This window comes from Variovorax paradoxus, from assembly GCF_030811855.1.
GTDB classification, from domain to species: Bacteria; Pseudomonadota; Gammaproteobacteria; order Burkholderiales; family Burkholderiaceae_C; genus Variovorax; species Variovorax paradoxus_L.
On sequence record NZ_JAUSRN010000003.1, the window covers coordinates 221717 to 334330 of the forward strand.

Genomic DNA, 112614 nt, shown 5'->3' on the forward strand with positions numbered 1-112614 from the left:
GCACGTCCACGCCCAGCGCCTTGATGTGCGCCACGTGCACCGGCAGGCGGGCTTCGCGGCCGATGCGGATCACTTCCTCGATGGCGCCCTTCAGTCCGATGTTGTACATCGACTCGTCGCGGATGTGGCTGTCGTAGAGCCCGCCGTGCCGGGCCGCGACCTTCGCGAGCTCGATGACCTCCTCGGTCTTCGAGAAATTCTGCGGCGGATAGAAAAGACCGGTCGATAGGCCCAGCGCACCGTCGCACATGGCCCGGCTCACGTGCTGGCGCATCGCGTCGAGCTGCTCGGGCGTGGGCGTGCGATTGGCTTCGCCGAGCTGGCTGATGCGCACCGGGCCGAATCCCACGTACATGGCCACGTTGGTGCCCACGGGCGCCGAGCGCAACCGCTTCGTCTGCGCCGCGATGTCGAAGCCGCCGAAGCCGTCGTTGCCGATCACGGCAGTGGTGACGCCCTGGGTGAGAAAGGGAATGTTCAGGCGCTTCTGCGGATCGGTGGAATGCAGGTCGGAATCGGCGTGGGTGTGCGCGTCGACGAAGCCCGGCGCCACGATCATGCCCGTGGCGTCGATGGTCCGCCGCGCGCTGAATTGCGCCGGCGCCTTCGGGCCGGCGAAGATGATGCGGTCGCCCAGGACGCCGACGTCGCCCACGATGGGCTCGTTCGAATCGCCGGTGTAGACGGTGCCGCCGCGCAGCAGCAGGTCGAGCTCGACCGGGGCATCGGCGGCGGATGAAAGACCCGCCAGGGCCGCGAGCGCGGCGAGCACGACAACTGATTTCTGCATGGGCGAGCGATCCGGAGAAATGTGAAGCGGGCAGTTTAGGAGTCGCTCCCGCGCACCGTTAATTCCTTTTGCGATACGCCCCATGACCGGAAGGCATGGCCTCTTTCTGCCCCACTCAGAGCCGCGATGCCAGTTGTTCGAGCCCGAGCCGCGCATAGACGGCACTGGCCTGTCGCCTCAGGCGCAGCGACTCGGGCTGGCCGTTGAACTGCTGCTGCAGGATGCCTTGCGCACCCGTGAGCGTGGCCTGGCTGCCGGCGCGCACGAGGGCGTCCAGGTACACCTGCTCGAACAGGTCGCGCTGCGCGTGGCTGCCGCCAATCTCGAGCAGCCGCGGCAAGGCCATGCCCAGTCCTTCGATGGCGGAAGCGAAATCGCCGCGCGCATGCGCAACCAGGCCGCGCGCGGCCGGCATGCACACGTGCTCCCAGGCGGCGCGCGCGGAGAGCGGCGCGTGTGGCGCATGGGCTTCGATGTTGCGCAGCAGCGCATCGGCCTCGGGGCGGCCCGCGCGGGCCAGCCCGTACAGATACTGCAGGTCGAGAAAGGGCAGCACGTGGTCGGCCGTGCGCTGCACAAGGTAGCCGCTGACGTCGTCCCATCGCGCACCGACGTCGATGTCCGCAAGTTCGAAGCGCGCGAGCAGCGAGACGGCGCCGATCTGGTCCTGCGAGTAGTCCTTCACCACGCCCCACACTTCGCGGTCGTACACCGCAAGGGCCTCGGTATCGTGCCCAAGCTCGATGAGGAACAGCGCCACGTGCCACCAGTTGTGCGTGACCATGAACGAATTGAGCCCGGTCCAGGTCTCGCTGACGCCCTGCATGAACGCCAGGCCTTCGGAGAGCCGGCCTTCGGTGAGCATCACATGCGCCAGCGCGTGGTGCGCCCAGGGTTCCTTGCGGCACATGCCGATGGCGTGGCGGGCGCTGGCCTCGGCGTCGCGCATCAGGTGGCACTGCTCGTAGCCGAACGCGGCCATGCCGTGCAGGTAGGGCACATCGGCGGCAGCCGGCAGCGCAGCGAGCGCCAGGCGCAGCATGCCGGGGCAATCGCCGGTATTGAAGCAGTGGTACTGCCCCAACTTCACCGAGACGAGGTCGCGCGGATGCTCCCGCGCCTGCTCCGCGTGCAACGCAATGGCCTTGGCGATGTCGCCCTCGGACCAAGCCTGGATGGCCGCTATGTAGCGCTGCTCGCGCGGCGTGGCGCGCGCCATCCCGGCGCGCGCCTTGTCGAGGAAGGGCCGTGCGTTGGCCGCGGCCTCGCGCGATTCCGCAAAAAGGTGCAGCGTCGCGCAATAGGCTTGGGCGATGGGGCTTGCGTCGCGGTCGGCCAATGCAAGCAGGTTGACCGCGCGCGCCTCGGTCGAAACGAAGCCCAAGACGAAGTCGTCGACGAGCGGCAGGCTGGCGGCATCGTCGAGCGTGAGCGGGTTGCCGAAGCTGTCGGCATGCAGGGTTGCGGGGGGCATGGCGCCATGGTGCCACGCCCCGCCGCAAGCTTCAAACGCCCGCTTGCTGGTGGCGGTACTCCTGCGTCTTGCCGCCATAGCCGTAGGCCGCGCCGCGCGCGTCGATCACGTGGATGTACGACACCTCGTGCAGGTTGGGCCGCAGCCGCGCCATAGCGGCATGCACCTCGCGCAGGTAGCGCGCCTTCTCGGCCTTGGTGTTGGTTTCGTCGGTGATGCTGATGTCGAGGTGGAACGCCGACTTGCCGAGCGAGGACAGCGACTGCCCGCCGATGAACCAGGTGTCGGCGGCGATGTACTGCACCGTGATAGCGATCACCGGCAGCTGCTTGCCGAGCACGCTTTGGGTCAACTCGGCGACCACGTCGACGGTCTTGCGCGTGAGCTGGGCATCGGGTTCGCCCGAGAGGTGGACAACGATATGCGGCATCTGGAACTCCATGAATGAGTGAACGATGGGGAGATTGTGGAGAGTGGCTATCCATCGGAAAAGCGGGAAGATATGATGGATGTCATCGGTTAAGCGGATAGATCGCCATGCAGAACTTTGACCTGGAACAGCTTCGCACCCTGGCCGCGGTGATCGAGGCTGGCAGCCTCACGGCGGCCGCTCCGCGCGTGTTCCTCTCGCAGTCGTCGGTCAGCGAGCAGATACGCAAGCTGGAGGAGCGGGCCGGGCAGTCGCTGCTCACGCGCAGCAAGGCCGGCGTGCTGCCAACCGAGGCGGGCACACGGCTCCTGACCTATGCGCGCCGCATCCTCGCGCTCAGCGACGAGGCATTTCGCGATCTGCATGGTGAGAGCCTGCATGGCGAGCTACGGCTTGCGGTGACCGACTACTTTCGCCCGGGCGATCTCACGCGGCTGCTTGGGCGCCTAGGCCAGAGCTATCCGAAGGTGCGGCTGAACGTGAGCATTCTGAAGAGCGATGCGCTGCGGCTCGCCTATGCGAATGGCGAGTTCGACGTAGGGCTGGCAATGAACATCACGGGTGCGACCTCAGCGGCGGAGGGGGGTGCGAAGGCACCGGTGATCCGGCGCGAATCGCTGACGTGGCTCGGCGCAGCAGGCATGCGGTTGGCGCGCGGCGAGCCGGTTCGTCTGCTGGCATTGCCGGACACCTGCTCGCTGCATCAGTACACCGTGGCGCTGTTGCGGCGGCGCCGGGTGCCATATGTGCTGGCGCATGTGGCGTCGGGCGTGGCAGGCTTGCAGTCGGCGCTGGCTGCGGGGCTGGGGGTCGCCTGCCTGAACGAGTCCGCGTTGTGTGACGGGGTGGTTCGGCTGGCGGCGCCGCACGGGTTGCCAGCGTTGCCCAGGGTCGCGTTCCAGTTCTTGCCCGCCCGCAGGGGCGAGACAGAGTTTGTGACCCGAGCTCGGGAAATGCTGGCGACGCACCTGGTGTGACACACGGGGTGGCGCGGGATTTGCGTGAAACCCGCCATGGACGTGCCACAACCTACAACCCCACCGGATCTGCTGCGCCACTCCGGCTTCGACGACGCACAGGCCATTTTTTCGGGCACGCTGTTCGTTGCGATTGCCATGATGTTGTTCGGCCAGGCAGGTTTGCTCACGGGTGGAACGGCCGGGGTCGCATTTCTCTTGCACTACGCCACCGGCGTGAGCTTCGGAAAGCTGTTCTTCCTGGTGAACCTGCCGTTCTACTGGTTCGCATGGCGCCACATGGGGCGTGCCTTCACGGTCAAGACTTTCTTGGCCATCGCGCTGCTGTCGGCAATGACCGATTTGGCGCCGCGCTACATCTCGATCGATTCCCTTCACCCGGCCTTGGCAGCCGTGCTCGGCGGCTTGTTGCTGGGCACCGGCTGCCTGTTTCTCGCGCGCCATCGCGCGAGCCTGGGCGGCGCGACGGTGCTGACGCTGTACCTGCAAGAGAAACGCGGCTGGCCTGCCGGCAAGGTCCAGATCGGCATCGACTGCGCGGTGGTGCTGCTCGCGCTGTTCGTGATCCCGCCGCAGCGGGTGGGCGGGTCGGTGCTGGCGGCTGTGGTGATGGGGCTTTTCTTGTGGGTCAATCACAAGCCGGGGCGGTACGCTGCGACTTGAGCTTGTTCAGGGCGCTATTGTTCAGGGCGTGTGCAAAGGCCACCGGGTACTCCCCTCCGCGAATGTCCCCCGCCTTCGGCTCCTCCTTTATTTCGCTGCGGGGAGCACCCGGCGCCCTGTGCACTGGGGCATGCTGCTGGTGTACCGCTGATCAACGACTGCTCTGAATCACGCTCCCGCTGGCGGGGTGCCTTGCGCAGCGAAATAAAGGAGGAGGCCGCAGGCCGGGGGACATTCGCGGAGCAAGGTACCCCGCCAGCGGGAGCGCGCCCGGAATGAATCTCAACCTCGAGGCACCACCGGCCAGGGGCGCTGCGGCTCCCGAATCTGTTCGAACGCACGCGACACGCGCAGCACGCCAAGGTCGTCAAAACGCTTTCCAGCAATCTGCAGCCCGATTGGCAGTCCGCTGGCCGAGTACCCGCAGTTCACCGAGGAAGCCGGCTGCTCCGACATGTTGAACGGGACCGTGAACCCGATGTGTTCCAGCGGCCGCAATGGGTCATTCGTAGGCGAAGGCGCTTCCGCGGCCGCGGGCATGTTGGGCGAGACCGGCGAGATCACGTAGTCGAAGCGCGCACACGCCTGCACCGCCGCCACGCGCGTTGCGTGGAACTGGCTGAAGCTGCGGAACACGTGCTCGCCGCTGAACTCGGCCGCGCTCTCGGCCCATTCGCGAATGTAGGGCAGCACCTTGGCACGCTGATCGGCACGCAGCGCCTTCATGTCCACCAGCGAGCGCATGCGCCACAGGTGGTCCATGCCGTCCAGCATGGCTTGCGACATGAACGGCTGCATGGTTTCGACGATTGCGCCGGCTTTTTCGAACAGGCGCGCCGCATGCTCAACCGCCGCCTGGATTTCGGGCTCGACCGCGAGGCCGCATCCTGCGTCCAGCAGCAGGCCGATGCGCAGCCCCCGCAGATGGTCCGGCGATACGTCGAAGGCGGCCCAATCGATTTCCTGCGGCGGCAGGCTCATGCTGTCGCGCGCGTCGGGCTTGGAGAGCACCTGCATCATCAGCGCGGCGTCACTCACGCTGCGGGTCATCGGCCCCGCGGCGCGGCCCATGTAGGGTGGATCGATCGGGATGCGGCCCAGGCTCGGCTTGAGCGTGAAGATGCCACACCAGCTCGCGGGCAACCTCAGCGACCCGCCGATGTCGGTGCCGATGTGCAGCGGGCCATAGCCCGCGGCAGCCGCCGCACCGGCACCGGCGCTCGAGCCGCCCGGCGTCTTGCGGAGATCCCAGGGATTGCGCGCCAGCTTGTGAAAGCTCGAGAGCCCCGAAGACAGCATGCCGTAGTCAGGCATGGTGGTCTTGCTCACGATCACCGCGCCGGCTTCCTTCAGGCGCGCGGCAGGCGGCGCGTCGGCAGCTGCCGGCTTCAGGTCGACAGCGGCCGTGCCGGCCGGCATCGGGTCGCCGCGGGTGGCAATGTTTTCCTTGATGGTGGCCGGCACGCCGTCGAGCGGCCCGAGCGCTTCGCCGCGTTGCCAGCGCGCTTCCGAGGCGCGCGCCTGCTCGAGCGCGGCTTCGGGCCTGAAGAGCCAGGTGGCCTGCAGCTGCGGTTCCCAGCGCTCGATGTGCGCGATGACGGCCTGCGTGACCTCAACCGGCGACAGCCGCTTGTCGCGGTAGGCGGCCGAGAGTTCCTGCGCGGAGAGGTCGTTGAGCGAAGAAGAAGACACGTCGGCGCTCATCCCCACGACAGGGCCGACAGGTCGTTCACGAAGATCGGGTTCTCCTTCCAGAGGCCCTTCACGTTCTTCTTCGCGATGGTCGGGAACTGCGGCTGGTAGAGGAAGCCGTTGGCCGCATCGGTGGCCAGCAGCTTCTGCGCTTCGCCCAGCAGCTTGTTGCGCTCGGCGGCGTTGCCCGTGGCCTTGATCTTGTCGAACAGCGTGTTGAAGGCCTTCGACTGGTAGCCCCAGTAGTAGTCGGGCTTGGCGTAGTTGCCTAGGTCGAAGGGCTCGACGTGCGAAATGATCGACAGGTCGTAGTCCTTGTTGCCGTAGGTGCCGCTCAGCCACTGCGCCCACTCGACGTTCTGCACCTTCACCGTGATGCCGATCTTGGCCAGCTGGGCCACGATCACCTCGCCGCCCTGGCGCGCATAGGGTGGCGGCGGCAGGGTCATGGTGAGTTCGAGAGGCGTCTTCACGCCGGCCTCCGCCAGCAGCTTCTTGGCTTTCTCGATGTCGAACGGATTGATCGCGGTGGTGTCGACATAGCCCGCAGCGCCCGGCACGTAGTGGCTGCCAATCGGTACGCCGAAGCCGTCGGCCGCGCCTTCGATCACCGCCTTGCGGTCGATGGCCGCGAGGATGGCGCGGCGCACGCGCACGTCGTCCAGCGGCTTTTTCTTGTTGTTGATCGACAGGATGGTCTTGGCGCGCGAGCCGGCCAGGATGGTCTGGAACTGCGGGTTGTTCTTGAACTGCGGCACCACGCGCGTGCCGATGCGCGTGAATACATCGACGTCACCGGCCAAGAGCGACGCGGCCTGCGCGGCGGCGTCGGCAATGAAGCGGAACGTGACCTTGTTGATCTTTGCGGTGCCGGGGCTGCGGAAACCGTCCCACTTGCTGAGCGTGAGCGAAGAGCCCTTGGCCCAGCTGTCAAGCTTGTAGGGGCCGGTGCCGACCGGCTTGGTGGCATTGGTGTCGGCGCTCTTGGGCTCGACGATGACGGCGGTGGCCTGGCCCAGCACAAAGGGCAGGTCGGGGTCGATCTCCTTGTTGATGATCACCACGGTGTAGTCGTCGACCACCTGCGTGCTCAGGTTCGCGAACGTGCGCTTGTCCTTGTTGGTGCTCTTCTCGCTGCCGGCCCGGTCGAAGGCGAACTTCACCGTGTTGGCGTTGAACGGTTCGCCGTTCTGGAACTTGACGCCGCGCTTGAGCTTGAAGGTGTAGGTCTTCAGGTCGGGCGAGACTTCCCAGCTTTCGGCCAGGAGCGGCGTCACGTTGCCGTCGGCGTTGATCTTGGTGAGCGTCTCCAGGATGTTGTAGTGCACGACCTCGGCAATCGCGGCCGCGGCACCGGCGGTTGGATCGAGGCCCGGCGGCTCGAGCGCCATGCCAATCACGATGGCGTCCTTCCGTCCCTGCGCGATGCCGGCGACGGGAGAGGCCAGCGCAACAGTGGCGCCGGCGGTGGCAAGGAGGGTGCGACGGTTCAACATACGTTGTGATCTCCGGAAAAACGGTGAGTGTGCGAATGACTGCTTCCAGTGTGCGGCCGCCCCGAATGGAGGCACGGCGGCACGAAGGAAGGACACGCAGCACGAAAGATGCCACGCGCGCAGCAAAGTCATTCTCTCGCAGCAGGCGCCTTGGCGCTGGGCCGCAGAGGCGGTTTTTCCTCGGGACGTTCCCGGATGCCCGCCTCAGCTCCAGGAGAGCGCGGCAATGTCGTTGACGAAGATTGGCGTGTCTTTCCAGAGCCCGCGCAGGTTGCGCGCCGCCACCGTGATGAACTGCGGCTGGTACAGGAATACATTGGCCGCGTCCTCGGCCAGGAGGCGCTGCGCATCGCCCAGGTAGCGCAGCCGATCAGCGGTGCGCGCGCTGTTGCGCGCCTTGTCGAACAGCTCGTTGAACCTGGCCGACTGGTAGCCCCAGTAGTACTCGGGCTTGGTGTAGTTCACGAGGTCGAAGGGCTCGACGTGCAGGATGAGAGAAAGGTCGTAGTTCTTGTTGCCGTAGGTGCCGCTGATCCACTGGGCCCACTCGACGTTCTGGATCTTTGCGACGATGCCCACCTTGGCCAGCTGCGCGGCGATGAGCTCGCCGCCCTGCCGCGCATAGGGCGGCGGTGGGAGCACGAAGTCGAGTTCGAGCGGCGTCTTCACGCCGGCCTCGGCAAGCAGCAGCTTCGCATTCTCGACGTTGAACGGGTTGATGCCTGTCGTGTCGACATAGCCCGGCGCGCCGGGCACATAGTGGCTGCCGATGGCGACGCCGCGGCCATCCGCGGCGGCTTCAATCACCGCCTTGCGGTCGATGGCGGCGGCAATCGCGCGACGCACGCGAACATCGTCGAGCGGCTTGCGCCTGTTGTTGATGGCAAGGATGGTCTTGCCGCGCGAGGCATTGAAAACCACCTGGAAGCGCTTGTCGTTCTGGAACTGCGGCAGACTGCGTGACACCGAGGCGTGCGGAAACAGGTCGACATCGCCCGAGAGCAGCGCCGTCGTCTGCGCGGCCGGTTCGGAGATGAAGCGGAAGCTCGCCTTGCGGATCTGCACCGTGTCGGCGTTGCGCCAGCCCTCCCACTTGGCGAGTACGATGGCCGAGCCCTTGGCCCAGTTGTCGAGCTTGTAGGGGCCGGTGCCGACCGGCTTGGTGGCATTCGACTCCACAGTCTTCGGCTCAACCATGATGGCGGAGGCCTGGCCCAAGAGGAAGAGCAGTTCGGGCTCGATCTCCTTGTTGATCAGCACCACAGTATGTTCGTCGACCACCTGCGCCGCGATGTTGGTGAAGGTGCGCTTGTCCTTGTTGGTGCTGTTGGCTGCGGCGGCGCGGTCGAACGAGAACTTCACCGTGTTGGCGTTGAACGGTTCGCCGTTCTGGAACTTGACGCCGCGCTTCAGCTTGAAGGTGTAGGTCCTGAGATCGGGCGAGATTTCCCAGCTCTCGGCCAGCAGCGGCGTCACGCTGCCGTCGGAGTTGATCTTGGTGAGTGTTTCGAAGACGTTGTAGAGCACCACCTCCGCAATCTCGGCACCTGCCTTGACCGTAGGGTCGAGGCCCGTGGGCTCCAGCGTGAGCGCCAGCACCAGCGCGTCCTTTTTTCGCTGCGCCAATGCAATCGTCGGCAGCGCGACGGGGGCCAGGGCCGCGGCGCCGGTGGCAAGCAGGGTGCGTCGTTTGAGCATGAAGCGATGTCCTCGGAACAGGGGGCAGGCATCTTCAGCGACACGGCGACGGGGCGCAACCAGATGCTTATGACGCACTCATCCTAGAGCTGCTCCGCGACGCTTCGATGTCATCAGGCCATGGCCTGCCTGAAGAGACTCAGGCCGCCAGCAGCGTGCCGCCGGTGGGTGTGCGCGGCACCGCGTCGAGCAGCGTGCGCGTGTACGGATGCTGCGCATTGCGGAACAGCTCGCCAGGCGGGCCCTGCTCGACGATCTTGCCTTTCCACACCACGCAGACCTCGTCGCACAGGTGGTTCACCACGGCGAGGTCGTGGCTGATGAGCAGGTAGCTGATGCCGAACTGCTGCTGCAGGTCCTGCATGAGGTTAAGCACCTGGGCCTGCACCGACACGTCGAGCGCGCTCACGGGTTCGTCGGCCACGATGAGCTTGGGGCGCGTGATGAGCGCGCGTGCAATCGCGATGCGCTGGCGTTGCCCGCCAGAGAATTCGTGTGGGTACTTGTCCATGTCGGTGGTGCGCAAGCCCACGGCCGCCAGCGCCTCCGAGGCGCGCTCGCGCTGCACGGCACGGCTTGTCTCGGCCAGCGCCTCGAGCGGCTCGGCCACGATGCGCGCCACGGTCTGGCGCGGATCGAGCGAGCCGTAGGGGTCCTGGAACACCATCTGGAAGTCGCGCCGTGCCACGCGGAGTTCGCTCCGGGGCAGCTGGTGCAGGTCGCGGCCCAGCATGCGCACGCTGCCCGACGTCGGGGTGTCGAGCGCCATCACCAGGCGAGCGATGGTCGACTTGCCCGAGCCCGATTCGCCGACGATGCCCAGGCTGCGGCCGGCCGCGACCTTGAAGCTGACGCCGTTGAGCGCCTTCACGGTCGGCGGCGGGCCGAAGAGTTTTTCGCGCGGCAGTGCGTAGTGGCGAACGAGGTCCGTCACCTCGAGCAGGGGCTGGTTGCTGGTAGGGTGGCTCATGGTGCGAGTGCGCCTTCCGCCGCAATTTCCTCGAGCCGGATGCAGCGCACGGCGTGGTCGTGCCGCAATATCGTGGGCGGTGGCCGGGTCGCGTGGCAGGCATCGACCGTGTACTTGCAGCGCCCGGCAAAAGGGCAGCCCGGCGGCAGGTCGACGAGTTCGGGCACGCTGCCGCGAATGGTGGCCAGGCGAATGCCGCGCGGCGCGCCAAGCGCCGGCCGCGCTGCGAACAGGCCCTGCGTGTAGGGATGTGCGCGCTCGGCAAACACGGTTTCGGTAGGGCCGCTCTCGACCACGCTCCCGCCGTACATCACCAGCATTTTCGAGACGGTCTGGGCAATGACGCCGAGGTCGTGCGAGATCAGGATCAGCGCCATGCCGCGCTCGGCAACGAGACCCTGGATGAGATCGAGGATCTGCTTCTGGATGGTGACGTCGAGCGCGGTGGTGGGTTCGTCGGCAATCAGCAGGTCGGGGCCGCAGGCCAGGGCCATGGCAATGCCGATGCGCTGGCGCTGGCCGCCCGAGAATTGGTGCGGATAGGCATCGAGCCGCGAAGCCGCATCCGGAATGCCCACGCGCTCGAGCAGCGCCAGCACTTCCGTGCGCGCTTCGGCGCCCGTGAGCCCGCGGTGCAGCCGCAGCGGCTCGCCGACCTGGCGCGCGATGGTGTGCACCGGATTCAGCGCCGTCATCGGCTCCTGGAAGATCATGCCGATGCGGTTGCCGCGGATCTGGCACATGGCTTTTTCGTCCCGGCCGACGAGTTCGGTGCCGTCGAAGCGGATGCTGCCGGTGACCTTGGCGGTGGACGGCAGCAGGCCCATCAGCGACTGCACCGTGATCGACTTGCCGCAGCCCGATTCGCCGACGATGCCCAGCGTTTCGCCGCGCTCGAGCGTGAAGCCAATGCCGCGCACGGCCTCGGCGGGGCCGCGCTGCGTTTGCAGTTCGACGTGCAGGTCCTTGACTTCGAGAAGAGGCATATCGCTTATCGGGCGCGCGCAAGGCGCGGGTCGAGCAGGTCGCGCAGCCCGTCGCCGAGCAGGTTGAGGCCCAGCACCGCCATCGCGATGGCCATGCCGGGAAACACCGCGAGCAGCGGCGACTGGAACATCATCGTCTGCGCCTCGCTGAGCATCCGGCCCCACGAGGGCTGCGGCGGCTGCGTGCCCAGTCCGAGGTAGGAGAGGGCGGCCTCGGCCAGGATGGCAATCGCGAAGCGGATGGTGATCTGCACGATCAGCACGGCCGAGATGTTGGGCAGCACGTGCTGCATCGTGATGGCGAACGAGCCCTTGCCGCAGGCGCGCGCGGCGGCCACGTATTCGCGCGACCAGATGGCGTTGGCTGACGCCCGCGTGATTCGCGCAAACGTCGGGATGTTGTAGATGCCGATCGCGATGATCGCGTTGACGATGCCGGCGCCGAACACGGCCGTCATCATGATGGCCGACAGAATGGCCGGGAAGGCGAGCGAAAAGTCGGTGAGCCGCATGATCGCTTCCTCGACCCAGCCGCGGCGCGCCGCGGCAAGCAGGCCCAGCGCCGTGCCGACGACAAGGCCGATGCCCACCGCGATCACGCCCACCAGGATGGATGCGCGCGCGCCCACCAGCAGCAGCGAGGCGACGTCGCGCCCGTAGGTGTCGGTGCCCAACCAATGAGAGCCCGACGGCGGCTTGAGCTTGCTGGCCATGTCCATCTCGTAGGGCGACCAGGGTGTCCACACCAGCGAAACGAAGGCGGCCAGTAGAAGGAGCAGCGTCAGCGCGCCGCCGAGCACGAAGCTGCGGTGCCGTAGCGCTCGGCGCCAGAAGCCCGGCACCTTGAGCGCCGCTGCGCTCGAAACGGTCATCGCCGTCATATGTCGCTTGCCTTGATGCGCGGGTCGATCACGGCGTAGAGCACGTCGACCACGAAGTTCACGATGACCACCAGCGCCGCGAGCAGCATCACGCAATTGCGCACCACGATCAGGTCGCGGTTGCTGATGGCTTGGAAGATCAGCCGGCCGAGGCCCGGCAGGTAGAACACGTTTTCCACCACGATGGTGCCGGCCAGCAGTTCGGAAAACTGCATGCCCATGACCGTGACCACTGGAATCATCGCGTTGCGCAGCACGTGGGTCCAAAGCACCGCACGCTGCGAAACGCCCTTGGCGCGCGCGGTGCGAACGAAGTCTTCCCGCATCACTTCGAGCACCGCCGAGCGCGTGATGCGCGCGAGGATCGCGGCCTGCACCACCGCCAGCGACAGGGCCGGCAGCAGCAGTGACTTGATGCCCGCGAAGATGCCTTCGCTCCAGCCCTCGAAGCCGCCGGCCGAGAACCACTGCAGCTGAACCGAGAACACCAGGATCAGCAGAATGGCGAACCAGAAATTGGGAATGGCGATGCCCACCTGCGTGAGGCCCATCAGGCCCACGTCGCCGAGCTTGTTGTGGCGCGCGGCGGCAGTCACGCCCACCAACAGCGCGAGCACCGTGGTCAAGGCCATCGCGAGCAGCGCGAGCGGTACGGTGAGCGCGAGCCGCTCCAGGATCAGGTCGAGCACCGGCGAGCTGTAGGCGTAGCTGTCGCCCAGGTTGCCCGTCAAAAGGCCGGCAATCCAGTGCCAATAGCGGGTGCAGGCGGGCTGGTCGAGGCCGAGCTTGGTGGCGAGGGCGGCCACCGCCTCAGGCGCTGCGTCGGGCCCCATGAGCATCTGCGCGGCATTGCCGGGCAGGATCTCCAGGACGAGGAAGACTATGACCGAAGCGCCGATCAACGTGGCGATCAGCGTGGTGAGGCGCTTGAGAATGAACAGGCTCATAGGGCGGGGCGCAGCATAACCCGACTCCTGCAACAAGCGTGCCTTGTTCGCGATAATCGGGTATGGCCCTCATGATCACCGACGAATGCATCAACTGCGATGTCTGCGAGCCCGAGTGCCCGAACGATGCAATCTACATGGGCGCGGAGTTCTACGAGATCGACCCGCACAAGTGCACCGAATGCGTCGGCCACTTCGACGAGCCGCAGTGCGTGCAGGTGTGCCCCGTCGCGTGCATTCCGATCCATCCGGAGCACGTGGAAAGCCGCGAGACGCTGTGGCAGAAGTTCGAGCGGCTCGCCGCGGCCAAGGCCGCCGCGGCTGCCGCTGCTTCAGAGCCGCAGCCGCGGACCGAGACGCCCTCAGCTGGCGCTTGAGTCGGACGAGGGTTTCCGCTTTTTCTTCTTGCTGCCCTCGACCGGGGCAGATGCCTGTTTTCCATCGGCCGAGCCGCTGAAGCGCGCGCTCGACTTGTGCGGCTCGGCGCCGAGTTTTTGCGCCCGTGCCCGCGCCAGCTGCTCGGAGGACGCGAGCCGGCGCTCGATGATGGCGGCTTGCCGTGCCTCATGGGCCGACCTTCGGCTGCGCTCGTAGGTTTCTTTTTCCTGGGACAGCCGAATGCGCTCCAGCTGGTCGGCGCGCGTTTCGGCCCTGTGCGTTCCGGCCTCCGAGGCACGGCGGTCTGCATCTGTGCGCGCGTCGTCGACTTTCACCGGTCTTCCGCCCTCGCAGGGACGGTCAGTGTAGCTGTTGCCGCATCGGTAGGCTTCGGCCTTTCCTTGCGCAGCGGCGGACAGGCAGAAAGCACCAGAGGCTATCAAAAAGATAGCACTGGCTGTTTTTCCGGCGGTCGATTTTCTTTTCATTTCTTTTTCTCTCCCTTTTCTCTCGCTCTCCCGCGCACTGGGGCCGGCTGACTAGGGGGCGGCGGGCGCGCCTCCATCGCCGGGCTCTCGCCGCGGCGGTTTGGGCCGGGGCGGTTTGCTCGTGTGAATGATCAGGGTGGCTTTTTCCATCTCGCCCGCCACCAGTGCGGGTGCCGCGTGCAGGGTGCGCGCAATGGCGTCTTCGATGGCTTCGCGCTGCTCCTTCAGCGGCTTCTTGAGCACCCAGTTGATGACCTCCGACTTCACGCCAGGATGGCCGATGCCCAAGCGCAGGCGCCAGTAGTCGCCGGTGCCCAGCTGTGCGTGGATGTCGCGCAGGCCGTTGTGGCCGGCATGGCTCCCGCCGAATTTGAGCTTGGCCTGGCCGGGCACCACGTCGAGCTCGTCGTGCACCACGAGGATTTCTTCGGGCGCAATCTTGAAGAACCGTGCAAGCGCGCCCACCGATTTTCCCGACAGGTTCATGAAGGTCTGCGGCTCCAGGAGCCAAACGCTTTGCCCGTTGATGTTCGCGCGTGCCGCGAGGCCGTGATAGCTGCGCTCGGGCGCGAGATTGAGTTTCCAGTCGCGCGCCAGGGCGTCGATCCACCAGAAGCCTGCGTTGTGCCGGGTGGCTTCGTATTCAGGACCCGGGTTACCGAGGCCGACAAACAACTTGATCATGAGGGGAATTATCTCGCCGGCCCCAAAGCAAAAGGCCCGCACGAGGCGGGCCTTTTGCAGGGACGCGAAGGAAATTACTTCTTCGCGGCGGGCTTTGCGGTCTTGGCGGCAGGCTTGCCGTTGGCAGCCGGTGCGGCGCCTTCGGCTGGTGCGGCGCCTTCAGCGGCAGCTGCCGGCTCTTCGGCGACCAGCGGCGGCACGGCCGACACGACGACCGGGTTCAGCTTGCCGTGGCTCACGAACTTCACGCCCTTGGGCAGCTTGATGTCGTTGACGTGCAGCGTGGCGTTCTTCTTCAGGCCGGAGAGATCGATCTCGATGAACTCGGGCAGGTCGGTCGGCAGGCAGCTGATTTCGAGCTCGGTCATCACGTGGTTCACGAGATTGTGGTCGAGCTTGACGGCGTCGGACTCTTCTTCACCCTTGAAGTGGAGCGGCACCTTCATGTGCAGGCGGGTCTTGGCGTCGACGCGTTGGAAGTCGATGTGTTGCACCAGCTGACGGAACGGGTGGTACTGCACGTCGCGCAGCAAAACCTTGCTGGTGGCGCCGCCGAGTTCCATTTCGAGGATCGACGAGTGGAAGGCTTCCTTCTTGAGGGCGTGCCACAGCGCGTTGTGATCGAGCTCGATCAGCTGGGGCTGGCCTTCACCACCGTAGACGATACCGGGCGTCTTGCCCGAGATGCGGAGACGGCGGCTCGCACCCGTGCCCTGCTTTGCGCGCTCAAAAGCGACGAATTTCATAACAACTCCTGTGAGAGTCCACCGCGACCAGTGCGACTCCGGTTCAACAAGGGCGCCGTTCCGTAAAAAAGGAAGGTGGCGCCCGCTTTTTGCTCGGTCAGAACAGGTTGTCCTGGTCCGAGAACAAACTCATCACCGACTCGCCCTTGGCAATGCGCTGGATCGTTTCGGCGATCAGCGGTGCCACGGAGAGTTGGCGGACCTTCCCGCACGCCAAGGCGCCGTCGGAAAGGGGAATGGTGTTGGTCACGACCACTTCGTCGAGCGCGGAGTGGGTGATGCGCTCGATGGCCGGGCCAGAGAAGATCGGGTGCGTGCAATAAGCGTAGACGCTCTTGGCGCCGCGCTCCTTGAGCACCTCGGCCGCTTTGACCAGCGTGCCGGCGGTGTCGATCATGTCGTCCATGATCACGCAGTTGCGGCCGTCGATCTCGCCGATCACGTTCATGACCTCGCTCACGTTGGCCTTCGGGCGGCGCTTGTCGATGATGGCGAGGTCGCAGTTGAGTTGCTTGGCCAGCGCGCGTGCACGCACCACGCCGCCAACGTCGGGCGAAACCACGATCAGGTCTTCGTAGTTCTTCTGGCGCAGGTCGCCCAAGAGCACCGGCGACGCGTAGATGTTGTCGACCGGAATGTCGAAGAAGCCCTGGATCTGGTCGGCGTGAAGGTCCATGGTGAGCACGCGCTCGACGCCCACGGTTTCCAGCAGGTTGGCCACCACCTTGGCCGAGATCGGCACGCGGCTCGAGCGCGGGCGGCGGTCCTGGCGGGCATAGCCGTAATAGGGAATCACCGCGCTGATCCGCTCGGCCGATGCGCGCTTGAGCGCGTCGACCATGATCAGCAGTTCCATCAGGTTCTCGTTGGTCGGTGCGCAGGTCGACTGCACCACGAACACGTCGCGCGCCCGCACGTTCTGGTTGATCTCGACGGTGACTTCACCGTCGGAGAAGCGACCCACGCGTGCGGCACCCAGCGAGGTGCCGAGGTTGTGCGCGATTTCCGCGGCCAGGCCAGGATTGGCGTTACCGGTGAAAACCATGAAATCAGGGTGATTAGCCTGCATGAGCGCGTCCCGGCAGTGCGAATTGGCTTTTAGGAAGCCGCCAAAGAGTTTGAGTCGTGGCGACCCAGGGGCCGCCAATTATTGCAGCGGGTGGGCTGCAAAAGAAGCACTGCGGCCGGTGGGCCGCAGTTTGAAGCGCTGCGGCGGTTAAACCGCAGCCTGAAGAGCGCTGCGGCGGGTGAGACCGCAGCCTGAAAAGATTTGGCAGGGGAGAAAGGATTCGAACCTTTGCATGCTGGAATCAAAATCCAGTGCCTTAACCAACTTGGCGACTCCCCTACACGGGTCGATGGTTTTCACCATCAACCGTTATATGTCGCATCGGACCTTAACGATCCGATCATCTTCAGGTCGCCCATCCCCAAAGTGGATGAACGGCCAAATTGCTGCATTGACGAACCTGCCAGCCCGCTGGGGCTTTGGCCAGTTCCGCTTTTTGCGGCCCTTGCGGCATTTTCGCGAATACCGAACTTCCGGAGCCGGTCATCCGGGCTTTCAGTCCTTGGGCGCCGAGCCATTCGATGGCGTCGGAGACCGCGGGGCAAAGCCGCTCTGCAACCGGCTGCAGGTCGTTGTGGCCGAAGTCGAAAACCTTGAAAGCGCTGCTTTCTGGGTCTTGGGCTTCAAGCTGTTCGCTATCTGCAGCAAAGCCCGAGATTATAGCAACAGGAGTTGCGCGTTGAAGCTCCGGCGCAGAAAAAATTAGCCGGGTGTCGAGTCCCTCGGGTGGCTTGACCACCACGAACCTTGCAGAAGGGATGTCCACAGGGGTGATTTTTTCGCCGATTCCCTCAACCCACGCGTTGCGCCCGCCGAGGAAAAACGGCACGTCGGCGCCCAGTTTCACGCCAATTTCGCCCAGCCGGCTCAGGGGCAAGTCCAGCTTCCACAGCCGGTTGAGAGCCAAAAGGCAGGTCGCGGCATCGGAAGAACCGCCGCCCATGCCGGCCTGCGCCGGCACCTGCTTGGCAATGCCGATGTGGGCACCCTGGCCGGGCGCCGCATGCGCCTGAAGCGCGCGCGCCGCACGCAGGACCAGATCGTCGGGCGGCAGTTCGGTCGTCAGGTCTTCGCGGCTGAGCTGGCCGTCGTGGCGCAATTCGACGTGGAGCGTGTCGCACCAGTCGATCAGCATGAAGACCGATTGCAGCAGGTGGTAGCCGTCTTCGCGCCGGCCGGCGATGTGCAAGAAGAGGTTGAGCTTGGCCGGTGCGGGAAGGTCGTAGATCGCCTTCATGACCGTTCGAACACGATGCGCAGGTCCGCCGTGGGGCTCGGAGCTTCGCGGGTGGCCTGCAGGCGGCCGTTCGCGATTTGCCCAAGGTCGGGACGCCAGCCGGGCACACGGTCGTCGCGGCCCGCAAGCCAGCCGAAGAGCGCGCCCACGGGGATCGCGGCGCCGGTGGCAGCTTCGATCAGCGCATCGACGGATTCGTAGCGCCGAGTCTCGCTGCCATTCTTGAGCAGGGCTTCGCCCGGTGACCAGTGCAATTGGGCCAGCGTGCTGCCGATCGGGCTCGTGAGCGAGAGTTCGCCCGATTCGGGGGAGCCGCGCAATTCGAACAAGGCAGAGAAGGTTTGCACAGGCTGGCTGTCGATACGCAGCGACATGCGGCCGCTCCATGCGTCCGTGCCTTGGGGCCGCGTGCCGCTCGGGATCTGCGCGCAGCCGGCCGCGAGCAGCATTGCTGCAACGCCCGCCGCCAGCATGCTCCGGCGGCCACCATTGAGCCTGGGAGAAAGCATCGCCGTCACGGCTTGACCCGCAAGCGCTTGAGCGTCTCCTGCAGGGTCTCGTTTTCAGCGTCGCTCAACAAGGCTTCCTTCCAGATGACGACCGCGCGGTCCTTTTGGCCGGTGGCCCAGAGCACTTCGCCAAAGTGCGCGCCAATTTCCGGATCGGGCCGGGTCTTGTAGGCGGCTTCGAGGATGCGGATGGCTTCGGTCGTGTTGCCCAACCGGAATTCCACCCAACCCAGGCTGTCGGCAATGAACGGATCTTCGGGCGCCAGCTGCACCGCTTTCTGGATCAGCGTGCGCGCCTCGTCGAGCCGGATTTTGCGATCGGCGAAAGAGTAGCCGAGCGCGTTGTAGGCGTTCTGGTTCTCAGGCTTGAGCTCGATCAGCCGGCGCAGCAACCGCTCCATTTCATCGAGGCGATTCAGCTTTTCGGCCACCATGGCCTGGTCGTAGACCAGGTCGCTGTCATTGGGAGCAGCTGCTGAAGCTTGGGCCAGCATGTCGTAGGCCGCCTGGAATTGCTTGGCATCGCGCAGCAGCTGCACTTCGGCCAGGAATTTCTGCTTCTTGTCCTCCGCTGTGCGCTCGGGCAGGCCGCGCACGAGTTCGCGTGCTTGGGGCAGCTTGCCCTGCCGCGCCAGCAGGCCCGCGCGGCGCGTTTGCGCAACTACCAGTTCGTCGGTGCTATCGACGCGTGCAAGCCAGCGCTCCGCGGCCGTGAAGTCCTTGCGGCGTTCGGCCAACTGCGACAGAACGAGGTAGGCCTGTGTGGTGCCGCGCTGGCGATCTTCCGCATCTTTCTGGTTGGCCGCCAGATCGACATAGCGCTTGAGCGACGTTTCGGCCGCCGCGTCCTGCCGGGCCTGAGCCTGGAGGCTGCCGAGCAGCAGCCAGGGTTCGGCCAATTCGGGCCTGGCCGTGGTGAGTGCCTGCAATTGCGCTGTGGAATCGGCGTAGCGGCGGTTCTCGACCAGCACGCGCGCATAGGCAATGCGCAGGTCCGGCGAGGCCTTGGGGTTGTTGGCCAGATGGCGCGTGACGATTGGTTCCGCGAGCGGCTGGCCCGGGTCGATCATCTCGAGCGCCAGCGCGGCCGGGGCGTCTGAGGCGGGGTCGAGCTGCTGGCCCTTGAACGCGGCATCCAGTGCGCCGGAGGTGTCGCCGGCATTCAGGCGCAAGCGCCCGACCGTCGCCCAGGCCAGTCCGCCGGTGGTGGGGCTCTTGAGTTCGTCGACCAGCGCCTGCTCGACCACCGACGCAGCCAGTTTCTTGTCGGAGGCGCGCGAATAGTTGCGCGCGATCACCGCCATCAGCATCGGCCGCTCGATCTGCGGCGTGGCCGCGATTTCGGCTCGCAGCGGCTCGACGGTTTCACTGATTCGGTTGAGTGCAATCAGGATCTGGAGCTCGATGCGGCGTGCATCGCGCGAGTTGGGCAGCGTTTCCTGCCATGCCCGCGCGGCCGCAAGCGCTGCGTCGCCGGAGCGCGATTGAAGGGCGATTTCGACAGCGCGCTGAAACAGCTTGCCGTCGCGCAACCGTCGGGCCGCGTCGAGCACCAGCGCGTAGCCCGATCCGGGGTCGCCCGCGCGCGTGGTCATCTCGCCCATCAGGATTTCGTAGAACAGCTCCGCGGTCAGGGCCGAGGGCTGCGCGATGGGTTCGCTGGCAAGCTTTGCATCGGTCGGCTTCGCGGCGGCGGGCGTCGGCGCGGGCCTTGTCCCCCGGGGTGAGGTCGGCCGCTCGATGATGGGTGCCGGACTCTTGGGCGAGGCAGGGTCGGAGGTTTGCGCTTGAACGGCACAAGCCAACAAGACGAGAGACGCGGCCGCCGCAAGGCGGTGTCGGCGGAGCGATGGAATCATCGAACCATAATAATCCAAGCTTTTGAGCCAGCATTACGTGGGGCTTCGTAGCAGCCCGGAGTTTTCAATTTCATGCCTGAGCTTCCAGAAGTCGAAGTGACGCGGCGCGGTTTTGCCGAACGCATCGCTGGTGCACGCATCGATGTGGTTCGCATCGGCAAGCCCCTGCGTTGGGCACTCATGGTCGCGCCCGAGGCGCTGGCCGGACGGCGGGTGCTGCAGGTGCGCCGGCGCGGCAAATACCTGCTGATCGACCTGGACCGCGGCCTGCTGCTGCTGCACCTGGGCATGTCGGGAAGCCTGCGCTTCGACGGGGCGCTTCCCGCACCCGGGGTTCACGACCACTTCGACCTGGTCACCGACCGCGGCACGCTGCGGCTCAACGATCCGCGCCGCTTCGGTGCCGTGGTCTACGTGGAGGACGAGGCGGCGCCGTGGGCCATCAAGCTGCTCGGCGGCCTCGGCATGGAGCCACTGGGCGAAGAGTTCGACCTGGATGCGTTTCATGCTGGCCTTCGCAAGCGCCGGACGGCAGTCAAGCAGGTGCTGCTCGCCGGCGACGTGGTGGTGGGCGTCGGCAACATCTATGCGTCCGAGGCGCTGTTCCAGGCCGGCATTCGCCCGACGCTGTCGGCCGCGCGCATCAGCCGGCCGCGCGCTGCCAAGCTCCATGCGGCAGTGCGCGAAATATTGGCCAGGGCAGTGGAAAAGGGCGGCAGCACGCTGCGCGACTTCTCCAATGTCGACGGGCAGAACGGCTACTTTCAGCTCGAAGCGACGGTTTATGGCCGGGCCGGCGAGCCTTGTCGGGTCTGCGCAACGCCAATCCGGCAGCTGCGCCAGGGCCAGCGCTCGACTTACTATTGCCCGAATTGTCAAAAATAGTGTTTCAGCACCCGCGTTCGAATATCCTGCAAACGGTTGCCCCACAGCTTGCGATGCTATATTTGTAAACTGTTTCTTACATATTCCCTTTGAGCCGCTCTTTCAATCAACAACTCGATCAGCACGGTGCCTGGCGAAGCAATTTTGCGCATCGCCTCCAGTGGCTGACCCGCTGGCTGACCGAAAACGAGCTGCTCGACCAGGCCGTGGCCGAGCGCCTGCGCGGCCTGGAGCTGCAGATTCGCAACAGCAAGGTCATGGTGGCCTTCGTGGCCGAGTTCTCGCGCGGCAAGTCGGAGCTGATCAACGCGATCTTCTTTGCGGGCTATGGGCGGCGCATCATGCCGGCCAGCGCAGGGCGCACGACGATGTGCCCGACCGAACTGGGCTATGACGCCGCGCAGGCGCCCAAGCTGCGCCTGCTGCCGATCGAAACCCGCCTGGAACCCCATTCGCTCACGCACTGGCGCGAAAAACCAACGCGCTGGACCGAGATCGCGATCGACATGGACAACGCCGAGCAGCTCGCGCAGGCCATGGGCAAGGTGGCCGAAGTGCGCTGGGTCAGCAAGGACGAAGCGCACGGGCTGGGCTTCTGGAACGAAGAGACGCCGGACGACAACCCGGTGCAGGACGCCGAAGGCCGGGTCGAGATTCCGCGCTGGCGTCATGCGATTTTGAACATGCCGCATCCCTTGCTGGAGCAGGGGCTGGTGATTCTCGACACCCCGGGTCTGAACGCGATTGGCGCCGAACCCGAACTCACGGTGAGCCTGATCCCGCAGGCGCATGCGGTGGTCTTCATCCTGGGCGCCGAGACCGGCGTCACGCGATCCGACTTGTCCATCTGGCGCGAGCACCTGGTCACAGAAAGCGAAGGCAGCGACACGCGCTTCGTGGTGCTCAACAAGATCGACACCATGTGGGATTCGCTCAGCACGCCCGCACAGATCGACCTGCAGATCGAGCGCCAGCGTGAAGTGGCGGCCAGGTTTCTCGAGGTACCGCTCGTGCAGGTGCTGCCGGTGTCGGCGCAGAAGGGCCTGCAAGCCAAGATCCAGCGCGACGCGCGGCTGCTCGACGCCAGCCGCCTGCCGGCGCTCGAGACGCTGCTCGCCGACGGCGTGCTCGGCAAGCGCGAAACGATGCTGCGGCTTGCCGTTGATGCCGGCATGGTGGCGTTGCGGGCCGAAGCCGAGCGCATTCTCAAGGTGCGCCAGCGCGACCTGTCGGAGCAGGCGCTGGAGCTGCAGGGCCTGCGCGGCAAGAACATCTCGGTCATTCGCCACATGCGTGGGCGCATCGACCAGGAACAGACCGAGTTCGAGGGCAGCAACACGCGCATCCTGGCCCTGCGCTCGGTGCAGGGCAAGCTGCTGCGCGAGGTGTATGCCGTGCTCGGCCGCACCGCCCTCAAGGCTGACATGGTGCGGCTTTCGGGCGCGCTCAAGCGCCCGGGCATCAAGCTCAACGTGCGCAAGGTATACGGCGAGACTTTCGACGCGCTGCGCAACAACCTGCGTGAAGTGCAAGCGACCACGGCCGAAATCCAGTCGATGCTGCACGCCACGTTCCGCCAGCTGAACGCAGAGCAGGGCTTTAACTTGCAAGCACCCGCCGAGCCGGACCTGAGCAGCTTCGAACAGGAGCTGAGCCAGATCGAACGCAGCCATATTCACTATCTGGGCGTCGGCAATCTGCTGAAGCTGGCGCAAGCGGACTTCTGCGACAAGCTCGTGCGTGCGCTTGCGAGCCGCCTGCGGCTGGTCAACGAAGCGGCAATGACCGAGGTGGAGCGCTGGAGCAAGGGCGCCAGTGCGCAGATCGATGCTCAACTGAAGGAGCGCCGCCGCAACTTCACCAAGCGCATCGAGGCGATCGAGCGCATCCAGAATGCGGCCGGCAACCTCGACGAACGCCTGCTCGAACTTTCCGTGCAGGAGAGCAGCCTGGCCGAGTTGCATGTGCGGCTGCAGGAATTCACTTCGATGATCACGCAACAGGGAAGGCCGGCCGCCGCGGCCGCCGCCATCGGCGAACTGCGTGCGGCCTGAACCTACGGTGTTGTCCGCCGCGGCCAGCCAACTGCAATCATCCACCGAGTTCTCCGAGCAGATCGTGGCGTGGCAGCGCAGCCATGGCCGCAGCGAACTGCCGTGGCAGAACACGCGAGATCCCTACCGCGTGTGGCTTTCGGAAGTCATGCTCCAGCAGACCCAGGTCTCGACGGTGCTCGGGTACTTCGCACGCTTTCTCGAACGCTTTCCGAACGTGTCGGCACTGGCTGCGGGCACCGAGGACGAGGTGTTCGGACTCTGGAGCGGCCTGGGCTACTACAGCCGCGCGCGCAACATGCACCGCTGTGCACAGGAGGTGGTGGCGCGCTTCGGCGGCGAGTTCCCGCGCACGGCCGCCGAGCTCACGACTTTGCCCGGCATCGGCCGCTCCACCGCCGCGGCGATCGCGGCCTTCTGCTTTGGTGAGCGGGTCGCGATTCTCGACGGCAACGTCAAGCGCGTGCTGACCCGCATCCTCGGCTTTGGCGGCGACATGTCCTCGTCCGCTCAGGAACGCGCGCTGTGGGATCAGGCCACGGAACTGCTACCGCCCGCCGAGCAGAAAGAAGCCATCGCGAGCTACACGCAAGGAGTGATGGACCTGGGCGCCACGGTCTGCCTGCCGCGCAAGCCGAGCTGCATGATCTGCCCGGTGAACCCCAGCTGCGTCGCACTGACGGAAGGGCAGCCCGAGCGCTACCCGGTCAAGACCCGCAAGCTGAAGCGCAGCGCCCAGTCGCTCTGGGCCTTGTTGGCGCGCGATGCACAAGGCCGTGTCTGGCTGGAGAAGCGCCCCGCAAAAGGCATCTGGGCCGGGCTCTATTGCCTGCCAGTCTTCGATTCCCGCGAAGACTTGCTCGCCGCGCTGCCGCCCGCCGAGCAGGACCATACGCAAGACCTGCCACCCTTCGTGCACGTGCTGACCCACAAGGACCTGCATCTTCACCCGGTGCTGCTTCTCAACGGCGGGCAGCCGCAGGGCGATGCCGCGCGCTGGGTAGATGCACAAGAGTGGAGCCGCCTGGGACTGCCAGCGCCCATGCGCAAGCTGCTTCTAGAAAGCAGCGCAAGTTAGCGCTCTGGCTCCTTCGTGGAACACCGAGGAACCGGCTTTGCCGGGCCTCTGGTGTTGCCCCCGGTAGGGGGAGGGAGAAGCGACACGAAGTGCGCGCAGCCTGGGGGCGAGCCTATACGGCGTCGAGCTCGCGGTGCCGCTTGAGGGCGCCCCAACGAGTTCCGAAAGCGCGCGCCAACTGTTCGACCAGGAACACCGAGCGGTGCTGGCCGCCCGTGCAGCCGATGGCCACGGTTACGTAGCTGCGATGGTCCCGGGCCAGCGCATCGAGCCAGCGCGAAAGAAATTGCTCGATGTCGTCGTACATGCGCGCCACGTCTTCATGTTCGCGCAGCCATTCGACTACCGGCGCATCTCGGCCCGTGAGCGGCCGCAGCGTGGCCACGTAATGCGGGTTGGGCAGCATGCGCACGTCGAAAACGAAGTCGGCGTCCAGCGGCACGCCGCGCTTGAAGGCGAACGATTCGAACACCAGCGTCAACGGACTCTGCGGCGCAGAGATCAGCGCCTTGATGTAGCTCTGCAGCTGGGCGGGGCGGATGAGGCTGGTGTCGATCACGTCGGCGCCGTCGCGCAAGTCGGCCAGCAATTCGCGTTCGAGTTCGATGGCCTGAACCAGCGCGCGCTCCTGCTCGGGAGCATCGGTGCGGCCCTCCTGGCGCGACAGCGGATGGCGCCGTCGGGTTTCCGAATAGCGCCGCAGCAGTGCGTCTGTGGTCGCGTCGAGAAAAAGCGATCGCAGCGAGACACCGTCCTGCCGTAGGGCATCGAGCTGCTGCGGAACGATGGGCAGCGACACACCGCTGCGCACGTCCATCGCAATGGCGACCCGCGTGGCCTGCTGTTCGTGCTGAAGGGCTATGAACGGCGTCAGCAGCTCGGGCGGCAGGTTGTCGACGCAGTAGTACCCGGCGTCTTCCAGCGCATGCAGTGCGACCGACTTGCCCGAGCCCGACATGCCGGTGATGAGCACCAGGTCGAGGTCCATCACAGCGCTGCCGAAGTCTTGTGGCCCAGCATTTCGCGGGCATGCGCCAGCGAAGTCTGCGAAACCTTCTCGCCGCCGAGCATGCGGGCAATTTCGCGCGCGCGGTTGTCGTCGTCGAGCCGTGCGACGCCGCTTTCGGTGCGCGGGCCGTCCTGGCCGGCTGCGGTCGTCTGGCGCTTGGCCACCACCAGATGGTGATCGGCGCAGGCCGCCACTTGCGGCAGATGGGTCACCGCCAAAACCTGGCGGTCGCGCCCCAACTGCTTCATGAGGCGTCCCACGGTCTCGGCCACGGCACCGCCGACGCCGGCATCGACCTCGTCGAAGATCAACGTCTGCGCGGCGCCAAGCTGGCTCGTGGTGACTGCAATGGCCAGGGCAATGCGGGAGAGCTCGCCGCCCGAAGCCACTTTGCCGATGGGACGCGGCGTGCTGCCGGGATGGCCGCTCACCAGAAAAGCGATCTCTTCAAGACCGGCTCGGCTTGGCTGCGCCAGCGGCTGCAGTTCGACCTCGAACCGGCCGCCCTGCATGCCCAGGCCCTGCATGGCCTGCGTGACCGCCTGGGCGAGGCGCGGGGCCGCCTGCTTACGCGATTTGCCGAGCGCCTTGGCTTCTTTCATGTAGGCCTGCTGCGCGCTTTGTTCGGCGCGTTCGAGCCCTTCGAGATCGCTTTGCGCATCGAGAGCCTTCAGCTCGGCCTGCCAGCCTGCCAGCAGCGCGGGCAGGTCGCCTGGCGTACGTTTGTAGCGGCGTGCCAGGGACATCCACAGACCCATGCGCTCGTCGAGCTCGGCCAGGCGCTGCGGGTCGGCTTCGGCGTCGCGCAGGTATCCGTGCAATGAATGTGCGGCGTCGGAGGCTTGCGCCACGCTGGAGGCCAGCACCTCGCCAAGCGCGCGGAATTCGGGCTCGATGTGTTCGCAGTTCTGTAGCAGGGTGACCGCGCGCGAGAGCGCTGCGAGGGCACCGTTGTCGTCGTCCTCAAGCGCCTGGCTGGCGCCTTGCGCCGCGTCGATCAGCGCCTGTGCGTTGGAGACGCGGGCATGGTTGGTCGAGAGCTCTTCCCACTCGCCTTCGGCGGGGGCCAGCTTCATCACCTCGGCAATCTGCCATTGCAGCCGCTCGCGCTCGCGTTGCAGCGAATCTTGCGCCGAGCGCGCGTGATCCAGCGCGGAGAGGGCCTGGCGCCAGCCTTGCCAAGCCGCATCGAGTGCATCGGTGCGCACACCGGCGTAGGCATCGAGCAGGCCGCGCACGGCCTCGGGGCGCGTCAGGCTTTGCCATGCATGCTGCCCGTGAATGTCGAGCAGGCGGTCGCCAAGCTCCCGCAACTGCGTGGCCGTGGCCGGGCTGCCGTTGATCCAGCCGCGGCTGCGGCCCTGCAGGTCGACGGTGCGCCGCAGCAGCAGGGCATCACCAGATTCGAATCCGCCTTCGTCGAGCCAGGCTGCAAAGGCCGGATCGGCGTCGAACTCGGCGCTCACGTCGAGCCGCTCGGCACCCTCGCGCACCGCGCCCGCGTCGGCACGGTTGCCGAGCGCCAGCTGAAGCGCATCGATCAAGATAGATTTGCCTGCGCCGGTTTCGCCGGTCAACACCGTGAAGCCGGTGGACAGATCCAGTTCGAGTGATCGCACGATCACGAAGTCGCGCAGTGCGATGCGTCGCAGCGCCATCTCAGGAGCCCCCTTCGTTCCAATGAAGTTTCTTGCGCAGCGTGTCGAAATAGCTCCAGCCGCGCGGGTGCAGAAAGCGCACCCGGAAGTCGGAGCGCCGCACCACCACGCGATCGCCGATGGCGAGGGACGCCAGCGACTGCATGTCGAAATTGGCGCTGGCGTCGCGTCCGGCCACCAGTTCGATCACGATCTCGTCGGCATCGGGCAGCAGCACCGGGCGGTTCGAGAGCGTGTGCGGTGCAATGGGCACCAGCACCCAGCCCGGCACGGCGGGATGCAGCAGCGGCCCGCCGGCCGACAGCGCGTAGGCCGTCGAGCCCGTGGGCGAGGCGATGATCAGGCCGTCGGCGCGCTGGTTGGCCACGAAATGCCGGCCGACCGATACCCGCAGTTCCACCATGCCCGACGTGGCGCCGCGGTTCACCACCACGTCGTTCATCGCCAGCGCATCGAAAACCGATGCGCCATCGCGCATGACCTGCGCATGCATGAGGCTGCGGTGGTCTTCCTCGTACTCGCCGGCCAGCATCGGGATCAGCGTGGCCTGGTAGTTGTCGAGCGGAATGTCGGTGATGAAGCCGAGCCGGCCGCGGTTGATGCCGATCAGCGGAATGCCGTAGCACGCCAGCTGGCGGCCAATGCCGAGCATGGTGCCGTCACCCCCAACCACCAGGCCAAGATCGCAGCGCTGGCCGATCTCCTCGACGCTGAGCGCTTCGTAGCGGCCGCCGACAATCGCGTCCGCATCGGCTTCGCCGGCAGCCGATTTTTCGACGAACACGTGGCACCCTTGAGATTCCAGAAAGGCGCCGATATCTTCCATGACGCCGTCGCGCGCGTCTGCCTGCGCCCGGGCGCCTGAAGCCTGGTATTTGCCGATCAGAGCGACGTGACGAAAGCGGGAAGTCATGTACAAATTACAACACTAAAATCTTCCAATGCTGGACGACCGTGCCAAGTTGCTCCTCAAGACGCTGGTTGAGCGTTACATCGCCGAAGGCCAGCCGGTCGGGTCGCGGACTTTGTCGCGCGCGCCCGGTCTTGACCTGTCCCCCGCGACCATCCGCAACGTGATGTCCGACCTCGAGTCGCTGGGGCTGATTGCGAGCCCGCACACCTCGGCCGGACGCATTCCCACAGCTCGCGGCTACCGGCTTTTCGTCGACACCATGCTCACCGCCCAGCGCGAGCAGATGAGCGCACCGAGCCTCGCGCCTGACCAGCCGCAGAAGGTGATTGCGAACGCGGCCAACTTGCTGTCCAACCTGTCGCAGTTCGTCGGCGTCGTTATGGCACCGCGGCGTGCCTCGGTGTTCAAGCAGATCGAATTCCTGAAGCTTTCCGACCAGCGGTTGCTGGTGATCATCGTCTCGCCCGATGGCGACGTGCAGAACCGGGTGATCTTTCCGGAGGCCGACTATTCGCAGTCGCAGTTGGTGGAAGCATCCAACTACATCAATGCCCACTACGCCGGCCTGACCATCGAGCAGGTGCGCGATCGGCTCCAGTCCGAAGTCGAAAAACTCCGCGGCGAGATTGCCGCGCTGATGCAGGCAGCGGTCAACGTCAGCTCCGAGGTGCTCACCGAGGCGCAAGAAGACGACGTCGTGATCTCCGGCGAGCGCAACCTGCTGTCCGTGACCGACTTTTCGAGCGACATGGGGCAGCTGCGCCGAGCCTTCGAACTGTTCGAGCAAAAGGCGCAACTGATGCGGCTGCTCGACGTGTCGAGCAAGGCCGAAGGCGTGCGCATCTTCATCGGCGGCGAAAGCCAGGTGGTGCCGTTCGAGGAGCTTTCCATCGTCAGCGCCAACTACGAGGTCGACGGGCAGGTGGTGGGCACCCTGGGCGTCATCGGGCCCACGCGCATGCCCTACGAACGCATGATCCAGATCGTCGACATCACTTCGCGGCTGGTCAGCAATGCGCTGAGCCACCGCAAGTAGGCGGCGCCGCGAATAGAATCATGGCCTCTCGTGGGCCGTTAGCTCAGTTGGTTAGAGCAGCGGACTCATAATCCGTTGGTCGATGGTTCAAGCCCATCACGGCCTACCACTTGGCATTCATTTCTCTCTTGGCTCGCCGAGGGCAAAAATGGATGCTATAATCGATAGCTGTGCGGCTGTAGCTCAGTTGGATAGAGTACTTGGCTACGAACCAAGGGGTCGTGGGTTCAATTCCTGCCAGCCGCACCACTCTTTGAATGGCCTAGAAGGTTTCGATCTTCTAGGCCATTTTCTTTTGGGTCATCGCAACTGATGGGGCGATGGGCACGGCGCTCCAAGCCGAAGCACGCTCATGCGCATGGGGCTAAAGTTCAGCCCAGTCATACAACGCGCAGGGCACCATGAGCATTTCGGCAAAGCGGCTTGCACTCCAGTTCCTCATGTTGTCTTCGGCAGCAGGTGCGGCATCGGCAGGGACCATCACCTGCATTCCGGGCGCGAGCAACGGCCCTGCGTCGCCCTTCAACTGGGTCCGCAGGATTTCCATCGACGAGCACTCCCGCACCGTCAACCTGGACGTCGTCCGTTCCCGGACCAAAGACACCGAAACCATGGGGAAAATGAGGGCCGACCTCGTGAGCATGGAAGACAGCCAGACGGGGGAGCCGGTCTATGTTTTCAATTCCATTCCCACGGCCGGGACCGAGGTCACGCACCTCTTCAGGCTATTCAAGGCGGGCGAGTGGCGGCTCATCAGTGCCGCCGTTGCTGTCGCGAGCAAGGTGCCCGCGCTGAGAGCAGTCGAGCAAGGCGTGGTCTTCGACTGCAAGCGCTCGGACATGGGTTGAGGAAAGTTGATTCGGAGCTTCTACCGTGAGCAAAGCATTCACCAGGGAAACCGACACCGACGCCGACGATGATGACGGCGACGGCACTGCCCCCGCATTGCCCAGCGGCAGCAAGAACTACATGACGCCTGCCGGCTATGCCCGGCTGCGCGACGAATTGCTCCAACTGATGGACGAAGAGCGCCCAAAGGTGGTGGAGGCCGTGCACTGGGCTGCCAAGAATGGCGACAGATCGGAAAACGGCGACTATCTCTACGGCAAGAAGCGGCTGCGCGAAATCGATCGGCGCATCCGTTTTCTCACCAAGCGGCTCGAGATCGCCGAGGTCACCGATCCTTCGGTGCACCATGGCAGCGACCAGGTCTTTTTTGGCGCCACGGTGCGCTATGTCGACGAGACCGGCAACGAGCGCAGCGTGACTATCATGGGCATCGACGAAGCCGACAGCGCCCAATCGCAGGTCAGCTGGATTTCTCCCATTGCGCGGGCGCTGCTCAAGTCACGCGAAGGCGACGTCGTGAAGCTGGTGACGCCGGGCGGCACGCACGAGGTGGAGTTGCTGTCGGTCAGCTACCCGGCCCCAGGGTCGGGCACGGCGTAGCCGGGGGTTCTTCAGGCTGCGGGAACCGTTCGCGCAGCCGTCAGTACCGAAGCAGTTCGACGCGCCGCGCGCAAGACGGCATCGAGGTGGGTCCGGTCGCGCACGGCAATCACGAAGCGCAGGTCGGTCGAATCCTGCGGTGTCTCGTCGGCCATCTCCACGTGTGTGATGTCGGCTTCGGCATCAGCCAGCGTCGCGGCGACGCGGGCCAGGACGCCCTTGTCGTTGCGCACGGTGATGACCACGCCGGTCTCGAAGGCGCGGGTGGGTTCGTCCGCCCATTCGACCGCGAAGAAGCGCTCGCTGTCCTTGTGGCGCAGGCGCTGCCCGACGCCGCAGCTTTCGGTGTGCACCACCAGGCCTTCGCCATGCCCGAGGTAGCCGACGATCTCGTCGCCCGGAATGGGCCGGCAGCACAGCGCAAAGCGCACCGACGAGTTCTCGCTGCCATCCAGCGTGACGGCGCCTTGCGAGATGGTTTCGTGCGAAATGAAGCGCTCGCGACTCAGCAGCAGCGCATCCGGCCGCTCGCCCAGTTCGGACAGCATGGCCACCAGTCGCTTTGCAACGATGCTGGCAATCCGCTTGCCCAGGCCGATGTCGGTCAGCAGTTCGGCGCGGGTGCGGTTGCCGGTGAAGCGCAGCAGCTTGTCCCACAGCGCCTGGTGTTCGGCGTCGTCCGCCGGCAGCTTGCTGAGGCCCTCGGCGCGCAGCGCCTGAGCCAGCAGCTTTTCGCCGAGGCCTTCGGATTCCGCGTGGGCCAGGGTCTTCAGGTAGTGGCGGATCTTGGAGCGCGCGCGGCCGGTTCGCACGAAGCCGAGCCATGCCGGGTTGGGCGTCGATACAGGGGCCGTGATCACCTCGACCACGTCGCCGTTCTTGAGCTCGGTGCGCAGCGGCACCTGGTCGCCGTTGATGCGGGCGGCCGAGGTGTGGTCGCCGATGTTGCTGTGAATGGCGTAGGCAAAGTCGACCACGGTGGCGCCGCGTGGCAGCGCCAGGATCTGGCTCTTGGGCGTGAACACGTAAACCGCATCCGGGAAAAGGTCGACCTTGACGTGGTCCCAGAACTCGGCGGCATCGCGGGTTTCGTCCTGGATGTCGAGCAGCGACTGCAGCCACTTGGTGCCGAGCCTGTCGTTGCTGGCCGCATTCGGCTCTGCGGCCTTGTAGAGCCAGTGCGCCGCAACGCCCGATTCGGCCACCACGTGCATGGCCTCGGTGCGCAGCTGAAACTCCACGTTCACGCCGGCCGGGCCCACCAGCGTGGTGTGCAGCGACTGGTAGCCGTTGAGCTTGGCGATGGCGATGTGGTCCTTGAACTTGCCCGGCAGCGGCTTGTACATCTGGTGCAGGATGCCAAGGCCGGTGTAGCAGGCGATCACGTTCGGCACGATCAGGCGAAAGCCGTAGATGTCGGTCACCTGGGCAAAGCTCAGGTGCTTTTCTTCCATCTTGCGGTAGATCGAATAGAGCGTTTTTTCGCGTCCCGCGATGCGCAGCGTCATGTTGGCGTTGGCAAAGGCGGTCTCGACCTCGCGCTGCACCTTATGAATCAGGTCGCGGCGGCGCCCACGCGCCCTGGCCACGGCCTTCGACAGGGTGGCGTAGCGCCAGGGTTTCAGGTGGCGGAACGACAGCTCCTGCAGTTCGCGATACGTCTGGTTCAGACCCAGCCGATGCGCGATGGGCGCATAGATTTCGAGCGTTTCGCGCGAAATGCGGGCCCATTTTTCACGCGGCGCATCGTCGAGCGTGCGCATGTTGTGCGTGCGGTCTGCCAGCTTGACCAGAATGACGCGCACGTCGCGCGCCATGGCCAGCAGCATCTTGCGGAACGATTCGGCCTGATTCTCTTCGCGAGTATTGAACTGCAGCTTGTCCAGCTTGGTGAGCCCGTCGACCAGTTCGGCCACCGGGGCTCCAAAGCGCTCGATCAGTTCCGGCTTGGTAACCCCGCAATCCTCGATGGCATCGTGCAGCAGCGCGGCCATCAGCGCCTGGGCGTCGAGCTTCCATTCGGCGCATTGCGCCGCCACCGCGATCGGGTGGGTGATGTACGGTTCGCCGCTGTTGCGCAGTTGGCCCAGGTGGGCCTCGTCGGCAAAGCGGTAGGCGCGGCGTACCAGCTCGGTGTCTTCGGAACTCAGATAATCGAGGCGTGCCGTCAAGGCGGCAAAGCTTGCGGCGGCCGCGTTCAGCGCCGCCGGGCTAGGCTTCGGCGTGCCCGAAGGGGCATGGGACTGATGTTTGGCAACCGCGCTCATGGCTACCACTTTAGCGTGACCGCTGTATGGACGCGTCCAGACGTAAAAAAAGCACCGCTTTGCGGTGCCTTTTCGTTGCAGGGGGGCGTCAGATCAGCCCGGTACCTTCTTGAGCATTTCGATGCCGATCTTGCCTTCGGCGATCTCGCGCAGGGCGGTCACGGCCGGCTTGTTCTTGCTCTCGATCTTGGGCGCGTGGCCTTGGCTCAGCATGCGCGCACGGTATGTGGCGGCCAGAACCAGCTGGAAGCGGTTAGGGATCTGAAGCAGACAATCTTCGACGGTGATGCGGGCCATGATGAGAATCTTTCGGTCGGGTGAGCAGGAAATCAGGGGATGTTCAGGGCGGCGAATGTGTCGGCACGTGCGCGGCGCTGTGCAGAATACCGAAGCCGCTGAGCGTGGACGATCGCCTTGAGATCGAAAAGCGCGCGCTCAAATAACTCGTTGATTATAACGAAGTCGAATTCCCCCGCCCGGGCCATTTCTTCCGCGGCATTCTTGAGGCGCAGTTCGATGACGGCGGCGCTGTCTTCGCCGCGGCGCTCCAGCCGCGAGCGCAATTCCTCCCAGCTGGGCGGCAGGATGAAGATCATGACCGCGTTGGCAAAGGTCTTGCGGATCTGGATCGCGCCCTGGAAGTCGATTTCCAGGATGACGTCGGCCCCCTGGGCGATCCGCTCTTCGATGGCTTTCTTGGAGGTGCCATACCGGTGGCCGTGCACATGGGCCCATTCCACGAAGCCATCGGCGGCGATCATGGCGTCGAATTCGGATGGGGAGGTGAAAAAGTACTCCCGGCCGTGCTTTTCCTGGCCGCGCGGTGGCCGCGTGGTGTGGGAAACCGAGGGCTGGACGGCCGTGTCCAGCTCCATGAGCGCCTTGACCAGGCTCGACTTGCCGGCACCGCTTGGTGCCGCGACGACAAAAATGTTGCCCGGATAGTCCATTCGCTCGCTCATTCGATGTTTTGTACCTGTTCGCGCATCTGCTCGATCAGGACCTTCATGTCCACGCCAATGCGGGTGAGCTCCAGCGCGGCCGATTTGGAGCCCAGTGTATTGGCCTCACGGTGCAGCTCCTGGATCAGGAAATCCAGCCGCTTGCCGATTTCGCCGCCCTTTTTGAGCAGCCGCTCGATTTCGTCGAGGTGCGAATTCAGGCGCGTGAGCTCCTCCGCCACGTCGATGCGAATGGCAAAGGCGGTGGCCTCGTTCAGCGCTCGGTCCTGAGCCGCCTCCGGAAGGGTGCCGCCGGTGAGGCCCATGGCCTCCTGCCAGCGTTCCAGGAAACGCGCCCGCTGCTGCTCGACCAGCTGCGGAATCAGCGGACCGGCCTGTTCGACCAGCGTACGCAGCTGGGCCAGGTGGGCCTCCAGCATCTTGGCGAGCCGTGCGCCTTCGCGCTGGCGGGCGGACATCAGGGCGTCCAGCGCCTTGCCGGTCACGTCGAGCAGGTCGCTGCCCCAGTCGCCACGGGCGGCACTGTCGCCGCCGGCAAGGCGCAGCACGTCGGCCACGCTCAAGTCACGAGCGCTGGGCAGCCAGGCCTTGATGCCGTCCTGCACACCGTTGAGCCGCTGCAGCAGCTTGACGGAGGGCTCGACGACACCTGCCTGGGCGGTGTTCTCGATGGCGGCCCGCACTTCGACCTTGCCGCGCTTGAGCTTGCCCGTGAGCAGCTCGCGCAGCGCGGTTTCATGCTGGCGCAGTTCCTCCGGCAATTTGAAGGTGAGGTCGAGGAAGCGGCTGTTGACCGAGCGGATCTCGACCCCGAGTCGCCCCGCGGCGGTAGGCCGTGCTTCGGCTTCGGAGTGGCTGCCAACGGGGCCGTTCTGGCCACTGGCATAGCCGGTCATGCTGTAAACTGGCATTGCGCCTCACTGTGGTTTTTGCTTGCATGCACCGAGGCGTCGGCATGGCGTTCGCTTGCCGCACCATCGCCTTCGGGCGAAACTCCCGGATTATGTCAAAGGTCAAGCCTTCGCCCCTGCTGCCCGATACGGTCATTGGCGGTTACCGCATCGTTCGCCGCCTTTCCGCAGGCGGTTTTGGCGTTGTCTATCTCGCCATAGACCCCAGCGGACAGCAGGTTGCCGTCAAGGAATACCTGCCGTCCTCGCTCGCCACGCGCGGGCCGGGCGAGCTCACGCCCGAGGTTCCGCCCGAAAAGCTCTCCCTCTACCGGCTCGGCCTGAAGAGCTTTTTCGAGGAAGGCCGCTCGCTCGCGCAGATCTCGCATGCCTCGGTGGTCAGCGTTCTCAACTTTTTCAGGGAGAACGAGACCGTCTACATGGTCATGAACTACCTGGAGGGCGCGACCCTGCAGGACTTCGTCGTGACCGCGCGCGACCTGAAAAAGCCCAAGGTTTTCCGGGAATCGACCATCCGGTCGCTTTTCGACGAAATTCTGCGGGGCCTGCGAATCGTGCACCAGTACAAGATGCTGCACCTGGACATCAAGCCAGCCAACATCTTCGTCACCGACGAAGACCGCGCGGTGCTGATCGACTTTGGCGCCGCGCGCGAGGTGCTCAGCAAAGAGGGCATCTTCATCCGGCCGATGTACACCCCCGGTTTTGCAGCCCCCGAGATGTACCGGCGCGATTCGTCCATGGGCCCCTGGACCGACATCTACGCCATTGGCGCCTGCATCTACGCCTGCATGCAGGGCTACCCGCCCAACGACGCCCCGCGCCGCATCGAGAAAGACCGGCTCAGCCTGTCGCTGTCTCGCCTGCGCGGCGTGTATTCCGACAACCTCATCGAAGTGGTCGAGTGGTGCATGTCGCTCGATCCGCTCTCGCGGCCGCAGTCTGTTTTTGCGCTGCAAAAAGAACTGAGCCGCGAAGGCGAGCGGCGCTACACCAAGCTCACCGTTGGCGAGAAGGTGCGGCTTTCATTCGACAACATCCGCTCCTTCGATAAGAAGGCCCTGCCCAGGGCGGCGGCACCTACGACGCGTCCGGCATGAAATTCTCCGTATTCCAGGTCAGCCGCAAGGGCGGCCGTCTCAAGAACGAAGACCGCATGGGCTATTGCTACACGCGGGAGTCGGGCCTTTTCGTGCTGGCCGACGGCATGGGTGGCCACCCCGAGGGCGAGGTTGCGGCCCAGCTGGCATTGCAGACCATTGCGGCGCTTTATCAGCGCGAAGCGCGCCCCACCGTCAAGGACGCCAAGGCCTTCCTGGCCGAATCGGCCATGGCTGCGCACCAGCAAATCATGCGGTACGCGAGCCACAAGGCCATGCTCGATACGCCCCGCACCACCGTGGTCGCGGCCCTGCTGCAGGGCACCACGGCTACCTGGATGCATTGCGGCGATTCGCGCCTTTACGTGGTTCGCGACGGCCGCCTGCTGACGCGCACGCGCGACCATTCGCACGCCGAACGCCCGCGCCCGCAAGGCTCGGACATGCCGGTCAACCGCAACCTGCTGCTCACCTGCCTGGGCTCGCCGACCACGCCGCTGTTCGATATTTCTGCTCCGCTGCAACTGCAGCGCGGCGACCGCATCATGCTGTGCTCGGACGGCGTGTGGGGCGTGCTCGACGACGCCGTCATCGTGCACACGCTGTCTTCCGACAAGCCGGTGTCCGATGCGGCGCCCGACCTCGCCGAAATGGCGCTTCGCAAGGGTGGCGCCCACAGCGACAACGTGACGCTCATCGCGCTCGAATGGGAACAGCCCGACTCGACGCGCGAAGAGCGCGGCGTTTCGACAGAGACTATCGACGACGGCGTTTTTGCATCCACCATCCAGGCCGGCATGCCTTCGGACGGCGAGATCGAAGACATGGACGAAGACGCCATCGAGCGCTCGATTGCCGAGATCAACGAGGCCATTCGCCGCTCTGCGGCAAAGAAGATTTGATTACCGGGTGTGCCGCGCCTTGCGCAGCCGCCCACACTCGAGACCGGCTCCACAGCACGACGGGCCGATGAGTTCCGTTTTTTCCATTTCCACGCACCCTTCACACAAATGACTGCTTTCACACGAAGCGGCGGCCGCGCCGCCGACCAGCTGCGCCCGGTGCGCATCACCCGCGGCTTCACCATCCACGCCGAGGGCTCGGTGCTCATCGAGTTCGGCCAGACGCGCGTGCTGTGCACAGCCTCGGTCGAAGAGCGCGTGCCGCCGCACAAGCGCGGCAGCGGTGAAGGCTGGGTCACGGCCGAATACGGCATGCTGCCGCGCGCCACCCACACGCGCAGCGACCGCGAGGCCGCCCGCGGCAAGCAAAGCGGCCGCACGCAGGAAATCCAGCGCCTCATCGGCCGCTCGATGCGCGCCGTGTTCGACCTGGCTGCGCTGGGCGAACGCACCATACACCTTGACTGCGACGTGCTGCAAGCCGATGGCGGCACCCGCACCGCGGCGATCACCGGCGCATTCGTTGCCGCGCAAGACGCCGTCAACAAGCTGCTGGCCGCCGGCACGATCCCCGCATCGCCCATCAGGGGCCACGTGGCCGCCATTTCAGTCGGCATCGTCGCCGGCACGCCGCTCCTGGACCTGGAATACACCGAAGACTCGGCCTGCGACACCGACATGAACGTCGTCATGACCGGCGCCGGCCATTTCGTCGAAGTGCAAGGCACCGCCGAAGGCGCCGCGTTCTCGCGCGAAGAGATGAACATCCTCCTCGGTCTGGCTGAGAAGGGCATTGGCGAACTGATCGTGCTGCAGCAGCAGTCCCTCGAGTCGAAGTAACTAAGTAGTGGCGATGAAACTGGTTCTGGCCTCCAACAACGCCGGCAAGCTTGCCGAACTCCAGCAGCTGTTTGCGGAGTTGGCCGTCACGCTCGTGCCCCAGTCGGCATTGGGCGTGGGCGAGGCCGAGGAACCGTTTCGCACCTTCGTCGAAAACGCCCTGGCCAAGGCCCGTCATGCCAGCGCCGCAACCGGCCTGCCCGCCATTGCCGACGACGCCGGGCTTTGCGTCGACGCCTTTGGCGGCTTGCCGGGTGTCGACACCGCCTTCTATGCCACGCAGTTCGGCTATGCCAAGGGCGACGCCAACAACGTCAAGGCCCTGCTGGAGCAGCTCGACGGCGTGGTCAACCGGCGCGCCGCACTCGTCAGCACGCTGGTCGCGCTGCGCGGGCACGACGACCCCGAACCCCTCATCGCCGTCGGCCGCGTGGTCGGCGAAATCACCAAGGCGCCCATCGGCGACAACGGCTTTGGTTTCGATCCCGTCATGTATTTGCCCGGCTTCGGCAAGACCTTTGCGCAGCTGCCGCCCGAGGTAAAAAACGCCAACAGCCACAGGGGCCAGGCGGCGAAAGCCATGCTGGCCCTGATGCGCGAACGCTGGTTCTGACCCAATGGCCACTGTGTTTCCCATTCAGCCGGCACAAGCCGCGGGCGCGCCGCAGGCCAACGACGTGCTGCACTGGATGCGGCCTGGCCCGCTGCAGCTTGCTGCGCTGCCGCCCTTGTCGCTCTACATCCACCTGCCCTGGTGCCTGCGCAAGTGCCCCTATTGCGACTTCAATTCGCACGAGTGGCGCGCCACCAGCGAGGCCGAGGCCGAAGGCATTCCCGAGGCCGCCTACCTCGATGCGCTCATTGCAGACCTGGACGCCGCGCTGCCGCTCATCTGGGGCCGCACCGTCCACACCATCTTCATTGGCGGCGGAACGCCCAGCCTCTTTTCGCCCCAGGCCATCGACCGCCTTCTGGGCGACGTGCGCGCCCGCCTCAAGCTCACGCCCGACTGCGAGATCTCGCTCGAAGCCAACCCCGGGACCTTCGAGCGCAACCGCTTTCGTGCCTACCGCAGTGCAGGCGTCACGCGCCTGTCGGTCGGTGTGCAGAGCTTCAACGATGAGCACCTGAAGGCGTTGGGCCGCGTGCACGATCGCGCACAGGCAATTGCCGCCGTCGAAGAGGCCGCGAGCGCATTCGACACCTTCAACCTCGACCTGATGTACGCCCTGCCGGGCCAGACGATCGAGGGCCTGGATGCCGACCTGACCCAGGCGCTGGCGCTCGCGCCGCCGCACATCTCGGTGTACCACCTCACCATCGAACCCAACACCTGGTTCGCCAAATTTCCGCCGGCCTTGCCCGAAGACGACGTGGCCTACGCCATGCTCGACCGCATCACCGAGCGCACCGCCGCCAGCGGCATGTCGCGCTACGAGGTTTCAGCCTACGCGCGCCCCGGCCACACCTGCGCGCACAACCTCAACTACTGGCAGTTTGGCGACTACCTTGGCATTGGCGCCGGCGCCCACAGCAAGCTCAGCTTTGCCCATCGCATCGTGCGCCAGGTGCGCTTTCGCGAACCGCGCCTGTACATGGACAACGCACGCGCAGGCGCCGCCGTGTCGCAGAGCGAAGAAGTCGCACTGGCCGACCTGCCGTTCGAGTTCATGCTGAACGCGCTGCGCTTGAAAGAAGGCTTCACGCTGCCTCAGTTCTGCGAGCGCACCGGGCTAGCCATGACCAGCATCCAAAAAGGGATGGAAGAAGCCGAGCGCAAGGGCCTCATCGCGCGTGACCTGCACCGCGTGTGGCCCACCGAGCGCGGGCTGGATTTTCTGAGCGACTTGCAGACGCTTTTCCTGCCCGAGGGTTGAGGGCGCAGGTCAGCATAAAATCGACGGTTCCGGAGAGTTGGGTGAGTGGTTTAAACCAGCAGTCTTGAAAACTGCCGACGAGAAATCGTCCGTGAGTTCGAATCTCACACTCTCCGCCAAATCTGCCACTGCGCGCAACAGCACTTCGAAGCCGAAGCGCCGGCCGCCCACTTCGCCCCGCTACTCAAACCGTATCTCCGCCACCGTAGGCGCATTCGGCGCCCGCGTATCGGCATTCGCAAGGGCGCCGTCCCTCTCGTTGCGGAACCAGTAGCGGCAGCCGGTTCGCGCAATCATCGTCACGCACATGGAGCCGTCGGGGTTGAAGAACCACTTGCCAGAGGCCTTGCCAGGCCCGCTCCGGTTGGCAAATTCGACGCGGCCGTCCGGATAGAACTGCCAGCGCGAGACCATGCCGGTCGAAAGATTGCTTGAAACGATGGGCTTGCCGATCAAGGTGCTCTCGATCTCGGCCCTGTTCAGATACACGCGGTCATGGGTGGGTGCCGGCTCTCCGGAGATGGCGGGAACGGCAGCAACGCATAGCAGCGTGCGGATGGCGTAGCGCGTGAACATGACATGCCCTTCTGACGTTGCCGGAAACGTCACTCGGATGGGGCAAGCTCGACCAAACGTTGGTCCGCCGCACTGAGGTGTGCGCGGCGGCGAAGGGTTTGCTTCGACAAGTCTGCTCAGCTAATCATTTCCTCGGGTAGTGGGCGGCTGGCATTCAGCCGAATCGGACAAGCATCGGGGCGTGTACTGCTCTTCAATTGCGTTACATGGCATTAACTAAAAAGCGCTAAGTCCTTGCGCACTGGACGCAGTCCGTGCGCGCGAGGAGACGTGCTGTGCGCTGCTTTCCACTGCCGCGTCAAGTGGCTGTGGCCAGGGAGCGTCGACAAAGGCGGTGTTTGTTTGCATCAGTGACACGACCTGTACTCCGGTGGCCCCTCGGTGAATGGCCGAAGAGCGATGTGGGGTGCGATTGGAAGCGACTTGGCAGGGCGTTCCGGACCGCGGGAGAGCACTATGAAGCCAAGCGCGCCAATGCTTGTATGGCCTTGTGTCGGGGGTACCGCGGGAGCCCTTAAAAGAACCGCTCCGGATGCCGCCAGTTCAGCTCGCACGGCGACCGGCAAAGAGCTTCCTGACCCGCTTGCCCCGACCCGGGCGTTGTCGAAAAACCTCAGAGTCGATCAGGATCGTTACCGGATATGTTCGGCCGTCCGCCGCACGTGACCCAGCCCCGCAGAACGCGGAACTTTCGCGCGACGACGATTCCGTGCTCACCTCTTCGCAAGCTCATTGGGCGGACTCAAAACCCGGCGGGGTTGCCTGCCGGGCGAAACCTTTCGTTGTCAACACGGCCGAATCCGACGGCGACGTAGGACCTTCGCTCGACCGAATGGTCGGTCAGTATGTGAAGTCTGCACATCTTGTTGCTCACCGAAGCAGTGTGAATTCGGGTTTAGCCGTACCTTTGTATTGCACTGCAGCATTGCGGACGCGGCGGCCCTCGAGGCGCCGGCAGCTCCGTTCGGGCTACAGGCAAGTTCCCTTTCATTCATGGATGTTGCGCCGGTCTTCGGCGCACGCCTTTCGCATCAAGAGGTGGGGTATGCGTGTGTCGAAACTGCCTTCATTTGTTTTTCCCCGCGGCGATCGCCGCACTGGCAGCGCGAGGGCCCGTCGGGTTCCGCGCGGCCCTCATCGAGGCCGCCAGGCGGGCGCCTTCGTTCCCAAGCTGGCGGCTTATGCGCTGTTGGCCTTCGTGCTGTGGCTGATGGTGGCCACACTGGTTCAGCCGCTGTTGTCTTCGCAGGCCACGCGGGCGGTGCTGCAGGCGCCTGTCGGCCTGATCACGTCGCCAATCAATGGCGTGGTGTCGCAGATGGTGGTGCATGCGCGTGACGTGGTGGAGCCCGGCACCGTGGTGGCGACCGTGCGCAACCCGACGGTGAGCCAGGAGATCCTCACGACGCTGCGTTCGCAGCATCTCGCGCTGCAGAGCCAGCTGGCGCAATTGGGCAACCAGTTCAAGGCCGACAACCAGGAGATGAGGTCGGTCGGGCAAGAGGCCACGGTTCACCGCGAGGCATCCGTGGCGCAAGCCTGGGAAGCCTGGCAAATTGCGCGGCGCCAGCGCGACGTGGCGCACAGCATGGTCGAAGAGCAAGAGAACAAGGTCAAGACGAACCAGGCCTTGCTCGAGCAGGGCGCCATCAGCGAGCAGGTGATGAACGCGTCGATGGCGCAGCTGAACACTGCGCGCGCCAATGCGGCGGTGGCGGAGCAGGCCTTTGCAGGGCAGGCGCAGACCGTGGCCAGCGCAGGCCAGGGGGCGTTTGTGGGCACGGGTGGCAACAGCCTTTTCCAGACGCTCGCAAGCCGGCGCGAAGTGCTGCGCAACAGCGTCGGCCGCGCACAGCAGGACGGCGCCGCCATCCTCCAGCAGCTCAAGCAGGTGATCCAGCTCGAAGACGAAGAGCGGCGCCGTGTCGAGAAGCTGTCCTCTTACGAAATCAAGGCCGCGCAGGCGGGGCAGGTTCACTCGGTGCTCGCACCTGAAGGCGCGTACGTCACGGCGGGTGCCTCACTGGTGCGCGTGACCGATTGCAGCCGGCTGGGCGTGGTGGCGGTGTTTCCGGCGCGTGTGGCCAAGCGCCTGAGCATCGGCTCGGCGCTCGACGTCACCCTCACCGAAAACGGCGCCGCGGTGCCGGCGCGCGTGGAGCAGTTGCTGCCGGTGGCATCTGAAGAATTGCAGAGCACCTACAGCGTGCCGTTCCCCTTTGCCGAACAGGGCTCGATCTATGCGGTGGCGCGCATCGAGGCCAAGGACGTGTCGTCCGCCGCAACCGCCGCAGGCAGCAACTTGTGCGCGCCAGGCAAGGTGGTCACGGCCACCCTCAAATCCTGAGCGCGGACGTGCCCGCTTCGAAAGGAAACATGCAGCTCTTCCCGTTCACCCGGACTCTGGCGCATTGCGCCGTGGCATCGGTGGCCTTGGCGCTGCCGGTGTCCGCGGCCTTGGCCCAACAGCCTCGGCAGGCCGGCAGCGCCGTGCAGAAAGAGCTCGCGCGGCAGAGCTGCGATGGCCTGCGGCGGGCTGTGGCGGAGGATCAGAAAGGCGCCGCGTCGGGGCCGCTGTTCCTTGCCAGCTACCGGCTGGCCGACCCGAAGCAAGGCACGCCGCTGGAGCCTGCGCTGGTGGGCGCGGCCTTCACGTATGACAACGCACTGGCCGGCATTGCGTTGCTGGCATGCGGCGACACCGCATCGGCCAAGCGCATCGGCGACGCCGTGGTGCGTGCGATGGAGCGCGACCCGAACGCGGCCGACGGACGTGTGCGCAACGCCTACCGCGCGGGTCCGATGACGGAGGACAAAGCCGCGCTGCCGGGGCGTTGGGACACGGCCAAGAATCAGTGGATCGCCGACGCCTACCAGGTGAGCACCGCAACCGGCAACGTGGCTTGGGCCGCCTTGCTGCTGCTGAACTTGAACGAGGCCGAACCATCGCCCGCCTATCTGGCGAATGCACGCAAGCTGCTCGGCTGGATCGAGCAGCGCACGCGCGCCAAAAATGCGCCCGACGGCTACAACGGCGGCTGGTATGGCTGGGACAACGCGCAGCGCGCGCAGACCTGGAAGTCGACCGAGCACAACATCGACATCGCGATGACAGCTGCATGGGCGGCGCGTGCAGCAGGCGGGCAGGCCGACGCGGAGCGCCAGCAGGCGCGCACCGCGCTCGAGTTCGTGCGCCGCATGTGGAACCCGTCGGAGCAGCGCTTCTACATCGGCACCAAGGAAGACGGCGCCACCATCTCCACCGAGAGCTCCGGCCTGGACGCGCAACTGTGGCCGTTGCTCGCCGCGCCCGAAGGCTCATGCGCCTGGACGCGCGGGCTAGATTGGGTGGAGAAGAACCATCGCTCCGGCGAGGGCTACGGCTTCTCGCGCAACCCTGACGGCATCTGGACCGAGGGCACCGCACAAGCCGCTGCAACCCTGGTGGCGCGCAAGGGCTCGGCGCCCGAAGCCTTGTGGCAACTGCTGGCGTCGCAGCGCGCCGGCAACGGCCTGTATTACGCAACGCCCAGTGCGCGCATTTCCACCGGCCTGGCCATTGGCCCGGACTCGGCGGGTGCCGACTTTTTCTACTACCGCTGGCCCCACCTCGGCGCCACCGCCTGGATCGCGCTGGCCGCGGCGGGCTTCAACCCCTTTACCGGCAAGACCACTGCCGCAGGAGCTGCTTCACCATGTCCCACCTGATTGCCACACCGGAGTTCCAGCTCAACGCACTTGTTGCGGGGCTCGCACTTCTCCTGATGACATGGGGGCGGGTCCAGCGCGCCTCCGATCGCATGCTGTTCGGCGGGCTCACGGCGCTGCTGTTGATGCGGTATGCGATATGGCGCGTGGTCGCCACCATGCCGCCTTCGGACCTGGGCTTTGAAACCTTGTTCGCGTGGGTGTTCCTCGCCTTCGAGCTCACGGCCATCATCTACACGCTGATGTCCATCCACATGCTGGTGCGGCGGCGCGACAACCATGCGCTGGCCGACCGCGGTGAAGCCGAGCTGCGGCGCCTGGGTGCCAAGGTGCCGGCGGTGGACGTCTTCATCTGCACCTACAACGAAGAGCTGGCCGTGCTGGAAAAAACCATCATCGCCGCACAGGCCATCGACTATCCGCAGGTGAAAGTCTGGGTGCTCGACGACACGCGGCGCGACTGGCTGCGCGACTATTGCGAGCGCAAGGGCGTGCACTATGCGCGGCGGCCCGACAACAGCCACGCCAAGGCCGGCAATCTCAACAACGGGCTGCGCATCTCGGCGGACGTGACCAACGCGCCATACATCCTGGTGCTCGATGCCGACTTTGCGCCGCAGCGGCAGATCATCTATCGCATGCTGGGCCTTTTCGCAGACCGCAAGGTGGGGCTGGTGCAGACGCCGCAGTTCTATTACAACGCCGACCCCATCCAGCACAACCTGCGCGCCACCGACAGCTGGGTCGACGAGCAGCGCGTGTTCTTCGACGTGCTGCAGCCCGCCAAGGATGCGGTGGACTCTGCGTTCTGCGTGGGCACATCGTTCATCGTGCGGCGCGACCTCATCACTGCCGCAGGCGGCTTCCCCGTGGGCAGCGTGTGCGAAGACATTCACACCACCTTCTTGCTGCTTCGGCATGGCCACATCACGCGCTGGCTGGGCGAGCGGCTTTCGAACGGCTTGTCGGCCGAGAGCATCATCGACTACATCAACCAGCGCAGCCGGTGGTGCCTGGGCACGGTGCAGCTCGCGCTCCTGCCCCAGGGGCCGCTGCGCGGCAGGGGCTACACCTTCTCGGCGCGGATGCATTTCTTGCACGGCCTGCTGCACTGGCTCGGCAAGCCTTTCATGGCGCTGATCATGCTGGCGCCTGCGCTGTACTGGTATGCGGGCGTCTCGGTCTTCCATGCCTCGCCGCAAGCATTTGCCGCCTACGGGCTGCCGCCGCTCGTGATGTTCTGGGCCTACAGCTACTGGATCAGCGAGCGGCGCTGCCTGCCCGTGTTCAGCGAGGTGAGCCAGCTGGTCGCGGCCATGGCGGTCACCAGCACGCTCGCGAGCGCCATGCTGCGTCCCTTCGGCCGGCCTTTCAAGGTGACGAACAAGGGGCTCGATCGTTCGAAGACGGTGGTGCATTGGAAATTGGTTGCCATGTTCGGCGGGCTGCTGGTGGCTCTGCAGCTCGGCGGCGCATCGGTGGCCTTGAGCGGCGAGGCTCTCACGCCGGGCGACCAGCTCAACCTGGTGTGGACCGGCATCGCACTGCTGCTGTGTCTGGCCGCGCTCATGGCCTGCGTCGACTTGCCACGGCCGGAGCAGGAAGAGCGCTTCCCTTGGCGCGCGCGCACCCGGGTCCGCACCGCGGCGGGCGAGGGCGAGGCCCGCTTCGTCAACATCGCGGCGGACGGGGCTCTGGTGGAAGCCAAGGCGCCGCTGAAGCGCCTGCGCGTAGGTCAGCCGCTGGAGGTGTACGTCGATTCCGTGGGCTGGCTACCGGCGCGCCTTGCCCGCAAAAGCTCCGCGGGCGCAGAGTTGCGCTTCGACGCCACTTCCGAGGCACAGCGCGAGCAATTGGTGAGCCACGTGTTCACCGTGCCGCCGAGCCATGTCGCCGTTCAGGTGAAGCCGTGGCGCGCCGCTTCGGCATTGCTCGAGAGTGCGGGATTCGGCGCGCCCGGAGCGGGCTTCATGCGCCTCTTTCTGCGACTGTTCCTGCTGGTGATCGCAACCTGCGTGGTGTTGGTGGTGAGCGGATGCAACCTCACGCCGCCTATGAAGCAGCCAGACCTGACCGTGCCCACGCAATGGCCGGCCGGCACCGCGGCGCCAAGCGCCGAGCCAGTGGACTGGCGCAGTTTCGTGCAGGACGACGAACTGCGCGGGCTGATTGACACCGCTCTCAAGCAGAACCGCGACCTGCGCGTCTACGCTGCGAAGGCACGCGAGGCTCGCGCCGTTTATGCCGGAACCCGCGCTTCGCTGTTCCCGCAGATCGGCCTTTCGGGCCACGCTCAGCGCGCGCAGACCACGCCGCAGGGCTCGCTCAGCCCAATCGGCAACGTACCGACCAACGGAGGCGTGTCCAACAGCTTCGACGTGCAGGCGGGCGTGACTTCGTACGAGCTCGACTTCTTCGGCCGCCAGCAGAGCACGGCGCAGCAAGGTGGCGCCCTGGCCGAAGCAGGCGACAAGGACTACGCGGCCGCGCGCATGAACTTGGTGGGCGAGGTGTCGAATGCATACCTCACGCTGCGCGCCGACCGCGCATTGCTCGCGCTGGCGAATGCCAACGAAGGCGGGCTTTCCTCCAACGCCGACATGATCGGCCGCGCCAAGGCGGCCGGCGGCGCCGCGCAGCTCGACGTCTATCGTGCGCAATCGCTGTTGCAGAACGCGCGCGTGCGGCAAGAGGAATACCGCATGCGCGTGGCGCAGGATCTTCAGTGGTTGAACGTGCTGGTCGGCCAGCCGGTGCCACCGGACACAGGCAGCGCACGGCCTTGGCCCGAGCGCTCGACGGCCCCGGTGACCGCAGGCCTGCCGTCCAGCTTGCTGCAGCGCCGACCCGACTTGCTGGCCGCCTATTCGCGGGTCGAGGCCGCCAATTCGGGCGTCGGTGCGGCCAAGGCTGCGATGCTGCCGACCATCTCGCTCACGGCCTTGGCGGGCGGCATCAGCGGGGACTTGTCTTCGCTATTGAGCAGCGGCAACAGGAGCTGGGCTGGCGTGCTCGGTGTGTCGCTGCCGATTTTCGACTGGGGTCGCCGCTCGGCCAACATCACCGCCAACGAAGAGCGGCTCGCAGCCGCCATGTCGTCGTATGAATACGCGGCGCAAGTGGCCTTCCGGGAGACCGCCAATGCGCTGATTGCCGACGACCACCTGCGTCCGCAGTTGGAGGCGCAGCAGACCCGTGTGCAGTCGCTTGAAAAAGTGGCCAGCATTTCGCGCACGCGCTTTCGCAGCGGCCTGGAAGATTACTTCTCGAGCCAGGATGCCCAGCGCGAACTCTATGCCGAGCAACAGCAGCTGATCGAACTGCAGCTCAAGCAGGCCGTGAACATGGTCAACCTGTACAAGGCGCTCGGAGGTGGGTGGAGCAGCAGCGCGCAGGGTTAAGCGAATGCGCGCCGCCGGTCTCAGGTCAGAGGCTGGGCTGAAGGATCAGGCCGCGTTGATGGCGTCCTTCAGCGCCTTGCCCGCGGCGAACTTGGGACTCTTGCTGGCCTTGATGGTGATTGGCTGGCCGGTGGATGGATTGCGGCCGGTGCGTTCGGCACGGCTTGCAACGGTGAAGGTGCCAAAGCCGATCAGCTGGACAGACTCGCCGCGCACCAGGGCGCGCGAGAGTTGCTCGAGCGCCGAATCGAAAGCGCGGCCGGCGTCGGCCTTGCTGAGGTTCGTGTCTTCTGCGATGGCGGCAATGAGTTCGGTCTTGTTCAAAACAGGGGTTCCTTTTCAGTAGAACAGTTGTGGAAATCTAGGAATGACAGCACGCGAGTTTGACGGAAGTGCGCCGCGCAATTTTCTATTGACGAATGTCTCTGATCGTCTATCGAATGGATCGCACATTCGCAAGTGCGTGAAGTACTGGGCAGAGTTGCATCTTAGATACCCCTGCCGGCATAAACAAAACCCGAGCGTGAAACAGTTCCTGGAAAAATGTTATGGCGCAAACTATCTTGGCGCCATTGTTGACGACGGCACCAGGCCGCTCGCAACGGCGCACCACAATTTCAACAAGGAGCCCCCATGAAAAAAACTGCTGCCACCCTGATGTTCGCCTTTGTCATGTCTTTGCTCATGAGCGGCTGTGTGGTTCCGGTCTACGAGGGAGGAGGCGGGCAAAAAGGTGGAAACTTCTGCCCGCCCGGACAAGCCAAGAAAGGCAATTGCTGAACCCGGACAAGCCTGAAGCCTTGAGCCATCCGTGCTTCCGCGCGACCCATGAACAATCCCGAACCCCCCGCCTATCTGATCCGGAACTGGCGGGGGACATTGATGGCCGCGCTGGTCGGCCTTTTGATCGCGCTCGCAATGGCCATGAAATGGCTTGTCGAATTTCAGGTTGGAGCGGCAGAGGAACGCCGCTCGCTCGAAGCCATTGCACGCGCAGCGCAAATGCGCTGCTTCGAGCTCGCATCTCATCGCGCCACCGAGGCATGCCGAGCGGCTCTCGAGGCCAAGCGCGGGTCCGCGCCCTGAAGCAATAGTCACTGCCGACGCAGCTTTGCCGGCCGCACGGCGGGTGCCTGCGGCTTCTTGCTTGCTTGAGCTTCCAGCGGCGCACACCCTGCGAACTCCTGCGTACCCACGTTCAACAAGGGCAGCAGTGCGGCCACCGGTGCCGCCACTGCACCCAGCGCCACCGCTGCGCCTAGCTTGAGTGCCACCGCTCCCTTGTCGACGCCCACGTCGGGATTCTTGAGCGTGCCCTTGACGTACAGCGGCGAGCGAAGCGAGAGAACGCGCAACGCCTTGTTTCGCGGCTGAATCTCCAGCGCAAGTTGTTCGTTCGACAGGTTGATGAGTCCCGTAACCTCGATGACCGATTCGTCGGTATCCAGAACAAATGAGCGGGTCTGCATGACGCCCTGCGTCACCTTGAAGTCGCTGGCCAGGCAGTTGAGCTGAACCTGCTTGTCGCCGAAGAGCTGGGTCGCCACCACGTTGCCGATGTTCAGCCCCATGGCTTCGAGCAGAAATTTGCTCATGGTGCCCTTGCTCACCAGGGCTTTCACCTCGCCGTTGGAAGTGCCCAGCAAAGCCGCGATCGAGTTGCCCGATGCCGACAGTGCCGCGTCGCCGCCCACTTCGCCCAGGCTGGCACGCATCGTGTCTAGGGTTGGAAAGAGCTCCTTGATCTTGAGCTTGCGCGCCGACAGCTGCAGGTTCGCTCGAATGGGATTTTGCCGGCCGTCGAGCCTTGCCGTTGCGGCCAGCGTGCCGCCCGCGACGCCAAAGCTGAGCGGCGTGAGCGAAAGCACGCTGTCCTCCAGATGCAGGTCGGCCACCAGGCTTTCGATGGGCAGGTCCTTCGCATGCAGGATCTTGCGGCTCGAAAACTTCACGTCCGCATCGATGCTGCCCCAGCTTGCCGTGTCGAACTTTTCCACCGGCAGCACCTTGTCCGCCGGCTGCACGGCAGGCGCACCCCGCTTGGCCTTGCTCGCGTTGGAGTCCGCGCCGATCAACGGCGCCAGGTCCTGCAGGCGCAGCTGGTTGGATTGCACCTGACCGCGCAGCAGCGGCCGCGGCTGCCGGGAAATGTATTCCAGTGTGCCCGCAATGTCGCTCGCACCCACGCTGCCCTTGAAGTCTTCGTACAGCCAGCGGCCGCCGGCCTTGTCGAGCTTGCCTATCAGATGGCCTTCGGTGCTGAAAGGAGGCGTGTTGGGCAGCGTGATGCCAGTGATCGGGTACAGGTGCGCCATGCTGGCGCCCGAGAGCTTGAGCCGCAGGTCGAGTGCCGCCAGCGCGTCCGGCTTGGTCAGCGTGCCGGCAACGTCGATGCGAGTCGCGCCGATCTGCACGCCGGCTTGCAGCGGGTAGGGCTTATCGTCTTTTTGCAGCGAAAGCACCGCACCGGCCTGGCCGCTTCCGCGCACCGATGTCTGCCGGAAGGTGCCACTGAGCTTCCAGCCGATGCCGTAGCCTTCTGTGCTTTCTTTCGGCAAGCTGTCGATGTCCACCTTCAGGTCGACCTTTGCGGTGGCATCCACGAGCTTTACCGTGCCGTGGCTCAGCACCAGCCGTTGCAGCTCGAGCTTCCAGAGCGATGGGGCTGCATTGCCTGCTGCCAGCGTCCAGTTGTTCCTGCCGTCGGCGGCGCGCTCGAGCGAAAGCGCCGGGCCATCGAGTTCCAGCGTGGGAATCCGGATTGTGTGGTCCAGCAAGGGCAGCGGGTTGAGGGAAAAGGTCAGCTGCTTGATCTGGGCCAGGTGCGGGCCGGTCTTTCCCCAATCGACATTGCCCAGCGTGATGTCCTGCGCCTTCAGCCGAGGCCATGGCACCCAGCGCCGCCAGCCGGTTTCAGCCTCGGGACTGTCCCACTGCAGAACCAGGTCGCCCTGGATCGCGAAGGGGCGGCCGGTCGCTTCGCTGACGCGTTGGCTGATCCAGGGTTTGGCGCGGTTCCAGTCGAAACTCGACACGACGGCGAAGCAGATGGCCACCAGGATCGACAGGACCAGCAAAGTCCAACCCGCGAGGCGGGGGAACATCGATTTCATTCAGACACCCTTGAACGGCCCTTGCGTTATGCAGCAATGCCGTGGACTGTACCTTCCGCGGTTCTGGGTAAACCCACAGGGCGGACAAGGGCTCCCATCGACGCCGTGCGGCTAGCGCAGCACGAGTACCGGAATGTGAGAGTGCGTCAGCACGTGCAGCGTCTCGCTGCCCATCAGCAGCCGTGCAAAACTGCGGCGGCCATGCGAAGCCATCACGATCAGATCGCACTGCTGGTTCTTGGCCGTCGCGATGATCGCTTCGGCCACCTGGTTGGACTTCATGACGATCGCCTGGGCACTGCGGACCCCCTTGGCAACCGCGGTGTCGCGGACCGCATCCACCAGGCGCTGGCCGCTCAGGTTGGCCTGCTCTTGCGAAGCTTCGATTTCGCGCTGGTTCAGCATCATCGAGCCTTCGAAATAACCATAAGGCTGGACGTGCACGACGTTGACGCTCACCAGTTCGGCCCGGGTCAGCACGGCAAGGTCGATGGCGGTGGCAACCGCCTGTTCGGAGAGCGAAGAGCCATCGGTGGCGACGAGGATGCGCTTGTACATGGCCGACTCCTTGGCCCCCGGCACTGCGGGTGCCTTCCCAATCCAGTCTAGGCACGGCGCAGGGGTGCTTCAAGCAAAGCAGCTTGGCTGCAGCCTCTAATCGCACATCCCGCCTTCGCTCGCGCCATACTTGCGGCTGTTCTTTCCGCCAGTGTTTCTCGTTCCCATGCCGAAGCTGCGATCCGTCGTTCTCCTGTTTTCTTCCCATTTTGTTATTCGGGCGCTTGCTGTGTGCGTGGCGGTCTTCGCCGTGCAGGCGCTGCATGCACAGGTCCTTCCGGCCGGCGTACGGCTCGGCATGTCGGCCGATGAACTGCGGGCGGCAATGCCCACGGTCCAACGCGTGCAGCGGCCGCAGCGGCTTGCCGGCGGGCTATTGGGAAGCTGGCAAGCGACGCCGGTTTCGATGGCAGGTTTGGCGTTCGAGCCGACCTTCTTCTTTGCTGGTTCGCAGCTCCAGCGCGTCGAGTTCGTCGCATCCGCGGAGGCGCTGCCCGATGGCGGATCGGTTGCATTTGCCGAACTGGTCCGGTGGGGACGCGCGGCCTTCGGCAGCGAGGTGGCATCGAACGACCCCGGTGCCGCCTATGCGGCATGGACGAGCGCCGACGCCGATGTGTACGTGCAGCACGTGCGCGACACACGCCGCGCGAGCCTGCGGCTCGTCTACAAGGCGCGGCAGGTCCGCGGCGGCAGTGAACTCTGAAGAAGAAAAAGCGGCTCAGGCCGCGGTGAGCATGCCGCGCTGTTCGATGAACGCCACCACCTCGGCCACGCCGGTGTGGGTCTTGAGGTTGGTCATCACGTAGGGGCGCTGCCGGCGCATGCGCTGCGTGTCCTGCTCCATCACGTCGAGGTTTGCGCCGACGTACGGGGCGAGATCGGTCTTGTTGATGACGAACAGATCGCTTTTGGTGATGCCGGGCCCGCCCTTGCGGGGAATCTTCTCGCCGGCGGCGACGTCGATCACGTAGATGGTCAGGTCTGACAGCTCGGGGCTGAAGGTCGCCGCAAGGTTGTCGCCGCCCGATTCGACGAACACCACGTCGGCATCGGGAAAGTCCTCGAGCATGCGGTCGATGGCCTCGAGGTTGATCGAGGCGTCTTCACGGATGGCGGTGTGCGGGCAGCCGCCGGTCTCCACGCCCATGATGCGCTCGGCCGGCAGTGCGCCGGCCACGGTGAGCAGGCGCTGGTCTTCCTTGGTGTAGATGTCGTTGGTGATGGCGATCAGGTCGTACTTGTCGCGCATCGCCTTGCAAAGCATTTCGAGCAGCGTGGTCTTGCCCGAGCCGACCGGTCCTCCGATGCCCACGCGCAGCGGCGGCAGTTTCTTGGTGCGATGAGGAATGTGGTGCAGGGCGGAGGTCATGGGCGTTGTCCGGTTCGGTCAGCTTCGAAAGAGGCGCGAGTATTGTGTTTCATGGCGGGCCGACAACACCGCCAGCAGGGGCGCAAAGGCCTGGCGCTCTTCGTCGCCGAGGCGCATCGCGTGGGCGACGGCGGCAGGGATTTCATGCGCCAGCCGCGCCAGGATGCGCTGGCCCGCGCTCTGGCCCAGCGGCACGGCCTTGACCGCCGCGGCCACCATGTTCTCGGCCCAGCCGAAGGCGAAGGCCAGGCAGCCGTCGTGTGTCGTGGCGCCGGTGCGGCTCAGCGCGAAGGCGAAGGCCACAGGGTAGCTTGCGGGCAGGTCCGCGAAGACCTCGGCCGTGTCCGCGTGGTGCAGCTTGAGCCATTCGACGAAGGAGCGGCCCATCTGCTCAGTCTGAAGGAAGAACTCGGCCGATTCGCGCGTGGCCAGAACCCATTCGTTGAGCGCGCGGATCCGTTCGGCGTCGCCCGCGCGCCAGGCCGGGATGGCTTGCGCCACGAGCGCGAGGTCACCGCGCGCGAAGCTCAAGTGCAACTGATCGGAGAGCCATTCGATGGCCTTGGTCTCCGAATCGATGCCGGCCCATTCCACTGCCGCCTCCACACCCTCCGAATAGGAAAAGCCGCCAACCGGCAGGGCCGGGGAGGCGAGCCAGATGAGCTGCAAAAGGCTTTGCGCGCCGAGTGTGTCGGCGGTCTCTTCGTCGGACATCGTCGGGGCGGATTCAGTGCGAATGGCCGTGGTGCGAGTGGTCGTGCGCACCGTCGTGGTCGTCGAGCAGTTCCGGCGCAAGGACGAGAGGCATGGGGCCCTTGCCATGCGAAAGTTCATTGTCGTGCGCGTGGTCATGGCTGTGGCCAGCCCCGTGCGAATGCTCGTGCGACCCATAAGCGCCGCCTTCGGGCTCGAAGGCTTCCTCGACCGCGACGACGATCAGGTGCATCGAACGCAGCATGTCGGCCAGTACATGGTCGGGCTCGATCTTCAGGTGGTCGGGCTTGAGCTCGATCGGCACATGCCGGTTGCCCAGGTGATAGGCCGCGCGCGTCAGGTCGAACGGCGTGCCGTGGGCCGTGCAATGCGTGATGCGCAGTACCGGCTGCGGCGCCGCGATGACGCGGACCAGCGAGCCGTCTTCGGCCACCAGCACGTCGCCGCCGCGCACCGCAGTGCCGCGCGGCAGGAACACGCCGATCTGCCGGCCCTGCGAATCGGTGGCATCGAACCGGCTTTTCTGGCGCACGTCCCAGTCGAGTTCGATCGTGGCGGCGCGCTTGAGCAGCACGGGCGCAAGGCCGCGGCCTTGGGGCATGAGTTTGTTGGCGGTGAGCATGGGGACTTGCTTTCAGCGGGAAGACGTCGATAATATAACGTCCGTTATAACTTTGGAGCCCTTCATGTCGGCACTCAAATTGACCCAGATCGGCAACTCCGTCGGGGTGATTCTTCCCAAGGAAGTGCTGGCGCGGCTCAAGGTGGAAAAGGGCGATACGCTGTTCCTGACCGAGGCTGCCAATGGGGTCACCCTGACACCGTACGACCCCGATGTCGAAGAACAGCTGAAACTGGGCCGTGAATTCATGCGCGAGTTCCGCGACACCTTCCACCAGCTCGCCAAATGAGCGTCTGGCGCTGGATCGACAGGCGCACCCTCATCCTGTTGCATGACGAAAGCCTCGCTGAGCACGGCGGGGCCTCGGGCCTTCGCGACGAAACGATGTTGCAGTCCGCGCTGTCGCGCCCGCTCCACCTTCTGAGCTACGGATCGCCCGACGTGGCCGACCTCGCGGCGGCCTACGGCGTGGGACTGGCCAAGAACCATCCGTTCGTCGACGGCAACAAGCGCGCGGCATTCCTGTCCGTCGGTCTGTTCCTTGCGCTGAACGGCCAGCGTCTGGTGGCAATGCAAGCCGAGGCCACGCTGGTGATGATCGACCTGGCGGCCAGCGCCATGGACGAAAGCAGCTTTGCCGGCTGGATCCGCGACCACATGACACCTCGTTCGGCCTGAGGCCCGCGGCATCTAGAACAGAAAATACCGCTGCGTCAGCGGCAGCTGCACCGCCGGATCGCAGGTGAGCAGATGCCCGTCGGCGCGCACCGCATAGGTCTGCGCGTCGATCTCCATCTTTGGCGTGTAGCCGTTGTGAATCAGGTCCTTCTTGCGCACGTTGCGGATGTTCTTCACCGCGCTGAGGTGCTTCGCCAGGCCGTATCGTTCCTTGATGCCCGCGGCCAGCCCGGCTTGCGAAACGAAGGTGAGCGAGCTCTTGGCGAGGGAACCGCCATAGCTGCCGAACATCGCCCGGTAGTGCACCGGCTGCGGCGTGGGGATCGACGCGTTGGGGTCGCCCATGGCGGCCATGGCGATGGTGCCGCCCTTGATGAGGGTGAAGGGCTTCACGCCGAAGAAGGCGGGTTTCCAGATCACGATGTCGGCCCACTTGCCGACCTCGAGCGAGCCCACTTCGTGCGCGATGCCGTGCGCAATGGCGGGGTTGATCGTGTACTTGGCGACGTAGCGCTTGGCGCGGAAGTTGTCGTTGCGCTCGTTGCTGTCCAGCGGGTCCGCACCCGTACCGGGCGCAGGTGGCAGCCAGCCGCGCTGCAGCTTCATCTTGTGCGCGGTCTGCCAGCAGCGCAGCACCACTTCGCCCACGCGGCCCATGGCCTGGCTGTCGGAGCTGAACATGCTGATGGCGCCCAGGTCGTGCAGCACGTCTTCGGCGGCAATCGTTTCCTTGCGGATGCGCGACTCGGCAAAGGCCAGGTCCTCGGCAATGCCGGCGTCCAGGTGGTGGCACACCATGAGCATGTCGACGTGTTCGTCGAGCGTATTCACGGTGTAGGGCATGGTCGGGTTGGTGGAAGAGGGGAGGAAGTTCTCCTCGCCCACCACGCGCAGGATGTCGGGTGCATGGCCACCGCCCGCGCCTTCGGTGTGAAAGGCGCAGATCGAGCGGCCGCCCACGGCCGCGATGGTGTTCTCGACAAAGCCCGATTCGTTGAGCGTGTCGCTGTGGATCGCCACCTGCGTGTCGGTGGCGTCGGCCACGTCCAGGCAGTTGCTGATGGCCGAGGGCGTGGTGCCCCAGTCCTCGTGCAGCTTCAGGCCCATGACGCCGGCTTCGATCTGCTCGTGCAGGGCATCGGGCAGGCTGGCGTTGCCCTTGCCCAGGAAGCCCAGGTTCATGGGGAATGCATCGGCGGCCTGCAGCATGCGTTCGATGTGCCACGGGCCGGGCGTGGCGGTGGTCGCGAAGGTGCCTGTGGCCGGGCCAGTGCCGCCGCCGAGCATGGTGGTCACGCCCGAAGCGAGCGCTTCCTCGATCTGCTGCGGGCAGATGAAGTGGATGTGGCTGTCGATGCCGCCGGCCGTGACGATGTTGCCCTCGCAGCTGATGATCTCGGTGCCTGGGCCGATGATGATGTCCACGCCCGGCTGCACGTCGGGGTTGCCGGCCTTGCCGATGGCGGCAATGCGGCCGTCCTTCAGGCCGATGTCGGCCTTCACGATGCCCCAGTGGTCGAGGATCAGCGCGTTGGTCAGCACGGTGTCGACGGCGCCTTGCGCCCTTGTGCGCTGCGACTGGGCCATGCCATCGCGAATGGTCTTGCCGCCGCCGAATTTGACTTCTTCGCCGTAGCCGCCTGCGCGCAGCGTGTAGTCGGCTTCCACTTCGATCAGCAGATCGGTGTCGGCGAGACGAACCCGGTCGCCCACGGTCGGGCCGAAGATCTCGGCGTACGCACGCCTTCCAATCGTTGCCATGGCTTAGAGCTTTCCTTGGATGAGGCCGCGAAAGCCATAGACGATGCGATCGCCAGAGAAGTCGACCAGCTCGACCGTGCGCTGCTGGCCCGGTTCGAAGCGCACGGCGGCGCCCGAAGCGATGTTGAGCCGCATGCCGCGCGCGGCCTCGCGGTCGAAGCCGAGCGCGCCATTGGTTTCGGCAAAGTGATAGTGCGATCCGACCTGGATCGGCCGGTCGGCGGTGTTCTGCACCACCAGCGTGAGCGTGCGGCGGCCAGGGTTGAGCGTGTGCTCGCCCTCGTCGGTGAAAAGTTCGCCGGGTGTCATGGTGGCGGTGCCTTTGTTCAGACGGCCTGCGAGAGAAGCGTGGCGCCCAACGCCACCACGGCAGCACCCGCCAACCGCGGCAGCCAGGCATTGGCATGGCGCAGCGCCCAGCCGAGCCCGATGCCCGCGAGGTGCAGCAGCACGGTGGCGCCGACCATGCCGGCCAGCGTCAATGCCGCGCCCTGTTCGCTCGCGAGTTCGTGGCCGTGCGCCACGCCGTGGAAGATGGCGAACACGCCCACCACCGCCGCGGCCACCGCGGCCGGCAGGTGAATGCGCGTGGCAACCAGCAGGCCCAGCACCAGCAGCGAGGCCGCGATCATCGGTTCAACGGCCGGCAACTGCACGCCGGCCAGTCCCATCAGCGCACCCACGAGCAGCATGCCCGCGAAGGCCAGCGGTGCCCACAGCAGATCGGGCCAGGCACGGCGCGCGGCTAGCGCACTCCACAGGCCGACCGCGACCATGGCCGCGAGGTGGTCGGCGCCCGTGAGCGGGTGCATAAAGCCGGTGACGAAACCGTGATGCATCCCACCGTCGACGCCGGTGTGTGCGCTGGCCGCCAACGGCAGCAGCAGGGCGGCGAGGGCAAGGGTCTTGGAGGCGTGGTGGCGCATGACAGGTCTTTCTTTTTCTGGAGTAGGAGTCAGACGATGGGCTGGTGAACGGTGACCAGCTTGGTTCCGTCCGGGAAGGTGGCTTCCACCTGGATGTCCGGGATCATTTCGGCGATGCCATCCATCACGTCGGCGCGGGTGAGCACCGTGCGGCCTTCGCTCATGAGCGCCGCAACGCTCTTGCCGTCGCGGGCGCCTTCCATCACGGCGGCGGAGATCAGGGCGACGGCTTCGGGGTAGTTGAGCTTCAGCCCCCGCGCCTTGCGGCGTTCTGCCAGCAATGCTGCGGTGAAGATCAGCAGCTTGTCTTTTTCGCGGGGGGTCAGTTCCATGTGGGCGGCATCGGATGGCGTTGAGGTCGGCCATTATTGGGCAGGCTTCGGCTTTGCAACAGTCGTGCCGGTGTTCGCCAAACGACGTATGGATGGCACGAAAGATGCACCGAAACGGTGTGAACCCCGCCGAGACTTCCACCAGCCCCGACGACGCACCCCAGCGCATCGTCAAGGTGCGGCGCGACTACAACAGCTGGGTCGCGAGCGAAACGCTCGAGGACTACGCCCTGCGCTACACGCCGCAGCGCTTTCGCAAATGGTCTGAATGGCGGGTCGCCAACACGGCCTTCGGGGCTGCGTCGTTCCTCATCCTCGAGGCGGTCGGCGCCACGCTGCTGGTGAAGTACGGCTTTGCCAACGCTTTCTGGGCAATTTTGGCGACGGGGCTCATCATCTTCCTGGCGGGGCTGCCGATCAGTGTGTATGCCGCGCGCTACGGCGTCGACATGGACCTGCTCACGCGCGGGGCAGGCTTCGGCTACATCGGCTCCACGCTCACATCGCTCATCTACGCGTCATTCACCTTCATCTTCTTCGCGCTCGAGGCGGCGGTGATGGCCTATGCGCTTGAGCTCGCGCTGGGCGTGCCGCCGGTCTGGGGCTACCTGGTGTGCGCGCTGGTGGTGATTCCGCTTGTCACCCACGGCGTTTCGGCCATCAGCCGGCTGCAGCTGTGGACGCAACCGCTCTGGCTGGTGATGCTGGTGGTGCCTTTTGTCTTCGTACTCGTGCGCGATCCTGGTGCGTTCGCGGGTATCGTGCACTACAACGGGTCGAAGGCAAGCACCAAAGGCTTCGATCTGCACCTATTTGGCGCTGCCCTGACGGTCGGCATCGCGTTGATCACCCAGATGGGGGAACAGGCGGATTACCTGCGCTTCATGCCCGCGCGCACGGCAGGAAGCGCGCGGCGCTGGTGGGCGGGCGTGCTGGCCGGCGGGCCAGGGTGGGTGGTGCTGGGGGTGGTCAAGATGCTGGGCGGCGCGCTGCTGGCCTACCTGGCCATCACCCACATGGTGCCGGTCGAGCGCGCAGTCGATCCGAACCAGATGTACCTGGCGGCCTATGAGTACGTATTCCCCAACTACGGCTGGGCCGTGGCCGCGACCGCACTGTTCGTGGTGATCTCGCAGCTCAAGATCAACGTGACCAACGCCTACGCGGGTTCGCTGGCCTGGAGCAATTTTTTCTCGCGCGTGGCGCACAGCCACCCGGGGCGGGTGGTGTGGGTGGTGTTCAACGCGCTCATCGCCTTCATGCTGATGGAGATGAACGTGTTCGAGGCGCTGGGAGACGTGCTCGGCCTTTTTGCCAACATCGCCATCGCCTGGATGATGGCCGTGGTGGCCGACCTGGTCATCAACAAGCCGCTGGGCCTGTCGCCGCCCGGCATCGAGTTCAAGCGGGCGCATCTGTGGGACATCAATCCGGTGGGCGTGGGTGCGATGGCGCTGGCCTCGGTGTTGTCCATCACCGCGCACCTCGGGGTCTTCGGACCCTTGGCCCAGTCCTTTTCGGCGCTCATCGCGCTGGGCACGGCGCTGGTTGTTTCGCCGTTGCTCGCGTGGGCCACGGGCGGCAAGTACTACCTGGCGAGGGGTTCGGTGGCCCATGGCGCGGTGCCCTTCGCTCCGACAGCGGGCCCGCGCGCAGTCCGCTGGGCACGGGTCGAGCACGATGCGTACGAGGGTGGTGCGGAAGGCAGCTATCAGCGCCTGAAGGTGCAGCACTGCGTGATCTGCGAACGCGAGTACGAAGGTCCCGACATGGCGCACTGTCCCGCGTACCAGGGGGCGATCTGCTCGCTGTGCTGCACGCTCGATGCGCGCTGCGGCGACCTGTGCAAGCCGCATGCAAGCCTTTCGGCGCAGTGGTCGTCGGCGCTGCGCTGGCTCTTGCCGCGCTTCAGCTGGCGCTATCTGGACACGGGCCTTGGGCACTTCCTGCTGCTGATGCTGATCATCGTGCCGGTGCTGGCCGTGGTGTTCGGTGTGCTCTACCAGCAGGAGCTGCGCGCATGGAGCGAAAGTGCGCTGCAGATCGCCTCGCAGTCGGAACTGGCCGAAGCTCTGGCCGGCGTGGAGCAGTCGTCGCTGCGCTCGGGTTTTCTCAAGGCCTACATGGCGCTGTTGGTGATCGCCGGCGTGGTGGCCTGGTGGCTGGTGCTGGCGCACCAGAGCCGCCGGGTCGCGCAGGAAGAGTCGAACCGCCAGACCCATTTGCTGATGCGCGAGATCGAGCTGCACCGCGCCACTGACCGCGCGCTGCAGTCGGCCAAGCAGACGGCGGAAGAAGCGCGCGAAGTCGCCGAGCAGGCCAAGCTCGCGGCCGAGGAGGCCCGTCGCGCTGCCGACCAGGCCAACCAGGCCAAGAGCCGCTACATCAGCGCCATCAGCCACGAGTTGCGCACGCCGCTCAACAGCATTCTGGGCTATGCGCAGCTGATGGGCGAAGACCAGTCCGTGCCGCCGCACCGCCAGCAGGCGGTGGCGGTGATCAAGCGCGGCGGCGAGCACTTGCTGTCGCTCATCGAGGGCACGCTGGCCATTGCACACATCGAGGCCGGCAAACTCACGTTGCATGCCAGGCCCATGCGCTTTGCCGACACCCTGCGCGAGCTGGCCGACATGTTCGAGCTGCAGGCCGCCGAGAAGGGGCTGCGCTTTAGCTTCGAGACCACGGGCGGCTTGCCCGAGGTGGTGCGCACCGACGAAAAACGGGTGTGCCAGATCCTCATCAACCTGCTGGGCAACGCCATCAAGTTCACGGCCGCGGGCGAGGTGACGCTGCGGCTTTCGTATGCGCGCGAATTCGCCTCGGTCGAGATCGAGGACACCGGGCCCGGCATGACGCCTGCAGACATCGAGCGGATTTTCGAGCCCTTTACGCGGGGCGACGCGGCCGCGGCCGCATCGCCCGGCGCAGGGCTGGGCCTCACCATCGCGAAGATGCTGACCGACCTGATGGGCGGCGAGATGAAGGTGAGCAGCACGCCCGGGAAGGGCTCGCTGTTCCGCGTGCGGCTCTTCTTGCCGCGCGTGCACGACGCGGCGGGTGCTGCAGGCCGGCCGGTCCCGGTGCAGCGCGCTCGGCGCGGCTACGAAGGCCCTCGCCGGAGGCTGCTGGTGGTCGACAACGAGGAGGCCGACCGCGACCTGCTCGGTCACGTGCTGTCGCCGCTCGGTTTCGACTTGCGCACCGCCGCCAGCGGCCACGACGCGCTGGACCTCATCGCGGCCGGCTACCGGCCCGATGCGATGTTCGTCGACCTCGCCATGCCGGGCATCGACGGATGGGAGACGATTCGCCGCGCGCGAAAGCTCGGCCTGGCAGAAGCATCGGTGGCCATCGTCTCGGCCAATGCCTTCGACAAGGGCCTGGACAACGACGTGGGCATTGCGCCGGAAGATTTTTTCGTCAAGCCGGTGCGCCATACGGAACTGCTCGACTGGCTCGAACGCCGCCTCGGCCTGCGATGGACGGACAGTGCCGCCAAGCCGCCGCCCGCCGCCGAGCCGCTGGCCATGCAGGCGCCTTCGCTTTCCAGGCTGCGCGCTCTCGACGAAGCGGTGAGCCTGGGCTATTTTCGCGGCATCATGAACCAGCTCGACGAGATCGACACCGAACAGCCCGAATGCATGGCGTGGACCGAGGCGCAGCGCGTGCTCGCGCGCCAGTTCCAGTTCGAGGCCATGGGCCGGGCGCTGGCCGCCGCGGTGAGCGCGGCCTGAAGAACAACAAGTCCCATGGAAACCACACCACTTGCAAGAACGCTGCGTGAACAGGGGGCCAACAGCGACCTGGTCCTGATCGTCGACGACGTGCCCGACAACCTCGCGGTGCTGCACGACGCGCTCGACGAGTCGGGCTACACCGTGCTGATTGCCACCAGCGGCGAGCAGGCGCTGCAGCGGGCGGCGCAGGCGCGGCCCGACATCGTGCTGCTCGACGCGATGATGCCGGGCATCGACGGCTTCGAGGTGGCGCGCCGGCTCAAGGCCGATGCCGCGACGGCGCACATCCCCATCGTGTTCATGACCGGGCTCACCGAAACCGAGCACTTGGTCGCGGCGCTGGAGGCCGGCGGTGTCGACTACGTCACCAAGCCGATCAAGCCCAAGGAAGTGTTGGCACGCATGAACGTGCACCTGCAGGGCGCCCGCCGCGCCCGGCAGGATGCGCGGCAGGCCGGCCAGGCGCGCAATGCGCTCGACGCCTTCGGCTACGCCAGCATTACCGTGCGCCTGCCCGAGGGCAAGCTGATCTGGCAGACGGCGCTCGCGCGCGATTTGCTGCAGCGCTACTGCGACACCCGTGCACCCGAGACGCCGCCCGTGGTACTCGAGTGGCTGCGGCGCCACGCGCCCGATGCCCGGCAGCAGGGCATCGAGCCGCCGGCGCTTTCGATCGTGCGGCCGAGCGTGGGGGGCACGCCGAGCGCCGCCGGGCCGCCCCAAGGCGAGAGCGGCCCCCTCGGGGGGCAGCGAGGACACGCAGTGCCGAGCGTGGGGGCCATGCCAACCGCGAGCAGCCTCAGCCTTCGCCTGCATCGGCAGACCGGCCAGGACGATGACGGCGACGAGTGGATGATCGTCATGCGCGAGGTTTCAGACACTGCCGTGATCGAAGCCATGAGCCTGAGCCTGAAGCTCACGGCGCGCGAGGCCGAGGTGCTCTACTGGGTGGTGAAGGGCAAAACCAACAAGGACATCGGCGAAATTCTCGGCAGCAGCCCCGCCACGGCCAAGAAGCACCTGGAGCGGGTGTACGTGAAGCTTGGCGTCGAGACCCGCACGGCCGCTGCCGGGGTGGCCATCAAGCGCATTCGCGAGTTGCAGCCGCAGTTCGAAATTTAAGGGCGCCTGCCGTCCCTAGAATCGCCGGGTCCTCGGGGGATGCTGGCGATGAACGACAACAGACGCAGAACAACGATTCGACCGGCGCGAAACGCCTGGCTGCTTGGCATCGCCTTCGTTCTGGCGAGTGCGGGCGCGCAGGCTGGCGGGCATTTCGATGTCGACGATGCCGGCACGCTCGATCCGGGCCAATGCCAGTACGAAGCTTGGTGGGGCCGCACCGGAGCCGAGCCCGTGACCGTTCTGCACGTCGGACCGGCCTGCCGCGTGGGACCGGTCGAACTGGGGCTGAACCTCGACCGGCTTTCGGCAGAGGGCGTGCGCTCGGTCGTTGCGGGCCCGCAACTCAAATGGAATTTCTTCGGCCCGGCGACCGATGCGCCGTTGAGCGCGGCATTGTCGGTTGGCGCCGTATTCGACCTGAAGCGCGGCGGCCGCGCGGGCGGACAGTTGGTGCTGCCGGTCACCTGGCGCCCGACGGGCAGCCTGCAGATCCACGCCAATCTGGGCGCCGACTGGGCCACCGGCACCGGAGTTCGCACGGCGCGCGGCGGGCTGGCGGCGGAGTGGGCGCTCGATGACAAGCTCTCGCTGATCGCTGAGCGCAGCCGCGCCTCGGGCTTATGGACGTCGCGCATTGGCGGGCGCTTCAGCCTCACGCCGCTGATCAGCGTTGACGTCAGCGCTTCCAGGACCGGGCCGCAGCACGTGCGCGGCTTTGTCGTGGGACTGAACCACGAGTTTTCCTGGAAGTAGCGGCAATCCCGGCCCGGCTCTGCGGTCAGCGGCCGGATTGCACCTTGATTCGGATCGTGTTCACGTCCCAGCCCTTGCTGCGCAACCGGGTGACAAGCATCGGCGACAGCTGGCGCAGCTTGGCGGCGGCTGCGCTGCCGTTGACCAGCAGGCACCACACGTCCCCTTCAGCGGGGCCGGCCTGCACTGCGGGGCGCATGGCTGGCGGAATCAGCCCTTCGACAGCCCGCAGCCGTTCGTTGGCGTCGCGCGCACGCGCAATCAGGCTTGCCAGGGTGGGCGAACCTTCGGCGGCCTGCTGCAGCGTGAACGGGGGGACGGAGCGGCGATTCATGGGTAATCCGGAAGGGGGAACAAGGGCAGCTAAAATGCCCGGTTTGCCGACGCTTGCGCCGGCAGATCGGTCTGGTGCCGCTTGCTTTCGAGGCTTGCATTCGAAGAAGGCGCGCCCAACTGCTTTCACCATATCTTAGGGAATCCGGTCGCAGTGCCTGTGTGTCAGGTGCCCGCCCATCTCCACGCCAATGGCAACCAACTTCCTGACCCAGATTTTCGGCAGTCGCAACGACCGGCTCCTCAAGCAGTATCGCAAGACGGTGGAGCGCATCAATGCGCTCGAACCCGAGTTCGAGAAGCTCAGCGACGACGGGCTGCGCGCCAAGACGCAGGAGTTCAAGGACCGCATCGCCAAGGGCGAGACCCTCGATGCCGTGCTGCCGGAGGCCTTCGCTACCGTGCGCGAAGGCTCCAAGCGCGTCATGAAGATGCGCCATTTCGACGTGCAGCTGCTGGGCGGCATGGCGCTGCACAACGGAAAGATCGCCGAAATGCGCACCGGCGAAGGCAAGACCCTGACCGCCACGCTGCCGGTGTATTTGAACGCGCTCACTGGCAACGGCGTCCACGTGGTCACCGTGAACGACTACCTCGCCAATCGCGACGCACAGTGGATGGGCCGCCTATACAACTTCCTGGGGCTTTCGGTGGGCATCAACCTGCCGCAGATGCCGCGGGAAGAAAAGCAGCAGGCCTACGGCAGCGACATCACCTACGGCACCAACAACGAATACGGCTTCGACTACCTGCGCGACAACATGGTGTACGAGCCCGGCGACCGGGTTCAGCGCGGCCTGAACTACGCCATCGTCGACGAGGTGGACTCGATTCTGATCGACGAAGCCCGCACGCCGCTGATCATCAGCGGCCAGGCCGAAGACCATACCGACCTGTACCTGGCCATCAACAAGGTGGTGCCGCTCTTGACCAAGCAAGAGGGCGAGGCCGATCCGCGCACGGGCGAAGGCGTCACGGTGCCGGGCGACTTCACCGTCGATGAGAAGACGCACCAGGTGTTCCTGACCGAAGACGGCCATGAGAAGGCCGAGCAGCTCTTGAGCGAATTCAAGCTGCTGCCCGAAGGCGCCTCGCTCTACGACCCGGCCAACATCACGCTGATGCACCACCTGAACGCGGCGCTGCGTGCACGGCACCTGTACCACCGCGACCAGCATTACGTGGTGCAGCAGGGCGAGGTCGTCATCGTCGACGAATTCACCGGCCGCCTGATGACCGGCCGCCGCTGGAGCGACGGCCTGCACCAGGCCGTGGAAGCCAAGGAAGGCGTGCAGATCCAGGCGGAGAACCAGACGCTTGCCTCCATCACCTTCCAGAACTATTTCCGCCTGTACAACAAGCTGGCCGGCATGACCGGCACGGCCGACACCGAGGCCTACGAGTTCCAGGAAATCTACGGTCTCGAGACCGTCATCATTCCGCCAAACCGCATCAGCAAGCGAGACGACCAGCTCGACCGCGTCTACAAGACCACGCGCGAAAAGTACGAAGCGGCAATCCAGGACATCCGCGAGTGCTACGAGCGCGGCCAGCCGGTGCTGGTGGGCACCTCGTCGATCGAGAACTCCGAAATCATCGACGGCCTGCTCACCAAAGCCGACCTGCCGCACCAGGTGCTCAACGCCAAGCAGCATGCGCGCGAAGCCGACATCGTGGCGCAGGCCGGCCGCGCGAAGATGATCACCATCGCGACCAACATGGCCGGCCGCGGTACTGACATCGTGCTGGGCGGCAACATCGAGAAGATGATCGAGGCGATCGAGAACGACGAAGGTCGCGACGAAGCCACCAAAGAGGCGGACATCGCGCACGTGCGCGCCGAATGGACCAAGGACCACGAGTTCGTGAAGTCGCTCGGCGGTCTGCGCATCATCGCGACCGAGCGCCATGAGTCGCGCCGCATCGACAACCAGCTGCGCGGCCGTTCGGGTCGGCAGGGCGACCCGGGCTCCTCGCGCTTCTACCTGAGCCTGGACGATCCGTTGATGCGCATCTTCGCGGGCGACCGCGTGAAGGCGATCATGGACCGCCTCAAGATGCCCGATGGCGAAGCCATCGAAGCTGGCATCGTCACGCGCAGCATCGAGAGCGCGCAGCGCAAGGTCGAGGCGCGCAACTTCGACATCCGCAAGCAGCTGCTCGAATACGACGACGTGTCGAACGACCAGCGCAAGGTGATCTACCAGCAGCGCAACGACATCCTCGACGCGGCCGACCTCACGGCGCAGATTGCGGCGCTGCGCGAAGGCTGCTTTACCGACCTCGTGCGGCAATACGTGCCGTCCGAATCGGTCGAGGAACAATGGGACCTCGACGCCCTGGAGAAGACCCTCTTCAACGAGTGGGGCATCGACATGCCGCTCAAGAAGGAAATCGAGGCAGCCGAAGCCGTGGCCGACGAGGACATCGTCGAAAAGGTGGTCAATGCCGCCAACGACAGCTTCGGCGCCAAGGTCGCGCTCATCGGCCAGGAAAACTTCACCCAGTTCGAGCGCATGGTGCTGCTGCAGAGCATCGATACGCACTGGCGCGAGCACCTTGCCTCGCTCGACTACCTGCGCCAGGGCATTCACCTGCGCGGCTATGCGCAGAAGCAGCCCAAGCAGGAATACAAGCGCGAAGCCTTCGAGCTCTTCGGCCAGCTGCTCGATTCGGTCAAGAACGAAGTCACGCGCCAGCTCATGACGGTGCGCGTGCAGTCGGGCGAGCAACTCGAAGAAGCGGCTGAAGCGCTCGAGAGCCGCGGCGAGAACGTCTCGAACATCACCTACAGCGCGCCGACCGAAACCGGCGAAGTCGAGGTTCGCCTGGACGAGGAAAACCAGCGCCGCATCGCGGCCGCGGGCCTGGGGCTCGGCAGTCTGAGTGCAGAAGCTGCGGCGTTCGCACGCGTCGGCCGCAACGACCCATGCCCATGCGGCAGCGGCAAGAAATACAAGCACTGCCACGGCAAGCTCAGCTGACCCAGAAACATCCGAAGAGAAATTACCGCCATGCCCGTGAACCTGTCCGCTCCTGATCCTGCCGCCTTGTTCGCGGTGCCCGGCGTCCGCATCGGCGTGGCCGAAGCGGGCGTGCGCAAGGCGAACCGCAAGGACCTGACCGTCGTGCTGATCGATGAAGGCTCTGCGGTTGGCGGCGTGTTCACCCAGAATCGCTTCTGCGCCGCACCGGTGCAGGTCTGCCGCGACCACCTGGCCGCCAACTACGGCATTCGCGCAATGGTGATCAACACTGGCAACGCCAATGCAGGCACGGGCGAAGACGGCCTGATGCGCACGCGTTCCACCTGCATCGCGCTGGCGCGCCACCTGGAAATCGCGCCCGAGCAGATCCTGCCGTTCTCGACCGGCGTGATCATGGAGCCGCTGCCCGTGGACCGCATCGAAGCCGGCCTGCCCGCCGCGCTGGCCGACGCTTCGGAGAACCACTGGGCACGTGCCGCCGAAGGCATCATGACCACCGACACGATCCCGAAGGCTTTCAGCCAGCAGGTCCAGGTCGGCGGCGCCACGGTCACCATCACCGGCATCAGCAAGGGCGCCGGCATGATCCGACCGAACATGGCGACTATGCTGGGCTTCATGGCCACCGACGCGAAGATCGACCCGTCGCTGATCCAGCCGCTTGCCAAGTTGTTGGCGGATGCTTCGTTCAACCGCGTGACGATCGACGGCGACACTTCGACCAACGATTCGTTCGTGGTCATTGCCACGCAGAAGGCCACGCACGCCACCATCACCTCGCTGGAGTCGGCCGACGGCCAAGCGCTGGTGACCGCCATGCAGAACGTGGCGCGCCAGCTGGCGCAAGCGATCGTGCGCGACGGTGAAGGCGCGACCAAGTTCATCACCATCCAGGTCGAAGGCGGGCGCAGCGCGGACGAGTGCAAGCAGGTGGCCTACGCCGTCGCGCACTCGCCGCTGGTCAAGACCGCGTTCTTCGCCAGCGATCCGAACCTGGGCCGCATCCTGGCGGCAGTGGGCTATGCGGGCATTGCCGATCTGGACCAGACCGGCATCGACCTGTTCCTCGACGACGTGCACGTGGCGGTCAAGGGCGGGCGCAATCCGTCGTATGGCGAGGAAGACGGCCAACGAGTGATGAAGCAGAGCGAGATCACGGTGCGCATCGTCTTGGGCCGCGGCAACGCGAGCGAGACCGTGTGGACCTGCGACCTGAGCCACGAGTACGTGACCATCAACGCCGACTACAGGTCATGATGATGCCCCCACGCTCCGCACTTCGTGTCGTCGCTGCCCCCCGAGGGGGCGCTCAACGCCCTTCGGGCGGCCGGGCGGGCGTCGATGAATGAAAAGTTCGAAAAGCTGATCGAACGTGCCGAACAGCTGATCGGCCGCATCGAGTCGATCTTGCCGCAGCCGCTGTCGGCGCCTGCTGACTGGAACGCATCGATCGCCTGGCGGTACCGCCGCCGCAGCTCGGGTCATGGCGTCCTCGAACCTGTGAAGCACGTGGCTGCCATGGCACTTGATTCGCTGAAGGAAATCGACGTTCAGAAAGAAAAGATCGAACGCAACACGCGCCAGTTCGTCGAGGGCAAACCGGCCAACAACGTGCTGCTGACCGGTGCGCGCGGTACGGGAAAATCGTCGCTCATCCGCGCCTGCCTGCAGGCCTATGCGCCGCAGGGGCTGCGTCTGATCGAAGTCGACAAGGCCGAGCTGACCGACCTGCCCGACATCGTCGAGGTGGTGTCGCAGCGGCCCGAAAAATTCATCGTGTTCAGCGACGATCTGAGCTTCGACGAAGGCGAGCCCGGCTACAAGGCACTTAAGTCGATCCTGGACGGCTCGATTGCTGCAGCCACGCCCAACGTGCTGATCTACGCGACCAGCAACCGGCGCCACCTGCTGCCGGAATACATGAAGGACAACCTCAGCTACACCCATACCGAGGATGGCGAAGTGCATCCCGGCGAAGTGATCGAGGAGAAGATCTCGCTGTCCGAGCGCTTTGGCCTGTGGGTGAGCTTCTATCCTTTCAGCCAGAACGAATACCTGGCGATCGTCGCGCAGTGGCTGTCGTCGTTCGGCGTCGACAAGGCCGCCATCGAGGCTGCGCGCCCCGAGGCGCTGGTGTGGGCGCTGGAGCGCGGCTCGCGCAGCGGCCGCGTGGCCTACCAGTTTGCGCGTGACTACGCCGGGCGGGCTTCCGCATGAGCGCACAGCCGGAGGCCCAAGGCCGCAAGCACACCGAGGTGGCTGTCGGCGTATTGATTCGCCCGGCCGACGACGCGCTGCTGCTGTCGACACGGCCCGAAGGCAAGGCCTATGCCGGCTACTGGGAATTTCCGGGCGGCAAGATCGAGCCCGGCGAAACGGTGGAGCAGGCGCTGCGCCGCGAGCTGCACGAAGAACTGGGCATCACCATCGCGGGCGCCGAGGTCTGGAAAGTGACCGAGCACGACTACCCGCATGCGCTGGTGCGACTGCACTGGTGCAAGGTCACGGCCTGGAGCGGCGAATTCGAGATGCGCGAAGGGCAGGCCATGCGCTGGCAGCAGCTGCCTTTGGACGTGGCCCCGGTGCTGCCGGGCGCGCTGCCGGTGCTCGAGTGGCTGACCCAGGAGCGCGGGCTGCCCGCGTCGGCGGCGCAGGCCGTTTCGACCCTGGCCTGATGGGCCCGGTCGCGAGGGCGGGCGCGCACGTTCTGCGAGCACCGCGGGCCTAGGCACGACATGCTGCATCCCAAGTACCGCGCCGACATCGACGGACTGCGTGCCGTGGCGGTGGCGTCGGTGCTGGCCTTCCATGCCTTTCCCGACGCGCTGCCAGGAGGCTTCATCGGGGTCGACATCTTCTTCGTGATCTCGGGCTTCCTGATCACGACGATCATCATGCAGAGCCACGCGGCGAGTGACTTCAGCTACCGCGATTTCTATGCACGGCGCATCCGGCGGATCTTTCCGGCGCTGACGCTGGTGCTGCTGGCCACGCTCGCCTTCGGCTGGTATGCGCTGCTGCCCAGGGAGTTCACCGAGCTCGGCAAGCAGGCGGCTGGCGGTGCCGCCTTCATTGCCAATTTCATCTTCTGGGGCGAGGCGGGCTATTTCGATACGGCCGCGGAGACCAAGCCGCTGCTGCACCTGTGGTCACTGGGCATCGAGGAGCAGTTCTATATTTTCTGGCCCATGTTGCTGGCACTGGCGTGGCGCCGGCGCTGGCCGGTCCTCCGGTTGCTCTGGGTGCTGGCGGTGGCTTCGTTTCTCGTCAACGTGCTGACGATCCATCCCTTTCGCACGGCGGCCTTCTACTCGCCCGCTTCGCGCTTCTGGGAACTGATGGTGGGCGGCATCCTGGCCTGCATGCGACTGCGGCCTGCCCTTCAGCCGGCTCTGGCTTGGCGTAGCCACCTGCAGTCGTGCGTGGGCGTGGGATTGATCGCGCTGGGTCTCGTAATGACTCGCAGCGACAAGGCGTTTCCCGGGTGGTGGGCGCTGCTGCCCACGCTGGGCGCGGCGAGCTGTATTGCGGCCGGCCCCTCGGGCGTGCTGAACAGGTATGTGCTCGCCAGCCGTCCAATGGTGTGGATCGGTCTCATCAGCTATCCGCTCTATCTCTGGCATTGGCCGTTGCTGGTCTACGCACGCATCGTGAATGAAGGCGAGCCATCGCCTTGGGTGCGCGGCGCCATGGTGCTGGCGAGCGTGGTGCTGGCTTGGCTCACGTATCGCTTCGTCGAGCGCTTCACCCGAGCGCGAGCGAATGTCGGCATGCTGCGCACGCTCGCCGGCGGCAGCATGGCGATCGCGGTCGCCGGGCTGCTGGCGCTGGGCGGCATGGCGCCGCGCAACGGCAGCGACCTGCTGCGCAAAGTGACCGACGCCACGGCGGACGACAACTATTACGCCGGCTTCGAGCAGCAGAAGCTCGGCGGCTTTCCGGTCAAGCGCGTAGGCAGTGGCGATCGCAAGGTCTTGCTGATCGGCGACAGCCATATCCAGCAATATGCGCCGCGCGCGATGGCGCTCGCACGCAGCGCGCCTGGCCGCATGGCAACGACCTATTTCTCGACCTACGGTGCGTGTCCGCCGGTACCTGGCATGGTGGCCGAGGGCAACCCCGGATGCGAGAAGGCGCGCCGCGAGATGCTGGCATTGGCCGTCGATCCGCAGATCGATGCGGTGGTGGTCGGAGCATGCTGGAACTGCTATTTCACCGGCGACTTTCCGCTTCCGTTCTATTTTCAGGACGGCGCCTCGGGTTATCTCGTGAACAACGGGGGTGCAGGCCTCGGGCCCTCGCTGGCATCGCTCGAAAAACTGCTGGTGCAACTGGGGCAGCACAAGAAGAAGGTCTACTTGTTGCTGGACAATGCGAGCGGCGCCGAGTTCGAGCCCCGGCGCCTCATCGAAGGCAGCCGCATGGGCAAGATGGTGGCACTGACGAGCACCCGCGTGGCGCCTCTGCCGCCGGATCAGGCGCGGCTCAACGACCAGCTGCGCGCGCTCGCGCTATCCACCGGCGCGGAACCCATCGACGTGATGGCAAGGCTGTGCGCGGAAGGGCAGTGCCTCCGGGCGACGCCCGACGATGCGCCGGCTTACAAGGACCGGGAGCATCTGCGTCCAGCGTATGTCCGCCAACACGCGGACTACCTGGACCGCGTGTTCTTGGCGCCGTAGCGCACGGCGCGCTTATTGGACCTTCTTCGGGTCGCCGAAGGGCTCGTCGTCGGCCGGCGTTTCTGCTGGCATGCGGAATTCCTCGCTTGCCCAGGCGCCGAAATCGATGCCCTTGCATCGCGCGCTGCAGAAGGGGCGAAAAGGATTGCGTTCGGAGTAGACGCTGTCTCCGCCACAAGCAGGGCAGCGGACGATCCGCTCGCCGATCTTGTTCACATCGCTCATTGGGTAGCCTCCTTGCTCCGCACTGCGGTGCGAGCCCCCTTCGGAACGGCCGGGCGAGGGCTCATGCGCAAAGGGTGAGTTCGAATGCCGCGTCGTCCGTGCTCGGGTGCAGCCGGTCGGCCTCGTGCCGCATCATCCGCACCGAAACCATGAGCCGGTTGCCGCTGATCTCGGGAATGAGTCCGAGCGCTGGATCGATGCGCAGCCGCAGCAGCTGGAAGCTGCGGCCTTGCGGCAGGTTTTGCTGGAAATGTCCGCCCGTGGCGATGACCTTGTACGGTACGTCGGCATCGCGCAGCAGCTTGAGCAGCAGGTAGATGGACTCGGCCAGCGGGGACAGCGTGGCAGACCACCGTTCGAGGTCGGCGCGGCGGCTTGCCGCACTGCGATGCTGCCAAGCGTAGTAGGCGGGCAGGTCGAATTCGCAGGTGCCGGCCGGAATGCCCGCGCGGCTGCGAATGCTCATGAGCCACTCGTTTTCGGTCAGGGCTTGGCCAGCCTTGCCGGCAACGCCATTGAGGGTTGCGAAGTTGCGCTCGAGCTGGCCAACCACCTGGTCGAGCACGGCCTCGGCAATGGCCGGATTGCCCCGGTAGCCGTTGAAGACGTTCTTGTGCTTGTCGAGATCGCGCATCACGTCGGCCTTGAGGTCGGCGCGCGCGGCAACGTCCATGATCTCGAAGATCGTGACCAGCGCGTAGTGATGCGAGAGCGCGGACTCCGAGGGCACCAGTTCCCCAAGGCGTCGGAAGAGGTGCTCCAGCCGCAGGTAGGTGCGGATGCGCTCGTTGAAAGGGTACTCGTAGAGGATCACGCGTTTGTGTCGGTTTCCTGTCGCGCCATCATAGCTTCAGGGCGATTTCGATGGGGGCGTGGGCAGCACTTCGCGCACGGCGGTAAGCATGCGTTCGCCCAGCGCGAGCTGGCCGTGCATGGACATGTGGGTGTCGTTGGAAAAATAGAAGTCGCGAATCTGCGTGTGCTTCTCGCGGGTGAAGGCGTAAAGGTCGGGTCCGAGGCCGGACGTGCGGAAGCCGGCTTCGAAATCCTTGGAGTAATCGGGCTTCAGGTACACGGTGGTCTTGTTGGGAATCACCATCCACATGATAGGAAGCTTGCTGTGCGCCTTTGTGAAATTCTTCATCCACTCCAGGTGCGCGGGAGTCAGCGGGCCATTGTCGTCATCTTCGGCGAAAAAGGGCATCTTGTCGCAGGAGCGATGGGAGAAGAGCTTGCAACCATCGGGCACCGGCCGAACCCACGTGTTCCAGTCGAAGTGAACGTCTGTTGCAGAATTTTTCGCTTTCCAGGTGTTGTAGTAGGTCGTGATCCCGGTCATGAATTGCACGTTCCAATTGGGAGCGGGGCTAGGCACCGTCTCATCGGGCGTGATCAGGGGGTGATCCATGGCATCGAAGGGCCGGACCATCTTCTGGCACTTCATGCTGTCCTTGGTGCGATCGCCCAACAGGCGCTCAACGCTCTCGATGATGATCAGCTTGCCCTTGAATCCGGTGCGCGCGATCCACTGGTCGAAATCGCCGCAGAGCGCGTTCTCATACTGGCCCCAATAGGTGGTCGAGACGCGGTAGCCGGCCTTGGCAAGTACCGACTGCCAGCGGAAGGTCATCGAAAAGCTGTCGCCGATCACCAGGATGTCAGCCTGGTCGACGGGCGTGCCCTTCAGCACGGCAGGGTCGACCTTGGGTGGCGGAGCGGTCCAACCGAATTCGCGTTCGGACAGGCGGCCGATCCGCGTGAGGTCGCCGTAAGGCACGGGGCTGGTGAGCGAAACGATCCACAGCACCATCAGGGCGATGTAGCCGATGAGGAAGAATCGCAGCCAGACTTTGGCGGGCGTCGTCATGTCGAATCAGAATTGGAAGTAGAGGAACGGGCTGTAGTTGCCCAGCTTCGAGACGCACCAGGCGAAGAGCGCGAAGGTGCCGATCGCGAGCACAGCCGAAGAGACCCACGCCATCACAGGCTGGCCGGCAACCGCTTTCGGATGGGGAATCCAGCGTTCGAGCGAGATCGTCGGAGGCAGCGCAAGGCAGATGATGATGCCCACCAGCATGGTCTGAAAGAACTCCGGCTTGCGGAACGGCACGGGGCCGAGTTCGCTGAAGGCCGACACCGGTGCGCCATGCATTCCGAGCATGCCCTTGTAGATGGCCATGGCCGTATGCACGCCGTCCGCGCGAAAGACGATCCAGGCCAGCACCACGCAAAGGAAGGTCAGCAGCCAACCCAGTACGTGGGCAATGCGGCCCGGCGTGGCGTTGCGGCGCACCCTGGCATTCCAGAGGTGGTTGATCATCAGGAACACGCCGTGCAGCGCGCCCCAGATCACGAAGGTCCATGCAGCGCCGTGCCAGAGCCCGCCGAGCAGCATCGTGAGAAACAGGTTCAGGTAGCGCCGCGCCGGGCCCTTGCGGTTGCCGCCCAGCGGCACGTAGAGATAGTCGCGCAGGAAGTTCGACAGCGAGATGTGCCAGCGCCGCCAGAATTCGATGATGTTGGTCGACTTGTAGGGTGAGCGGAAATTGAGCGGCAGCTGCACGCCCAGGCACAACGAGAGGCCCACAGCCATGTCCGAATAGCCCGAGAAGTCGAAATAGATCTGCAGCGTATAGGCCAGCGCGCCGAACCACGAGGTGTAGAGCGTGGGCTCGATGCCCTTGTGCACGCCGTTGAACATCATGTCGGCGTACTGCCCCATGGGGTCGGCAATCAGCAGCTTCTTGGCAAGCCCGAAGGTGAAGATCGCCACGCCGAGCGCCACTTTGTTGGGGTCCAGCCGGTAGGTGGCCGGGTTCGCGAACTGCGGCATCATTTGCGCGTGATGCAGCACCGGACCTGCGATCAAGTGCGGAAAGTAGGTGACGAACAGCACGTAGTGGATGAAGCTTCGTTCATGCACTTTGCCCTGCCAGCAGTCGACTAGGAAGGCGATCTGCGTGAAGGTGTAAAACGAGATGCCGATCGGCAGCACGATGTGCAGCAGCGGGATCTGCGACAGACCAGCCGACGCCAGGCCTTCGTTCACGTTCGAGACGAAGAAGTTGGCGTACTTGAAGATCGCGAGCACGCCGAGGTTGACGACCAGCGCCAGCACCAGCAGTGACTTCCGCTTGCGGTCGTCGCGGCCGGGCGCGGGCGAAAGATGCAAGCCGAACCAATAGTTGATGCAGATGGACGCCACCAGGAGCGGCAGCGCCTTGACGCTCCACCAGCCGTAGAAGAACAGCGAAGCCAGGGCCAGAAAGCCAGCTGCGGATCGGGCGTTGCGCTTGCCGATCAGGAAGAAACCGATCAGGACCAGCGGAAAAAAGACAAAAATAAAGGGATACGAATTGAAAAGCATCGCGGGAGGGAGGGCACTCCGGCGAGCGCCTTTTTTGTCTTGGTCGTTATGCGGCCGCTGCGGCGGCAAGTCTCGGATTATCGCGTGCCGGGCGGAACCCACCGCTTCCAGAGACTCCGCACCGCGGCACCGAGTTCCTCCAGCGAGATCGACTCGTTGAAAATGACCGCATCCGCGGCGGCTCGGCGCAACTTGCGCGCGGCCTGCTGGGCGATCACCGCGCGCACGGCTTCGTCGGTCCAACCGGAGCGCGCCATGACGCGCCGCAACTGCGTTTCCTCGCTGGCATCGACCACGAGCACCCTGTCCACCATGGCTCGCCAGCGGCCGGATTCGACCAGCAGCGGGACGTCGAAGACCACCACGGCGTCCGGCCCCGCGGCCGTCGCCAAGCGCTCGGTCTCGACACCGATCAACGGGTGCAGGATCGATTCGAGGCGTTTCCTCGCGCTGTTGTCGGCAAACACGAGTTGCCGCATGCCTGCGCGGTCAAGCCCGCCATCGGGCGCAATGACCGACCGGCCGAAAGCAGCCTCGATGGCAGGCATTGCAAGGCCGCCGGGCTGTGCGATGCGGCGCGCGATGGCGTCGGTATCGACCAGCATCGCACCTTCTGCAACCAGCAAGGCGGCGACGGTGCTCTTGCCGCTGCCGATGCCTCCCGTCAAGCCGACGCGCCGCATCACCGACTCTTCAACGGGCGAATGCGCCAAGCGGAAACGCGAAGGGAATCCATTGCCGCACGAGTTCGGGACCCGCCACAAGGCAGACCAGGCCCGCACCGGCTAGGAAGGGACCGAAGGCCATGGGAATGTCCTTGTGCGCCAGCTTGCCGACGAAGCGCAGTGAGAGGCCGATCACTGCGCCCACCAGTGATGAGACGAGGATGATGGCAATGAGGTAATCGGCCCCCAGCCATGCGCCCAGCGCCGCGAGCAGTTTGAAGTCGCCATGCCCCATGCCTTCCTTGCCTGTGACCAGGCGATAGCCATGGTACACAAGCCAGAGGCTCAGGTAGCCGAACACTGCGCCCCAGACGGCCGAACTCAGCGCAATACCGGTCCAGCCCATGGCCGCGCCAATGAGGCCCAGCCACAGCAGCGGGTAGTTCAGCGCATCGGGCAGGAACTGGGTGTCGAAATCGATCAGAAATTGGCAGACCAGCAGCGCCGCAAAGGCGGCCCAGAGCGCGCCGGCGGGCGTGAGGCCGAAGCGGTAGGCGCAAAGGGCGAAGAGCGCCCCGGTGATCAGTTCGACCAGCGGATAGCGCGGGCTGATCGGCGTCTTGCAGGCGGCGCAGCGGCCCCGCAAAACGAGGTAGCTCAACACCGGAATGTTCTCGTACCAGCGGATCTTGTGCCCGCACGATCCGCAGCGCGAAGCCGGACGGGACAGGTCGAAGGGAGGCAGGCCCTCGATCTCCAGCGCTGCCTTGTCGGCCGCGGCTTCGAGACCGGCGGGCGGCGCCGCCTTCGGGCCGAACACCAGCGACCACAGCGATGGGACGTCCTTGGACGACATCAGGTTGGCCACCGCATCGGCGAGCCACTCCCGGTACATCATCACCGGCGTGCGGTAGATCACCACATTGAGAAAACTGCCGACCAGCAACCCGAGGACGCCCGCAAACGCGGCGTCGATCTCCTGCGAAACCAACATCAAACGACTTGGCCCAGCTTGAAGATGGGCAGGTACATCGACACCACGATGCCGCCGATGATCGTGCCAAGGAACACGATGATGATGGGTTCCATCAGGCTCGAGAGGCCCGCTACCATGTCGTCCACTTCGGATTCATAGAAGTCCGCGGCCTTGCCGAGCATGTGGTCGATGGAACCGGATTCCTCGCCGATGGCCGTCATCTGGATCACCATCGACGGGAACAGGTTCACGTTGGTCATGGCCGAGGTGAGGCTGGTGCCGGTCGAAACCTCCTGCTGGATCTTGGCCGTGGCATCGCTGTACACCGTGTTGCCCGAGGCACCGCCCACCGAGTCGAGCGCTTCGACCAGCGGAACGCCGGCGGCAAACATGGTGGCAAGCGTGCGGGTCCAGCGGGCCACGCACGATTTTTCGATCAAGGTGCCGAAGATCGGCACGCGCAGCAGCGCGCGATCCATGACCCGCTGCACGCGTTCGTTGCGCTTCCAGGCCTGCAGGAAAAAGTAAGTGCCGCCGCCGATGACGCCGAAGATCAGCCACCAGTAGGAGACGAAGAATTCGCTCATGGCCATCACGAACAGCGTTGGCGCGGGCAGGTCGGCGCCGAAGGACGTGAACACCTCCTTGAACGCCGGAATCACGAAGATCATGATGATGGCGACCACCACGAACGCCACCACGACCACGGAAGTCGGATACATCAGCGCCGACTTGATCTTGGACTTGATCGCCTCGGTCTTTTCCATGTAGGTGGCCAAGCGGTCCAGCAGGTCTTCCAGGATACCGGCGGCCTCGCCAGCTTCAACCAAGTTGCAATAGAGATTGTCGAAGTACTTCGGAAACTTGCGGAACGCGGCCGAGAGCGAGGTTCCGGTCTCCACGTCGCTGCGGATGTCGTTCAGCAGCTTGGCAACGCTTGCGTTCGCATTGCCCCGGCCGACGATGTCGAACGACTGCAAAAGCGGCACGCCGGCCTTCATCATCGTCGCCAGCTGGCGGGTGAAGATTGCAATGTCCTTGGGCTTGATTGCCTTGCCCGAGCGCATGCGGCGCTTCTTGATCTTGGAGGCGAGAACCCCCTGGCGCCGCAAGGCGGCCTGCACCTGGTTTTCGCCGGCGGCCCGGAGCTCGCCGCGCACCAGCTTGCCGTTGCGGTCCTTGCCCTCCCACTCGTAGACAAATTCCTTGAGCGTGCTTGAGGTGCGGGTGGATGCCACTGTTGCCATTCGATCTCCGATTTCTTGCAGTGTGTTCGTTATTCGTTGGTGACCGCCACCACTTCTTCGAGTGAGGTGAGCCCTTGCATGACTTTTCTGAGCCCGGATTGCCGAAGCGAGCGGACGCCCTCGGCCTCGGACTGGCGAGCGATGTCCAGCGCGCTGCCGTCGCGCAGGATGATGGCTTGGATGGCTTCGGAGATCGGCATCACCTGGTAGATGCCGACCCGCCCCTTGTAGCCGCCGTTGCACACCGAGCAGCCGACAGGGCGATAGGGCTTCCAGGAGCCATCGATTTCTGCTTCCTTGAAACCCGCGTCGAGCAAGGCCTGGCGCGGCACGTCGGCCGGCGCGCGGCATATGTGGCACAGGCGGCGGGCGAGCCGCTGCGCAGTGATCAGGATGACGCTCGAAGCGATGTTGAACGGGGCGATGCCCATGTTCCGCATGCGCGTGAGCGTCGTCGGCGCGTCATTGGTGTGCAGCGTCGACAGCACCAGGTGGCCCGTTTGCGCGGCCTTGATCGAGATGTCGGCGGTTTCGAGGTCCCGGATTTCGCCGACCATGATGATGTCGGGATCCTGCCGGAGGAAAGCGCGCAGCGCGGCGGCAAAGGTAAGGCCAGCGCGCTCGTTCACGTTGACTTGGTTCACGCCCGGCAGGTTGATTTCGGACGGATCTTCCGCCGTGGCGATATTGACGCCGGGCTGGTTCAGCAGATTCAGGCAGGTGTAAAGCGACACCGTCTTGCCGGAACCCGTAGGGCCGGTTACCAGCACCATGCCGTATGGCCGGCCGATCGCGTTCAGCAGCCGCTCCTTTTCATCGGCGTCGTAGCCGAGCGCGTCGATGCCCAGGCGTGCGCTGCTCGGGTCGAGAATACGGATCACGATCTTTTCGCCGAAGAGCGTGGGGAGGGTGCTCACGCGAAAGTCGATCACGCGGTCTGCGCCGATCTTGAGCTTCATGCGGCCGTCTTGCGGCACGCGCTTCTCGGAGATGTCGAGCCGCGAGATCACCTTGATCCGCGACGCCAGCTTGTCCTTGATCAGCGTGGGCGGGCTGGCGATTTCGCGCAGCTCGCCGTCGATGCGAAAGCGCACGCGGTAGTTGTGCTCGTAGGGCTCGAAGTGGATGTCGGAGGCCCGCATGCTGACGCCGTCGAGCAGCATCTTGTGCAGGAACCGGACGACCGGGGCATCCTCGACCTCGGCGATGGCCGCCTGTTCGTTGGCATCGCCCGACGTATCGGCCGTGACGTCGTCGAACTCGAAGTCCCCGCCGCCGACGATGTTGTTGAGTGTTTCCGACGCGGTGACCGCGGCGGCTTCGATCATGCGCGACAGCTTGTCGTATTCCGCGATGACCCAGTCCACGCCCATCTGGGAGGCGAACTTGATCTTCTCCACGGCCTGCTGGTCCGAGGGATCGGCTGTTGCAACAATGAGGCGGTTGTTGCGCTTGCTGAGCACAACGATGCGGTACGCCTGACACAGCTTCGGGTCGAGCAGGTCTTTCGGCAGGCGCTGATGGTCGATGGCGTCCAGGTCGAGCAGCGGGGCGCCGAACGCGGAAGAAAGGGTGTGAGCCAGGTCTGCGGCCGAGACGGCTCCGCTGCCGGTCAGCTCGGCAATGAAGCTGGTGCGCCCGTTGAGCGACTTCTGATAGATGTCTTCCGCCGTCTTCGCCGGAAGCTTGCCGGCAGAAACTAGCGCGCGCGCAAGGCCCGGAAGAGCGATTTGCGTGTTTTCTTTAACAGGAAGTTCGGCAGCAGCCATTCAGCGGAATTGCAAAAGATGTGAAAAAGTGCTTCACGATCATCGCTGAACGCCCTCGCCGTGTAAATCGCTACGTAGCAACAGGCATGGGCATTATTGGTGCCAGCCGAAAAGACTGGTCGGGGTGAGAGGATTCGAACCTCCGGCCTCTACGTCCCGAACGTAGCGCTCTACCAGGCTAAGCTACACCCCGATTGGTTGCAGAAAAGAGAAAGTCGTCCTTGCCAACTCTTGTGAGGTGTTCAGGCACGTCGCTCAAGCAACTGAGCCGCCAATTGTAGCAAACCGTCGGCGTGCAAATTGGACGGGAAGTCGCGCAACGCATGAATCGCACGTTTTGCTTCGTCGGCCGCGGCGGCTCGCGAAGCTTCCAAAGCGCCCGTGCTGTGGACGATCTCGACGATCTTGCCCAGCTGAGCGGTGTCGCCGGCCTCGATGGCCGCGCGAACCAACGCGCCCTGGGCGGGGCTGCCGCGCCGCATCGCGAAGATCAGCGGCAACGTCGTCTTGCCTTCGCGCAGGTCGTCGCCAACGTTCTTTCCCGTTTCGTGAGCATCCCCGGCGTAATCGAGCACGTCGTCGATGACCTGGAACGCCGTTCCAAGGGCTTGGCCATAGGTAGCGCAGGCTTCCTCGACCTCGGGCGTGGCTCCCGCCAGCACCGCGGCCAGCCGCGTGCTGGCTTCGAAAAGCTTGGCGGTCTTGGAGCGGATCACGCGCAGGTACGCCGCTTCGTCCAGCGACGCGTCGTGCATGTTCATGAGCTGCAGCACCTCGCCTTCGGCGATCACATTGGTCGCCTCGGCCAGAATTTGCATGATGCGCATGTTGTTTGCATCCAACATCATCTGGAAAGCGCGCGAATAGAGGAAGTCGCCGACAAGCACGCTGGCGGGGTTGCCGAACGATTCATTGGCCGTCGGGCGTCCGCGGCGCAGGGTCGACTCGTCGACGACGTCGTCGTGCAGCAGGGTGGCCGTGTGGATGAACTCCACCACCGCCGCCAGGTTGAAGCGCTGCTCGCCCGTGTATCCGAGCGCCCCCGACATGAGGAGCAGCAACGCCGGCCGCAGGCGTTTGCCGCCGGCGGAAATGATGTACTTGGAAACCTGGCTGACCAGGGGCACGCCCGTATCGAGGCGCCGCGCAATCACACGGTCGACTTCGACCATGTCGCCGGCGATCAAATCCAGCACGGTGGCGGTGGGGGAGGTATCGGCGGCGTGAACTGGCAAAGCGTTTGCGCGCGGCGCGTCTGAATGCGAAGGTGGCAGCGGCACAAGGCCGGAAGGCGCAGATTATAGGTAGGAGCGCGTGCGGTCCTGGCGCGCTTCGCGCCTAAACCATGTTAGCGTGCGCAAACCGTGCTAGAATCTTGGGCTCTGCGGAATTCGCCGCGGAGCTCATATTCCCAAGAGGTTCACATGTACGCGGTCATAAAAACCGGCGGCAAGCAGTATCGCGTTGCTTCCGGCGAAAAAATTAAAGTAGAACAGATTGCTGCGGATGTAGGCCAGGAAATCGTGATCGATCAGGTTCTCGCAGTCGGCAACGGCAGCGAAATCAAGGTTGGTACGCCCCTGGTATCCGGCGCAACGGTGACAGTCACGGTACTGTCGCACGGCAAGCACGACAAGGTTCGCATCTTCAAGATGCGCCGTCGCAAGCACTATCAGAAACGTCAAGGCCATCGCCAGCAGTTCACCGAACTGCAAATCGGCGCGATCGCCGGCTAAGGAGCAGATTCCATGGCACAGAAAAAAGGCGGCGGCTCAACGCGAAACGGGCGCGATTCCAAGCCCAAGATGCTCGGCGTGAAAGCGTTTGGCGGTGAACTGATCAGCGCAGGCTCGATCATCGTGCGCCAGCGCGGCACCCAGTTCCACCCCGGCGTGAACGTCGGCGTGGGCAAGGACCACACGCTGTTTGCACTGGTTGACGGCCATGTGTCGTTCGGCGTCAAGGGCGCACTGAACAAGCACATGGTCAACGTGACCCCCGCGGCATAAGCCCAGGTCACTTCGATCAGCTCGAAGCCCCGCTTTGCCGGGGCTTCTTCATTTGTACACTGGATACCCCATGAAGTTCGTCGACGAAGCCTTCATCGACATCGCCGCAGGCGATGGCGGCAACGGCTGCGTGTCGTTCCGTCATGAAAAATACAAGGAATTCGGCGGCCCCAACGGTGGTGACGGCGGCCGCGGCGGCCACGTCTACGCGGTAGCCGATTCCAACCTCAACACGCTGGTCGACTTTCGCTATTCGCGCCGCCACGAGGCCAGACGCGGCGAGCACGGCATGGGCTCCGACATGTTCGGCGCAGCGGGCGACGACATCGTGTTGAAGATGCCGGTCGGCACCATCATTTCCGACGCCGAGACGGGCGAGGTGCTGTACGAGCTGCTGAAGGAAGGCGAGGTCGTTACCATCGCCAAGGGGGGTGACGGCGGCTTCGGCAACATGCGCTTCAAGAGCGCCATCAATCGCGCCCCGCGCCAGAAGACCCCCGGTTGGCCCGGCGAGAAGAAGAGCCTCAAGCTCGAACTCAAGGTGCTCGCCGACGTTGGCCTGCTGGGCATGCCCAACGCGGGCAAGTCGACCCTGATCAGCGCCATTTCGAATGCGCGCCCTCGCATCGCCGACTACCCTTTCACCACGCTGCATCCGAATCTCGGAGTAGTGCGCGTCGGCCCGGAGCAGAGTTTCGTGGTGGCGGACCTTCCCGGCCTGATCGAAGGCGCTTCGGAAGGTGCCGGCCTCGGCCACCTGTTCCTGCGCCACCTGCAGCGCACGCGCCTGCTGCTGCACGTGATCGACATGGCACCCTTTGACGATGCCGTCGATCCGGTGGCACAGGCAAAGGCCATCGTCGGCGAGCTGAAAAAGTACGACACCGCGCTCTACGAGAAGCCGCGCTGGCTCGTGCTCAACAAGCTAGACATGGTGCCCGGCGACGAACGCGCGGCACGCATCAAGGACTTCGTGAAGCGCATGCGCTTCAAGGGGCCGGTGTTCGAAATCTCCGCGCTCACGCGTGAAGGCTGCGAGCACCTGGTGCAGGCGGTCTACCAGCACATCAAAGCGCAGCAGGTGGCCGAGCAGGTGCCGGTCGAAGTCGATCCGCGCTTTGCCGAATTGCCCCCCGATCCAAACTGAGACCGCAGCGCATCGGCGCCCGATGCGCCGCTTCCACAGACAGCAGCCGCACACGCAGTATTCACGACACGACCGCCAGAGCCTTCAATGACCTCGAATTCCGGATCCACTGCCTTGCGGGACGCCCGCCGAATCGTCGTCAAGGTGGGCTCCAGCCTCGTGACCAATGACGGGCGCGGCCTCGACGAGGGCGCAATCGGCGAGTGGTGCCGGCAGCTTGCGGTGCTGGTGCGCGACGGCCGCGAGGTTGTGATGGTGTCGAGCGGCGCCATTGCCGAAGGCATGAAGCGGCTCGGCTGGCGCACCCGGCCGCACGAGGTCCATGAACTCCAGGCCGCTGCCGCCGTCGGGCAGATGGGCTTGGCCCAGATGTACGAAACCAAATTGCGCGAGAACGAGATCGGCAGCGCCCAGGTGCTGCTGACCCATGCCGACCTGGCCGACCGCGAGCGCTATCTCAATGCGCGCTCGACCCTTGTGACCTTGCTCGGCCTGCGCGTGGTGCCGGTCATCAACGAGAACGACACCGTCGTCAACGACGAGATCAAGTTCGGCGACAACGACACGCTGGGCGCGCTCGTGGCCAACTTGGTCGAGGCTGACGCGCTGATCATCCTCACGGACCAGAAGGGCCTCTACACGGCCGACCCGCGCAAGGACCCGGACGCAAAGTTCGTGCACGAGGCGGCCGCCGGCGACCCGGCGCTCGAAGCCATGGCGGGCGGCGCAGGTTCCAGCATTGGACGCGGCGGCATGATCACCAAAATCCTTGCGGCCAAGCGTGCGGCCGGGTCGGGTGCCTCCACCGTGATTGCCTGGGGACGCGAGCCTGATGCCCTGCTGCGCCTCACGCGCGGCGAACCCATCGGCACCTTGCTGGTGGCGCAGACGGCCAAGCACCAGGCGCGCAAGCGCTGGATGGCCGACCACCTGCAATTGCGCGGCGCTGTCACGGTCGATGCCGGGGCCGCGGCCAAGGTGCGTGCCGAGGGCAAGAGCCTGCTGCCCATCGGCATGACCAGCGTGTCGGGCGAGTTCTCGCGTGGCGATGTGATCGCGGTGCGCGACGTCGATGGCGTCGAGCTGGCCCGCGGCCTTGCCAATTACTCGAGTGTCGAGGCCCGTCTGCTGTGCCGCAAGCCTTCGAGCGAGTTCGAGCGTCTGCTGGGCTACGTGGCGGAACCGGAGATGGTCCACCGCGACAACATGGTGCTGATGCCCGGCTGATAAGGAAACGGGGCCCATGGCCCCGTTCTTCTTGGTTCACTGCACTTCGCGAACCGGATTGCGCAGGTTCTGGACCATGTCCCCAACCGATTTGCGCGGCGCATTGCCGCGGCACAGTGCCTGGGTCGACAGCGCCTTGGCGTAGCGCGAGTTCAGGTCGTTGATGCGCTTCCACTCCGGCGTTTTCGTTTCCTGCCAGGTGCCGTTGTTGTAGCGCGCATAGCTCTTCATCTCGCCAGTCGAGCAGCGCACACCTTCATAGAACGCGTTGACGCCGCCGCCGTTGCGGTTCTGCGCCACCACCACGTAGCGCACGATGCCGTCCTTGGTGATTGCGATCGTGTTCGGATCGATGCCGAACTTCAGGCTCATGTACGGAGGCATTTCGATCGGCAGCAGACGGCTTTCGCTGAAAGCAGGCGGCGGCGGTGCCACGGTTTCTTCCCATTCGGCGTCCGCCTCGGAGCGCTTGGGCGGCGGCGGCATGCCCGATTGCGCCCAGTCCGGGTTGTCGGTGTCGTGATTGCCCGATGCGCAGCCGGCAAGAATGCCGAAGCACGCGAGAAGAAGGATGCGCTCAGCGCTGCGACGGAAAGAAGGGCGTTTTGTTGGGGGGAAGAGAGGGTTCATCGCTCGCGGAATGGATGTCGGGATGCGGGTCGAAACTGCCGCCGGGCGGCAGGTCCAGGCCCGCGGGTGCGCCGCCATCTGGCGTGTGGCGCTCGAATTCACGGGCGCGCACGTTGCTGCGCAAAAAGCGGTTGCGGAAATCCTGCCGCGGCAGGTAGCGAGCAAGCTCGGTCAGCGCCATTTCATAGACGCCGCGCTTGAACTCGACGACTACGTCGAGCGGCACCCAGTAGTCGTGCCAGCGCCAAGCGTCGAATTCAGGATGGTCTGTGGCACGCAGGTTCAGATCCCAGTCGTGGCCGATGAGTTGCAGCAAATACCAGATTTGTTTCTGGCCCTTGTAGTGGCCCCGTGCGTCACGGCGGATGAACCGATCCGGCACCTCGTAGCGCAACCAGTCGCGGGTACGGGCCACGATGCGCACGTGCTCCGGATGGAGCCCCACTTCCTCATGCAGCTCCCGGAACATGGCCTGTTCCGGACTTTCGCCGCGGTCTATGCCGCCTTGCGGAAACTGCCAGGAATGCGTGCGTATGCGTTTGCCCCAGAAAACCTGGTTTCTCTGGTTGAGCAGGATGATGCCGACGTTGGGCCTGAAGCCGTCCCGGTCGAGCATAATCAAACCCCAATTTTTGAACTGAGTCGATTATGCATGCCGGGTTGCACTCGGCAAGCAACCGATGCCAGGCTCTCAGGGTCTCCCCGGGGAGTTGCCCCCACATCCCATACCGATTCCATCACGCGATCCCGATGAAAGCTTCCCGATTTTTTGTCTCCACCCTCAAGGAAGCGCCCGCTGACGCCGAGGTCGCGAGCCATCGGCTCATGATGCGCGCCGGCATGATCAAGAAGCTCGGCACGGGCATCTACACCTACATGCCCATGGGCCTGCGTGTGATTCGCAAGGTCGAAGCCATCGTGCGCGAAGAGATGAACCGCGCCGGCGCCGTCGAGCTCACGATGCCCGTGGTGCAGCCGGCCGAGTTCTGGCAGGAGACCGGCCGCTTCGACAAGATGGGCCCCGAGTTGCTGCGCATCAAGGACCGGCATGACCGCGACTTCGTGATCCAGCCCACCAGCGAAGAGGTGGTGACCGACATCGCGCGCCAGGAAATCCGCAGCTACAAGCAGCTGCCGAAGAATTTCTACCAGATCCAGACCAAGTTCCGCGATGAGCGCCGTCCGCGCTTCGGCCTGATGCGCGGGCGCGAATTCATCATGAAGGACGCCTACAGCTTCGACCGCGACCTGGGCGCCGCCAAGGCCAGCTATCAGGTCATGGCCGATGCTTACCGCCGCATCTTCGATCGCTTCGGCCTGCGCTACCGCGCGGTGGCGGCCGACAGCGGCGCCATCGGCGGCGACCTGAGCGAAGAGTTCCAGGTGATCGCCGCCACCGGCGAAGACGCCATCGTCTATTGCCCGGGCAGCGACTACGCGGCCAACATGGAAAAGGCCGAGGCACTGCCCCCGGCCGGTCCGCGCCCCGCAGCCGCCAAGCCGCTCGAGAAGACGCCGACCCCCGGCAAGAGTACCTGCGCCGACGTGGCCGAGCTGCTCGGCGTGCCGCTCTCGACCACCGTCAAGTCGCTGGTGCTCGCGACCGACATCCTCGACGCGGCCGGCAACCTCAAGGGTTCGCACGTCTGGCTGCTCCTCCTGCGCGGCGACCACGACATGAACGAAATCAAGGTCGGCAAGGTGCCCGGCCTGGACAAGGGGTTCCGCTTCGCGACCCTGGCCGAGATCGAAGACCACTTCGGCTGCAAGCCAGGCTACCTCGGCCCGCTCAACCTCAAGAAGCCGGTCAAGCTCGTGGTCGACCGCGAGGCCGCCGTTCTGGCCGACTGGATCACCGGCGCCAACGAGATCGACTTCCACATGACCGGCGTCAACTGGGGCCGCGACCTGCCCGAGCCCGACCTGGTGGCCGATCTCCGCAACGTGGTGGCCGGCGATCCCTCACCCGACGGCAAGGGCGTGCTCGCGATCGAGCGTGGGATCGAGGTGGGCCATGTGTTCGTGCTCGGCACCAAGTACAGCAAGGACATGAACGCCACCTTCCTCGACGAAGCAGGGAAGCCGCAATTCCTCGAGATGGGCTGCTACGGCATTGGCATCACCCGCCTGCCGGCTGCCGCCATTGAACAGAACCACGACGAGCGCGGCATCATCTGGCCCGACGCGCTGGCACCGTTCACCGTGGTGGTCTGCCCCATCGGCATGGACCGCAGCCCGGAGGTCAAGGTGGCCGCCGAGGCGCTCTACGAGCAGCTGCTCGCGGCCGGCGTCGACGTGCTGCTCGACGACCGCGGCGAGCGGCCCGGCGCGATGTTCGCCGATTGGGAATTGATCGGCGTGCCGCACCGCGTGGTCATTTCCGACCGCGGCCTGAAGGAAGGCCAGCTCGAATACCAGCATCGCCGCGACACTGCCGCCACCAAGGTGCCGGCGGTGGGCGTCGCCGAATTCATCACCGGCAAGCTCGCGAAATGAGCTTGGAGGGCAGCCTCTCGCGACGCCGTTGCCTGGGCGGCGCCGTGACTGCGGGCGCCCTCTCGGTGCTGTCGCTGCCGCAGGCCGCTCGCGCCGGCGCGCAGATCGAAGAGCCGCTGATCGACTCGGTGCGCACCGCACTGAGTTCGGCCGTGCACAACAAGGCGCCGCCGGTGCCCGAGTTCTCGGACACCGAGGCCCGCCTGGCCTACCTGCGCTGGCTGGGCGAGATGAGCGAGCGCCTCAAGAAGAAAATCGCCGACTGGCCGACGCGCAAGGAATTCCTGCAGACGGTCTGGTACGAAAGCAAGCGCTCGGGGCTCGACGTGAGCCTGGTGCTCGGGCTGGTCCAGGTCGAGAGCAATTTCCGCAAGTTCGCTGTCTCCAGCGCCGGCGCGCGCGGCTATATGCAGGTCATGCCGTTCTGGACCCGCGTGATCGGCGACAGCGACCCCGCCAAGCTGTTCCACATGCAGACCAACCTGCGCTTCGGCTGCGTCATCCTGCGCCACTATCTCGACCGCGAGAACGGCGACCTCTACATGACCCTCGGCCGCTACAACGGCAGCCGCGGCAAGGCGCCGTACCCCAGCGCCGTGTTCGCCAACCAGCGCCTCTGGACCTTCGTGGACAGGGACCGTTCAGCAGCCTGAGGGCGAGCTAAGTCTTCGTGACCATCACCTGGTCGATCCGGTAGCTGTCAACGTCCATCACCTCGAAGGTGTAGCCGCCCCAGCTCACGCTGTCCGTGCGCTTGGGCACACGGCGCAGCATCACCATCAAGAAGCCCGCCAGCGTTTCGTACTCGTCCGCATGGGGCAGCTCGTCGATGTGCAGCGCCCGCTGGACGTCCTGGATCGGCGTGACGCCGTCGATCAGCCAGGAGTTCTCGTCGCGCTTCACGATCTGTTCCTCGTCGGGCGTCGACACCAGCTCGCCCATCACCGTGCTCATCACGTCGTTGAGCGTGATCACGCCCACGACCAGGCTGTACTCGTTGACGATGATGGCGAAGTCTTCACGCGCCTGCTGGAACTGCTCGAGCACCTCAGTGAGCGAGAGCCGGTCGGGGATGACCAGCGCCTTGTGCAGCGTCAAGCCTTGGTCGAAAGCCAGGGGCTCCCCGCTCAGCACGCGCTGAAACATTTCCTTTGCGTCGACATAGCCGAGCACGTGGTCGATGTCGCCATCGCACACGGGGTAGGCTGAAAAAGGCTCGGCCATGATGCGCGCCCGCAGCACCGACTCCGGGTCGTCGTGCAGAAACCATGCGATGTTGTCCCGCACCGTCATCACGCTGCTGACCAGCCGCGTGTCGAGCTCGAACACGTTGGCGATCACCTGCTGCTCGCGCACCGCGAGCACACCCGCGAGCGCACCGGCCTCCGTCATGGCCAGTATGTCGGCCGAGGTGATCTTGTCGTCGCGCACCAGCGGCATGCCGAGCAGCTTGAAGAGCATGTCGGTCGTGCGCGTGAACAGCCACACCAGGGGTTTGAGGGCGGTGATCAGCAGCAGCATCGGCCCGACCATGCGCACGGCAATGCGCTCCGGGTCGCTCATGCCGAGCCGCTTGGGAAAGAGGTCGGCAAACACCAGGAACACCGCGATGATGATCACGAACGAGCACAGGAAGGCCAGGTTCGTCGAGGCCTCCACGCTCATCCATTTCTCGAAGGAGCGCGCGAAGTAAGGGCTGAACGCACCCTCGCCGACCAAGCCGCCGAGAATCGCCACCGCATTGAGGCCGATCTGCACCACGGTGAAGTAGTGGCCGGGCTGCTCCTGCACGCGCAGCACCTTTTCCGCCCTTGCATCGCCATCGTCGGCCATCTGGCGAAGGCGCAGGCGCCGCGAGGCAGCAAGGGTGATTTCGGCGATCGAGAAGAACGCGCTCATCGCGATCAGCAAGGCGATGATGAGCAGGCTTTGGGTAAGAGTCATGGTGGCACGGCGAAGGGTGCCATGGTGCCATGACTGGCGAGGCTAAACCCCGCCGTGCGGGTGCGTCGGGTCGATCCAGAGTACCGATTCAGGTTTTTCGACAGGCTCGATGTCGAGATTGACGGCCACCGCTTCGCCGTCGCTTCGGCACAGCACGCATTCGAGCGGCTCGGTCGCGCTGGCATTGATTTCCTGGTGCGGCACGTAGGGCGGTACGTAGATGAAATCGCCAGGCCCGGCCTCGGCCGTGAACTCGAGCTTCTCGCCCCATCGCATGCGGGCCTGGCCGCGCACCACGTAGATCACCGACTCGAGATGCCCGTGGTGGTGGGCGCCGGTCTTGGCGTCGGCATGGATGGTGACCGTGCCGGCCCAGAGCTTCTGGGCGCCCACACGGGCGAAGTTGATCGCCGCCGCCCGGTTCATGCCGGGCGTCTGCACGGTGTTGGTGTCGAGCTGGTTGGCCGGGATCACGCGCACGCCGTCGTGCTTCCAGGCCGGCGACGCGGACTCGCTGCCGTGCGAGTGGCCGTCGTGGTCGTGGCTCATGGCGAGAGCGGAAAAATCAGGCGGGGTTGCTGCCGCCCAGGACCTGCTGCAGCTCGCCCGACTCGTACATCTCCATCATGATGTCCGAGCCGCCGATGAATTCACCCTTCACATAGAGCTGGGGAATCGTGGGCCAGTTGCTGTATTCCTTGATGCCTTGGCGGATGCCGTCGTCTTCGAGCACATTGACGGTCTTGAGCGACTTGGTGTCGACGCCGACCGCCTTGAGGATCTGGATCGCGCGGCCGGAGAAACCGCACATCGGGAAGCTCGCATTCCCTTTCATGAAGAGCACGAGGTCGTTGGATTTGACGAGATCGTCGATGCGTTGCTGGTCGTCGGACATGGGGACTCCTGAAAAGTGGGCTGAGGGGATTATTTCACCGTGCGCCAGACTCCGCCGGAGCAGCGCTGGATGCCGGCAAGGTCGTTGCGGCTTTGGACTTCGGCAAACCCGCGGGTTTGGAGCAGCTGGCGCACGGCCGCGGCCTGGTCGTGCCCGTGTTCGAGCAGCAGCCAGCCGCCTTCGGCGAGGTGCAAAGGAGCGTCCCGCACGATCTGGCGGATGTCGTCGAGCCCGTCGGGCCCGGCCACGAGCGCGCCCAACGGCTCGTGCTGCAGCGCGGGCAAGTGCGGGTCGTTGGCGGCAATATAGGGCGGGTTGCTGGCGATGACCGTGTAGCCGCTTGCGGCGCCGTCGAGCCAATGGGCCTGGCCGAAGCGCACCGGCATGCCCAGGCGCTCGGCATTCGCCTGTGCAACGACCAGCGCATCGGCACTCGCATCGATCGCGTCGACCTGCGCATCGGAGCGCGCATGCTGCAGCGCGAGCGCAATTGCGCCGCTGCCGGTGCCCAGGTCGAGCACGCGCGGCGCCACGTGGCCTTCGAGGCAATGCAGGGCCCATTCGACCAGTGTTTCGGTGTCCGGACGCGGCACCAGCACCCGCGCGTCCACGCGGAGGCTGAGGCCGTGAAACTCTTTTTCGCCGAGCAGGTAGGCGACCGGTACGCCGGCCAGGCGGTGCGACAGCTGAGTTGAAAGCGCTGCCCACACCGCATCGGACATGCCATCGGTGTCGTGCGCCAGCAGCCAGGCACGGTCATGCGGCGCGCGGCCCAGCGCATGCAGCAGCAGCAACTGCGCATCCAGCCGGTCGATGCCCAACGCAATCGCGGCCGCCAGCGCCTGCGCCACGGTGGCGGGTGTAGCGATCTCGGTCATGGTCATGCGGGCAGGCTCGACTCCAGCTCGGCCAGCTGCTCGGCCTCGCGCGCGGCGCGCAGGGCATCCAGCACATCGCCCAAGTCGCCTTCCATGATGGCCAGCAGCTTGTAGAGCGTCAGGTTGATGCGGTGGTCGGTGAGCCGGCCCTGCGGAAAGTTGTAGGTGCGGATGCGGTCCGAGCGGTCGCCGCTGCCGATCAACCCCTTGCGCATGGCGGCGTCCTTGGCGGCGCGCTCGCTGCGCTCCTTTTCCTGGATGCGGGCGGAGAGCACTTGCAGCGCCTTGGCCTTGTTGCGGTGCTGGCTGCGGTCGTCCTGGCATTCGGCCACGATGCCGGTGGGAATGTGCGTGATGCGCACGGCCGAGTCGGTCTTGTTGATGTGCTGGCCGCCCGCGCCGCTTGCGCGATAGGTGTCGATTCTCAGGTCGGCCGGGTTGATCTGCACCGCCACGGTTTCGTCGGGCTCGGCGAGCACGGCCACGGTGCAGGCACTGGTGTGGATGCGGCCCTGGGTTTCGGTGGCTGGCACGCGCTGCACGCGGTGGCCGCCCGACTCGAAGCGCAGGTGTCCGAACACGTCGGTGCCCACGATGCGGATCACCACTTCCTTGTAGCCGCCAAGCTCGCTCTCGCTTTCACTCACCACTTCGCAGCGCCAGCCGGCGCGCTCGCAGTGGCGCGTGTACATGCGCAGCAGATCGCCCGCGAAGAGCGCCGACTCGTCGCCGCCGGTGCCGGCGCGGATTTCGAGAAAGGCATTGCGCGCGTCGTCCGGGTCCTTGGGCAGCAGGAGGCGCTGCAGCTCTTCCTCGAGCTGCACAAGCTCGGCTTCGGCACCCGCAATTTCCTCTTTGGCCATCTCGGCCATGTCGGGGTCGTCGAGCATCTCTTTCGCACCGGCGATGTCGGCCTCGCGCTGCTTGTAGCGTTCGTAGCGGCCGGCGATCTGCGTCACCTCGGCATGCTCGCGCGAGATGGTGCGGTACTGCGCCATGTCGCTCATGATGTCTTCGCGCGAAAGCAGAAAGTCGAGTTCGCCGAGGCGCTGCACGTAGCGCTCGAGTTGGTGGCGCAGAAAAGTTTTCACGTCGAAAGGGCCGAAAAAGATGGGGGAGCGCGTCTCGCGGCGGCAAGGCACGGGGAGGCCGCGGCAACAAGGCCGGGCCGGCGGCGGCCAGCGTCGCTAACGCTCTTTGCGCAAAAAGAGGCGCGAAATAGCGTGCGCCGTCTGCTCGCGCGAGGCTGCATCACCCGCGTGCAGTTCGGCCAGCGCGCCGTGCAGCATCTTTTGCGTGAGCCCGCGCGACATGGCTTCGAGCACCGCATCGACCGATTCGCCCTTGGCCAGCAGCTTGCGCGCGCGTGCGATCTCGGCCGCGCGCCACTCGTCGGTCTGGGCGTTGAGCTGCAGGATCAGCGGCACCGTGCCGCGCTGGCCCAGCCAGTGCATGAAGCTTTGCACACCGGCGTCGATGATGACTTCTGCCTGCGCCACAGCCGCCTGGCGATTGGCCTGCCCCTGCTGCACCACCTGGGCCAGGTCGTCGACCGTGTACAGGTAGATGTCTTCCAGCGCCTTCACTTCGGGCTCGATGTCGCGCGGCACGGCCAAATCGACCATGAACATCGGGCGGTGCTTGCGCGCCTTGAGTGCGCGCTCCACGGCGCCCAGGCCGATGATTGGCAGCGTGCTGGCGGTGCAGCTCACCACGATGTCGAACTCGGCCAGCCGGCTCGGCAGGTCGGCCAGCCGCATTGCCTCGCCGCCAAAGCGCGAGGCCAGCTTTTCACCGCGCTCGAGCGTCCGATTGGCAATGGCGATCGATTTCGGGTCCTTGGCCGCGAAGTGCGTGGCGGCCAGGTCGATCATTTCGCCCGCACCGACGAACAGCACGCGCGTCTGTTGCAAGTCTTCGAACAGCTGGCCGGCCAGCCGGACGGCCGCGGCCGCCATGCTGATGGAATGGGCGCCGATTTCGGTGGCTGTGCGGACTTCTTTCGCAACAGCGAACGAGCGCTGGAACAGCTGGTTGAGCGTGCTGCCAAGGGCGCCGGCGGTTTCGGCCGCGCGCACGGCGTCTTTCATCTGGCCGAGGATCTGAGCCTCGCCGAGCACCATCGAATCGAGCCCGCTGGCCACGCGGAAGACGTGGCGAGCGGCCTCGTCGTCCTGCAGGGTGTAGGCATGCGAGCGCAGCAGGGCGGGCGCCACGCCGCCGCTCTCGGCCAGCCAGCCCACTGTGTGGTCGAGCGCCGCATGCTCGGCGGCGCAGTAGATCTCGGTGCGGTTGCAGGTCGAGATGATCGCGGCTTCGACCTGGGGGTGGCGGCCGGCGGCAAACGAATTGCGCAGGCTGTGCAGCGTGGGAGCCAGCTGGTCGAGCGCGAACGCGAAGCGGCCGCGCAGATCGAGCGGCGCGGTCGTGTGGTTCAACCCGAGGGCCCAGACTGACATATCCGCTGATTATAAAATCAGCAGGAGCTATGCGGCTCCCGAGGGGTTTCGCCGCGCTCGCTTCTCCCCATTCCATGTCCCTGCTGGATCTCCTCAACCATCTGCTCAACTTCCTGGCACCCGCCTTGGCGGTCGGATTAGTGTGCGCGCTGGGGGGCGGGGGATTCGGGCGGAAAGCCGGCGCACTCGCCTGGTGGATTCAAGCCGCGGTCAATGCCGGCGCGGGAGCGCTGGCACTCCTGGGCGGGCTGATCTTTTCAGGACGCGATGGCACGATGGGCGCCTACGCCGCGCTCGTGTTTGCGTGCGGTATCAGCCAATGGCTGGTGTCGCGCGGCTGGCGCGGGTAAGGAGTCGCAAAGGTTCGGTCCGAGGGCGTTTCTGGATGTTGCTTCAGTCAATGAAGGAATCGGGCGATCGGCGCTGCAACTAGGCGGCCATCGGTCCGGTCTCGCCGCCAGCCACGGGCGGCGGCACCGCCGCATAGGGCACCAGTTCGATCCGCTCCACCCGCATGCGCTCAAGAATGGTGAACAGCAGATCGCTGCGCACCCCGCCCGCCAGCCGGGGGCTCGGCACATAGGCAATCGCCTGGAATATGAGTAGGCCCCCTTCGACACCTTCCAGCGTGAGCGAGGGCGCGGGTGTTTCCAGCACCCCCTCGTGCGCGCGGCATGCTTCCAGGATGAGCTCGCGCACGCGCTGCGCGTCGGTGGTCATCGGCATCGGCAGGCGGATGAGCACCCGGCCTTCGGCGTTGGCCAGCGTCATGTTGCGCACGGTCTTGGTAATGAACTCGGAGTTGGGCACGATCAGCGTGGAGCGGTCGCCAAGCTGGATTTCGGTGGCGCGCACGTTGATGCGTCGCACGTCGCCCTCGGTACTGCCCAGCACCACCCAGTCGCCCACCTTCACCGGCTGCTCGGCCAGGAGAATGAGGCCGGAGATGAAGTTCTGCACGATGGCCTGCAGGCCGAAGCCGATGCCCACCGAGAGCGCACTGGCCACCCAAGCGATACGCTCGATGCCAATGCCCAGCGCCGACAGCGCGAAGGCGACCACCAGGATGCCGCCCACATAGCCGAGCAGGGTGGTGATCGAACTTTGCATGCCGGGCTCGAATTGCGTGCTGGGCAGGTAGCTGCGCGAGAGCCAGCGCTTGAAGACGCGCAGCACGATGAAGCCGATCACCGCCACGGCGACGGCGCTCAAAATGGCACCCGGCACCAGTTGGAACTCGCCCACCTTCACGCCGGTGCCGAACTTGCCGCTGCGCTGGAACACTTCGCTCGGCCCGGTGCCCAGGGGCGCCGCGAGCGCGATCAGCATGTAGAAGAACAGCCCCACGCGGCTCAGGCCGGAGAGCACGGTGGCCGCCTGGTCGAGCGTCTGCGGCGCGAGCCCGAAGCTTTTTTGAATGCCCTGGCCGAAGGTGCTGCGCGACGACACGCTGGCCATGAAGACGTCGTCGGCAAACTTGAACAGCACGTAGAAGGCCGCCGCGACAATGCCGCTCCAGGTGAGCTGCGAGGCCAGGAAGCTCGCAAGCGCCACGTAGCCCAGGGCCACCAGCACCCAGATCGACAGCATCAGGATGCCGATGCAGGCCACCAGCAGGCCCACCCACATCGGCCGCTCCGGCAGGTCGGCGTCGGGTGTGTCGGCGCGCAGCGGCCGCAGCCGCCGGAGCACCGCGCCGACCAGCGCGGTGAGCACCAGCGCGGTGAGCACGTGCGTGGCGACCACCGCCGCAAAGCTGGCTTCGACCAATGCATTGATCTCGACCGGCGCCCACGCCAGTGCGGCCACCGCGGCCACCAGCCACGGCAGCGGTGCGAGGCGGCTCGCCATGGCGTCCGGAATTGGCGGCAGCCGCCACGAGGGCCTTCGGGTCGCCAGGAGGCCGCGGCCCAGGCCGATGACGAAGGCCATGAACACCAGCGCCTGCGCCATCGACCGCATCGCCTTGCGCGCCTGCGGCTCCCAGGTGGCGTATTCCTCGAGCACGCGAACGAACCCGTGCGCCGCCGCGGCCACCAGCAGCACATGGCTCGCCACGATGGCAATCACCAGCAGAGAGCGCCGAAGCCGCCCCGCGGGCAGCAAGCGCGCGGCGATCCGCGTCAGCAGATGCTCGGCCACCCAGTTGCCGAGCACCGCGAACATCAGTGCGACGATCAGCGCCCCGATCACCGCAACCCGGGTTCCTTGCTCCATGGCCTGGGAAAGACCGTCGCGCAGGCTGGCCACCATTGCCTTGAGGCGCACCAGATCGTTCGGCCACGCCGCTTCCAGGTCGCGCCAGAACTCGCCGGTCAGCGGCGAGGCGGCGCGCTCGGTGATCTGCGCCTCGAAGAGTTCGCGGCGCTGCGTCACCAGTTCAGCGGCGCGCTGCCGCACGTCGATGGAGAGCAGGCGCGCCAGCCGGATGTCGGCATCCAGCGCATTGCGTTCTTTCGTGAGCCGGGCGCGCTGGCGCGTGATGTCGGGGTCCTCGCTGGCGCCAGCGCCCGGCGGATTCCCGAGCTCGCCAAGGCGGGCGTTCAGGTCAGCCAGTTCGCTGGCGCGCGCGGTGACGAACTTGTCGGCCTGCGTGCCGATGTCGCTGATCTGCGCCAGCAGCTTGCGCATGTCCTCGTTGGAATCGGCGGCGGAGGTGATCTTGGTGAGCTGCTCGCGCAGTTCGGCCACCGTGGGTTCGGGCACTGGCGCCGTGGCGGTGCTGCTGCTGTTAGTGCCGATGTTGCTGTCGGGCTGCGCTATCGCAGGGGCGCACGACAGCATGGCGGCCAGGCAAAGGGCCATCAGGCGTGGGATCAAACTCATGGCTGCCATCATAGAAGGCGCCATTTCCAGCCCCCGGCGCGGCGCGTGACAGCGTGTGTCGGGCGGCTGCGGCCGGTGGCGTTGGTCAACCGGCGGGACTGAACAGGTCGACGCGGTCGGTGATGATGCCGTCGGTGCCGAGCTCGGTGAGACGCTCCGCGGCCCATTCGTCGTTGACGGTGTAGCTCAGCGCGCGCATCCCGGCACCATGCACTTGGGGCACCGTGGCGGCATCCCAGAGTGCGTGGTTACAGACGACGGCAGCGCAGCCGAGCCGAGCCGCCACAGCAATCCACCCGTCCTGGAGCGTGTCGAGCAGGAGCCCGCGCGGCAGCTCGGGCTGGACCGCCTTCGCTCCCTCCAGCGATTCGGTCTGGAACGAGGTGAGCAGCGGCGGAATGGCCGCGCCCTGCCAAAGCCTGGCTGCGAGCCGTGCCACCGCTTCGCCGGTCTCGCGCTCGGTACCCGGCGTGGGCTTGATCTCGATGTTGAGCAGGTGGCCGTTGGCAAGGCAGAAGCGCGCCAGGTTTTCGAGCGTGGCGAGCGGCTCGCCAGCAAAGGCGCGCGAATGCCAGCCACCCGCGTCAAGCTGCGAGAGCGCGCTCCAGGGTTGCGCGCCGCCAATGCCATGGCCGCTGGTGGTGCGGTCGAGCGTGGCATCGTGCATGAGAAAAACCACGCCGTCGGCACTGAGCTTGGCGTCGCACTCGAACATGCGGTAGCCGTGCACGGCGCCGAGCCGAAAGGCCGCCAGCGTGTTTTCAGGCGCCAGCTTGCCGGCGCCGCGGTGCGCGATCCAGCGCGGGTAGGGCCAGGGCTGCAACGCCGGCATCGTTCAGTCTGCCCTCTTGCCCGAACCGGCGTCGAACCAGTGCAGCTTGTCCTGGCGCGCCGCAATTTTTACCGTGTCCCCCGCGACTGGCGGATGGTCGCTTTCATCGGTGCGCATGATGATCTGCTCTTCGCCGATGCGGCCGTACACGAGCCGCTCGGCGCCCAGCAGTTCGACCGATTCGACCTGCACGGACCAGCCGCTTTCGTCCAGCTTCATGTGCTCGGGACGGATGCCGAGGATCTGGCCCGGCCGCACGCCGGGCGCATGGTGCAGCAGGTTCATCGGCGGCGAGCCGATGAAGCTGGCCACGAAGGTGGTGGCTGGCCGGTTGTACACCTCTTCAGGCGTTGCGAATTGGTCCATCGCGCCGCCGTTCATCACGATGATGCGCTGCGCCAGCGTCATGGCCTCGACCTGGTCGTGCGTGACGAAGAGCGAGGTGATCCCGAGCTCGCGATGCAGCTTCTGGATTTCCAGGCGGGTCTGCGCCCGCAGCTTGGCGTCCAGGTTGGACAGCGGCTCGTCGAACAGGAACACCTTCGGCTGGCGCACGATGGCGCGGCCCATGGCCACGCGCTGGCGCTGGCCGCCCGAAAGCTCGCGCGGCTTGCGTTCGAGCAGATGGCCCAGCTCGAGGATCTTTGCTGCCTTGTCGACGCGGGTCTTGATTTCGGCTTCGGGCAGTTTGGCGATCTTCAGGCCATAGGCCATGTTCTTGAACACGCTCATATGCGGGTAGAGCGCGTAGTTCTGGAACACCATGGCGATGTCGCGCTCGGAGGGTTCGAGGTTATTCACCACGCGGTCGCCGATGGCGATGTCGCCGGCGGAGATATCTTCCAGGCCGGCCACCATGCGCAGCAGCGTGGACTTGCCGCAGCCCGAGGGCCCGACGATGACGACGAATTCGCCCTTGTTCACCTCGGCCGAGACGCCGTGGATGACCTGGTTGGCCTTGGCACCCTTGCCGTAGCGCTTGATGACGTTGCGAAAGGAAATGGCTGACATGTTGTTCTGTTGTGAATATCAGGTTGTGGCTGGCTGGCAGGCTTGGCCGAAGGGAGCCGCTTCGGGATGGGCTATTTCTCGGTGTCGACCAGGCCTTTGACGAACCAGCGCTGCATCAGCACCACGACGATGGCCGGCGGTATCAGCGCCAGCATGGCGGTGGCCATCACAAGATTCCAGTCGACCGCGGCGTCGCCCGAGGCGATCATGCGCTTGATGCCGATGACCACCGGGTACATGTCTTCGGTGGTGGTGGCCAGGAGCGGCCACAGGTACTGATTCCAGCCGTAGATGAACTGGATCACGAAGAGCGCGGCAATCGATGTCTGCGACAGCGGCACCAGGATGTCCTTGAAGAAGCGCATCGGCCCCGCACCGTCTATTCGCGCGGCCTCGACCAGTTCGTCGGGTACCGAGAGAAAGAACTGCCGGAACAGGAAGGTCGCCGTGGCCGACGCGATCAGCGGGATGGTCAGGCCCGCATAGGTGTTGAGCATGTTCAGGTCGGCCAGCACCTTGTAGGTGGGCAGGATGCGCACCTCCACCGGCAGCATGAGCGTTACGAAGATCATCCAGAACACGATCTTCTTGAACGGAAAGCGGAAATACACGATAGCAAAAGCAGAGAGCAGCGAGATCGCGATCTTGCCGATGCTGATGACCAGCGCCGTGACCAGGCTGATCCACATCATGCGGCCCACCACCACGCGCGCACCCTGCGTCTCGGTGCCTAGGAGAGCCGCGGTGTAGTTCTCGATCATGTGCGTACCAGGCACAAGGGGCATCGGCACGCGCAGGATCTCGTCGCGCGTGTGGGTCGACGCGACAAAGGCCAGGTAGATGGGAAAGACCACGATGGCGATGCCCAGGATCAGCACCACGTGCGACAGGACGGTGAGGCCGGGCCGGCGTTCAATCATGGCGGGTGCTCCGGAAGAAGAATGCAAAAGGGAAAGGATGCGCCATCAGTACTGGACCTTCTTTTCGACGTAGCGGAACTGGATGACCGTGAGTACGACGACGATCACCATCAGCACCACGGACTGCGCAGCGGAGCCGCCCAGGTCGAGGGCCCGGAAGCCGTCGTGCCAGACCTTGTAGACCAGGATCGCGGTGTCCCGGCCCGGCCCGCCTTCGGTCGTGGCATGCACGATCGCGAACGTGTCGAAGAACGCGTAGACCACGTTGATCACCAGCAGGAAAAAAGTGGTGGGCGACAGCAGCGGGAACTGGATTGTCAGAAAGCGGCGCAGCGGACCGGCGCCGTCGATGGCCGCGGCCTCGATCAGCGCCTTGGGAATGGACTGCAGCCCGGCCAGAAAGAACAGGAAGTTGTAGGAAATCTGCTTCCAGATCGCGGCCACGACGATCAGCGACAGCGCCTGATTCGAATTGAGCAGGTGGTTCCAGTCCATGCCCATCTTGCGCAGGCCGTAGCTCACCACGCCGATGCTGGGCGAGAACATGAACACCCAAAGCACGCCCGCGATCGCCGGCGCCACCGCGTACGGAATGATCAGGAAGGTCTTGTAGAACAGCGAACCGCGCAAGATGCGGTCAGCGAAGATCGCCAGGAGCAGCGATATTGAGATGCCGATGCCGGCCACCAGCACGGAGAACAGTGCGGTGACCTTGAACGACTCGATGTAGGCCGGGTCATCGAACAGGGTCTTGAAGTTCTCCAGGCCCACGAAGACGGTGGAGGTGCCGAAGGCGTCCTCGGTCTGCATCGACTGCCAGATTGCCTGGCTGGCGGGCCAGAAGAAGAACACCAGGATCACCGCCATTTGCGGCGCGATCAGCAGCCATGGCAGCCATGCCGATCGGAATAGAACGCGTTTTTCCATAGCCCCTCGAATCCCTCAAAAAACGAAACGCCCGCCCACGGCTTTTGCAGTGGCGGGCGGGCGAGTCTACTTCGGCGCCGAGGCGCCCGGAGCTTCAGCCTTTGTTTGCTTTCTCGAAGCGTTCGAGCTGCTCGTTACCGCGCTTGACGGCGGCATCCAGAGCTTCCTTGGCGGTGCGCTTGCCGTTCCAGATCTGTTCGGTTTCCTCGTCGATGATGGTCCGGATCTGCACGAAGCTGCCCAGGCGCACGCCGCGCGACTTGTCGGTGGTCTTGCGGATCATCTGTGTCACGGCCACGTCGGTGCCGGGGTTGTCCTTGTAGAAGCCCGAGGCATCGGTCAGCTTGTAGGCCGCCGTGGTAATGGGCAGGTAGCCCGTGCGCTTGTGGCTTTCGGATTGCACCTTGGTGTCAGACAGGAAGGTGAAGAAGCTGGCCACGCCCTTGTAGTGGTCGGCCGGCTTGCCGGACATGACCCAGAGGCTGGCGCCGCCGATCACGGTGTTCTGGGGCGCGCCCTTCACGTCGGGGTAGTAGGGCAGGGTGGAGATGCCGTACTTGAACTTGGCGTCCTTGGCCACGCGCGCGTACAGGCCCGAGGAGCCGGTCATCATCGCGCATTCGCCCGAGGGAAAGGCGGCGTCGGCCGTGTTGTTCCGGCCCTTGTAGACGAAGGTGCCGTCCTTGGACATCTTGGCCAGGTTCTCGAAGTGCTTTACGTGCAGAGGCGAGTTGAAGGCCAGGCGCGCCGAAGTGCCGCCAAAGCCGTTGTTCTGCGTCGCATAGAGCGTGTTGTGCCAGGCCGAGAAGCTCTCGAGCTGGGTCCAGCTCATCCAGCTGGTGGTAAAGGGGCACTTGTGGCCGCTCGCCTTGAGCTTGTCGGCTGCTGCCATGACTTCAGGCCACGTGGTCGGCGCCTTCTCGGGGTCGAGGCCGGCTGCCTTGAAGGCGTCCTTGTTGTAATAGAAGATGGTCGTCGAGCTGTTGAACGGGAAGCTCAGCATCTGGCCGTTGGGCGCGGTGTAGTAGCCAGACACGGCGGGCACGTACACGCTGGGGTCGAACTTTGCACCGCCCGAGTTCATCACCTCGCCCACGGGCTTGATGGCGCCCTTGGAGGCCATCATGGTGGCGGTGCCGACCTCGAACACCTGCAGGATGTCCGGCGCATTGCCGGCGCGGTAGGCCGCGATCGCAGCGGTCATCGATTCGTCGTACTGGCCCTTGTAGGTCGCCACGACTTTGAATTCCTTCTGGCTGGCGTTGTACTGCTTGGCGAGGTCGTTGACCCATTCGCCGAGCGGGCCGCTCATGGAATGCCACCACTGGATTTCGGTCTGGGCGTGGGCCACATTGAAAAGCGTGGTGGCGGCCAGCGCCGATGCCAGCGCGAGCGTCTTGAATCGCATGAAGACTCCTGATGGGAAAATGAAAGCGCGGATGCTAGGCCATGTGGATGACACAGCCGCGTCACATTGGCGCACGGACAGTTGTCATCTTCCAATCGGGAAAACCCCTTTGGCACAAGGCTTCCCGCGGAGCGGGAGCCCTCGTGTTGCGCCGCAGCATGCTAGCATCGCATTCGCCTTTTTCGGCCTAGCTTGTTGCCGCGGCCGGGGCTTCCGCGAGTACGCCATGAGCAGCAAAACCTCCCTCGAAAAAAGCCGGATCAAGTTCCTTTTGCTGGAGGGCATTCACCCTTCGGCGGTGGAGGTGCTGCGCGGCGCGGGCTACACCAACATCGAGTCGCTGCCGGGCGCACTGCCCGACGCGGAGCTCAAGGCCAAAATCGCCGACGTGCACTTTCTGGGCATCCGTTCGCGCACGCAATTGACCGCTGAAGTTTTTGCAGCGGCCCAGAAGCTGGTGGCGGCGGGGTGCTTCTGCATCGGCACCAACCAGGTCGATCTGGAAGCCGCGCGCGAGCATGGCGTGGCAGTGTTCAACGCACCATATTCCAACACCCGCTCGGTGGCCGAGCTGGTGCTGGCCGAAGCTATTTTGCTGCTGCGCGGCGTGCCCGAAAAAAGCGCGGTGGCGCACCGGGGCGGCTGGCTCAAGTCGGCCGAGAACGCGTTCGAGATTCGGGGCAAGACGCTGGGCATCGTGGGCTACGGCTCTATTGGCGCGCAGTTGTCGGTGCTGGCCGAGGCGCTGGGCATGAACGTGGCCTTCTACGACGTCGTGACCAAGTTGCCCCTTGGCAATGCGCGCCAGGTCCGCGAACTGCACCAACTGTTGGGCCAGAGCGACATCGTGACCCTGCACGTGCCCGAGACGCAGGCCACGCAATGGATGATCGGCGCGCCCGAGATCGCCGCCATGAAACCAGGCTCCATTCTCATCAACGCGTCGCGCGGCACCGTGGTGCAGATCGAGCCGCTGGCCGAGGCGCTGAAGCAGAAGAAGCTGCTGGGCGCCGCAATCGACGTGTTCCCGGTCGAGCCGCGCACCAACAAGGATGAGTTCCTGTCGCCGCTGCGCGGGCTCGACAACGTGATTCTCACGCCCCACATCGGCGGCTCGACGATGGAGGCGCAAGCCAACATCGGCCTCGAAGTGGCGGAAAAGCTGGTGAAGTACAGCGACAACGGCACCTCGACCTCGTCGGTCAACTTTCCCGAGGTGGCGCTGCCGGCCCACCCCGGCAAGCACCGGCTGCTGCACATTCACCGCAACGTGCCGGGCGTGCTGTCAGACATCAACAAGATCTTCTCGGACAACAACATCAACATCTCCTCGCAGTTCCTGCAGACCAACGAGAAGATCGGCTATGTGGTGATGGACATCGACGCGGCGTACTCCGACCTTGCGTTGGAAAAGCTGGCCAAGGTGAACGGAACGATCCGCAGCCGCGTGCTGTTCTGAGGCGCCTCCGGGCAAACCCCCGGGCGCTGGCCTAAAATCCCCACCCCCGGCTATGGGCGCGCAGCGCCCGGCCGAGGTGCCACCCCCGATGAATGCTCCGACTGCGTTGACCACGCTGTTGTCGCAGGCCGCAGAGCCTGTACGACTGCGCGAGATCCCCTATAACTACACCAGCTTTTCCGATCGCGAGATCGTGATCCGCCTGCTGGGCGCGCGCGGCTGGGAACTGCTCCAGACGCTCCGTGCCGAGCGCCGCACCGGCCGATCGGCCCGCATGCTGTACGAAGTGCTCGGCGACATCTGGGTGGTCCAGCGCAACCCCTACCTTGTCGACGACCTGCTGGACAATCCTCGCCGCCGCGGGCAACTGGTCGATGCGCTCAGGCACCGCCTTGCTGAAGTGCAGAAGCGCCGCACCCCCGACAGCGACCTGCCGCGCGACCAGCTCGTGGGCGAACTCACGGGCCTCGTCGGCCAGGCCGTCGCGGCTTTCGACACCGCTTTTCGGGACGTGGCGGCCCTTCGCCGCAAGGCCACGCGCGTGCTGGGCCGCCTCACGGCCAAGGACAACATCAAGTTCGACGGCCTCTCGCGCGTGTCGCACGTGACCGACGCCACCGACTGGCGCGTGGAATATCCCTTCGTGGTGCTGTGCCCCGACACCGAGGCCGAGATGGCCCTGCTGGTCAAAGGCTGCATCGAGCTGGGGCTCACCATCATTCCGCGCGGCGGCGGCACCGGCTACACCGGCGGCGCCATTCCACTCACGTGGAAGAGCGTGGTCATCAACACCGAGAAGCTCGAGGCCATGACCGAGGTCGAGATGGTCTCGCTTCCAGGCCTAGATGCGCCCGTGGCCACGGTCTGGACCGAGGCGGGCGTGGTCACGCAGCGCGTGGCCGACGCCGCCGAGCGCGCGGGCTATGTGTTCGCGGTCGACCCCACCTCCGCCGAAGCCTCGTGCGTCGGTGGCAACGTGGCGATGAATGCGGGCGGCAAGAAGGCCGTGCTCTGGGGCACGGCGCTCGACAACCTGGCGTCGTGGCGCATGGTGACGCCGCAGGCCGAATGGCTCGAAGTCACGCGCATTGGCCACAACCTCGGCAAGATCCACGACGCCGAGAGCGCCGTGTTCGAGCTGCAGTACTACGCCGCCGACGGCAAGACCAAGCTGCGCACCGAGCGCCTCGACATTCCGGGCCGCACCTTCCGAAAGGAGGGCCTGGGCAAGGACGTGACCGACAAGTTCCTCTCGGGCCTGCCCGGCATCCAGAAAGAGGGCTGCGACGGCCTCATCACCAGCTGCCGCTGGGTGGTGCACCGCATGCCGGCGCACACGCGTACCGTGTGCCTCGAATTCTTCGGCAACGCGAAGGACGCGGTGCCCAGCATTGTCGAGATCAAGGACTTCATGTTCGCCGAGCAGAAGCGCTCGGGCGTGCTGCTGGCCGGCCTGGAGCATCTGGACGACCGCTACCTGAAGGCAGTCGGCTACGCCACCAAGTCAAAAAAACACGGCGGCCTGCCGAAGATGGTGCTGTTCGGCGACATCGCGGGCGACGATGCCGACGCGGTGGCGCGCGTCACCTCCGAAGTGGTGCGCATCGCCAATTCGCGCAGCGGCGAAGGCTTCGTCGCCATCAGCCCTGAGGCGCGCAAGAAATTCTGGCTCGACCGCAAGCGCACGGCCGCCATCAGCAAGCACACCAACGCTTTCAAGATCAACGAAGACGTGGTGATTCCGCTGCCGCGCATGGCCGAGTACAGCGACGGCATCGAGCGCATCAACATCGAGCTCTCGCTCAAGAACAAGCTGGAGCTCACCGACGCGCTCGAGGCCTTTTTGCTGCGCGGCAACCTGCCGCTTGGCAAGAGCGACGACGCGCATGAAATTCCGGCGGCCGAGCTGCTCGAAGACCGCGTGGCGCAGGCCGTGGCGCTGGTGCAGAGCGTGCGTGCGCTCTGGGCCGAATGGCTGCGCGACGCCGACCGGCTGTTTCCGCAACTGCAGGACCACACCTTGCGCGCCAGCTGGAAGACTCAGTTGCGCCAGCCGCTGCAGGAGATCTTCAGCGGCGCCGAATTCGCGCCCATCGTTGCCGAATGCGTGGCCATCCACAAGCAGGTGCTCAAGGGCCGCGTGTGGGTCGCGCTGCACATGCATGCCGGCGACGGCAACGTGCACACCAACATTCCGGTCAACAGCGACAACTACGACATGCTGCAGACCGCGCATGCCGCGGTGGTGCGCATCATGGCGCTGGCGCGCAGCCTCGACGGCGTGATTTCGGGCGAGCACGGCATCGGCATCACCAAGCTCGAATTCCTGAGCGACGAAGAGCTGAAGCCCTTCATGGACTACAAGCAGCGCGTCGACCCCGAGGGCCGCTTCAACAAGGGCAAGCTGGTGCGCCCCCCTGCCGGCGAAAACGTCGAGCTGCATGCCGATTTGACCAACGCCTACACGCCGAGCTTCGGCCTCATGGGACACGAGTCGCTGATCATGCAGCAGAGCGACATTGGCGCCATTGCAGACAGCGTGAAGGACTGCCTGCGCTGCGGCAAGTGCAAGCCGGTGTGCGCCACTCACGTGCCGCGCGCCAACCTGCTGTACAGCCCGCGCAACAAGATCCTTGCCACTTCGCTGCTGGTCGAGGCCTTCCTGTATGAAGAGCAGACCCGGCGCGGCATCAGCATCAAGCATTGGGAAGAATTCGAGGACGTGGCCGACCACTGCACCGTATGCCACAAGTGCCTCACGCCATGCCCGGTGAAGATCGACTTCGGCGACGTGTCGATGAACATGCGCAACCTGCTGCGCAAGATGGGGCAGAAGAGCTTCCGCCCCGGCAACGCGGCAGCGATGTTCTTCCTCAATGCAACCAACCCGCAGACCATCAAGGCAGTGCGTGCGGGCATGGTGGGCATCGGCTTCAAGGCACAGCGCCTGGCCAACGACCTGCTGCGCGGGCTTGCCCGCAAGCAGACTGCTGCGCCGCCGGCCACGCTCGGCCCGGCCCCGATCAAGGAGCAGGTGATCCACTTCATCAACAAGAAGATGCCGGGCAACCTGCCGAAGCAGACGGCGCGCGCGCTGCTCGACATCGAGGATGCCGACTACGTGCCGATCATCCGCAACCCGAAGGCGACCACCTCGGAGACGGAGGCGGTGTTCTACTTTCCGGGCTGTGGCTCGGAGCGCCTGTTCTCGCAGGTTGGCCTCGCCACGCAGGCCATGCTCTGGCATGCGGGCGTGCAGACGGTGCTGCCGCCGGGCTACCTGTGCTGCGGCTATCCGCAGCGCGGTAGCGGCCAGTTCGACAAGGCCGAGAAGATGATCACGGACAACCGCGTGCTCTTCCATCGCGTCGCCAACACGTTGAACTACCTGGACATCAAGACCGTGGTGGTGAGTTGCGGCACCTGCTATGACCAGCTGCAGGGCTACCAGTTCGACAAGATCTTTCCGGGCTGCCGCATCATCGACATCCACGAATACCTGCTCGAGAAGGGCATCACGCTCGCCGATGCGGGCGGTGGCGGCTACCTGTACCACGACCCTTGCCACAGTCCGATGAAGCTGCAGGACCCGATGAAGACCGTGAAGGCGCTGGTTGGCGACAACGTGCTGAAGAACGACCGCTGCTGCGGCGAATCGGGCACGCTGGGCGTGTCGCGGCCCGACATTTCGACGCAGATCCGCTTCCGCAAGGAAGAAGAGCTGAAAAAGGGCGAAGCCGCATTGCGCGCGAACGGCCAGGTCGGCGAAAAGGACAACGTGAAGATCCTCACCAGCTGCCCGAGCTGCCTGCAAGGCCTCTCGCGCTATGGCAACGACCTGAACAACGGTCTGCTCGAAGCCGACTACATCGTGGTCGAGATGGCCAACAAGATTCTCGGCAAGGACTGGATGCCCGAATACGTAGCAGCGGCTAACCACGGCGGAATTGAGCGGGTGCTGGTATGACGAAGCAGCAGGGTTGCCCCTTTTGCGAAGGCCCCGGCGGCCGCATCGTGTTCGAAGGTGCGAAGCTTCGCGTCATCCATGCCGAGGAGGCCGGCTTCCCGGCTTTCTACCGCGTGATCTGGCGCGAACATGCGGCGGAATTTTCGGACCTTGATGCGGCCGACCGCGCGCTGTGCATGGAAGCGGTGACGATTGTCGAGCAGTGCCTGCGCGAGCACCTGTCGCCGGACAAGATCAACCTCGCGGCGCTCGGCAACATGGTCCCGCACCTGCATTGGCACGTGATCGCGCGCTTTGCAGGCGACACCCATTTTCCGGGCTCGGTGTGGGCTCCGGTGCAGCGCGAGGCAGATGCCGCCCAGCTGGCTGCCGTGGCCGCGCGCCTGCCTGAACTGGAGCGTGCGATGATGGCCCGACTGGGCACAAGGAGCTTCTGATGGCAGGTTTGCAAGCCGGCGCACCAACGCCGCAATCGATCACCGTGCATGGCCAGTCGCGCGTGCTCGAGGTCGGGTTTTCCGACGGTGCGACCTTCCGCATTCCCTTCGAGCTGATGCGCATCTATTCGCCGTCTGCCGAAGTGCAGGGCCATGGCCCGGGGCAGGAGATCCTGCAGACGGGCAAGCGCGATGTCGAACTTGTCGATCTGAAGCCCGTCGGGAATTACGCTGTGCAGCCGGTCTTCAGTGACGGCCACGACACGGGCATCTTTTCGTGGGGCCTGCTGTATGAGCTCGGCGCAAAGCAATCCGAGCTCTGGGCCGAATATGAACGCCGGCTTGCCGCGGCGGGCGTCGACCGCGATGCGCCGATGATCGACAAAGGCGGTGGCGCCGCCTGCGGCAGCCATTGACCCGGCGCGACCGCTTCCACTTCTGAAAATAGCGCCTCGCACGCCTGCGGGGCGCGCCTTGCGGCGCCCGCTGTTTGAAGAAAAAGCAACGAATGCCCGCCGTCTTCGGAGGGTCGCGTTCTTGAGGTGTGTGCTTCCGCCCTAATATCAGGCCCATGAGCACCACCCATTTCGGCTTCGAAAAAGTCGACGAGAGCGAGAAAGCGCAACGTGTCCGCGGCGTCTTCGATTCCGTCGCCACGCGTTACGACCTCATGAACGACCTGATGTCGATGGGGCTGCACCGCGCCTGGAAGGCCTACACCGTGATGGTCGCCAACGTGGGCGAAGGTTCGCGCGTGCTCGACATCGCGGGCGGCACCGGCGACCTCGCGCTGGCTTTCTCCAAGAAGGTGGGCGCCAGCGGCCAAGTGGTGCACACCGACATCAACGAAGCCATGCTGCGCACCGGGCGCGACCGCCTGCTCGATGCGGGCGTGGCGCTGCCAACGCTGGTGTGCGACGCGGAAAAGCTGCCGTTCCCGAACGACCATTTCGACGTGGTGACCGTGGCATTCGGCCTTCGCAACATGACCCACAAAGACTTGGCCCTGAAGGAGATGAACCGCGTGCTCAAGCCGCGCGGCAAGCTCCTGGTGCTCGAGTTCTCGAAGGTCGCCAAGCCGCTTGCCAAGGCCTACGACTGGTATTCGTTCAGCGTTCTGCCGCGCCTGGGCAAGCTGGTGGCGGGCGACGACGCGAGCTATCGCTACCTGGCCGAATCCATCCGGATGCACCCCGCGCAGGACGAGCTCAAGACCCTCATGAAAGAGGGCGGTTTCGGGCATGTGGACTATCACAACATGACGGGTGGCGTGGTTGCCCTTCATGTTGGAATCAAGTGTTGATGACGCGAATTCTTCGCTCAAAAGAGGAGACGACATGAAAAGTTTGAGTTCTTTGTTCCTGGCCTGCGTGCTGGCCCTGGTCAGCGTGCAAGCCGATGCAGCGCGCATCGGCGGCGGCAAGTCGGTCGGCCGCCAGTCGTCCAACGTGACGCAGCGCGAATCCGCATCGCCGACCGCGCCCACGCAGCAAAGCGCGACCAGCACAGCGCCGAAGCCAGCCACGCCGGCACCGGCCGCCGCGGCGCCGAAGCGGCCCTGGGGCGCCATGCTCGGCGGCCTCGCTGCCGGCCTTGGCCTCGCATGGCTCGCGAATTCGCTGGGCCTTGGCGCCGGCTTTGCCAACATCCTGCTGATCGGGCTGCTCGTGATGGCCGCGTTGTTCGTGTGGCGCATGTTCAAGGCGCGCTCGGCGGCGTCGTCGAGCGCCAACCGCCCGGGCGGCTTCGCATTCGAAGGCGCAGGCAATCCGGCGAATGCCAGTTCTCCCGCGCAGTACAGCCCGAACAACGTCGGCAATGACGCGTCGGCCCGGCCCTGGGAGCGCAACACCAGCGCGTTCGACGCCACGCCCGCACACACCGACGAACGGCACGGCAGCAGCCTTTCCGCAGCGGGTGCAGCGGCCGGCGGCAGCATGATCGGCTCGGCGCTGTCGGGTTCGCAGTCGTGGGGCATCCCGGTCGGCTTCGACGTCGACGGATTCCTGGCAGCCGCCAAGCGCAACTTCGTGACCCTGCAGGACGCCTGGGACCGCGCTGACGTCAGCACCCTGCGCTCGATGATGACCGACGGCATGGTCGACGAGATTCGCGCCCAGTTGGCCGACCGCGCCAGCCACACCGGCGGCGCCTCGAACAAGACCGAAGTCGTCATGCTCGACGCCAAGCTGCTGGGCATCGAGGAACTGGCCGACGTCTACATGGCGAGCGTGGAGTTCTCCGGCATGATCCGCGAAGACGCCTCCGCAGGCCCTGGCCCGTTCCGCGAAGTCTGGAACATGACCAAGCCCACCAGCGGCACCAGCGGCTGGCTCGTGGCGGGCGTGCAAGCGCTGCAGTAAGCGCATTCCGGCGGCCGGAAGGCCGCCCGCAGAACCGATAATGGGGACATGGCCACACCATCGTCCCCATTTTCTTTTCTCGACGATCTGTTCAATCGCATCGGCGAGCGTCTGCAGCCGCCTGCCTGGGCGGTGCACGAGATACAGCATCGCGCGGTGCTGTTTTTGAATCACGTGCTGCAGCAGGAACCCGAGGCCCAGCAGCGGCTGCTGCGGCAGCAGGGGAGGGTGGTGCGCTTCCAGTGGCGCTTTGTGACGATGGAGCTGGTGGCCACGCCCGCCGGCCTCCTCGACCTCGCGCCCGCCGGATCGGTGCCCGAGCTCACGCTCACCGTCACCGACGAATCCCCTTTTGACTTGGCCCGCAACACGTTGCGCGGCGGCAAGCCATCGGTGCAGATCATCGGCGACGTGCAGCTCGCGGCCGAAGTCAACTGGCTGGTCGACCATGTGCGCTGGGATCTCGAGGACGACCTCGCCCGGCTGATTGGCGATGTGCCGGCGCACACCATTTCCAACGGCGCGCGCCGGGTGGTGGGTGCACTGCGCCAGTTCGTCGGCGATCGCAAGCCCCAGCAGGCCGGCGGTTCGGCGAGCACGCCCGAATGAGGCGCTTCTACCGCGGGCTTTTCATCGTCTGGGTCGCGCTGCGCTACGGCCTGGACGAGCTCGTGCTCACGAGCTTCCAGAAGCCCTGGCTGCGCGTGGTGGCGCGCGTCGTTTCCATCGGCCGCAATCTCGATGCGCCCCGCGGCCAGCGGCTGCGCGAGGCGCTCGAACGGCTGGGGCCCATCTTCGTCAAGTTCGGCCAGGTGCTGTCCACCCGGCGCGACCTGCTGCCGCCCGATATTGCCGACGAGCTCGCGTTCCTGCAGGACCGGGTGCCGCCGTTCCCCTCGTCGGTGGCCATCGCGACCATCGAGCGCGCCTTCCGCCGTCCGGTGGGCGACGTGTTCGTGCAGTTCGACGAGACGCCGATTGCCAGCGCCTCGATTGCGCAGGTGCACTTTGCGACCATTCGCACCAACGATGACGAGGTGCGCGAGGTCGCGGTCAAGGTGCTGCGTCCCAGCATGCGCGGCGTCATCGAGAAAGACCTGGCGCTCATGGCCATGATGGCCGGCTGGGTCGAGAGGCTCTCGCCCGACGGCAAGCGCCTGAAGCCGCGCGAGGTGGTGGGCGAGTTCGACAAGTACCTGCACGACGAGCTCGACCTGGTGCGCGAAGCGGCCAACGCCGCCCAGCTGCGCCGCAACATGGTCGAGCTCGACCTGGTGCTGATTCCCGAGATGTTCTGGGACTTCTGCCACCCCGAGGTGATCGTGATGGAGCGCATGAACGGCGTGCCCATTGCCCAGCTCGACCGCCTGCGTGCAGCCGGCGTGGACATTCCCAAGCTGGCGCGCGACGGTGTCACCATCTTCTTCACGCAGGTGTTCCGTGACGGCTTCTTTCACGCCGACATGCACCCGGGCAACATCCAGGTGAGCCTCGCGCCCGAGACCTTCGGGCGCTACATTTCGCTCGACTTCGGGATCATCGGCACGCTGACCGAGTCGGACAAGGAATATCTGGCGCAGAACTTCGTGGCCTTTTTCCGGCGCGACTACAAGCGCGTGGCCGAGCTTCACCTCGAGAGCGGCTGGGTGCCCGAAGGCACCCGCATCGACGAGCTCGAAGCGGCGATACGCACCGTTTGCGAACCGTACTTCGACCGGCCGCTGCGGGAAATCTCGCTCGGCATGGTGCTGATGCGGCTGTTCCAGACCTCGCGCCGCTTCCATGTCGAGATCCAGCCACAGCTGGTGCTGCTGCAGAAAACCCTGCTCAACATCGAGGGATTGGGCCGCCAGCTCGACCCCGAGCTCGACCTCTGGCATACGGCCAAGCCGTTCCTGGAGAAATGGATGGTCGACCAGATCGGTCCCAGGAAACTGTTCGAGCAGCTCAAGGCCGAGGCGCCGCGCTATGCAAAATTGCTGCCGCAATTGCCGCGCCTGCTGCACGATTTCCTTGAGAATCGGCCCGCCGACCACCGCCGCGAGCTGCTGGAACTGCTGGCAGCGCAGAAGCGCGCCAACCGGATGCTGCAGGCCATTCTCTATGGTGGCATGGGATTTGTATTGGGGTTGCTCGCCATGCAGTTGCTGGTGCGCGTGAAGTTGTTCTAGAGGAGAGTCCCCGTGCTGTTGACGCTGGTTGTCGTTTATCTGCTGGTCACCATCGCGATCGGCCTCTACGCCGCCAAGCGGGTGAAGAACACCACCGACTTCGCGATTGCCGGTCGGCATCTGCCGCTCTACATGATCGTGACGACCACCTTCGCGACCTGGTTCGGGTCCGAAACGGTGCTTGGCATTCCCGCCAAGTTCATCGAGGGCGGCCTGAACGGGGTGATCGAAGACCCCTTCGGCGCGGGCACCTGCCTCATCCTGGTGGGGCTGTTCTTCGCGGGCAAGCTGTACCGCATGACGCTTTTGACCATCAGCGACTACTACCGCGAGCGCTATGGCCGGGGCGTCGAGGTGGCCTGCTCGCTCATCATCATGCTGAGCTACCTCGGCTGGGTGTCGGCGCAGGTCACGGCGCTGGGGCTGGTATTCAACGTGCTCTCGGCTGGTGCCATCAGCATTCCGGTGGGCATGGTGATCGGCGTGGTCTCGATCCTGGCGTACACCCTGTTCGGCGGCATGTGGTCGGTGGCGGTCACCGATTTCATCCAGATGATCATCCTCGTCGCGGGGCTTGCCATCATTGCCGTGTTCGCGGGCAACATGGCTGGCGGCGCCGACAAGGTGGTGGCCTTTGCGGTCAGCAAGGACCTCTTCAAGTTCTGGCCCGAGCCCAACTGGCACGACATGGTGTTCTTCTTTGCCGCGGCCATCACGATGATGCTGGGCTCCATTCCGCAGCAGGACGTGTTCCAGCGCGTCATGTCGGCCAACAGCACCAAGGCCGCCACGCGGGGCCCCGTCATTGGCGGCGTCGCTTACATCCTCTTCGCCTCCGTCCCCATGTTCCTGGTGGCGAGCGCGCTCCTGATCATGCCGGAGCAGACGGCCGCGCTGCTGAAGGAAGATCCGCAGAAGGTGCTGCCCACGCTGGTGCTCGAGAAGATGCCCTTCGTGATGCAGGTGCTGTTCTTCGGCGCGCTGCTGTCGGCCATCAAGTCGACCGCCTCGGCCACCTTGCTGGCACCGAGCGTCACGTTCACCGAGAACATCTGGCGCCAGTTTCGGCCCGCGGGAACCGACCGCCAGAACCTCATGACCATGCGCATCACGGTGCTGGTCTTCAGTGCGGCGGTGCTGGCCTACGCCATCCGCATGCAGGGCACGCCCATCTACGAACTGGTGTCGGGCGCCTACCAGGTGCCGCTGGTCGGCGCATTCGTGCCGCTGGTGTGCGGGCTCTACTGGCGCCGCGCCACCACCCAGGGCGCTGTCGCCTCCATTTTGTTCGGCATCGGCACCTGGCTGCTGTTCCTGTCGATGCCCTGGGGCGCGGCATTCCCGGCTCAGCTGGCCGGCGTGCTCGCTTCCTTTGCCGGCATGGTGGCCGGGTCGCTGGCACCGCAGTGGGTCGCCAATACCCGCACACCGCACCGGCTGCTGGCCACGGAACCGGCCTGAAGACGCGCCTCTTGGCGGGGCGGCCCTTATAATCGAGGGCTTTGCGAGCGACCTTTGCCAGGCTTTTACCAAGCCTTTTGCCGAGTCCGCGCCGCTTTTCCACTCAATTCCAATGCCCATTTACGCCTACAAGTGCAGTGCCTGCGGCTTTGCCAAGGATGCACTGCAAAAAATGTCCGATGCGCCGCTCACGGTGTGCCCGACGTGCGGCGCGAGTGCGTTCGAGAAGCAAGTCACCGCCGCCGGTTTCCAGCTCAAGGGTTCCGGCTGGTACGTGACTGATTTCCGAGACGGCGGCGGCAAGAAGGCCGAGCCTGCAACCGCGGCTCCCGCGGCAGCCAACGGTGACGCCGCCGCGCCGGCCCCAGCCGCCAAGACCGCGGAAGCTTCCAGCCCCGCGCCAGCTCCCGCGCCCAGCCCGGCGCCGGCCCCCGCCGCAGCCGCAGCCGCCAAGGGCGCCTGAGAACACACACCATGCTCGCCCTGCGCAAATGGCTGTTTTCCGGCTTGCTGGTGATCGTTCCGCTGTTCATCACCCTGGCGGTGCTGAAGTGGATCATCGACACGCTGGATCAGACGCTCTGGGTGCTGCCGTCGGTCTGGCA

107 protein-coding genes and 5 tRNA genes (2 of these 112 only partly in view) are annotated in these 112614 nt (G+C 65.3%); 51 read left to right on the plus strand and 61 right to left on the minus strand.

Annotated features, from left to right (window positions below; translation table 11 throughout):
• From J2X92_RS08980 to J2X92_RS08990, 3 genes are all read right to left on the minus strand, one after another.
• Positions 1-790, minus strand: the 5' end (the start) of a protein-coding gene (locus J2X92_RS08980; protein ID WP_307575046.1) for an N-acyl-D-amino-acid deacylase family protein. It extends 794 nt beyond the left edge of the window; only the first 790 of its 1584 coding nucleotides appear in the window; the start codon lies at positions 788-790; its stop codon lies off the left edge, out of view.
• Positions 791-905: 115 nt separating this feature from the next.
• Positions 906-2264 carry a tetratricopeptide repeat protein gene (locus tag J2X92_RS08985; RefSeq protein ID WP_307575047.1) on the minus strand — a complete coding sequence of 453 codons (1359 nt, stop codon included), beginning with the start codon at positions 2262-2264 and terminating at the stop codon, positions 906-908.
• Positions 2265-2295: 31 nt separating this feature from the next.
• A complete protein-coding gene (locus J2X92_RS08990) occupies positions 2296-2694 on the minus strand; it encodes a tautomerase family protein (RefSeq protein WP_307575049.1) in 399 nt (132 codons plus the stop codon).
• Positions 2695-2801: 107 nt separating this feature from the next.
• On the opposite strand from J2X92_RS08990, the gene J2X92_RS08995 reads away from it, so the two are divergent.
• Together J2X92_RS08995 and J2X92_RS09000 are read left to right on the plus strand one after the other, a co-directional pair.
• Positions 2802-3671 carry a LysR substrate-binding domain-containing protein gene (locus tag J2X92_RS08995; RefSeq protein ID WP_307575051.1) on the plus strand — a complete coding sequence of 290 codons (870 nt, stop codon included), beginning with the start codon at positions 2802-2804 and terminating at the stop codon, positions 3669-3671.
• Positions 3672-3707: 36 nt separating this feature from the next.
• A complete protein-coding gene (locus tag J2X92_RS09000; RefSeq protein ID WP_307575053.1) occupies positions 3708-4334 on the plus strand; it encodes a YitT family protein in 627 nt (208 codons plus the stop codon).
• A gap of 282 nt (positions 4335-4616) precedes the next feature.
• Here the strand turns inward: J2X92_RS09000 and J2X92_RS09005 are convergent, their stop codons facing one another.
• The 7 genes from J2X92_RS09005 to J2X92_RS09035 form a co-directional block, all read right to left on the minus strand.
• Positions 4617-6038: an amidase gene (locus J2X92_RS09005; RefSeq protein WP_307575055.1), complete on the minus strand. Its 1422-nt coding sequence runs from the start codon at positions 6036-6038 to the stop codon at positions 4617-4619.
• Positions 6035-7522 carry an ABC transporter substrate-binding protein gene (locus tag J2X92_RS09010; protein ID WP_307575057.1) on the minus strand — a complete coding sequence of 496 codons (1488 nt, stop codon included), beginning with the start codon at positions 7520-7522 and terminating at the stop codon, positions 6035-6037. Before J2X92_RS09010 ends, J2X92_RS09005 begins: the two co-directional genes overlap by 4 nt.
• A 204-nt stretch (positions 7523-7726) precedes the next feature.
• Positions 7727-9220, minus strand: coding sequence for an ABC transporter substrate-binding protein (locus J2X92_RS09015; protein ID WP_307575058.1), 1494 nt, complete (start codon positions 9218-9220; stop codon positions 7727-7729).
• A gap of 139 nt (positions 9221-9359) precedes the next feature.
• Positions 9360-10190 (minus strand): ATP-binding cassette domain-containing protein, encoded by an 831-nt coding sequence (locus J2X92_RS09020; RefSeq protein WP_307575060.1) that lies wholly within the window; start codon positions 10188-10190, stop codon positions 9360-9362.
• Complete coding sequence (locus tag J2X92_RS09025) at positions 10187-11176, minus strand: ABC transporter ATP-binding protein (RefSeq protein WP_307575062.1); 990 nt, start codon at positions 11174-11176, stop codon at positions 10187-10189. Before J2X92_RS09025 ends, J2X92_RS09020 begins: the two co-directional genes overlap by 4 nt.
• Before the next feature lie 5 nt (positions 11177-11181).
• Positions 11182-12057 (minus strand): ABC transporter permease, encoded by an 876-nt coding sequence (locus J2X92_RS09030; RefSeq protein ID WP_307575064.1) that lies wholly within the window; start codon positions 12055-12057, stop codon positions 11182-11184.
• Positions 12054-13004 (minus strand): ABC transporter permease, encoded by a 951-nt coding sequence (locus J2X92_RS09035; RefSeq protein WP_307575066.1) that lies wholly within the window; start codon positions 13002-13004, stop codon positions 12054-12056. The genes J2X92_RS09030 and J2X92_RS09035 overlap by 4 nt, the downstream gene beginning before the upstream one ends.
• 62 nt (positions 13005-13066) lie before the next feature.
• On the opposite strand from J2X92_RS09035, the gene J2X92_RS09040 reads away from it, so the two are divergent.
• A complete protein-coding gene (locus tag J2X92_RS09040) occupies positions 13067-13381 on the plus strand; it encodes a YfhL family 4Fe-4S dicluster ferredoxin (RefSeq protein WP_307575068.1) in 315 nt (104 codons plus the stop codon).
• Here the strand turns inward: J2X92_RS09040 and J2X92_RS09045 are convergent.
• The 8 genes from J2X92_RS09045 to J2X92_RS09080 all read right to left on the minus strand — a co-directional run bounded on the left by J2X92_RS09045 (position 13367) and on the right by J2X92_RS09080 (position 19974).
• On the minus strand, positions 13367-13870 hold the full coding sequence (locus J2X92_RS09045; protein WP_307575070.1) for a hypothetical protein: 504 nt from the start codon (positions 13868-13870) through the stop codon (positions 13367-13369). The genes J2X92_RS09040 and J2X92_RS09045 overlap by 15 nt on opposite strands.
• 51 nt (positions 13871-13921) lie before the next feature.
• On the minus strand, positions 13922-14554 hold the full coding sequence (gene pth, locus J2X92_RS09050; RefSeq protein ID WP_307575071.1) for an aminoacyl-tRNA hydrolase: 633 nt from the start codon (positions 14552-14554) through the stop codon (positions 13922-13924).
• A gap of 74 nt (positions 14555-14628) precedes the next feature.
• Positions 14629-15300 (minus strand): 50S ribosomal protein L25/general stress protein Ctc, encoded by a 672-nt coding sequence (locus tag J2X92_RS09055; protein ID WP_307575072.1) that lies wholly within the window; start codon positions 15298-15300, stop codon positions 14629-14631.
• Positions 15301-15397: 97 nt separating this feature from the next.
• Positions 15398-16369, minus strand: a complete 972-nt coding sequence (locus tag J2X92_RS09060; protein ID WP_093016557.1) for a ribose-phosphate pyrophosphokinase — start codon at positions 16367-16369, stop codon at positions 15398-15400.
• Positions 16370-16571: 202 nt separating this feature from the next.
• Positions 16572-16648 (minus strand) — tRNA-Gln (locus tag J2X92_RS09065).
• 67 nt (positions 16649-16715) lie between these two features.
• Entirely contained in the window at positions 16716-17606 is an 891-nt protein-coding gene (gene ispE, locus J2X92_RS09070; RefSeq protein WP_307575074.1) for a 4-(cytidine 5'-diphospho)-2-C-methyl-D-erythritol kinase, read from the minus strand.
• Complete coding sequence (locus J2X92_RS09075; RefSeq protein WP_307575075.1) at positions 17603-18115, minus strand: lipoprotein insertase outer membrane protein LolB; 513 nt, start codon at positions 18113-18115, stop codon at positions 17603-17605. The genes ispE and J2X92_RS09075 overlap by 4 nt, the downstream gene beginning before the upstream one ends.
• Before the next feature lie 5 nt (positions 18116-18120).
• Positions 18121-19974, minus strand: a complete 1854-nt coding sequence (locus J2X92_RS09080; RefSeq protein WP_307575076.1) for a tetratricopeptide repeat protein — start codon at positions 19972-19974, stop codon at positions 18121-18123.
• Between the two features lie 72 nt (positions 19975-20046).
• On the opposite strand from J2X92_RS09080, the gene mutM reads away from it, so the two are divergent.
• The 3 genes from mutM to mutY all read left to right on the plus strand — a co-directional run bounded on the left by mutM (position 20047) and on the right by mutY (position 23991).
• Positions 20047-20859 (plus strand): bifunctional DNA-formamidopyrimidine glycosylase/DNA-(apurinic or apyrimidinic site) lyase, encoded by an 813-nt coding sequence (gene mutM / locus J2X92_RS09085; protein ID WP_307575077.1) that lies wholly within the window; start codon positions 20047-20049, stop codon positions 20857-20859.
• An 89-nt stretch (positions 20860-20948) separates the two neighbouring features.
• Complete coding sequence (locus tag J2X92_RS09090; protein ID WP_307575078.1) at positions 20949-22913, plus strand: dynamin family protein; 1965 nt, start codon at positions 20949-20951, stop codon at positions 22911-22913.
• Between the two features lie 10 nt (positions 22914-22923).
• Entirely contained in the window at positions 22924-23991 is a 1068-nt protein-coding gene (gene mutY / locus J2X92_RS09095; RefSeq protein ID WP_307575292.1) for an A/G-specific adenine glycosylase, read from the plus strand.
• Between the two features lie 112 nt (positions 23992-24103).
• Here the strand turns inward: mutY and rapZ are convergent, their stop codons facing one another.
• Genes rapZ through J2X92_RS09110 form a run of 3 tightly spaced genes read right to left on the minus strand, consistent with a single transcriptional unit; the run spans position 24104 to position 27571 of the window.
• Complete coding sequence (gene rapZ / locus J2X92_RS09100; protein WP_307575079.1) at positions 24104-24979, minus strand: RNase adapter RapZ; 876 nt, start codon at positions 24977-24979, stop codon at positions 24104-24106.
• The gene (gene recN, locus J2X92_RS09105; protein ID WP_307575080.1) at positions 24979-26658 is read right to left on the minus strand and encodes a DNA repair protein RecN; all 1680 of its coding nucleotides are present in this window, start codon (positions 26656-26658) and stop codon (positions 24979-24981) included. Before recN ends, rapZ begins: the two co-directional genes overlap by 1 nt.
• Position 26659: 1 nt before the next feature.
• Complete coding sequence (locus J2X92_RS09110; RefSeq protein ID WP_307575082.1) at positions 26660-27571, minus strand: NAD kinase; 912 nt, start codon at positions 27569-27571, stop codon at positions 26660-26662.
• A 28-nt stretch (positions 27572-27599) separates the two neighbouring features.
• Between J2X92_RS09110 and hrcA the strand changes: the two genes are divergently transcribed.
• The 5 genes from hrcA to greB all read left to right on the plus strand — a co-directional run bounded on the left by hrcA (position 27600) and on the right by greB (position 30056).
• Positions 27600-28607 carry a heat-inducible transcriptional repressor HrcA gene (gene hrcA / locus J2X92_RS09115; protein WP_307575084.1) on the plus strand — a complete coding sequence of 336 codons (1008 nt, stop codon included), beginning with the start codon at positions 27600-27602 and terminating at the stop codon, positions 28605-28607.
• A gap of 32 nt (positions 28608-28639) precedes the next feature.
• Positions 28640-28716, plus strand: a tRNA-Ile gene (locus J2X92_RS09120).
• Positions 28717-28779: 63 nt separating this feature from the next.
• Positions 28780-28856: transfer RNA gene (locus tag J2X92_RS09125), tRNA-Arg, on the plus strand.
• Between the two features lie 152 nt (positions 28857-29008).
• Complete coding sequence (locus J2X92_RS09130) at positions 29009-29455, plus strand: hypothetical protein (RefSeq protein WP_307575087.1); 447 nt, start codon at positions 29009-29011, stop codon at positions 29453-29455.
• 25 nt (positions 29456-29480) lie between these two features.
• Entirely contained in the window at positions 29481-30056 is a 576-nt protein-coding gene (gene greB, locus J2X92_RS09135) for a transcription elongation factor GreB (RefSeq protein ID WP_307575089.1), read from the plus strand.
• 11 nt (positions 30057-30067) lie between these two features.
• Here the strand turns inward: greB and J2X92_RS09140 are convergent, their stop codons facing one another.
• From J2X92_RS09140 to J2X92_RS09155, 4 genes are all read right to left on the minus strand, one after another.
• Complete coding sequence (locus tag J2X92_RS09140; protein WP_307575090.1) at positions 30068-32323, minus strand: RelA/SpoT family protein; 2256 nt, start codon at positions 32321-32323, stop codon at positions 30068-30070.
• Between the two features lie 93 nt (positions 32324-32416).
• Positions 32417-32620: a DNA-directed RNA polymerase subunit omega gene (rpoZ, locus tag J2X92_RS09145; RefSeq protein WP_021009011.1), complete on the minus strand. Its 204-nt coding sequence runs from the start codon at positions 32618-32620 to the stop codon at positions 32417-32419.
• 32 nt (positions 32621-32652) lie between these two features.
• On the minus strand, positions 32653-33273 hold the full coding sequence (gene gmk / locus J2X92_RS09150; RefSeq protein ID WP_015867099.1) for a guanylate kinase: 621 nt from the start codon (positions 33271-33273) through the stop codon (positions 32653-32655).
• A gap of 8 nt (positions 33274-33281) precedes the next feature.
• Positions 33282-34196: a YicC/YloC family endoribonuclease gene (locus J2X92_RS09155; protein WP_307575093.1), complete on the minus strand. Its 915-nt coding sequence runs from the start codon at positions 34194-34196 to the stop codon at positions 33282-33284.
• Between the two features lie 92 nt (positions 34197-34288).
• Between J2X92_RS09155 and J2X92_RS09160 the strand changes: the two genes are divergently transcribed.
• The 6 genes from J2X92_RS09160 (at position 34289) to J2X92_RS09185 (ending at position 39034) form a co-directional block, all read left to right on the plus strand.
• A complete protein-coding gene (locus J2X92_RS09160; protein WP_055802752.1) occupies positions 34289-35296 on the plus strand; it encodes a serine/threonine protein kinase in 1008 nt (335 codons plus the stop codon).
• On the plus strand, positions 35293-36198 hold the full coding sequence (locus J2X92_RS09165; RefSeq protein WP_307575095.1) for a PP2C family protein-serine/threonine phosphatase: 906 nt from the start codon (positions 35293-35295) through the stop codon (positions 36196-36198). Before J2X92_RS09160 ends, J2X92_RS09165 begins: the two co-directional genes overlap by 4 nt.
• 108 nt (positions 36199-36306) lie before the next feature.
• Positions 36307-37038 (plus strand): ribonuclease PH, encoded by a 732-nt coding sequence (gene rph, locus J2X92_RS09170; protein WP_307575096.1) that lies wholly within the window; start codon positions 36307-36309, stop codon positions 37036-37038.
• A gap of 13 nt (positions 37039-37051) precedes the next feature.
• On the plus strand, positions 37052-37651 hold the full coding sequence (locus J2X92_RS09175; RefSeq protein WP_055802758.1) for a non-canonical purine NTP pyrophosphatase: 600 nt from the start codon (positions 37052-37054) through the stop codon (positions 37649-37651).
• Between the two features lie 4 nt (positions 37652-37655).
• Complete coding sequence (gene hemW / locus J2X92_RS09180) at positions 37656-38915, plus strand: radical SAM family heme chaperone HemW (RefSeq protein WP_307575098.1); 1260 nt, start codon at positions 37656-37658, stop codon at positions 38913-38915.
• 31 nt (positions 38916-38946) lie between these two features.
• Positions 38947-39034, plus strand: a tRNA-Ser gene (locus J2X92_RS09185).
• 61 nt (positions 39035-39095) lie between these two features.
• On the opposite strand, the gene J2X92_RS09190 is transcribed toward J2X92_RS09185, so the two are convergent.
• Complete coding sequence (locus J2X92_RS09190) at positions 39096-39491, minus strand: hypothetical protein (protein ID WP_307575100.1); 396 nt, start codon at positions 39489-39491, stop codon at positions 39096-39098.
• Positions 39492-40536: 1045 nt separating this feature from the next.
• Between J2X92_RS09190 and J2X92_RS09195 the strand changes: the two genes are divergently transcribed.
• Genes J2X92_RS09195 through J2X92_RS09205 form a run of 3 tightly spaced genes read left to right on the plus strand, consistent with a single transcriptional unit; the run spans position 40537 to position 46600 of the window.
• Positions 40537-41838, plus strand: a complete 1302-nt coding sequence (locus J2X92_RS09195) for an HlyD family efflux transporter periplasmic adaptor subunit (protein ID WP_307575102.1) — start codon at positions 40537-40539, stop codon at positions 41836-41838.
• A 29-nt stretch (positions 41839-41867) separates the two neighbouring features.
• Entirely contained in the window at positions 41868-43199 is a 1332-nt protein-coding gene (locus J2X92_RS09200) for a hypothetical protein (protein ID WP_307575103.1), read from the plus strand.
• Complete coding sequence (locus J2X92_RS09205) at positions 43187-46600, plus strand: efflux transporter outer membrane subunit (protein ID WP_307575105.1); 3414 nt, start codon at positions 43187-43189, stop codon at positions 46598-46600. The genes J2X92_RS09200 and J2X92_RS09205 overlap by 13 nt, the downstream gene beginning before the upstream one ends.
• 45 nt (positions 46601-46645) lie before the next feature.
• Here J2X92_RS09205 and J2X92_RS09210 read toward each other — a convergent pair whose 3' ends face one another.
• The gene (locus tag J2X92_RS09210) at positions 46646-46924 is read right to left on the minus strand and encodes an HU family DNA-binding protein (RefSeq protein ID WP_307575106.1); all 279 of its coding nucleotides are present in this window, start codon (positions 46922-46924) and stop codon (positions 46646-46648) included.
• 309 nt (positions 46925-47233) lie between these two features.
• On the opposite strand from J2X92_RS09210, the gene J2X92_RS09215 reads away from it, so the two are divergent.
• Both J2X92_RS09215 and J2X92_RS09220 read left to right on the plus strand, forming a co-directional pair.
• A complete protein-coding gene (locus tag J2X92_RS09215) occupies positions 47234-47380 on the plus strand; it encodes a hypothetical protein (protein ID WP_307575107.1) in 147 nt (48 codons plus the stop codon).
• 48 nt (positions 47381-47428) lie between these two features.
• Entirely contained in the window at positions 47429-47686 is a 258-nt protein-coding gene (locus J2X92_RS09220) for a hypothetical protein (RefSeq protein ID WP_307575108.1), read from the plus strand.
• 8 nt (positions 47687-47694) lie between these two features.
• On the opposite strand, the gene J2X92_RS09225 is transcribed toward J2X92_RS09220, so the two are convergent.
• Both J2X92_RS09225 and J2X92_RS09230 read right to left on the minus strand, forming a co-directional pair.
• On the minus strand, positions 47695-49704 hold the full coding sequence (locus tag J2X92_RS09225; protein WP_373424814.1) for an AsmA family protein: 2010 nt from the start codon (positions 49702-49704) through the stop codon (positions 47695-47697).
• A gap of 120 nt (positions 49705-49824) precedes the next feature.
• Entirely contained in the window at positions 49825-50271 is a 447-nt protein-coding gene (locus J2X92_RS09230; RefSeq protein ID WP_307575111.1) for a universal stress protein, read from the minus strand.
• A 166-nt stretch (positions 50272-50437) separates the two neighbouring features.
• Between J2X92_RS09230 and J2X92_RS09235 the strand changes: the two genes are divergently transcribed.
• Complete coding sequence (locus J2X92_RS09235; RefSeq protein WP_307575113.1) at positions 50438-50977, plus strand: hypothetical protein; 540 nt, start codon at positions 50438-50440, stop codon at positions 50975-50977.
• A gap of 15 nt (positions 50978-50992) precedes the next feature.
• Here the strand turns inward: J2X92_RS09235 and ureG are convergent, their stop codons facing one another.
• From ureG to ureE, 3 genes are read right to left on the minus strand one after another with little or no spacing between them, the layout of a single operon-like run.
• The gene (gene ureG / locus J2X92_RS09240; RefSeq protein WP_028259178.1) at positions 50993-51643 is read right to left on the minus strand and encodes an urease accessory protein UreG; all 651 of its coding nucleotides are present in this window, start codon (positions 51641-51643) and stop codon (positions 50993-50995) included.
• A gap of 18 nt (positions 51644-51661) precedes the next feature.
• Entirely contained in the window at positions 51662-52357 is a 696-nt protein-coding gene (locus J2X92_RS09245) for an urease accessory protein UreF (RefSeq protein WP_307575114.1), read from the minus strand.
• Between the two features lie 13 nt (positions 52358-52370).
• On the minus strand, positions 52371-52979 hold the full coding sequence (ureE, locus tag J2X92_RS09250; RefSeq protein WP_307575116.1) for an urease accessory protein UreE: 609 nt from the start codon (positions 52977-52979) through the stop codon (positions 52371-52373).
• Positions 52980-53043: 64 nt separating this feature from the next.
• On the opposite strand from ureE, the gene J2X92_RS09255 reads away from it, so the two are divergent.
• Positions 53044-53268 carry an AbrB/MazE/SpoVT family DNA-binding domain-containing protein gene (locus J2X92_RS09255; protein ID WP_093023691.1) on the plus strand — a complete coding sequence of 75 codons (225 nt, stop codon included), beginning with the start codon at positions 53044-53046 and terminating at the stop codon, positions 53266-53268.
• On the plus strand, positions 53265-53657 hold the full coding sequence (locus J2X92_RS09260; RefSeq protein WP_307575118.1) for a type II toxin-antitoxin system death-on-curing family toxin: 393 nt from the start codon (positions 53265-53267) through the stop codon (positions 53655-53657). Before J2X92_RS09255 ends, J2X92_RS09260 begins: the two co-directional genes overlap by 4 nt.
• A 12-nt stretch (positions 53658-53669) precedes the next feature.
• Here J2X92_RS09260 and ureC read toward each other — a convergent pair whose 3' ends face one another.
• From ureC to J2X92_RS09280, 4 genes are read right to left on the minus strand one after another with little or no spacing between them, the layout of a single operon-like run.
• Positions 53670-55418, minus strand: a complete 1749-nt coding sequence (ureC, locus tag J2X92_RS09265; RefSeq protein WP_307575119.1) for an urease subunit alpha — start codon at positions 55416-55418, stop codon at positions 53670-53672.
• Positions 55419-55421: 3 nt separating this feature from the next.
• On the minus strand, positions 55422-55727 hold the full coding sequence (locus J2X92_RS09270) for an urease subunit beta (protein WP_093023697.1): 306 nt from the start codon (positions 55725-55727) through the stop codon (positions 55422-55424).
• A 17-nt stretch (positions 55728-55744) separates the two neighbouring features.
• A complete protein-coding gene (locus tag J2X92_RS09275; protein ID WP_307575122.1) occupies positions 55745-56344 on the minus strand; it encodes a HupE/UreJ family protein in 600 nt (199 codons plus the stop codon).
• A gap of 29 nt (positions 56345-56373) precedes the next feature.
• A complete protein-coding gene (locus J2X92_RS09280) occupies positions 56374-56676 on the minus strand; it encodes an urease subunit gamma (protein ID WP_015867014.1) in 303 nt (100 codons plus the stop codon).
• 104 nt (positions 56677-56780) lie between these two features.
• Between J2X92_RS09280 and J2X92_RS09285 the strand changes: the two genes are divergently transcribed.
• From J2X92_RS09285 to J2X92_RS09295, 3 genes are read left to right on the plus strand one after another with little or no spacing between them, the layout of a single operon-like run.
• Positions 56781-60410 (plus strand): hybrid sensor histidine kinase/response regulator, encoded by a 3630-nt coding sequence (locus tag J2X92_RS09285; protein WP_307575125.1) that lies wholly within the window; start codon positions 56781-56783, stop codon positions 60408-60410.
• Between the two features lie 15 nt (positions 60411-60425).
• Positions 60426-61535 carry a response regulator transcription factor gene (locus J2X92_RS09290; RefSeq protein ID WP_307575126.1) on the plus strand — a complete coding sequence of 370 codons (1110 nt, stop codon included), beginning with the start codon at positions 60426-60428 and terminating at the stop codon, positions 61533-61535.
• Positions 61536-61583: 48 nt separating this feature from the next.
• On the plus strand, positions 61584-62291 hold the full coding sequence (locus J2X92_RS09295; protein ID WP_307575127.1) for a hypothetical protein: 708 nt from the start codon (positions 61584-61586) through the stop codon (positions 62289-62291).
• 25 nt (positions 62292-62316) lie between these two features.
• On the opposite strand, the gene J2X92_RS09300 is transcribed toward J2X92_RS09295, so the two are convergent.
• On the minus strand, positions 62317-62625 hold the full coding sequence (locus tag J2X92_RS09300) for a hypothetical protein (RefSeq protein WP_062365616.1): 309 nt from the start codon (positions 62623-62625) through the stop codon (positions 62317-62319).
• Positions 62626-62815: 190 nt separating this feature from the next.
• Between J2X92_RS09300 and secA the strand changes: the two genes are divergently transcribed.
• The 5 genes from secA (at position 62816) to J2X92_RS09325 (ending at position 70293) form a co-directional block, all read left to right on the plus strand.
• Positions 62816-65608 (plus strand): preprotein translocase subunit SecA, encoded by a 2793-nt coding sequence (secA, locus tag J2X92_RS09305; RefSeq protein ID WP_307575129.1) that lies wholly within the window; start codon positions 62816-62818, stop codon positions 65606-65608.
• 30 nt (positions 65609-65638) lie between these two features.
• Positions 65639-66868, plus strand: a complete 1230-nt coding sequence (argJ, locus tag J2X92_RS09310) for a bifunctional glutamate N-acetyltransferase/amino-acid acetyltransferase ArgJ (protein ID WP_307575131.1) — start codon at positions 65639-65641, stop codon at positions 66866-66868.
• An 84-nt stretch (positions 66869-66952) separates the two neighbouring features.
• Positions 66953-67828 carry an ATP-binding protein gene (locus J2X92_RS09315; RefSeq protein ID WP_307575133.1) on the plus strand — a complete coding sequence of 292 codons (876 nt, stop codon included), beginning with the start codon at positions 66953-66955 and terminating at the stop codon, positions 67826-67828.
• Positions 67825-68286, plus strand: a complete 462-nt coding sequence (locus J2X92_RS09320) for a (deoxy)nucleoside triphosphate pyrophosphohydrolase (RefSeq protein WP_307575134.1) — start codon at positions 67825-67827, stop codon at positions 68284-68286. Before J2X92_RS09315 ends, J2X92_RS09320 begins: the two co-directional genes overlap by 4 nt.
• Before the next feature lie 60 nt (positions 68287-68346).
• Entirely contained in the window at positions 68347-70293 is a 1947-nt protein-coding gene (locus J2X92_RS09325; RefSeq protein WP_307575136.1) for an acyltransferase family protein, read from the plus strand.
• Between the two features lie 12 nt (positions 70294-70305).
• Here the strand turns inward: J2X92_RS09325 and J2X92_RS09330 are convergent, their stop codons facing one another.
• From J2X92_RS09330 to J2X92_RS09375, 10 genes are all read right to left on the minus strand, one after another.
• On the minus strand, positions 70306-70518 hold the full coding sequence (locus J2X92_RS09330) for a DNA gyrase inhibitor YacG (RefSeq protein ID WP_307575138.1): 213 nt from the start codon (positions 70516-70518) through the stop codon (positions 70306-70308).
• Between the two features lie 61 nt (positions 70519-70579).
• The gene (zapD, locus tag J2X92_RS09335; protein WP_307575139.1) at positions 70580-71332 is read right to left on the minus strand and encodes a cell division protein ZapD; all 753 of its coding nucleotides are present in this window, start codon (positions 71330-71332) and stop codon (positions 70580-70582) included.
• A gap of 36 nt (positions 71333-71368) precedes the next feature.
• Complete coding sequence (locus J2X92_RS09340; RefSeq protein ID WP_307575141.1) at positions 71369-72385, minus strand: hypothetical protein; 1017 nt, start codon at positions 72383-72385, stop codon at positions 71369-71371.
• A gap of 6 nt (positions 72386-72391) precedes the next feature.
• Entirely contained in the window at positions 72392-73885 is a 1494-nt protein-coding gene (locus tag J2X92_RS09345; RefSeq protein ID WP_307575143.1) for an MBOAT family O-acyltransferase, read from the minus strand.
• Between the two features lie 77 nt (positions 73886-73962).
• The gene (gene coaE, locus J2X92_RS09350; protein ID WP_307575294.1) at positions 73963-74568 is read right to left on the minus strand and encodes a dephospho-CoA kinase; all 606 of its coding nucleotides are present in this window, start codon (positions 74566-74568) and stop codon (positions 73963-73965) included.
• 10 nt (positions 74569-74578) lie between these two features.
• Positions 74579-75544, minus strand: a complete 966-nt coding sequence (locus J2X92_RS09355; protein ID WP_307575144.1) for a prepilin peptidase — start codon at positions 75542-75544, stop codon at positions 74579-74581.
• Positions 75544-76773, minus strand: coding sequence for a type II secretion system F family protein (locus J2X92_RS09360; RefSeq protein WP_307575146.1), 1230 nt, complete (start codon positions 76771-76773; stop codon positions 75544-75546). Before J2X92_RS09360 ends, J2X92_RS09355 begins: the two co-directional genes overlap by 1 nt.
• A gap of 29 nt (positions 76774-76802) precedes the next feature.
• Positions 76803-78542, minus strand: coding sequence for a type IV-A pilus assembly ATPase PilB (gene pilB, locus J2X92_RS09365; protein WP_307575148.1), 1740 nt, complete (start codon positions 78540-78542; stop codon positions 76803-76805).
• A gap of 116 nt (positions 78543-78658) precedes the next feature.
• A tRNA-Pro gene (locus tag J2X92_RS09370) sits at positions 78659-78735 on the minus strand.
• Between the two features lie 49 nt (positions 78736-78784).
• Positions 78785-79777, minus strand: coding sequence for a polyprenyl synthetase family protein (locus J2X92_RS09375; RefSeq protein WP_055802822.1), 993 nt, complete (start codon positions 79775-79777; stop codon positions 78785-78787).
• Between the two features lie 189 nt (positions 79778-79966).
• Here J2X92_RS09375 and rplU point away from each other — a divergent pair, with 189 nt between their 5' ends.
• The 4 genes from rplU to proB all read left to right on the plus strand — a co-directional run bounded on the left by rplU (position 79967) and on the right by proB (position 82925).
• Positions 79967-80278 carry a 50S ribosomal protein L21 gene (rplU, locus tag J2X92_RS09380; protein WP_028259151.1) on the plus strand — a complete coding sequence of 104 codons (312 nt, stop codon included), beginning with the start codon at positions 79967-79969 and terminating at the stop codon, positions 80276-80278.
• A gap of 12 nt (positions 80279-80290) precedes the next feature.
• Positions 80291-80551 carry a 50S ribosomal protein L27 gene (gene rpmA / locus J2X92_RS09385; protein ID WP_028259150.1) on the plus strand — a complete coding sequence of 87 codons (261 nt, stop codon included), beginning with the start codon at positions 80291-80293 and terminating at the stop codon, positions 80549-80551.
• 70 nt (positions 80552-80621) lie between these two features.
• Positions 80622-81698 (plus strand): Obg family GTPase CgtA, encoded by a 1077-nt coding sequence (cgtA, locus tag J2X92_RS09390; protein WP_055802823.1) that lies wholly within the window; start codon positions 80622-80624, stop codon positions 81696-81698.
• Between the two features lie 87 nt (positions 81699-81785).
• Positions 81786-82925, plus strand: coding sequence for a glutamate 5-kinase (gene proB, locus J2X92_RS09395; protein WP_307575151.1), 1140 nt, complete (start codon positions 81786-81788; stop codon positions 82923-82925).
• 36 nt (positions 82926-82961) lie between these two features.
• On the opposite strand, the gene J2X92_RS09400 is transcribed toward proB, so the two are convergent.
• Positions 82962-83555, minus strand: coding sequence for a CNP1-like family protein (locus J2X92_RS09400; RefSeq protein WP_307575153.1), 594 nt, complete (start codon positions 83553-83555; stop codon positions 82962-82964).
• Positions 83503-84171: an RNA pyrophosphohydrolase gene (locus J2X92_RS09405; protein WP_055802827.1), complete on the minus strand. Its 669-nt coding sequence runs from the start codon at positions 84169-84171 to the stop codon at positions 83503-83505. Before J2X92_RS09405 ends, J2X92_RS09400 begins: the two co-directional genes overlap by 53 nt.
• 134 nt (positions 84172-84305) lie before the next feature.
• Here J2X92_RS09405 and J2X92_RS09410 point away from each other — a divergent pair, with 134 nt between their 5' ends.
• Complete coding sequence (locus J2X92_RS09410) at positions 84306-86051, plus strand: proline--tRNA ligase (RefSeq protein ID WP_307575155.1); 1746 nt, start codon at positions 84306-84308, stop codon at positions 86049-86051.
• Positions 86048-86704, plus strand: a complete 657-nt coding sequence (locus tag J2X92_RS09415; protein WP_307575157.1) for a lytic transglycosylase domain-containing protein — start codon at positions 86048-86050, stop codon at positions 86702-86704. The genes J2X92_RS09410 and J2X92_RS09415 overlap by 4 nt, the downstream gene beginning before the upstream one ends.
• A 7-nt stretch (positions 86705-86711) precedes the next feature.
• Here the strand turns inward: J2X92_RS09415 and J2X92_RS09420 are convergent, their stop codons facing one another.
• The 6 genes from J2X92_RS09420 to hemA form a co-directional block, all read right to left on the minus strand.
• Positions 86712-87995, minus strand: coding sequence for a hemolysin family protein (locus tag J2X92_RS09420; protein ID WP_307575159.1), 1284 nt, complete (start codon positions 87993-87995; stop codon positions 86712-86714).
• A 42-nt stretch (positions 87996-88037) separates the two neighbouring features.
• Complete coding sequence (locus J2X92_RS09425; RefSeq protein ID WP_307575161.1) at positions 88038-88544, minus strand: cupin domain-containing protein; 507 nt, start codon at positions 88542-88544, stop codon at positions 88038-88040.
• A 16-nt stretch (positions 88545-88560) separates the two neighbouring features.
• Positions 88561-88890, minus strand: a complete 330-nt coding sequence (gene grxD, locus J2X92_RS09430) for a Grx4 family monothiol glutaredoxin (protein WP_307575163.1) — start codon at positions 88888-88890, stop codon at positions 88561-88563.
• Between the two features lie 29 nt (positions 88891-88919).
• Positions 88920-89768: a peptide chain release factor N(5)-glutamine methyltransferase gene (gene prmC, locus J2X92_RS09435; protein WP_307575164.1), complete on the minus strand. Its 849-nt coding sequence runs from the start codon at positions 89766-89768 to the stop codon at positions 88920-88922.
• A 2-nt stretch (positions 89769-89770) separates the two neighbouring features.
• On the minus strand, positions 89771-90859 hold the full coding sequence (prfA, locus tag J2X92_RS09440; protein ID WP_307575165.1) for a peptide chain release factor 1: 1089 nt from the start codon (positions 90857-90859) through the stop codon (positions 89771-89773).
• Positions 90860-90955: 96 nt separating this feature from the next.
• Positions 90956-92227, minus strand: a complete 1272-nt coding sequence (gene hemA / locus J2X92_RS09445) for a glutamyl-tRNA reductase (protein ID WP_307575167.1) — start codon at positions 92225-92227, stop codon at positions 90956-90958.
• Between the two features lie 74 nt (positions 92228-92301).
• Here hemA and J2X92_RS09450 point away from each other — a divergent pair, with 74 nt between their 5' ends.
• Positions 92302-92577: a hypothetical protein gene (locus tag J2X92_RS09450; protein WP_307575168.1), complete on the plus strand. Its 276-nt coding sequence runs from the start codon at positions 92302-92304 to the stop codon at positions 92575-92577.
• Positions 92578-92656: 79 nt separating this feature from the next.
• On the opposite strand, the gene J2X92_RS09455 is transcribed toward J2X92_RS09450, so the two are convergent.
• From J2X92_RS09455 to ugpB, 6 genes are all read right to left on the minus strand, one after another.
• Entirely contained in the window at positions 92657-95065 is a 2409-nt protein-coding gene (locus J2X92_RS09455; protein ID WP_373424812.1) for a DUF3772 domain-containing protein, read from the minus strand.
• Positions 95066-95138: 73 nt separating this feature from the next.
• Entirely contained in the window at positions 95139-95885 is a 747-nt protein-coding gene (gene ugpQ / locus J2X92_RS09460) for a glycerophosphodiester phosphodiesterase (RefSeq protein WP_307575171.1), read from the minus strand.
• A gap of 3 nt (positions 95886-95888) precedes the next feature.
• Positions 95889-96896 (minus strand): sn-glycerol-3-phosphate ABC transporter ATP-binding protein UgpC, encoded by a 1008-nt coding sequence (ugpC, locus tag J2X92_RS09465; protein WP_307575173.1) that lies wholly within the window; start codon positions 96894-96896, stop codon positions 95889-95891.
• Positions 96897-96967: 71 nt separating this feature from the next.
• Positions 96968-97816: a sn-glycerol-3-phosphate ABC transporter permease UgpE gene (gene ugpE, locus J2X92_RS09470; protein WP_307575174.1), complete on the minus strand. Its 849-nt coding sequence runs from the start codon at positions 97814-97816 to the stop codon at positions 96968-96970.
• Positions 97817-97861: 45 nt separating this feature from the next.
• The gene (gene ugpA, locus J2X92_RS09475; RefSeq protein WP_307575175.1) at positions 97862-98743 is read right to left on the minus strand and encodes a sn-glycerol-3-phosphate ABC transporter permease UgpA; all 882 of its coding nucleotides are present in this window, start codon (positions 98741-98743) and stop codon (positions 97862-97864) included.
• Between the two features lie 94 nt (positions 98744-98837).
• The gene (gene ugpB / locus J2X92_RS09480) at positions 98838-100151 is read right to left on the minus strand and encodes a sn-glycerol-3-phosphate ABC transporter substrate-binding protein UgpB (RefSeq protein ID WP_307575176.1); all 1314 of its coding nucleotides are present in this window, start codon (positions 100149-100151) and stop codon (positions 98838-98840) included.
• A gap of 226 nt (positions 100152-100377) precedes the next feature.
• On the opposite strand from ugpB, the gene serA reads away from it, so the two are divergent.
• From serA to J2X92_RS09535, 11 genes are all read left to right on the plus strand, one after another.
• Positions 100378-101610: a phosphoglycerate dehydrogenase gene (serA, locus tag J2X92_RS09485; RefSeq protein WP_307575177.1), complete on the plus strand. Its 1233-nt coding sequence runs from the start codon at positions 100378-100380 to the stop codon at positions 101608-101610.
• Between the two features lie 88 nt (positions 101611-101698).
• The gene (locus J2X92_RS09490) at positions 101699-105577 is read left to right on the plus strand and encodes an FAD/FMN-binding oxidoreductase (protein ID WP_307575178.1); all 3879 of its coding nucleotides are present in this window, start codon (positions 101699-101701) and stop codon (positions 105575-105577) included.
• The gene (locus tag J2X92_RS09495) at positions 105574-106014 is read left to right on the plus strand and encodes an HIT family protein (RefSeq protein WP_307575179.1); all 441 of its coding nucleotides are present in this window, start codon (positions 105574-105576) and stop codon (positions 106012-106014) included. The genes J2X92_RS09490 and J2X92_RS09495 overlap by 4 nt, the downstream gene beginning before the upstream one ends.
• Complete coding sequence (locus J2X92_RS09500; protein WP_307575181.1) at positions 106014-106430, plus strand: DUF971 domain-containing protein; 417 nt, start codon at positions 106014-106016, stop codon at positions 106428-106430. Before J2X92_RS09495 ends, J2X92_RS09500 begins: the two co-directional genes overlap by 1 nt.
• 155 nt (positions 106431-106585) lie before the next feature.
• Positions 106586-107317, plus strand: coding sequence for a bifunctional demethylmenaquinone methyltransferase/2-methoxy-6-polyprenyl-1,4-benzoquinol methylase UbiE (gene ubiE, locus J2X92_RS09505; protein WP_307575183.1), 732 nt, complete (start codon positions 106586-106588; stop codon positions 107315-107317).
• A 34-nt stretch (positions 107318-107351) separates the two neighbouring features.
• A complete protein-coding gene (locus J2X92_RS09510; protein ID WP_307575184.1) occupies positions 107352-108377 on the plus strand; it encodes a Tim44 domain-containing protein in 1026 nt (341 codons plus the stop codon).
• Positions 108378-108425: 48 nt separating this feature from the next.
• On the plus strand, positions 108426-108986 hold the full coding sequence (locus J2X92_RS09515) for a ubiquinone biosynthesis accessory factor UbiJ (protein WP_055802870.1): 561 nt from the start codon (positions 108426-108428) through the stop codon (positions 108984-108986).
• Positions 108983-110548, plus strand: a complete 1566-nt coding sequence (gene ubiB, locus J2X92_RS09520) for a ubiquinone biosynthesis regulatory protein kinase UbiB (RefSeq protein ID WP_307575187.1) — start codon at positions 108983-108985, stop codon at positions 110546-110548. Before J2X92_RS09515 ends, ubiB begins: the two co-directional genes overlap by 4 nt.
• Positions 110549-110560: 12 nt before the next feature.
• The gene (locus J2X92_RS09525) at positions 110561-112009 is read left to right on the plus strand and encodes a sodium:solute symporter family protein (RefSeq protein ID WP_307575188.1); all 1449 of its coding nucleotides are present in this window, start codon (positions 110561-110563) and stop codon (positions 112007-112009) included.
• 112 nt (positions 112010-112121) lie between these two features.
• Positions 112122-112472, plus strand: coding sequence for an FmdB family zinc ribbon protein (locus tag J2X92_RS09530; RefSeq protein ID WP_307575190.1), 351 nt, complete (start codon positions 112122-112124; stop codon positions 112470-112472).
• A gap of 11 nt (positions 112473-112483) precedes the next feature.
• Positions 112484-112614 carry the start of a DUF502 domain-containing protein gene (locus tag J2X92_RS09535; protein WP_093023792.1) on the plus strand. Its footprint extends 490 nt past the window's final position, so 131 of the gene's 621 nt are visible here — the first part of the coding sequence; its start codon is at positions 112484-112486; the stop codon falls past the right edge of the window.

Coding starts and splice junctions, on each gene's coding strand:
- J2X92_RS08985 (WP_307575047.1), bottom strand. CDS start 2,264: ATGCCCCCCGCAACCCTGCATGCCGACAGCTTCGGCAACCCGCTCACG.
- J2X92_RS08990 (WP_307575049.1), bottom strand. CDS start 2,694: ATGCCGCATATCGTTGTCCACCTCTCGGGCGAACCCGATGCCCAGCTC.
- J2X92_RS08995 (WP_307575051.1), top strand. CDS start 2,802: ATGCAGAACTTTGACCTGGAACAGCTTCGCACCCTGGCCGCGGTGATC.
- J2X92_RS09000 (WP_307575053.1), top strand. CDS start 3,708: ATGGACGTGCCACAACCTACAACCCCACCGGATCTGCTGCGCCACTCC.
- J2X92_RS09005 (WP_307575055.1), bottom strand. CDS start 6,038: ATGAGCGCCGACGTGTCTTCTTCTTCGCTCAACGACCTCTCCGCGCAG.
- J2X92_RS09010 (WP_307575057.1), bottom strand. CDS start 7,522: ATGTTGAACCGTCGCACCCTCCTTGCCACCGCCGGCGCCACTGTTGCG.
- J2X92_RS09015 (WP_307575058.1), bottom strand. CDS start 9,220: ATGCTCAAACGACGCACCCTGCTTGCCACCGGCGCCGCGGCCCTGGCC.
- J2X92_RS09020 (WP_307575060.1), bottom strand. CDS start 10,190: ATGAGCCACCCTACCAGCAACCAGCCCCTGCTCGAGGTGACGGACCTC.
- J2X92_RS09025 (WP_307575062.1), bottom strand. CDS start 11,176: ATGCCTCTTCTCGAAGTCAAGGACCTGCACGTCGAACTGCAAACGCAG.
- J2X92_RS09030 (WP_307575064.1), bottom strand. CDS start 12,057: ATGACGGCGATGACCGTTTCGAGCGCAGCGGCGCTCAAGGTGCCGGGC.
- J2X92_RS09035 (WP_307575066.1), bottom strand. CDS start 13,004: ATGAGCCTGTTCATTCTCAAGCGCCTCACCACGCTGATCGCCACGTTG.
- J2X92_RS09040 (WP_307575068.1), top strand. CDS start 13,067: ATGGCCCTCATGATCACCGACGAATGCATCAACTGCGATGTCTGCGAG.
- J2X92_RS09045 (WP_307575070.1), bottom strand. CDS start 13,870: ATGAAAAGAAAATCGACCGCCGGAAAAACAGCCAGTGCTATCTTTTTG.
- pth (WP_307575071.1), bottom strand. CDS start 14,554: ATGATCAAGTTGTTTGTCGGCCTCGGTAACCCGGGTCCTGAATACGAA.
- J2X92_RS09055 (WP_307575072.1), bottom strand. CDS start 15,300: ATGAAATTCGTCGCTTTTGAGCGCGCAAAGCAGGGCACGGGTGCGAGC.
- J2X92_RS09060 (WP_093016557.1), bottom strand. CDS start 16,369: ATGCAGGCTAATCACCCTGATTTCATGGTTTTCACCGGTAACGCCAAT.
- ispE (WP_307575074.1), bottom strand. CDS start 17,606: ATGAAGGCGATCTACGACCTTCCCGCACCGGCCAAGCTCAACCTCTTC.
- J2X92_RS09075 (WP_307575075.1), bottom strand. CDS start 18,115: ATGCTTTCTCCCAGGCTCAATGGTGGCCGCCGGAGCATGCTGGCGGCG.
- J2X92_RS09080 (WP_307575076.1), bottom strand. CDS start 19,974: ATGATTCCATCGCTCCGCCGACACCGCCTTGCGGCGGCCGCGTCTCTC.
- mutM (WP_307575077.1), top strand. CDS start 20,047: ATGCCTGAGCTTCCAGAAGTCGAAGTGACGCGGCGCGGTTTTGCCGAA.
- rapZ (WP_307575079.1), bottom strand. CDS start 24,979: ATGGACCTCGACCTGGTGCTCATCACCGGCATGTCGGGCTCGGGCAAG.
- recN (WP_307575080.1), bottom strand. CDS start 26,658: ATGGCGCTGCGACGCATCGCACTGCGCGACTTCGTGATCGTGCGATCA.
- J2X92_RS09110 (WP_307575082.1), bottom strand. CDS start 27,571: ATGACTTCCCGCTTTCGTCACGTCGCTCTGATCGGCAAATACCAGGCT.
- hrcA (WP_307575084.1), top strand. CDS start 27,600: ATGCTGGACGACCGTGCCAAGTTGCTCCTCAAGACGCTGGTTGAGCGT.
- J2X92_RS09130 (WP_307575087.1), top strand. CDS start 29,009: ATGAGCATTTCGGCAAAGCGGCTTGCACTCCAGTTCCTCATGTTGTCT.
- J2X92_RS09140 (WP_307575090.1), bottom strand. CDS start 32,323: ATGAGCGCGGTTGCCAAACATCAGTCCCATGCCCCTTCGGGCACGCCG.
- rpoZ (WP_021009011.1), bottom strand. CDS start 32,620: ATGGCCCGCATCACCGTCGAAGATTGTCTGCTTCAGATCCCTAACCGC.
- gmk (WP_015867099.1), bottom strand. CDS start 33,273: ATGGACTATCCGGGCAACATTTTTGTCGTCGCGGCACCAAGCGGTGCC.
- J2X92_RS09155 (WP_307575093.1), bottom strand. CDS start 34,196: ATGCCAGTTTACAGCATGACCGGCTATGCCAGTGGCCAGAACGGCCCC.
- J2X92_RS09160 (WP_055802752.1), top strand. CDS start 34,289: ATGTCAAAGGTCAAGCCTTCGCCCCTGCTGCCCGATACGGTCATTGGC.
- J2X92_RS09165 (WP_307575095.1), top strand. CDS start 35,293: ATGAAATTCTCCGTATTCCAGGTCAGCCGCAAGGGCGGCCGTCTCAAG.
- rph (WP_307575096.1), top strand. CDS start 36,307: ATGACTGCTTTCACACGAAGCGGCGGCCGCGCCGCCGACCAGCTGCGC.
- J2X92_RS09175 (WP_055802758.1), top strand. CDS start 37,052: ATGAAACTGGTTCTGGCCTCCAACAACGCCGGCAAGCTTGCCGAACTC.
- hemW (WP_307575098.1), top strand. CDS start 37,656: ATGGCCACTGTGTTTCCCATTCAGCCGGCACAAGCCGCGGGCGCGCCG.
- J2X92_RS09190 (WP_307575100.1), bottom strand. CDS start 39,491: ATGTTCACGCGCTACGCCATCCGCACGCTGCTATGCGTTGCTGCCGTT.
- J2X92_RS09195 (WP_307575102.1), top strand. CDS start 40,537: ATGCGTGTGTCGAAACTGCCTTCATTTGTTTTTCCCCGCGGCGATCGC.
- J2X92_RS09200 (WP_307575103.1), top strand. CDS start 41,868: ATGCAGCTCTTCCCGTTCACCCGGACTCTGGCGCATTGCGCCGTGGCA.
- J2X92_RS09205 (WP_307575105.1), top strand. CDS start 43,187: ATGTCCCACCTGATTGCCACACCGGAGTTCCAGCTCAACGCACTTGTT.
- J2X92_RS09215 (WP_307575107.1), top strand. CDS start 47,234: ATGAAAAAAACTGCTGCCACCCTGATGTTCGCCTTTGTCATGTCTTTG.
- J2X92_RS09220 (WP_307575108.1), top strand. CDS start 47,429: ATGAACAATCCCGAACCCCCCGCCTATCTGATCCGGAACTGGCGGGGG.
- J2X92_RS09225 (WP_373424814.1), bottom strand. CDS start 49,704: ATGTTCCCCCGCCTCGCGGGTTGGACTTTGCTGGTCCTGTCGATCCTG.
- J2X92_RS09230 (WP_307575111.1), bottom strand. CDS start 50,271: ATGTACAAGCGCATCCTCGTCGCCACCGATGGCTCTTCGCTCTCCGAA.
- J2X92_RS09235 (WP_307575113.1), top strand. CDS start 50,438: ATGCCGAAGCTGCGATCCGTCGTTCTCCTGTTTTCTTCCCATTTTGTT.
- ureG (WP_028259178.1), bottom strand. CDS start 51,643: ATGACCTCCGCCCTGCACCACATTCCTCATCGCACCAAGAAACTGCCG.
- J2X92_RS09245 (WP_307575114.1), bottom strand. CDS start 52,357: ATGTCCGACGAAGAGACCGCCGACACACTCGGCGCGCAAAGCCTTTTG.
- ureE (WP_307575116.1), bottom strand. CDS start 52,979: ATGCTCACCGCCAACAAACTCATGCCCCAAGGCCGCGGCCTTGCGCCC.
- J2X92_RS09255 (WP_093023691.1), top strand. CDS start 53,044: ATGTCGGCACTCAAATTGACCCAGATCGGCAACTCCGTCGGGGTGATT.
- J2X92_RS09260 (WP_307575118.1), top strand. CDS start 53,265: ATGAGCGTCTGGCGCTGGATCGACAGGCGCACCCTCATCCTGTTGCAT.
- ureC (WP_307575119.1), bottom strand. CDS start 55,418: ATGGCAACGATTGGAAGGCGTGCGTACGCCGAGATCTTCGGCCCGACC.
- J2X92_RS09270 (WP_093023697.1), bottom strand. CDS start 55,727: ATGACACCCGGCGAACTTTTCACCGACGAGGGCGAGCACACGCTCAAC.
- J2X92_RS09275 (WP_307575122.1), bottom strand. CDS start 56,344: ATGCGCCACCACGCCTCCAAGACCCTTGCCCTCGCCGCCCTGCTGCTG.
- J2X92_RS09280 (WP_015867014.1), bottom strand. CDS start 56,676: ATGGAACTGACCCCCCGCGAAAAAGACAAGCTGCTGATCTTCACCGCA.
- J2X92_RS09285 (WP_307575125.1), top strand. CDS start 56,781: ATGCACCGAAACGGTGTGAACCCCGCCGAGACTTCCACCAGCCCCGAC.
- J2X92_RS09290 (WP_307575126.1), top strand. CDS start 60,426: ATGGAAACCACACCACTTGCAAGAACGCTGCGTGAACAGGGGGCCAAC.
- J2X92_RS09295 (WP_307575127.1), top strand. CDS start 61,584: ATGAACGACAACAGACGCAGAACAACGATTCGACCGGCGCGAAACGCC.
- J2X92_RS09300 (WP_062365616.1), bottom strand. CDS start 62,625: ATGAATCGCCGCTCCGTCCCCCCGTTCACGCTGCAGCAGGCCGCCGAA.
- secA (WP_307575129.1), top strand. CDS start 62,816: ATGGCAACCAACTTCCTGACCCAGATTTTCGGCAGTCGCAACGACCGG.
- argJ (WP_307575131.1), top strand. CDS start 65,639: ATGCCCGTGAACCTGTCCGCTCCTGATCCTGCCGCCTTGTTCGCGGTG.
- J2X92_RS09315 (WP_307575133.1), top strand. CDS start 66,953: ATGAATGAAAAGTTCGAAAAGCTGATCGAACGTGCCGAACAGCTGATC.
- J2X92_RS09320 (WP_307575134.1), top strand. CDS start 67,825: ATGAGCGCACAGCCGGAGGCCCAAGGCCGCAAGCACACCGAGGTGGCT.
- J2X92_RS09325 (WP_307575136.1), top strand. CDS start 68,347: ATGCTGCATCCCAAGTACCGCGCCGACATCGACGGACTGCGTGCCGTG.
- J2X92_RS09330 (WP_307575138.1), bottom strand. CDS start 70,518: ATGAGCGATGTGAACAAGATCGGCGAGCGGATCGTCCGCTGCCCTGCT.
- J2X92_RS09340 (WP_307575141.1), bottom strand. CDS start 72,385: ATGACGACGCCCGCCAAAGTCTGGCTGCGATTCTTCCTCATCGGCTAC.
- J2X92_RS09345 (WP_307575143.1), bottom strand. CDS start 73,885: ATGCTTTTCAATTCGTATCCCTTTATTTTTGTCTTTTTTCCGCTGGTC.
- coaE (WP_307575294.1), bottom strand. CDS start 74,568: ATGCGGCGCGTCGGCTTGACGGGAGGCATCGGCAGCGGCAAGAGCACC.
- J2X92_RS09355 (WP_307575144.1), bottom strand. CDS start 75,544: ATGTTGGTTTCGCAGGAGATCGACGCCGCGTTTGCGGGCGTCCTCGGG.
- J2X92_RS09360 (WP_307575146.1), bottom strand. CDS start 76,773: ATGGCAACAGTGGCATCCACCCGCACCTCAAGCACGCTCAAGGAATTT.
- pilB (WP_307575148.1), bottom strand. CDS start 78,542: ATGGCTGCTGCCGAACTTCCTGTTAAAGAAAACACGCAAATCGCTCTT.
- rplU (WP_028259151.1), top strand. CDS start 79,967: ATGTACGCGGTCATAAAAACCGGCGGCAAGCAGTATCGCGTTGCTTCC.
- rpmA (WP_028259150.1), top strand. CDS start 80,291: ATGGCACAGAAAAAAGGCGGCGGCTCAACGCGAAACGGGCGCGATTCC.
- cgtA (WP_055802823.1), top strand. CDS start 80,622: ATGAAGTTCGTCGACGAAGCCTTCATCGACATCGCCGCAGGCGATGGC.
- proB (WP_307575151.1), top strand. CDS start 81,786: ATGACCTCGAATTCCGGATCCACTGCCTTGCGGGACGCCCGCCGAATC.
- J2X92_RS09400 (WP_307575153.1), bottom strand. CDS start 83,555: ATGAACCCTCTCTTCCCCCCAACAAAACGCCCTTCTTTCCGTCGCAGC.
- J2X92_RS09405 (WP_055802827.1), bottom strand. CDS start 84,171: ATGCTCGACCGGGACGGCTTCAGGCCCAACGTCGGCATCATCCTGCTC.
- J2X92_RS09410 (WP_307575155.1), top strand. CDS start 84,306: ATGAAAGCTTCCCGATTTTTTGTCTCCACCCTCAAGGAAGCGCCCGCT.
- J2X92_RS09415 (WP_307575157.1), top strand. CDS start 86,048: ATGAGCTTGGAGGGCAGCCTCTCGCGACGCCGTTGCCTGGGCGGCGCC.
- J2X92_RS09420 (WP_307575159.1), bottom strand. CDS start 87,995: ATGACTCTTACCCAAAGCCTGCTCATCATCGCCTTGCTGATCGCGATG.
- J2X92_RS09425 (WP_307575161.1), bottom strand. CDS start 88,544: ATGAGCCACGACCACGACGGCCACTCGCACGGCAGCGAGTCCGCGTCG.
- grxD (WP_307575163.1), bottom strand. CDS start 88,890: ATGTCCGACGACCAGCAACGCATCGACGATCTCGTCAAATCCAACGAC.
- prmC (WP_307575164.1), bottom strand. CDS start 89,768: ATGACCGAGATCGCTACACCCGCCACCGTGGCGCAGGCGCTGGCGGCC.
- hemA (WP_307575167.1), bottom strand. CDS start 92,227: ATGTCAGTCTGGGCCCTCGGGTTGAACCACACGACCGCGCCGCTCGAT.
- J2X92_RS09450 (WP_307575168.1), top strand. CDS start 92,302: ATGTCCCTGCTGGATCTCCTCAACCATCTGCTCAACTTCCTGGCACCC.
- J2X92_RS09455 (WP_373424812.1), bottom strand. CDS start 95,065: ATGATGGCAGCCATGAGTTTGATCCCACGCCTGATGGCCCTTTGCCTG.
- ugpQ (WP_307575171.1), bottom strand. CDS start 95,885: ATGCCGGCGTTGCAGCCCTGGCCCTACCCGCGCTGGATCGCGCACCGC.
- ugpC (WP_307575173.1), bottom strand. CDS start 96,896: ATGTCAGCCATTTCCTTTCGCAACGTCATCAAGCGCTACGGCAAGGGT.
- ugpE (WP_307575174.1), bottom strand. CDS start 97,816: ATGATTGAACGCCGGCCCGGCCTCACCGTCCTGTCGCACGTGGTGCTG.
- ugpA (WP_307575175.1), bottom strand. CDS start 98,743: ATGGAAAAACGCGTTCTATTCCGATCGGCATGGCTGCCATGGCTGCTG.
- ugpB (WP_307575176.1), bottom strand. CDS start 100,151: ATGCGATTCAAGACGCTCGCGCTGGCATCGGCGCTGGCCGCCACCACG.
- serA (WP_307575177.1), top strand. CDS start 100,378: ATGAGCAGCAAAACCTCCCTCGAAAAAAGCCGGATCAAGTTCCTTTTG.
- J2X92_RS09490 (WP_307575178.1), top strand. CDS start 101,699: ATGAATGCTCCGACTGCGTTGACCACGCTGTTGTCGCAGGCCGCAGAG.
- J2X92_RS09495 (WP_307575179.1), top strand. CDS start 105,574: ATGACGAAGCAGCAGGGTTGCCCCTTTTGCGAAGGCCCCGGCGGCCGC.
- J2X92_RS09500 (WP_307575181.1), top strand. CDS start 106,014: ATGGCAGGTTTGCAAGCCGGCGCACCAACGCCGCAATCGATCACCGTG.
- ubiE (WP_307575183.1), top strand. CDS start 106,586: ATGAGCACCACCCATTTCGGCTTCGAAAAAGTCGACGAGAGCGAGAAA.
- J2X92_RS09510 (WP_307575184.1), top strand. CDS start 107,352: ATGAAAAGTTTGAGTTCTTTGTTCCTGGCCTGCGTGCTGGCCCTGGTC.
- J2X92_RS09515 (WP_055802870.1), top strand. CDS start 108,426: ATGGCCACACCATCGTCCCCATTTTCTTTTCTCGACGATCTGTTCAAT.
- ubiB (WP_307575187.1), top strand. CDS start 108,983: ATGAGGCGCTTCTACCGCGGGCTTTTCATCGTCTGGGTCGCGCTGCGC.
- J2X92_RS09530 (WP_307575190.1), top strand. CDS start 112,122: ATGCCCATTTACGCCTACAAGTGCAGTGCCTGCGGCTTTGCCAAGGAT.